The following is a 115055-nucleotide window of genomic DNA, read 5'->3' on the forward strand; positions in this document are numbered from 1 at the left end:
CTGATCGGCAGCCTCGAGTTCGTGCTGCCGTGGGCCGAGCGCGTCACGCCGCTCTACAACGGCCTGCTGTCCAATCGCCTGGTCAGTCGTCTGCTGGAAGGCCCGATCGGCATGGTCGATGCCCCACGCCTGTCGCGCGCCAGTCTGCGCAAGCAGCTCAAGAGCTGGGGCGTCTCGGAGGCGACCCCGACCCAGCTCGGCCGCCTGACCGAGTCCCAGAAGGCCAGAAGCGTGATCCTGGTGCAGGACGCCTTCACCAGCCACTTCGAGGCCCAGCTGGTGATGGACATCATCGAGCTGCTGTCACGACTCGACATTCGGGTGTTCGTCGCGCCCTTCGCCCCCAATGGCAAGCCGCTGCAGGTACAGGGCTTCACCGGCGCCTTCCAGCGCACCGCGCGCGCCCAGGCCAAGCGTCTCAAGGCGATCGCCGATTTCGGCGTGCCGCTGGTCGGCATCGACCCGGCGATGACCCTGACCTATCGTCAGGAGTACGTGAAGACCCTCGGCCCGGACGCCGTGCCGGATGTCCTGCTGCTTCAGGAGTGGCTGATCAGCCTGCGCAAGCTGCTGCCGGTGGGTGTCACCAAGACGGTGCTGGGCAAGATGGACCCGGGCCTGACACTCCTGAGCCACTGTACCGAGAGCACCAATGCGCCGGGGTCCGCCAAGGCCTGGCAGCAGGTGTATGCCGCCTTTGGTCTCAGCCTCGAGACACTCTCCACCGGCTGCTGCGGCATGTCCGGCACCTATGGTCACGAAGCGCGCAATCTCGAGACCTCACGTGCCATCTATGAGCTGTCGTGGAAGGCGGTGGTCGAGGACGAGGCCAATCAGGGCAAGCTGGTGGCCAGTGGTTATTCCTGTCGCAGCCAGAGCAAACGCTTCTCCGAACGTCAGCTGCCGCATCCCCTCCAGGCGCTGCTGCCACTGGTGCGTCGCGCGCAGTGACAGCCAGAAGGCCCAGTGGCCGTTCAGGAGGAATGACATGAGGGGAGCGCGATAAGGCAACGCGACGTTGCATACCACGGAATCAATCGCTAGTCTGCGCCCTTCCGGCCAGCCGTGATGTTGGCACCTGGCCGAGACAAGACGATTCGATGAGCGGTGACCGCGTCAGTGGCACCGCTCATTTTCGCTGACTCCAAGGAAGCTTCCCGATGACGGAACCCATCCTGCCGCTGCTGATCGTTGGCATCCTTGCCGGCCCCGTCACGGGCTGGCTCAAGCCGGATGAGCTGCTGGGAGACCTGCTGTTCCCGCTGGTCTCGCTGGCAGTGGCGGTGATCCTGTTCGAGGGCAGTCTGACGCTGGACTTCAAGGACCTGCGGGACCGGCGTGATCGGTACCGTGGCGGCGCATTATCTGCTCGACATGCGCTGGGAGATGGCCGCCGTGCTCGGGGCCCTGCTGGTGGTGACAGGCCCGACCGTGGTGATGCCATTGCTGCAGACCCTGCGCGCGCGCGGCAACCTGACCCAGATCCTGCGCTGGGAAGGCGATGGTGATGCTGGGACTCTTCGCCATCTCCAATACCCTGTTCCACGAATCCGGACTCCTGACCGTGACCGTCATGGGGGTATGGCTGGCCAACATGCGCGGCGTGCCTACCCAGCAGATCATCGAGTTCAAGGAGACGCTCACCGTCCTGCTGATTTCCGGGCTATTTCTGCTGCTGGCGGGGCGCCTGACCGTCGAGCAGCTTTCGCTGCTGTCCTGGCCGGCAGCTTTCGCTGCTGTCCTGGCCGGCATGGGTCTTCCTGGCCGTGTTGATGTGGGTCGCGCGCCCGCTGACTGTCTGGCTGTGCACCCTGGGCAGCGAGCTCGAATCCCAGGGCATCGAAGGCGCCGAGATGCTGGTCCCGATGACCTTCCTGGTCATCATCGGCACGGTGGTGATCCAGAGCTTGCTGTCGCGCCCCATCGTCAAGGTGCTGGGTGTCGGTGAGCCACCGCCCTCGGGCTTCCTGATTCTCGGGGCCAACTCGGTGTCGCGCCTGGTCGCCCGCGAGCTGGTGGATGCCGGCTTCTCGGTACGCCTGACCGATACCAACTGGGACGCGGTACAGGAAGCCCGCATGCTGACCCTGTTCTGCATCAGCAGCCAGGGCCGGATTCGCATCGCCAATTCCGCCGTCGCACTGGAACCCAAGGCCGGTGAGACGCTGATCAGCCTGATCTATGCCGACTCGCCTGAGCTGACCCGACCGGCACAATCGAAGGCGGACAAGGCCGAACACGAGGCCCGCTTCCTGCAGGCCTCGTGGCGAATGGCGCACAGCCGCGAAGCGGGATTCACAAAAAATGCCTAAAACGTTAGTGGCAGACTCCGACAGCCGCCCAAAATGCTGGTAGAGTACGCGCCAGTTTTGGCAGCCCTGTCCGGCAGCCAGCGCTATTGCCTTGTCCTCAACGTAACACCTACGCATTCAGGAGCTGCTTGATGCAGATCGTCATGGGCCTGGTGGGCGTCTTAGCCCTCCTGGGGATCGCCTTCCTATTATCTGAAAACCGACGCGCCATCAGCTTGCGCACCGTACTGGGGGCCTTTGCCATCCAGGCATTGCTGGGGGCATTCGTACTCTACGTTCCCGCCGGCAAGAGCATGCTGCTCGGTCTCAGCGAAGGGGTTCAGGCCGTCATGTCCAGCGCCAACGTGGGCATGGACTTCCTGTTCGGTGGCCTGGTCAGCGACAAGATGTTCGAAGTCTTCGGTGGCGGTGGTTTCGTGTTCGCTCTGCGCGTACTGCCGATCATCGTGTTCTTCTCGTCATTGATCGCGGTGCTCTACCACCTGCGCGTGATGAACGTGCGTGATCAGTGTGCTGGGTGGTGGGCTTTCGAAGCATTCTCGGCACCAGTCGTCCACGGAATCGCTGTCCGCCGCGGCCAACATCTTCGTCGGCCAGACCGAAGCACCGCTGGTCGTGCGTCCGTTCATCTGCCGAGCATGACCCGCTCGGAACTGTTCGCGGTGATGACCGGTGGCCTGGCCTCCGTGGCCGGTTCCGTGCTGGTGGGCTATGCCTCGCTGGGCATTGACCTCAAGTACCTGCTGGCAGCGTCCTTCATGGCAGCCCCGGGTGGCCTGCTGATGGCCAAGATGCTGATCCCGGAGACCGACAATCCGGAAGACTCCAGAGCTGTCGAGGAAGCCCTGGGCAAGGACATCGATCGCACCGACCAACGTCATCGATGCTGCCGCGTCCGGCGCAGCATCCGGCGTGCAGCTGGCCATCAATGTCGGCGGCATGCTGCTGGCCTTCATCGCCTTGATCGCGCTGGGCAACATCATCATCGGCTGGTGTCAGTGGATTGTTCGGCTATCAGGACATCACGCTGCAGTCTCGACATGATTCTGGGCTACGCTCTTCGCGCCGGTCGCCTGGGTCATCGGCGTGCCGTGGCATGAAGCCATCCAGGCCGGCAGCTTCATCGGTCAGAAGCTGGTGCTCAACGAGTTCGTCGCCTTCGCCGACCTCGCCAGCCATCAGATCAAGCTGTCAGAGCATTCCGAAGCGATCATCATCTTCGCGCTGTGTGGCTTCGCCAACCTGTCCTCCGTGGCCATCCTGATGGGCGGCCTGGGACTGATGGCACCGAACCGCCGCAGTGACATCGCGCAGATGGGCATGAAGGCGATTCTCGCCGGTACGCTCTCCAACCTGATGTCAGCCAGTCTTGCCGGACTGTTCCTGTCGCTGCCTGGGTGCTCGGGAATCGGGTGAAAGCCCCGTACTGCCCCCGCAACGGTGATCGCAACGCTCATGCCGGTCGAGACGCCCCTCAAGGGAAGGAGGTGGGAAGGCGCATGAGGGGGTGAGACGTTCCAACAGGACGTCCGCCAGGCGTCAGTCCGGAGACCGGCCCTCGCTTCCACACTGGTTGATGCGGAGGGCCTCACCAGTGGCAAATTCGTCGGGATGCTGTCCTCCTCATTGCGTCTGACGCTTGAGGATCATTCATGAATACTTACAAGACCCGTGGTCGCGCGCACGCGCAGGCCAAGTACACCCTCGTGGGCAGTCTACTACTGCTGACACCACCTGCCCTGGCGGCACAGGAGACCACCGCCCCTTCATCGGATAGCCTGGAGACCGTTCAGGTCACCGCCAATCGCATCCCCCAGCTGCAGAATGATGTGCTGGCCAGCACCGACGTCATCACGCGTGACGAGATCGAACGCCTGCAGGCCAGCTCGCTGGTGGACCTTCTGCAGTCGCGCAATGGCATCGAAGTCGCGCGCAGCGGTCCGATGGGGAGCCAGACCAGCCTGTTCATGCGTGGCACCGAGTCCGACCACACCTTGATCCTGGTCAACGGCCAGCGCATCGCCAACAGCGCCGATGGCCTGGCGCACTTCGAATTTCTGCCGCTGTCTGCCATCGAACGTGTCGAGATCGTGCGGGGGCCGCGCGCCAGCGTCTACGGCGCCGATGCCATCGGCGGCGTGATCAACCTGATCACGCGTGGCGGCAGCGAAGTCGGCCAGCACGCGGAAGTCACGCTGCGCGCCGGCAGCGACGGCACCTTCCGCCAGAACGCACAGTTCAGCTCGGTGGAAGATGACACTCGTCTCTCCGCCAATCTCCATCATGATGAAAGCGATGGTTTCTCCGCCCGCGATACCGGCAGTGAAGATGATGGCTACGAGGCCACGGGCGCCGAACTGCGCCTTGGGCACGACTTCGGCCAGCGAGCCACGCTGTCTCTCGGCGTCGCCAAGACCGACACGGACTACGATTACGACGATTGCTACGACAGCAGCTTCAGTGCCTCTGAAGACTGCAGCGGAGAAGGTAGCCAGCTGGTACTGGATGCCAGCCTGCTGACCCACCTGAACCCGAACTGGGACATGACGGTCAGCGTGGCGCGTACGCGCGACGAGTACGAGAACACTGAAGCCGGCAGCGATGCCGGGCGTGTCGCCAGTGCCCGCAACGAGATCGGCCTGCGCCACGACTTCTACACCGACCTCGGCACGCTCAGCCTGGGGGTGGATCACCGCGAGGAAAGTCTGGACGCCGATGGCCCCTACTTCACCGCCGACGGCTATGAAGTGGACAGCCGCTATGCCACGGGGGTCTATGGCAGCTGGCAGCTCCAGCAACAACGCCATCACGTCACCACCAGCCTGCGGTATGACGATGACAATCGTTATGGTCATCAGATGACCGGTGGCTCCAGCTATGCCTATGACCTGACTCAGGCACAGCAGCTCGGCGCCAGCTACTCGAGCGCCTTCAAGGCCCCCAACCTGATCGATCTCTACAGCCCTTACGGCTCAGGCAACCCGGATCTGGATGCCGAGACCTCCACCACGGCCGAACTCTTCTGGCGTCTGCAGGAGCAGCGGTGGCATGTGGGCGTCAATGCCTTCCAGACGGATATCGACAATCTGATCAGCTACGAAGGCGCCGACTTCACGCCGATCAATATCGACCGCTCACGCATCCGTGGCATCGAGCTGAGCAGTGGCTGGAAAGGTGACGCGCTCAGCGTGAATCTCGCCATGACCTGGCAGGACCCGGAAGACCGCGAGACAGGAGAGCAGCTGAAACGTCGGGCCAAGCGCTTTGCGCGCCTGGATGCCGATTACGCCCTCGCCGACTGGAGCTTCGGAGCAACGCTGCGTGGCAGTGCCAGCCGCAGCGATACCGATGCCGATACCTACACGGACACTCGCACCGCCGGCTATGGCGTCTTCGACCTGCGCACCAGCTGGCAGGTGATGCAGAACGTCAAGCTGAGCGCCAAGCTGGAGAACGTCTTCGATCGTGATTATCAGCTGGTCAACGGCTACGACACCCAGGGGCGTTACGTCGAAGGCGGCGTGACCTTCTATTTCTGAGCACCTACGGAGCACACGCATGACGGACCGCAATACCCGCCACAAGACGGCAATGGAAAAGCTCAAGTCACATGTCGACGACAAGGTGGCACAGGCCAATGAAGAGCGCGGCCAGCTGCTGGTCTTCACCGGCAACGGCAAGGGCAAGACGACCGCTGCATGGGGCACCATCACCCGGGCACTCGGCTATGGCTACAAGGTCGGTGTCATCCAGTTCATCAAGGGACTGTGGGAGTGCGGGGAGCGTGAGCGCCTTGCCGAGGATGCCAATCTGGAAGTCCACGCCATGACCACCGGCTTCACCTGGGACACCCAGAATCGTGACGCCGATACCGCGGCCTGTCAGGCGGTGTGGCAGGAAGCGAAGCGCCTGATGCGCGATGAAAGCGTCTATCTGGTCGTGCTTGATGAACTGACCTACATGGTCAAGTTTGGCTACCTGCCATTGGAAGAGGTGATGACGGCGCTGGAAGGTCGCCCCGAGGAGCAGACCGTCATCATCACCGGACGCAATGCCAACCGCGAGATCGTTGCCTGTGCCGATACCGTCACCGAGATGACCGAGATACGTCATGGCTTCAATCATGGTCTCAAGGCGCGCCGCGGCATCGACTTCTGAGCAGCTCGACCCACGTCACCCTCGACCCACGTCACCGCGCTGCGCGCTGCACCGAGATGGCATGGCAGATCTGCGCCATCGCCTCGACGCTGCGCGGCCCCGGACGGCTGACCGGGTCCGGATCCAGTCCGACAAGCGCCACCGAGGCCAGCGGGCCACCCCTGGCTCGCCAGGCTGCCTTCCAACGCTCACGGGGGGCGCCTGCGGCCACCGGATGCAGAATCAGCCGAGGCCCTGCCAGCCACAGCGCTTCACGGCGTATCTGAGGCACCACGGTGGGGGCGTCAGACAACAACGGCTCTCCCCCGCAGCGGCGAATCAATTCATTGACCAGATGCCCTCCTGCCAGAGTCGTCATCGGGCTCTCGCCCAGCTGGAAGAAGACCGGCAAGGGCGCGTCGCCTGTCAGTGCCAGTGCCAGCATCGAAGCCGCGCCGGACAAGGCCAGCATCGAGGCGCGTCTCTGGGAGAAGACACCGGCCAGCAAGGTGGACGACAAGGCACCGGACAGTCAGAAGCAGGGAGAAGCCGCGCGCCAGGCCCGCCAGACACTGGAAGGCCGCATGAGCACGCTGATCCAGGCACTGGAAAGCGCCGGTATCGAGAGTCGCCTGATCAAGGCGGGCAGCCTGACCCTGCGACCGGAGCGCTATTACGAGCGCACGGCCAATGATCAGAACCCGCAGCAATGGCAGCGTACCCATCTCGAGCGCCCGATCAGCATTTCGCTGAAGGATCTGGACCAGGTGCCGGAGGTGATCGACCTGCTGTTGGGAGCGGGGGTGAATCAGTTGGCGGGCGTGCAATATCAGCTCAGTGATCGTGCAGCACTCGAGGACAAGGTACTGCAGCAAGCCCTGACCAAGGCACGCCACAAGGCCGAACTGATGGCCGAGACGCTGGGAGCGACACTGGGTGATGTGCAGTCGATCAATGAATCTTCCCAGAGCCCTCGCCCGCCGATGATGGCCATGCGCGCCGACATGGCAGAAGCCAAGAGTGGTGGCAACGAGTATCGTCCCGGCGAGCTGTCACTCGAAAGTGATGTGCAGGTCAGCTGGGGACTGACATCAGCCGACTGAGCGCCCGGCCACCAAGCTCCGTCTCGATGGCGGCAAGCGCTGCCATGGGATTCTCGGCCTGAGTGACCGGACGCCCGATCACCAGGTGGGTGCTGCCAGCCGCCATTGCCTCGCCCGGCGTCATGGTGCGTCGCTGATCACCGGCCTGGGCAAAGCTCGGGCGGATACCGGGCGTCACCTTGAGGAAGTCCGGCCCACACAGCGCCTTGAGACTGGGTGTCTCACGCGCCGAGCACACCACACCGTGCATGCCGCTTTGCTGGGCAAGGCTCGCCAGACGCTCGACCTGGGCCAGTGGCGTGACATCCAGACCGATACCCGCAAGATCACTCTGCTCCATGCTGGTCAGCACGGTCACGGCAATCAGGCGCGTCTCGAGCTGGCGCGTGGCCAGTGCACTGGCGGCGGCTTCCATCATGCGCGCGCCACCACCGGCGTGCACGTTGGTCATCCAGACACCGTGCTCGGCAGCCGCCAGCACGGCCTGCGCGGTGGTATTGGGAATATCGTGGAACTTGAGATCCAGAAAGACCTCGAAGCCGCGCTGATGCAGCGCCTTGAGGATGTCCGGCCCTACTCGCGTGAACAGCTCCTTGCCCACCTTGACGCGGCAGCGCGTCGGATCCAGCTGGTCCGCCATGGCCAGTGCGGCGGCCATATCCGGGTAATCGAGGGCGATGATCAGGGGGGAAGTCGTGGCAGGCATCCGGGCTCCGGGCAATGAGACTAGGCGCGATGACAGGGGGTCATGGGCTCGGGGCAACATTATAGCGCCCACCAACGCACCTGTAAGCTCAGAGAAAGCCGAATCGAATCAGCTCGCTATTCGCGCTAGCACTTTCGCGCGTTGAGCGCTGAAGCGGCCCCAAGGATGAGGAATCGTTTAATTCTTAATGACTACAAAACTCATCCTTCAGCCACAGTGATTCACGTGCTGGGCACAGGGAAAAAAGCCGACCCGAAGGCCGGCCAGCGGGGTTTCCCCCTCCCCTGACGGTGAATCGGACTTCAGCGACGCACCTTCTTGTCTTCCACTTCGGTATGGCTCACCTCAAGCCCCAGCGGATGGCCTGCTGCCAACTCGGCCCGAGTGGCATCGCGCACTTCCAGCACCTCGACATCCCAGCTGAGGGCCTGACCGGCCAGGGGATGATTGGCATCGACCTTGACCTGCTGATCACCGACTTCCAGTACGGTCACCGAGCGCTGCCCTTCGGGAGTTCGCGCCTCGAAGCGCATGCCCGGTGCAAGCTCCCCCGGGCCGAAGGCATCACGCCCGAAGTACTGGACCAGCCCCTCATCCCGCTCACCGAAGCCTTCCGCCGGCGTCAGGTTGACGACCTTGCTGTCGCCGACGCTGCAACCTTCAAGCGCGGATTCCAGAGCGGCAAGTATATTGTCATGGCCATGCAGGTAATCCATCGGTTCCCGATCACGAGAAGTGTCCAGGACGGTGCCATCTGCGGTACGCAGCGTGTAGTGCAGGCTGACCACCTGCTGAACGGTAATCGACATGAAACTCAGGATTCGCGACGACGCAGCTGACGACTGGACAGCTCGACGCGCTGCTGCTGATTGATCAGATTGAGCAGCACGATGACGCGCTCATCGCCCTTGGCACTCTCGAAGACACCACTGAGCGAGCTCAGCGGCCCATCGATGATCTCGACCTGCTCGCCGGCACGGAAGTAGAGGTTCTCGGCTGGCTGCTCCTGGCGTTGCTCACCATTGGCGATCAGCGCCTCCACCAGCGAGGTGGGGACCGGTGTCGGCGTCGTGCCGAAGCTGACCAGCTTGAGCACGCCACGTGTCGAGCGAATCGGGCGCCAGTTGTCGTCCACCTGATCCAGCCGGATGAACGTGGAGTAGGGGCTCTTCCACCCAGCGCAGCTTGCTGCCGCGCTTTCTTTCCACTTCCAGCAGGGGGTGGAAGACGTGAAATCCCTGATTGGTGAGGTTCTCCGCCGCACGGAAGGACTCTCCACCCTTGCACTGGATCAGATACCAGTGCGCCTTGGCAGCGTCTCGGACTTCACTCATGATGACCTCTCATTGCCTACCTGCCCGTCAGCGGCACCTCAGGACAATGCATGGCCCTTGCGCTCAGGCAGTGCGACAATCCCGCCATTGACGATGCATGTGGCGCATGGCCATGGGTCACGCGCGACTCCCGCGCGGGTACACTCTCTGCAAGGACAGGCAAGGCTTTGACTTCAAAGGATTTACGCTTACTCGTTGGCCGTCATGGTATCACGTTCCTGATGGGATTCGCCTCAGGCCTGCCGCTGCTGCTCACCGGGAGTGTCCTGCAGGCCTGGATGACGGATGCCGGCGTATCACTGGACGCCGTGGGCCTTCTGGCACTGGTCGGCCTGCCCTATACCCTCAAGTTCCTGTGGGCCCCCTTGCTGGATCGCATCATGCCGCCCGCACTGGGGCGGCGACGCGGCTGGCTGATGATCGCGCAGCTGGCCCTGACCGCGCTGATCGCGCTGCTTGCCCTGCAGGACCCGCACATGTCGCCGCTGACCATGGGGGCCATCGCGCTTTCCGTCAGCTTCTTCAGTGCCACCCAGGACATCGTGATCGATGCCTACCGACGTGAGCATCTGCCGGACAACGAACTGGGGCTGGGCTCCAGCTTCTATGTCTATGGCTATCGCATCGGCATGCTGATGGCCTCGGCCGGTGGCCTGGTGCTGGCGGACATGATCGGTTTCCGCATGACCTACCTGATCATGGCCGCGACCTTGGGAGCCTGCATGCTGGTGACCCTGCTGGCGCCGGAACCCGAGGCACAGGCAGCACCGCGTGCCCATCACCTGCACGAGATCCTGTGGGACCCCATCCGCCATTTCATGAAACGTGATGGGGCCATCTGGCTCTTGCTGTTCATCCTGCTCTACAAGCTGGGCGATTCCGTGGCGGGCAATCTGACGACGCCTTTCTACAAGGAGATCGGCTTCAGCAACTCACAGATCGGCGCGACCGTGAAGCTGTTCGGCCTGTGGCCATTGCTGGCAGGCACCTTCTTCGGCGGCCTGATGATCATGCGAATCGGCATCTACCGTGCACTGTGGTGGTTCGGCATCCTGCAGATGGTGTCCACAGCTGGCTTCATCTGGCTGCATCACGTCGGTGACTCCCTGGCCTGGCTTGCCGGAGTGGTGGCATTCGAGAACCTGGCGGCCGGCATGGGCAGCGCCGCCTTCATCGCCTTCATGGGCGCACTGACCGACAAGCGTTTCACCGCCGGCCAATATGCCATGCTCTCCTCGATCATGGGCTTGCCACGCGTGGTGATCGCCGCCCCCTCGGGCTATCTGGCCGATGCCGCCGGCTGGGACAGCTTCTTCTGGATCTGCACCCTGGCCGCCATCCCGGGGCTGTTGTTGCTGCTGCGCTTCCGTCATTGGGGAGCCATGCTGGCAACGCCCCACAAGGCGCCAGCGATGTCGGGAGATTGATGGCGCCAGCCGGTGACGGCAGGCACAGGGAATTCGCCATGCCCATCACCACCAGAATTGACCAAGGCATCATGATCACGCCGCCGGCTCAGCTGACAGGCGAGGTCGCGCGTTATTTCCGCCAGGAGATGCTCGCGATGATCCCGGACCACACCGGCAAGCTGGCAGTGGATCTGAGTCATGTGACAGCCATCGATGCCGATGGACTTTCCGTGCTGGTCAGCCTGCATGATGCCCTGTCACCGCAGGCTCTGATCGTGGTGGAACCCTCTCCCATCATGCAGACCGAGCTGGAACGCGTGCGCCTGTTCGAACTCTTCGACATCTACTATCAGCGCGACCCGCTATTGGTGCCAGATGCCCACGCGCCAGGGTCTTCTCGCGAGGTAGCCTGATGACGTCTTCCCTGGCACGCCTCACCTCATGGACCCAAGTCTCACGCCGCCTTTCGGGGATTGCCATGCTCGCCGGTCTGATCAGCGGCTGTACGCCGCTGATGCTGGACGACACCCCGGCCGAAGAGCACTGGCAACAGGTGACCTACTGGCCCCTGGAGCTGCCCACGCCGCAGGCCGATGATCGCTTTTCCCATCGGCCTGCAAGCGATGACCAGCGCCTGGCCGCCGGCGATCGAGTGAACGTCAGGGTCGCCGGCAGCGAGCTGTTCGATGGCAGCTACGAGGTGGATCACGATGGGCGTCTGCGCCTGCCCTGGCTCTCGCCGGTCGATGCCTCCAACCAGACCATCGATGCCCTGGCACGTGAGATCACCGAGCGTCTGATACAGGAAGAGCTGATCCGCCCGGGGCTGGCCCATGTCAGCGTTCGTCTCGAGGAATGGGCGCCGTTGGCGGTCGCCGTCTCCGGGGCAGTGTTCTTCCCGGGCGAAGCCCTCGTCAATGCCCGCGAACCGGAAGAGCGCATGGTGCGTCGCGACTTTGCCGGAGGCGATGCCAGCCAGCAACGGCGGCTGTCAGCGGCCTTGACCACGGCTGGCGGCGTGCGGCCGGACGCGGATTTGAGCCACGTCGAACTGATTCGCGACAACCAGACACAGATTCTCGACATGCGCGGCCTGATCGATGGCGAATATGCCGCCAACCCCTGGCTGCGTGAAGGGGATCGCATCCATGTGCCCTCTAGCGGTGCCTTCCAGGCAGCGCTGATGCGCCCGTCCCCCATCACCGCGCCGGGCATCGTCATCTATGCCTCCAACCTGACCACACCGGCCAACAACAACAATGTCAGCAATTACACGGTGCTGCGCTCCCAGGTGCCTTACGGCGTGCGCATGTTGCAGGGGGTGATCAACGCCAACTGTGTCGGTGGTATCCAGGCGACGTCCGGTTCGCGACGCGCCGTGCTGGTCAGCACCAATCCGATGACGCATCAACCGGTCGTGGTGGATCGCGGCATCGACGACCTGCTGGCCAATCCAGCGGACGTGGGCGTCAATCCGTATCTGATGCCGGAAGATGTCGTCGGCTGCTATGACTCAGGTGTCACCAACATCCGGGATATCGCCAGAACGCTGACGGACCTGCTGACGCCGGCCACTCTGCTGTAACGCTTCGCCTGTGCGTTGCCGGAAGGCAACTGATCACTACCACGCGACAAGGATGTGCATGACAGAGTCCCGCTCACCCGACACGCCGCAAGACACGGCGAAGCCCTCACTGGGGCGTCGAATGCTTGGCGTATTGCTGGGCTGGGCAGCTCGTGGCTCCAGCATGCGCCCGCGCACCCGCCGCGCGGCCTATCTGTTGTTGACCACCGCCATCCTGAGTGTCATCTGGGGGCTGACCATCGCCTTCATCGCCGTGGCACCCGTCACCTATACCACCAGCTGGACGATGATCCTGCCGGGTACCGGCTCGGGGCTTTCGGTGAACTTCGAGAGCATCGGCCAGGCCAGCACCAGCGCCAACTCGTCCTATTCCAGTTCCTCGCTGGACCCCAAGGTCAACTACCGCGCCATCGCCGAGAGCCCTGCCGTGCTGGAGCGTGCCGCCAGGACGGTCGACATGCATCCCGACGATTACGCCAAGCCCAAGATCAAGCTGACCGACCAGACCGCCCTGATCGCCTTCCAGACCAGCGCACCGAGCGCCAGGGCCGCGCTTGAACGCGCCAATGCGCACATCGATGCCTTCAATGAGGTGATCGAACAGCTGCGCAACGATGAACAGGCGCGACGCGAAGCCGTCATCCGTCGCTCGCTCGAGACCTACGATCGCACGCTCAAGGACACCCAGCGCAAGCTGCTGGACTTCCAGTCCACGTCAGGCCTGGTCTCCATGGAGCAATTCAAGGAGCTGACACTGAGTGTCGAGGAGTTCAAGGACACCCTCGAGATGCGGGATGGCGAGCTGTCGGCGCTGAACGCCCGCCTCACCACCCTGTCCAGCCGACTGGGGCTCGATGCCAGTCAGGCGGGGGGCGTGATCGCACTGCAGCGTGATGCTCGCTACCAGGCGCTGCTGACGCAGGCAGCGGAGCAGGCGGCCAGTCTCGATGAAGCGCGCGGCAAATGGGGCGAGCGCAACCCGGAAGTCATCAATCTGGCCGCGGGGCTCGCTTCACTGGAACGCTCGCTGGCCTCACGCATGCGGGAGTTGCTGCCCCGCCAGACCTCACGCAACCAGAATGCACTGCGGGCCGCCGCCGGCCATGCCAACCAAGACAGCCTGGTCGGTGAGCTGATCACCCTGGACACCCAGCGGCGCGGCGTGATCAGCGAGCTCGAGACCGGACGCGCCAATCTGGCAGCTCGCCAGCAACGACTGGACAACAGTGTCGCCAAGGCGGCCCAGCTGCAGGACCTGCTGCGCGAGCAACAGGTCGCCACGGCGGTCTACACCACGGCACTGGCCAAGATCGACATCGGCCAGATCGACCCCTTCGCCAGCTACCCGATGCTGCAGATCCTCGACCCGCCGCCACTGCCCGAGAAGGCTGACTCGCTGGGCATCAAGCTGGCCATCGTCGGTGCGCTGGCCGCGAGCGTCTTCAGCATCATCGGCCTGATCCTCCTGTGGATCAGAAAACCCTACCTGCTGCGCTTGCAGCAAAGCGTGTGAGCCGCCGATGTTTTCCCTGAAGGCCGGGCCAGAGGCGGATGTCCGCCCCGAGACCCCGGAAGAGCGCATCATCTGGTTCTCGATCACCGCGACCTACCTGTTCTACCTGATCGGTGGACTCTACGTACTGGCCCCGGTGCTGGCCTGGTCTCTGGTGATGCGCGCCGCCTGGCTGCACCTCAAGGGCCGTCAACGCTTTCCGCGCCTCCCCTGGCCACTGTGGGTATGGATCATCGGCATGCTGGTGATGGAATTCTCGCTGCTGGCCGGCCATCTGATCGAGAATCTGGGCACCGGCAAGCTGATCAAGTCCTCCATCGGCTGGGCCAAGGGCTGGGCGCTGCTGGCGGTCTTCCCGATCATCGGCTGCCTGGCGATCCGCCCGGCGGTGATCATCCGCGCGGCCATGCACGTCTGCCTGCATACCATGCTGTTGCTGCCGGTGTTCGTCGGCGCCTGGCTGGCAGGGCTGCCCCAGGTGCCCTTCGTCTCGCCACTGCAGGCCATCGGGGGGCCGGGACCGGAATTCTTCGCCGTTTCCCTCTACGAGATCGACCCCGGCAGCGGCATGCCACGCTGGCGACTCTTTACCCCCTGGGCACCGGCGGTGGGCTTCGTCGCCAGCATCTACTTCGCCTGCGCCCTGCTGGAAAAGCACCCGATATGGAAGGCGATCGGCATCGGTGGCAGCGTGCTGATGATCCTGATGTCCGGCTCGCGCATGGCGCTGGTGTCGCTGGTATTGATCAGCGCCGGGATGTTCCTGCTCAAGCGCCTGCACAAGCCGTGGCTGTGGTTTAGCTTCTCCGGCGTGAGCTTGATCGGCGGCTTTCTCGGCGCGCCGATTCTGGAAGCCATCGACAACTTCATCGCCGCCTTCAAGGGCTCACGGGCGGACTCGACCCGCGTGCGCGCCGCGCTCGGGCGCATCGCGGTGGATCGCTGGCGCAACGAGGCACCGTGGTTCGGTCACGGCATCGTCGAGCGCGGCCCGCACCTGGTGGAGTATATGCCGATAGGCTCGCACCACAGCTGGTATGGACTGCTGTTCGTCAAGGGCATCTTCGGTCTGTTCGCGCTGTTGATTCCGATGCTGGTCAGCCTGCTGCATCTGCTGCGCTTCGTGGTCGGCCGGCCTGTCGTGCAGCTGGGACTGATCATGGTCGGGCTGCTGTTCGTCTACTCCTTCGGCGAGAACCTGGAGATCCTGGCCTATCTGATCTGGCCGGGGCTGATCCTGATCGGCAAGGCACACCAGCTGGCGAGCCTGCCCGCCAGTGAGGGGCATATCCACAACAGGGGGCCGGTGGATGTGGAGGCATCTCATCCCGTACCCGATGCCCACCCCGCCAGCGCAGGCAACGGTGATGCAGCGACATGACCCGATAGTGGAACAGGACTGCGTCAGATCACGCCAATTCATCAGTCCATTGCGCTAGAGTGGCGACACAAGTCATCAATCCGCATGACTGACAAGATCAGATGCCTGCACAGGGCACGACAAGGCAGGGAGCCAGGCGATGGGAGTGATCACGCGACTCAGGACACGCCTGTCAGGTGGCGGAGAAGGCGGCAATGGCCGACTGATCCGCAACCTGGCATGGATGGGCATGTCGCAAGGGGTTCACCGTATTGCCCGACTGGGTGCCACCCTGGTGGCCGCACGCATGATCGTGCCGGAATCTTTCGGTATCGCCGCCATCGTGCTCACCGCACACGAGATCATGCACGCCATCTCCAATGCCGCCGTGGTGCCTGCCTTGGTACAGGCCGGTCGCGACGGGTATGAGCGTCTGTGCCGCGATGCCTACTGGTTCAATTGGGTGGTGTGCCTTGGCCTGATGGCGCTGCAGATGGCACTGGCCCCGCTGCTGGCCTACCTCTATGACGCTCCCGATCTGACCCTGCCGTTGATGGCGCTGGCGCTGATCTTCCCGATGCTGCCCCCCGCCGCCATCAACGCGGCGCGCATTCTGCGCAGCAACCGCCTGCACGTCACGGCCCGCATCGAGATGGGCCAGAGCATCGGCGAGGCACTCGGCGTGATGCTGCTGGCCGCCATGGGAGCCGGGTTCTGGGCGCTGATCCTGCCCAAACTGATCGTGACGCCCATCTGGACATTGAGCTACCGCTGGTGCGAGTCATGGCGCATCGATGAGCGCCCCTCCACGCTGTGGTCGCGTCCGCTGATGCGCTTCGCGCGCCCGATGATGGGCGTCGAGGTGGTCTCGGTGCTACGTCAGCAGATGGATTACCTGCTGGTCGGCGCCCTGTTCGCCATGGACGTGCTCGGGGTCTACTTCTTCGCCTTCAATGCCGGACTCGGTATCAGCCTTGGCCTCCTGCGCGCCTACTCCACCGCCATCTTCCCGCAGCTGTGTGGCGACATGACCTCGCGTGAGCGACTGGCGCGCATGCACCACGGCATGCGCCTGTTCGCGCTGGTCGCGGTGCCCGCCATCATCGCCCAGAGCCTGCTGGCGCCCTGGTACGTGCCGATCCTGTTCGGGGAGGCCTGGGTCGAGCGTGGTGCCCTGCCGATCCTGATCCTGATCTGCCTCTCGGCCCTGCCGCGCATTCTGCTCGACAGCTGCGGCCAGCTGCTGCGCGCCCAGGGCATGCCCGGGGCAGACCTCAAGCTGCAGATCTTCATGACGCTGATGCTCGGCGCCGGCATGTTCGCTGGCGTGCCCTTCGGCATCAACGGCGTCGCGGCCGGCATTCTGGTCGGCATCAGCCTGGCCGCCCTGCCCGGCTATCTGTGGACACGTCGGCTGATCCTCGATCAGGACGGCTTGATGACACATACATCGACCCAGCCACCAGACTCGCCAGACACACCTCACGCAGCATCCACCGCATCGCTTTCCCCAGACAGGGACGTCCAGGAGGCCAGACCATGACCCCGACCTTTTCGGTCATCATGCCGATCTACAACGTCGAACGTTTCGTCACGGCCGCCATCGACAGCGTGCTGGCGCAGGAGGATGGCGATCTTGAACTGCTCATCATCGATGACTGCTCCCCCGATGGCAGCCGGGCGATCTGCGAAGCCTATGACGACCCGCGCATCACACTGATCTCTCATCCGGTCAATCGCGGTCTGGCCGGGGCGCGCAATACCGGCGTGCGCGCCGCACAGGGCCGTTATCTGGCCTTCCTCGACTCCGATGACATCTGGGAGCCCGCGAAACTTGCGCGCCACCGCGAGCACCTCGAGGCACGCCCCGAGGTAGGCCTGTCCTTCTCGCGCTCGGCCTTCATCGATGCCGACGGCGCACCGCTGGACTACTACCAGATGCCGAGCCTGACCGACATCACGCCGGGGCTGCTGTTCTGTCGCAACCCGGTGGGCAACGGCTCAGCGCCAGTCATCCGCCGCGAGATTCTCGAGGCCATCGCCTTCGACTGCGAGGTCAAGGGAGGTGGCGTGCTGCCCTGCTACTTCGATGAAAGCCTGCGTCAGAGCGAAGACATCGAGTGCTGGACACGCATCGCCCTCAAGACCGGCACCACGGTGGAAGGCATTCCCGAGCCGCTGACCCGCTACCGCCTCAATGAAGGCGGGCTTTCCGCACAGCTGGAGCGCCAGTACCAGAGCTGGCTGGCGATCGTCGAGCTGACACGCGCCTATGCGCCCGACTTCATCGAACAATGGTATCCCCGCGCCCAGGCCTACCAGCTGCGCTATCTGGCACGCCAGGCGATTCGACTGCGTGACGGCAAGGCCGCCTGGGATTATGTCCGCCGCGCCATCAAGGCCTGGCCAGGCATCTGGAAGGCCGAATTCGGCCGCACTGCGGCCACGGCAGGCGCCGCACTGATGCTGCGCGTGATGCCCGAGCGCCTTTATCTGCGCTGTGAAGGGCTCGCCCAGGGCATCATCGGCAAGGCCCAGAAGAAGAAGATCGACAATGATCCACGCCCACGGTCCGTCACGCCAGAACGCCAGCAGGACGCTCACGAAGCGGAGTCGCCATGATGAGTCAATCCATCGATCAGACGCTTTTCACCACTGAGCACGTCAGGACACTGCCACACGTCAAGGTGCTGGGCGTGCCTTTCGTCAACACCAGTCTCGAGACCTGTCTGCGCCTGCTCAAGAGCTGGATCAGCGACCCGCAGCCGCGCACGGTCAATTTCGTCAATGCGCACTGCCTGAACGTGGCACAGCATGATCGCTATTACCTGCAGGTACTGCATGACAGCGACCTGCTGCTGCCGGATGGCAGTGGCGTGAAGCTGGCCTGCCGCATGCTCGACCAGGAGCTGGAAGCCAACCTCAATGGCACCGACCTGCTGCCGCATCTGTGCGACATGCTGGTCGAGGATGGCAAGCGGCTGTTTTTGCTCGGGGCCGCGCCAGGCGTCGCCGAGCGGATGGCGGAGAAACTCAAGGAGCGCTGGCCAGATCTGGAGATCAGTGGCGTGCACCATGGTTTCATCGGGCCGGAAATCATCGAGGACGTTCTGGCACAGATCAATCAGGGCACTGACCTGCTGCTGGTGGCGATGGGCGTGCCCGCTCAGGAAAAATGGATCGCTGCACACCGAGAACGCCTCGAGGTACCGGTGGTGATGGGCGTCGGTGGCCTGTTCGACTTCTATTCCCAACGCATTCCGCGTGCGCCAGGTGTCGTGCGCAAGCTTGGCATGGAGTGGGCCTGGCGTCTGCTGATGGAGCCACGCCGCATGTTCAAGCGCTATGTGCTTGGCAATCCGAGCTTCCTGCTGAGCGTGCGCAAGTATGGCGAGGAGGCCATCCCCGGCCGAGGCCTGTGGATGAAGTCACGCTCCAACTGGCGGCATTTTCGATGGCGAGTGAGCAACTGGCTGACCCCACGCGCACGCCGCACGATGGACATCGTCGGCGCCAGCGGTGTGCTGCTGGTGCTGTCACCGTTGCTGCTGGGCACTCTGCTGGCCATTCGCCTGGAATCCCCCGGGGCCATCCTGTTTGGACAGGAGCGCATCGGACGGCATGGCAAGCCTTTCAAGCTGTGGAAGTTCCGCTCGATGTATATCGACGCGGAAGAGCGCCTGCGTGAACTGCAGGCCGCCAACGAGAGTGAGGGCGGTGTGCTGTTCAAGATGAAGCAGGACCCCCGGATCACGCGGGTGGGACGCGTGATCCGCAAGCTGTCCATCGATGAACTGCCGCAACTGTGGAACGTGCTGCGCGGCGAGATGGCGCTGGTGGGGCCGCGCCCCGCGCTCGCCCGCGAGGTGGCGTTGTATGAGGCTCGCGCCCGCATGCGCCTGGATGCCACCCCGGGGCTGACCGGCCTGTGGCAGGTGTCCGGACGCTCCGATCTGTCCTTCGAGCAACAGATTCATCTGGATCTCTTCTACCTGCACCGTCAGGGCATCAAGGAGGACATCAAGCTGCTGTTGCGCACGATTCCTGCCGTCCTGACCAGTCGCGGAGCCTATTGATGCGTGATACCCACCTCGCCACTCGCCCTGCACCGCGTCACTCTCACGACGCATGCCAAGGAGGTCTGCGATGCATGTGATCCTGTTGGCAGACCGCCTCGGTCAGGAGATCGCGCCGATTGACCGCCGTTATTCTCCGGCCCTGCTGCCGATCGCCGGCCGCAGCGTGCTGGAACGCAATCTCGATCTGCTGGTCGGGCGCGGCGTGACGCATATCAGTCTGATCATCGCCCGTGACCCCGAATGGTTCCGGGCACGACTCGCCGATGGCTCACGCTGGGGGATCGAGCTCGACATCCTGCCGATGCCCGGGGAGCGCGACCCGCGTGAGCAGCTCAAGCGCCTCGGGGCCATGGCGGCCCTGCCCGCCCCGGTATTGCGCGCCGATGTACTGCTGATGCCGGAGTGGTTCATGCCCGACAGTCTGGACATCAGTGAGCTGGCCATGACGCTTGAGGCACCGCTTTGCCTGCCATCCTCTCTCAAGGACCCGGCCCTTGGCCGACTGCATTGGCGTGATGTGCGCGACAACTCCCGGCTGGGGCCAGCCCTGCTGGGCTCGCTGTCGCATTACCACGCTCTGGTGATGCAGGCTCTGGCGACCGACGACACACGCCTGTCACCCCATGGGGAGCGCGGTGTGCTGCCCGGCGAGCAGGACCTGCACCACGTCTATTATGCCGCCGGCGCGACGCGCCTGGATGAATCGCGCCTCAGCGGAGGCTTTGCCGGCATCACCACCCATGTGGAGCCCGGCGTGCTGCTGCAGGGACGCTGCTGTGTCGAGCAGGGCAGCTATGTGGAAGAAGGCGCCATGCTCGAGGACTGCGTCATCCTGCCCTTCACCCGTGTGCATGGTGGTCAACAGATGACCGCCGGCATCCTGTTTGAAGGGGAGGCACTCGATGAGCGCGCCCCCCACTGGTTCAAGGACCGACGCCAGGCGGGAGCAGCCTCTCAGCGTGGCGTGGCCTATCGCAACCCGGCACGCCCTCAATGGCAGGAACGTCTCCTGGCCGGCTTGATCAGCGTGGTGGTCCGGCCTCTGGGAGCGCGCCACAAGGCGCTCGTGCATCGTCTGCGCCAGGTACAGAACGGTCACATGCGCTTGCTGGGCATACTGCCGGAACATGCCCCGCCCCCACTGGACCGAGTCGGCGTCAGCAGCGCCGGGGCTCTCCAGCCTCCTGACTGGCGTGCCACGCCGGACGCCTTCGCCGCGACGCTGGAGGCCATTCAGGTCGGGCAGACCCCGGGCCTGCGCGCAGCCTTGCGGGAAGCCTGGCGGCTGCGCCAGCAAGGCAAGCAGCAGTGATCGCCCCCCTACACGCTTCTCCCTGAGCCCGCCTCACGATACGAGGCGAGGCACACGAGGCCTTGTCATGGGCCTTGTCATGTGAGCGCTTGCGATCACTCGTCAGGCAGCATGAGCGCCCCTTGACACCGGCTCAGCGGTGCTTGGCCAACCAGGCAAGTGCGCCTTCGCTGCGCTTCCACTGATCGCGCATCAGGGTGCGATACTGCCAGGCCTCGCCTCGCGTGCCGGGCTCCGGCGCTTCCACCGCCAGACTCACCGGCCGCGGGTGCTCCGCCACCAGCAGGCTGATCAGATGGGAGTTGGCCTCGCGCACGATCACCAGTGCCTCTTCGGCATCCGCCTGACGTCCCAGACGATAGAGTGCCAGCACATGCCCCATCAGAATGCCCAGCAACGGCATTTCATCCTCGAGGGCACGGCGTGAGATATCGTGCTCCGCCAGGGTGACGGCCTCATCATCGCGGCCTTCGCGCAGCAGCTGGTCCAGCACCAGCTCGCGCAGACCGAGACTATCTTCCTCGTCCAGCTTGAGCAGGCGCTCCGCCAGCTGACGTGAGCGCTCGCGCTCACCGCGCTCCATGCCGATCACCAGTCCCAGGCCACAACGCAGCAACTGGGCGTTGTCACCATCCTCCCAGCGCAGCAGGCCGCCGGCCTGTTCGATCTGGTCGAGCCAGCGCTCGAAACGACGCGCCAACGGCACGAAGAAGGTGTCCGACATCCACGGTAGACTGCCGAAACGACTGGCCAGCGCCAGGATCAATCCCTGACAGACCGCAGGAACATCCAGCCATTCGGGACTGGCACACAGCTGTTGCAGCCACTCGTTGGGGTCCTGGGTTTCCCACGGGTCGACATCCAGCGCCAGCGCTGCCTCTTCCTCGATCCGCGCCGGGAATACCGCTTCCCAGAGCCCCAGTGTCACCGCCTGCTCGGCATTCTGACGAAACAGCAGACTGCCGTCGTCCTGAGTCTCCAGCGCCAGACGCGACGGGTGCTCGATCACCTCGAACAACGCCTGCAGCGAGGCCAGTGAATCCGAGAGTGACTCGTCGGAATTGACCATCTGCTCGGCGAGCGTCGCACGCGGGTTCTCGGCCAGATCAGCCAGGAACTCCAGCTGCCCCGGTTCGATATCCTTCTGCTTGGAGAGACGCCGCCACCAGAAGCGCGCACGCTCCTGCGCCTCTTCCGGCTGCCCTTCATGCAGCAGCAGCATGGCTTCGATGTAGGCCAGCGTCGGCGAGTCCGGCAGGGTCTGCTGCGCGCGGACGAAGGCGGCTCGCGCCGAGCCGAGGTCATCACTGTCCAGGTGCAGCAGGCACTGATGCTCCAGTGCCACACCGCGCAGGAAGGCGGGACCACGCTCCAGCACCTCATCCAGCAACAGGGCCTTCTTGCGGGTGAAGCCGCGCTCCTGATAGAGATCCAGCAGCAGCTCGAAGCCAGGCTCGGCCTGCTCCGGAAGGCGCGACCAGTCACTGGTGTCAAACAACGCTTCCATGATCTGCTGGGCACGCCCGCGGCTACCGGCCTCGGCACTGATCAGTCCCGCCTCCAGCAGCGCCTGAGCCGGCGCGAGCCGCGAAGCCAATGCGGCCTTGAGCTGCTCGCCCTTGAACTCGCGCAGCGACAGCATCCACATCAGGTGCTCCGGTATCGGCGGCAACTGGACCTTGTCACAGCACTGCTTGTACTTGCGGCCGGAATCGCACCAGCAGGGCTCGTTGCGACCGGGCGGTGCCAGCGGCTCGCAGGCGAAATCGAGGCGTACCAGCGGCGTCTGGCTCCACAGCACCGGTGCCAGTGCTACCGCCAGCGCCTCATCACCACCGCTGTAATTCACCCCCTCCGAATGCGCCCACTGCATGAAGGCAGGAAAGGATTCATCAGAGCGGATGGCATCAAGTGCCCCACTGGCGTAACTCAAGAGCCGTTCGACCCACTCGGCAAGCATGGCATCTCCCTAGAAAAAACGTTTCACGGCCCCGCGGACATGGCGCCCGACGGGGCCTGCGAAGCAGGAGGCGGAGTCTATCACGATGATGCCTCACGCCTCATCGTTCACTCCCCCAGTCGGGAGACACAGCGATGACCGGCCGCCTTGAGCTGCTCGGACAGGCACGCGATGTGCGCCGGGCCGACCTCGCAGCAGCCGCCGACGATACGCAGTCCCCGCTGCACCCAGCCCAGCGCATGGGCCGCATACTGCTCGGGCCCGAGATCCTCGCGCGCCTTGAGGTCCTTGACGGTACCGCCGGGCTTGAGCGCCGCGATCGACGTGAAGCCGTTGGCATAGGCGCCCGCCGGCAGCGAACTGCCAAGCAGCGTGTCAAGGCTACCCTGTATGGCCTCCGGCGCACTGCAGTTGATCAGAATGGCATCCACGCCGAGCGCTTCCAGCATGGCGACGGTGTCCGCCAGCGGCTCACCGCTGCGCAGGGTCGCATTCAGATCGTCCTTCACGGTCAACGAGACCCACACCGGCAGGCCACTTTCCAGCGCTGCAGTGGCGGCGGCCTGCGCCTCGTCATGCGAGGACAGCGCTTCGCAGAGCAGCACATCGACCAAGGGCGCCTGCAGCGCCACCAGGGTGCGATAACTGGCCAGCGATTCTTCCTGATCCGGTGCGACATCGGGCCGGTAGGTCGCGACCAATGGCGGCAGACAACCGGCCACGCGGATATCCGTCTCGCCACTCAGGGCGATGGCATCCCGCGCCGCCTTGCCAGCGGCCGCATGCACGGCGCCGATGGTCTCGCCGACTCCCGCCAGCGTCAGGCGTTGGGGCGTGGCCGTATAGGTATTGAGCGTGATGACCCGGGAGCCGGCACGAATGAAATCCAGATGCAGATCACGCACCAGCTCGGGCTGATCCAGCATGACCTGGGAGGACCACAGCGGTGTCGGCTCACGACCGCTGCGACGCACCAGCTCCTGCCCCATGCCGCCGTCCAGCAGCACGACATCCCCCATTGATTGAAGGAAGTCTGTCTTGTTGCTGCCGAGTCTCTTTCGTCCCCGCGCCAACCCAGCCAATGATGCACCCCAGGTGCGTCTTGAGCGTGAAGGCCGGGACGAGATTCGCCGCATCACCCAGGCCGTCGAGCGCGTGCCATGGTCAGTGAGCCTGATGCAGATCCTGTGGACGGCCGGCCCGGTGACGCTGATCGGTGCCTGGGGGGGCTATCTGCTCGGGTATGGCAAGGAACCCACCTTCGAGAACTACATCTTCTTCATCTCCTACACCGTCATCACCGGTGTCGCGGGGATCGTGGCCAACATCGCCCACAACCTGACCAGTTCTCGCCGCTATGACCGCACCGAGGCCAAGATCGAGCGCGTCATCGATACCGTGCCTGAGCTGATCCTCGCCACGCGCAACCTGATCGTCGAGAGCCTGGAAGGCGATGCCCGTCGCCGCGAAGCCGCTGCCATGCTGCTGCGCAAGCAGGATCTCGCACCGGAAGGCGTGGAGCTGGCGGCGCTGGAGCTGCTGGATGATCGTGACGCCGCCCGCATCATCAGTCAGATCGACGTCTATCGTCGCATCGGTCTGCACGCCCGTATCCGCGACATGAACACCCTGAACCGCGAATGGCTCGAGCCCCAGTTCAATGAGCTGGCGGAGCTGGCGCCCGAGGCCATCGGCCTGCTGCGTGAGCGCTTCGAGGGCCGAGCGCCGGATCTGCACAAGGGCGTGCCTCGTGACGAGAACTTCATCGAGCGTGTGCTGGCCGCCATCGAGCAGGACAACGACCTGCTGATGACGATGCAGGACGTGGAGGAGATGCTGATCCTGGCCTTCGAGTTGATCAGCGGACGCAAGATCCCGCTGCTGACCTTCGAATATCGTGGACGCTGGAAGCTGGCTCGCACGCTGGACAATCTCGAGCATGCCCGTTCCCGCTACCGCATCCGCCAGGCGACGGGGCTGTCACGCCTCAAGGCGCTGACGGTCTATCTGGCGGAGCAGTCCGGCACTCTGGTGGAAGATGCCGCCTCCGGGCTCAGGGCCGAGGTACTGCTGGAGCGCTCCACCCAGGCCATGGACGCGCTCGCCGAGCAGGTGACGCACCTGGCGATCGCCGTCAACGAGGGTGACCGTGAACACCGCAGCGCCCTGCGGACGCGCGCCGACATCCTCACCAACGCCATTCGCCTCTACAAGACGGTCACCAGTGCCTATGAGCAGGTCGGTCGCAGCCACGCCGTCTTCCTCAAGATGTCCAAGCGCTGGGAGAATATCTCCTCGCAGATGTCCGACGATGCCACCCGCCTGCGTGTCGGGCCGGGGCGGCGCGGTCTGCGCATCCAGGAAAAGACCATCGCGCTGGATGACGAGGCCAAGGCGGAGGTCTGCAAGCACCTGGCGGATCACCTCAGCAAGAGTCATATCAAGCGCGTCGACAGCGAGATCGCCTCTCAGGCCCGCGAGACGATCCTGCGCGTCGGCGTCGACAAGGCAAAGGCCATGGCGATCGAGATCGCCCTGGCGCTCGAACCGCACATCCACCTCTCACGCCCGGCCGTCCAGCGCGCCATCAATGGCTCGAATGCCGCCTACTTCGGCCAGCTGGAGCCCAACCAGTCCGCCGCCGCCAAGGCGGCCCTCGGCAGTGCCATGGTGCGCGAGATCGACGACGACCTGTCACGTACCGCCGAATCGCTGGCCATCGCGCTGGTGCGTCACTATCGCGTCGAACTGGAACCGCTGGCGATCGACTTCCTGCGCGACACCTTCGGGGCGCGGGAAGCGACGCTCAACATGCTCAGCAACTACCAGCCGGCGGATCACCACCCGATCAGCTACCTCTCCAACCGCCCGCCGCTGATCCAGACCGCCAACCGCGACTGGTATCGTGCGCTCGTCCAGGCACGCCGTGCCCTCGACGACGATTGATCCCCGCGCCGTGCCAGCGGCATACTGTATGGATCACCATGCAACGTGCCACTGACCGCCAGGATGACCGATGCGCCTGATCATCGCCGAAAAGCCCAGCCTCGCCCGCGCCATCGCCGAGGCCCTGCCCGGGCGCAGCAGCAAGCGCGACGGCTATATCGATGCCGGAGACACTCGCGTCACCTGGTGTATCGGCCACCTGCTCGAACAGGCGCCGCCGGACGACTATGACGAGCGCTTCAAGCGTTGGTCACTGGATCACCTGCCGATCATTCCAGCACAGTGGAAACTCAAGCCACGCAGTCAGGCACGCGGCCAGCTCAAGACCATTCGAGAACAGCTCAAGCTGGCTGACGAGGTGATACATGCCGGCGACCCGGATCGCGAAGGCCAGTTGCTGGTGCAGGAAGTGCTCGAGCACATGCGCTGGCGTGGGCCGGTCAAACGCCTGTTGATCAGCGACATGAACCGCCCCGCCGTCACGCGTGCCCTCGACAAGCTGGATGACAATCAGCGCTGGCAACCCCTGTACGAAGCCGCGCTGGCCCGCCAGCGCGCCGACTGGCTGTATGGCATGAATCTGACACGCGCCTGGACATTGACGGGCCGTCAGGCCGGCCATGATGGCGTGTTGTCGGTGGGGCGCGTGCAGACACCGCTGCTGGGGCTGGTGGTGCGTCGCGACGAGGAGATCGAAGCCTTCGAGCCGCGTGCCTTCTTCCCGTTGTGGATCGAGGCCGGCGTGGCGACCGGCAGCTTCAAGGCCTGGTGGCATGCCCCCAGTTCCCCGTGGCTGCAACGGCTCGCGACCAAGGGCACTCAACTGCCACTGGATGACAAGGGCCGCCTGCTGGACAGCCGCCCCGCCGAGCGCCTCGCCCGCCACCTGGCGACACTGAAGACCCCGGGCGATGGTCACGTCGAGAGCGTCGAGGCCAGCGACAAGTCCCAGCCCGCGCCGCTGCCCTACTCGCTCTCGGCGCTTCAGGTCGATGCCGCTCGCCGCTATCGCCTGCCGGCCCAGAAGGTGCTCGACACCTGTCAGGCCCTCTACGAGCGACATCAACTGATCACCTACCCGCGCTCCGATTGCCGCTACCTGCCTCGCGAGCATCATGCCGGCATGGCCAATCTGATGATCAGTGCCTGCAGTGGCGATGAAGAGCTTGAGCGTTTCAGTGGCGGCGCGGATTTCAGCCTGCGCTCACGCGCCTTCAATGACGCCAAGGTCAGCGCCCACCATGCCCTGGCACCGACAGGGCGCGAGCCGGACTACGCACGCCTGTCGCGTGACGAAGCCAACCTCTACCGCATGATCACCCGCAACGTGCTGGCCCAGTTCTATCCGGCCTACCGCTATCGTGAGGTCAAGGTCGAGCTGCGTTTCGCCAAGGAGCCCTTCCGCGCCAGTGGCCGCAGCGTCATCGACGAAGGCTGGAAGGTGCTGTTCCAGCGCGCGGCACAGGCATCCGACGACAAGACCCCGCCTCCTCTGCCCGCCTTGCAGGAAGGCGAGCCGGCCTGCGTGCTCGACTGCGGTATCGAGGAGAAGGAGACCCGCCCGCCGGAGCCCTTCAATGATGCCAGTCTCATACAGGCGATGATGAACATCGCCCGCTACGTGGAAGATGACGCGGTACGCCGGACGTTACGTGATGTGGATGGCCTGGGCACCGAGGCGACACGTGCGGGCATGCTGGAGACACTGATCAATCGCGGCTACCTGGTGCGCGATGGTCAGGCCATGCGCTCCACGCGTATCGGTCGAGCCCTGATCCATGCGCTGCCGGACGCCGTCTCCCGCCCCGAACGTACCGCCCTGTGGGAGCAGCGCCTGAGCATGATTCACGAGCAGGGCGATCCGGCAGCGCCTTTTCTGAGCGAACTGGTCGATGACCTGCGTGCCCTGCTGGCTGACAGCTCGGCCAGCCGCCTGAGCGCTGCGCTGGCCAGTGTGGGTGGCGCGACACCTGCCTGGCTGCAGGCGGCTGGCCGTGAGTGTCATGTCAGTGCCGACATCGGCACTCGCCTATGGCACAAGCTGGCGATCAATGCCGCCATCAATCCACTCGTGGCACGCTTTCGGATTCGCAATGGACAGCTGCGTGATCGTCCCTTTTCCCTGATGGTGCGCCAGGCCGTCGACGAGATCACTCGGGTGCTGGAAGCCGAGGGTATCGCCCCGCCAACGAATGGCTGGCAGGCCCTGGTCGACCAGGTCATCCGTGCCACGGCGAACAACCGTGCCTCGATGCTTCAGGATGTGCTGGCAGGTCGCACCACGGAAGTGGAGGCCATCCTTGGCCCGTTGCGACACGCTGCCCTCCGTCACGGGCTGTCACTGACCAAAAAAGACCCGCCTCGCGAGAGACGGGTCACAAGCAACAGCCAAGCTGTCGAGAGAGAGCAGCAATGTCAGTGGTGGAAACGCTCGGACGCTTCGCGCGCCAGCTCACGAATGCCATCCCAGTCGCCTGCATCGATCAATTTCTGCGGCGCCACCCAGCTACCACCGACACACATCACGTTCTTGAGTGCCAGATAGTCACCGGCATTGTTGAGCGTGATGCCGCCGGTCGGGCAGAAGCGTGCTTCGCTGATCGGGCCACCGAAGGACTTGATGGCATTCACGCCACCCGCGGCCTCGGCCGGGAAGAACTTGAAGCGGCGGTAGCCGTACTGCCAGCCGGTCATCAATTCGGACACGGTCGCGACGCCCGGCAGCATCGGCACGCTGCTGGTCACGCCATACTGATAGAGCGCTTCGGTGGTACCCGGCGTGACGACGAAATCGACGCCCAGCTCTTCCACCTTGCGATACTGTTCCGGCGTGAGCACGGTGCCGGCACCGATGCTGGCATTGGGCAGCGCTTCACGCATGCGGCGAATCGCCTCGAGAGCGCAGTCAGTCCGCAGGGTGACCTCGAGAACGGTCAAGCCGCCTTCATAGAGCGCCTTGCCCAGCGGCACGGCGTCCTCGATGCGCTCGACGGCGATCACCGGCAGCACGGAGGCCTTCTGGCAGATGCTGTCGATCTCGGTCGTGCGCGTCGAGGGAAGTTGTTTTTCGAAGCTCATGGCGTTCTCCTTGCGCCGCAGCGCCGTGGCCGATAGGATCAGGGGGCCCAGTACAGCGCCAGAGGCGCGGACAGGAAGGCGCGGATCGGCAACTCGCTGACGGCCTCGACATCGCCCAGCGCACGTGACAGCACGGCCTGCTTGTCGGTGCCCGTCAGATGCAGCACGGTACGGCGCGTCTGCCGCAAGCGCTCGAGGCTCAGGGTGATGCGCGCCTGCGGGACGCTGGGGGCACGCATCGGCACACAGCAATCACGGCTGGTCAGCGCTTCCTGCAGGCGATCCCCATCCGGGAACAGCGAAGCCGTGTGACCATCGCCCCCCATGCCGAGAATCACCGCGGAGGCCGGCCAGGAGAGTGCCGCGATGCGAGCACTCACTTCCTCGCAACCCGCCTCTGGCTCTGCTTCGGCGTTGGTCAGCAGATGGAAGGTCGCGGCAGCGGCTGCGCCCTTCAACAGATGCTCACGTACGAAGCGGGCATTGCTGTCGTCGGCGTCTTCACTCACCCAACGCTCATCCGCGAGGGTGATGTCCACACGCGACCAGTCCAGCGGCTTGTCACGCAATGCGGCGAACAACGGCTTGGGCGTCGAGCCCCCGGAGACCACCAGCAATGCGCGAGCGTCATGTCGACAGCCATCTCAATACTCCTCATACCAGCTGCGACCATCACGCGTGATCATCGCGATGGAGGAGACCGGGCCCCAAGAGCCCGCTGGGTAACGACGCGGCGTGGCAGCGCGCGATTCCCAGCCATCGATGAGGGTATCGACCCAGCGCCAGGCGTGTTCGATCTCGTCACGACGCACGAACAGATACTGTTGGCCCTTGATGACCTCGAGCAGCAGACGTTCGTAAGCTTCCGGAATCCGGCGCTTGGGGAAGGCGCTGTTGAAGTCGAGATCCAGCGGACCCGGACGCAGGCGCATGCCCTTGTCGAGACCGGAGTCCTTGGTCAGCACCTGCAGCGAGATGCCTTCGGAGGGCTGGAGACGAATGATCAGCTTGTTGGCCGCCAGCGAACGCTGGTCCGGATCGAAGATGTAGTGCGGCTGCTGACGGAAGTGGATCACGATCTGTGACAGCTTCTCGGGCATGCGCTTGCCGGTACGCAGATAGAACGGCACGCCTGCCCAGCGCCAGTTGGACACTTCGGTCTTGAAAGCCACGAAGGTCTCGGTGGAGGACTCGGTATTGGCGCCCTCTTCTTCCAGATACCCCGGCACGTGCTGACCATCGACGGCACCCGCGATGTACTGACCACGTACCAGATCAGTGTTCAGACGCTCACCGGTGATCGGGCGCAAGGCCTTGAGCACCTTGACCTTTTCATCGCGAATGGCATCGGCGTCCAGATTGGACGGCGGGTCCATCGCGATCAGGCACAGCAGCTGCAGCAGGTGATTCTGCACCATGTCACGCAGCTGACCCGCCTGATCGAAGTAGCCCCAGCGTCCCTCGATACCGACCTTCTCGGCCACGGTGATCTCGACGTGGGAGATGTGGTTCTGGTTCCACTGATTGCCGAACATCGGGTTGGCGAAGCGCAGTGCAATCAGGTTCTGAACGGTTTCCTTGCCCAGATAGTGATCGATGCGATAGATCTGCGACTCGTGGAATACCGCGCCGATGGCATCGTTGATGACACCGGAGCTTTCCAGGTCGGAGCCGATCGGCTTCTCGACCACGACACGCGAGTTCTCATCCAGACAACCGGCGGCCTGCAGGTTGTTGCTGATGTCACCATAGATGCGTGACGGCACGGAGAGATAGATCATCAGCGGGCGCGGCGAAGGCTTGCCCTTGGCGTCAACCCGCCAGTCGGCGATGGCCGAGTAACCTTCCACCGTGCTGAAATCCAGCGCGGCGTAGCTGATACGGGCGAGGAAGCGCTCGATGGCAGCCTTCTCGAAATGCTCCGGCTTGACGCGCTCCTTGAGCGAGGCCTGCACGGTTTCCTTGAAGGATTCGAGGCTGACGTCCTGACGCGCCAGGCCGATCAGGCGAGTCGCCTTGTCGAGCAGACCATCGCGATCAAGGTGGTAGAGGGCTGGATACAGCTTGCGCTTGGCGAGGTCGCCCAAGGCGCCGAACAGGGCAATATCCACGCCCGGAATGGTGTCGGAACTCATGCAGCCGATTTCTCCCGTCGAAACTGCCCTGCATGCCTGGCTGGCCGATACGGTGGGACACCGGGACGGCTGTGGCGATACATGGCTGGTTATATTAACAACAAATGTAGCGATAACGTCGCGCTCTCTCAAGACAAATCGCCCAACAAGTAGGTAAACTTACCTAAAAGTGGTAGCCAGCGGACGTTTCACTGAGCTTGGAGCATCGTCCGAGGCAAAGGGATGCTTGGCCTGCCAGACGAGTGAGGCTAGGATGCCCAGATTACGTAGTTATTTCACTACACAATGGCAAGGTAATCGGCGAATGGCAGTACACGACCTCATCAACCGCATCCGCGAACGTCTCGACGACCTCAATCGTTCAGAGCGCAAGGTCGCTGACGTCATTCTGACAGATCCGTCGGCCGCCACGGGAATGAGCATCGCGGCACTCGCTCAGGCCTCACTGGTCAGCGAGCCGACCGTCAACCGTTTCTGTCGCAATTTCGACGCCAAGGGCTTCCCGGACTTCAAGATCAAGCTGGCCCAGAGTCTGGCCGGTGGCACGCCCTATGTCTCGCGCAGCGTCGAGCAGAATGATGACGCCGAATCCTATGGCGACAAGATACTTGGCGCCACGGTTGCCGCTCTCGATGATGCGCGCCGCGCCCTTGATGCCAAGCGCATCGAACGTGCGGTGGATTATCTGAGCCAGGCCAAGCAGATCTGCTTCTTCGGCCTGGGGGCTTCCGGGCCGGTGGCGGCAGATGCCCAGCACAAGTTCTTCCGTTTCAATCTGCCCGTGATGGCCTATGAAGACGTGCTGATGCAGCGCATGGTCGCGGCCGCCTGCCATACCGGTGACGTGATCGTGATCATCTCCTATACCGGCCGCACGCGGGAACTGGTCGATATCGCCAGGCTGGCGCGCGGCAACGGTGCCGCCGTGCTCGGCATCACCGCGCCGGACTCTCCGCTGGCGCGCGAGTGTACCGAGGTGCTGGAAGTCATGGCACCGGAGGACACCGACATCTACATGCCGATGACTTCGCGCATGATCCATCTGGCTCTGATCGATGTGCTGGCGACCGGCGTGACGCTCAGGCGTGGCGTGGACTTCCAGCATCACCTCAAGAAGATCAAGGATAGCCTCAAGGACACCCGTTTTCCGCCGGAATCCTGACCCATGCGCTGGTTGGCCACTGCTGCTCTGACCCTGTTCTCTGCCCTGCCTTTCAGCATCAGTCTGGCGCAAGCCGAGACCTTCAAGTTCACTGCCATTCCCGATGAAGATGAGTCGCGCCTGGTGGAGCGCTTCGACAAGGTCGCCGACTACCTGGAAGAGAAGCTCGGGGTGGATGTCGAGTACGTGCCGGTCAAGTCCTACAGCGCCGCGGTCAGTGCCTTCCGCAATGATCAGATCCAGATGGCATGGTTCGGCGGCCTCACCGGTGTCCAGGCCCGCCAGCTGGTGCCGGGCTCCCAGGCGATCGCCCAGGGTGTGGAAGATGCCGCCTTCCGCAGCTATTTCATCGCACGACGTGATCTCAAGCTGGCCGGCGATGCACAGACGCCGCTGGAGACGCTGCCCGAATCCGTGGAAGGCCACTCCTTCACCTTCGGTGCCAAGACCTCCACTTCCGGGCGCCTGATGCCGGAATACTATCTGCGCGAACAGTTCGATGACGCCCCCGAGAAGGTCTTCTCGCGCGTCGGCTTCTCCGGTGATCACTCACGCACCATCGCGCTGGTTGCCGCCGGCACCTACGACGTGGGCGCCGTGAACTACGCCGTGTGGGAAGCCGCCGTCAAGGATGGCAAGGTCGATCCCGCCAAGGTCCAGGTACTGTGGGAAACTCCGGCCTACCCCGACTATCAGTGGACAGTGCGCGGCGATGCCGACAGCCACTACGGTGCGGACTTCACGCAGCACCTCACTCAGGCGCTGCTGGACATGAAGGATCCGGACCTGCTGGAAAGCTTCCCGCGCTCCGGCTTCATCCCGGCCAGCAATGATGACTACGCCCCGATCAAGACGGTTGGCGAGCAACTCGGTCTGCTGCGCTGAGTCATGACCCAGGCAACACCCTCTCCCCTGCTGCACCTGTCACGACACCACCTCGGCCATGGCGCCGAGGTGGTGTTGCGCGATCTGGACGTTCAACTCGAGCATGGCGAGCGCGTCGCTCTGCTTGGCGCCAGCGGTGCGGGCAAGTCCACGCTGCTGGAAGCCTTGCGCAGCGCCCTGCATGAGCAGGGTACGCCTGCAGCCTGGTGCCCTCAGCGTCAAGGACTGGTGCCTCAGCTTTCCGTGTATCACAACATCTTCATGGGCAGGCTGGATCAGCAATCGTCGCTGACCAACCTGCTCAATCTGCTGCGCCCCAGGCCCGCTCATTGGCAGGCAGTCGCCGCCGTATGTGAACCTCTGGGCATCGCCGGCCTGATGGAGCGATCGGTCGAGGCGTTATCCGGTGGACAGCGTCAGCGGGTGGCCATCGCCAGGGCACTTTATCAGGGACATGATCTGTTTCTCGGGGACGAGCCCGTGGCGAGCGTGGACCCGCATCAGGCCAGCCAGCTGATCCACTGGATTCACTCTCGCCATGCTACCAGCGTGGTAGCGCTTCACCAGAAGGAGTTGGCACTCACTCACTTCACTCGTGTCATCGGTCTGGGCAAGGATGAGAACGGCAACGGCAAGGTACTGCTCGACGCCAATACCGACGACCTGAAGCCGCAGGACCTCGACTGCCTCTACCCTGCGCCGCCAGCAGTGAGCCACTTGATGTCGACTGAACCCGGCCTCGCGCTCTCCAGACTGCGCAAGCCGCCACGCTGGTGGCAGGCGCGCAGTGAAGGCTCACACCTGCTGCGGCTCGGTATCGGCCTGCTGGCTGCCATGCTGATACTGGCACCCTTCGGTGATCTCTCCATTACCTCACGGGAGCCATGGCAGGAACTTGGCCGCATGCTGAATGGCCTGGTGATGCCGGCCCCCAGTGCACTGGAATCACCAGTGCATGCCTTGATCCTGACGGTGGCGTTCGCCTTATGGGGGACGCTGCTGGGGGCGCTGCTGGGACTGCCCCTTGCGCTGCTCTACTCCCGCTCACGAGCATTGCGCGCTGTCTGCGCCGGACTGCGGGCCGTGCATGAGCTGTTCTGGGCACTGCTGCTGCTGCAAGTATTCGGCCTGTCCGCCATCACGGCGCTGGCCGCGATCACCATCCCCTACGCGGCAACCTTCGCCAAGGTCTACGCCGAGATACTGGAACAGGTTCCCCAGGCACCGCGCCGCGCTCTACCTGCCACCACATCACGCCTGATGTGTTTCGTGTATGCAGAACTCCCACTGGCATGGTCGCGATTGGCGAGCTACACCCGTTACCGTTTCGAGTGCGCGCTACGCGCCAGCGTCCTGCTGGGCTTCGTCGGCTTGCCGACGTTGGGCTTCTATCTGGAAAGTGCTTTCCGCGAAGGGCGCTACCATGAAGCCGGCGCTCTGCTGTGGATCTTCTACCTGCTGATCGCCACGCTGCCATGGTGGGGGCATCGTCGCCTGCTGCCCCTTCTGGGAGTCGCCAGTCTCTGGTGGCTGGGGCCTTGGCCGGACGTGAATCCGACACTGCTGTGGCGCTTCCTCAGCCACGACATCTGGCCAACGCCGCTGGTCAATGCCAGCGTCGATTCACTGATCTCCGGCCAGCTACTTGCTGATCTGCTGGATTGGGCGAGCCATCTGCCCCACCTGCTGTCCGCGCTGGGCAACACCCTGCTGCTCGGTCTGCTGGGCACCGCAGGCAGCCTGCTGATCGCCATGCTGCTGTGGCCATTGGCCAGCCGACATGTGGGCAATCGCGCCTCCCGACAGGCCACTCAAGGGCTGATGATCTTCCTGCGCACCACCCCTGAGCTGATGCTGGCCTTCATTCTGCTGCTGCTGCTGGGCCCCTCGCTCCTGCCTGCCTGGCTGGCACTGTCCCTGCACAATGGCGCCATCATCGCCTTTCTATGTGCACGGCATGCCAACCAGATCCAGCTGCCGCCCGGCAAGCCCCGCGGACGACTGGAAAGCTGGCTGTATGAGATCAACCCGAGAGTCGCGCCCGGCATGTTCGCACTGCTCTTCTATCGCGCCGAGACCATCATTCGCGAGACGGCGATTCTCGGCATGCTCGGCGTGGCAACACTGGGCTTCCACATCGATTCGAGCTTCGAGTATCTGATGTTCGACCAGGCCTTTGCATTGCTGCTGCTGACCGCAATACTCAATATCGTCGTGGATAGCGTCGCGCGCCGTCTACGTCCGACGCATGAAATCGCCGAAGACAGCTGCGTTCGCTGACCTCACTCCTGCACAGGCCAGACGTGAGGCGCAGCGCATCACCCTGATCGGCGCGGCGCTGGATGGGGTGGTGGGCATCGCCAAGCTGATCGTCGGCAAGCTGGTCGGCTCTCAAGCCTTGATGGCCGATGGCATCCATTCACTGTCAGACCTGGTAACGGATGCCTTCGTGTTGGTGGCCACTCACTTCGGCCGTCAGGCACCGGATCGCTCGCACCCCTGGGGGCATGAACGCATCGAGACGCTGGGCACGCTGGTACTTGGCAGCTTGCTCATCGCCGTGGCGGGTGCAATCGGCTGGGAAGGCGTGCTGCGCAGCTGGGAGCTGATATTCGGCACCCTGAGCATTCCGCTGCCAGGGGCTCTGGGCATCGGCGTCGCGGTGATTTCCTTGATCGCCAAGGAAGCCATCTTTCGTGCAACGCTCAAGGTGGCTCGCAAACAGAAGTCGAGACTGCTGGAAGCCAATGCCTGGCACTCACGCAGCGATGCGCTCTCGACCGTCGCCGTGCTGGTGGGCTTGATCGGCACTCAGCTCGGGGCGGGCTGGATGGATGGAATAGCTGCCATCATCGTCGCGGTGATGGTCGGCAAGATCGGCGTATCGCTGGCGTGGGAAGCCTCACGGGAATTGATCGACACCGCTCTGCCACGCGAACAACAACGCGCCATGAGTGAATGCCTGCTGTCATTGCCGGAAGTGCGTGGCGCACATGATCTTCGCAGTCGCACGCTCGCCGGTCGTATCGTGCTGGAAGTCCACCTGCTGGTCGCGCCACGCATCAGCGTCTCCGAAGGTCATGCCATCGGCCATCACGCCGTGGCACGCCTCAAGTCAGAATTCCCCCAGCTCAGCGATGTGCTCTACCACATTGACCCCGAAGACGATTCACATATCGGTCAGGCGGGCACGACACATCCCACGCTCATGCAGCCACTGCCGCTGCGCAGCGAGATCATCACTGCACTTGATGCCTGCTGGCAGTCACATCCTGTATGGCAAGAACGCAGCGGGCTGATGCTTCACTATGTCAATCATGTCACCACACCCCTCTCTGCCCCCTCGAGTGCTCCGCATGTCGATGTCCAATTGGAGGTTGCCGATCAGGCCAAGGAGCACGCCATGAGCAACGCATCCGGCGAAATGCACAAGACACGCATCATCAATGAACTGAAAGGTTTCATTCGCAAGCTGCTGCAAGACCCGAAGATTCTCGAGCAGTCACTGGTGGTGGCGCGAGCGCGCCTCAAGGAAGGGGCAGAACAAGGAAAAAGCGAGCAAGCGGTGCTGGCTATCATCGCCAACGAGATTTCTGACACTACCAGCATTCATATCCCGGAAGATCCGGCAGAACATTCCGATGCGGACAAGCTGTTCCTGGAGCTGCTGAAGGATGTGGTAGAGGAGGAAGAAGCGCTTTATTAAGCCCAATAAAAAAACCGCCCCGAAGGGCGGTTTTTTGAGCGTGCTACGTAATTTTGATACTGCGGAATGGCGATGGCCGCCAGAATACCGATAATCGCTACAACGATCATCAGCTCGATCAATGTGAAACCTGCCTGTTGCTTGCGTGTCATGGTGTGACTCCCTTGCCTTTGCGTAGTGAGATCAGGTCGTACGTCCTGAAACCCCGGTTACTTTCCCTGAACATCAATCTGTTATTGTGAGTATAACGTTTTGATATCCCGGGGCATCGACCGGACGGGACGATTGATACCACAGCCACAGATCAGGTGCCATTGCCATGTCGCAAGTCGCTTACAAGGCGGCGCTGACGGCTGCTTGTCAGTTACAATAGATTACACTCGGTCACATTGCAAGCAACACCATCAAATTCTTTCTGCTCATCAAGCCAACGCAGCTCAACGCTCACTGCCCCAGAGTGATCAGACGTTGAAGGGATTTGCCGCTCGCCTGGTGGAATCAGGCTTGCTGGAGCATCAGGCTGCCTTGCTGGCTGAGCAGGAGGCCAATGAGGCTGGCGAAAGTCTGCTGCTGCATGTCATCACTCATGGTCTGGCCTCGGCACGTGAGGCCACCTTGGTGGCAGCATGGGAATACGGGCTGCCCTATGTGGATCTCGATGCAATACGTATCGATTCCCTGCCGAGCATTGATGAGCTGCCAGAGAAGGTACTGCGCAAGCTGGGCGTACTGCCACTCTATCGACGTGAACATCGTTTGACCGTAGGTGTACCCTCGCCATCGACACTGACTCATCTTGATGAACTGCAATTTGCCACCGGCCTGTCGATTGAAAGCGTGCTGGTCGCAGCTGATCAGCTGACGCCGGCATTGGAGCAGTACCTGGAAGCCGGTGAAGAAAGCGCCATGGATATGCTTGGCGGTGAAGGTGAAGCCCTCGATGGCTTGGAGTTCGAGGGCGAGGAGGATAACAATAACGACCTTGCCATCACGGCCAACAGTGACGATGCGCCGGTGGTGCGCTTCGTTCACAAGGTACTGCTGGATGCCATCAAACGTGGCGCCTCGGATATCCACTTCGAACCCTACGAATCCACCTATCGCATTCGTTTTCGTATCGATGGCATGCTGATCGAGAATACTCGCCCGCCCTTCAACATGCGCAACCGTATCTCGGCGCGCTTGAAGGTGATGTCGCGCATGGATATCTCCGAGCGGCGTCTGCCTCAGGATGGCGCCATCAAACTGCGACTTTCCAAGTCACGCTCCATCGATTTTCGTGTCAACACCTTGCCAACCGTTTACGGGGAGAAGTTGGTACTGCGTATCTTGGACCCCAGTTCCGCCAAGATGGGCATCGAGGCACTGGGCTTCGAGCCCGAACAGCGTGCCATGTTCGAGAAGACACTTGGCGAGCCTCAGGGCATGATCCTTGTCACCGGCCCTACCGGTAGCGGCAAGACCGTCACCCTGTATACCGGCTTGAACATCCTCAATACGCCTGAGCGCAATATCTCGACCGCGGAAGACCCGGTCGAGCTCAAGGTAGAGGGTGTCAATCAGGTCAACGTTTTGCCCAAGATAGGGCTCGACTTCGCCTCGGCACTGCGCGCCTTCCTGCGCCAGGATCCCGACGTGGTGATGGTCGGGGAGATTCGGGACAAGGAAACCGCCGAAATTGCCGTCAAGGCCGCGCAGACAGGCCACCTGGTGCTCTCGACCCTGCATACCAATTCTGCCCCTGAAACGTTGACGCGCCTCAGCAACATGGGCATCGCGCCCTTCAACATCGCAAGCTCGGTTTCCTTGATCATCGCGCAACGTCTGGCGCGGCGTCTGTGTCCCCACTGTCGTCAACCTGCCGAGATCCCCCAGGAAGCCATGGCCTCAATGGGCTTCAGCGCAGAAAATGGCTTCAGTGCGGAAGATCTGGAAAATGCCACCATCTATCGTCCAACGGGTTGCAGCCAATGCACGCTAGGGTACAAGGGACGCGTCGGCATCTATGAAGTGATGCCCATCTCTGATGAGATGAGCCGCTTGATCATGCGGGAAGGCACCGCGATAGAACTGGCAGACCAGGCGCGCAAGGAAGGGTTGTCGGATCTGCGCCGCAGCGGCCTGCGCAAGGTCATGGCGGGCATGACGTCGCTGGAAGAAGTCAACCGTATCACCAAGGATTGAGCTGACTTTTGCTCAGTCATCAGGCACATTGAACTCATTCATCAGGGAATGACAACCGACATGGCGACGATCAGAACTGCCAAGAAAGACAAGAAGAAGGCGGGCATAGAAACCTGGCAATGGACAGGCAAGAATTCGCGCGGTGAAAATGTCAAGGGCGAATTGATGTCCGCCAATGTCGATCAGGTGAAGAATACGCTGGCTGGCCAAGGTATCGTCGTCAAGCGTTTACGTAAGAAATCCGCCCTGTTCGGTGGCAGCAAGAGAGTCAGCGGCAAGGACGTCACCATGTTTGCTCGACAGATGGCGACGATGATTCGCGCCGGCGTCCCCGTTCTGCAAGCCTTCGGTATTGTCGCCGAGAGCATGAAAAGCCCGGGCATGCGCCACCTGGTGGAAGATCTGATGAACCAGGTCGGCGCGGGCGCCAGCTTCTCGGAAGCGCTGCGCAAGCACCCACAACATTTCGATAATCTATTTACCAACCTGGTTGCCGCTGGCGAACAGGCCGGTGCCCTCGACAAGATGCTGGACCGCGTCGCGACTTACAAAGAGAAGATCGATTCCTTGAAAGCGCGTGTAAAAAAGGCGCTGTATTACCCTGCGGCCGTCATATGCGTAGGGTTTGGGGTCACCGCCATACTATTGATCAAGGTTGTCCCTCAATTCGAAACCTTATTCAATGGATTTGGAGCTGAGTTACCCGCTTTCACTCAACTGACCATCACCATGTCCGAGTACGCGCAGGCTTATTGGTATATTGGTCTTGGCGCGGTAGTACTAGCTGCTTTTCTTATCGCCCAGGGTATGAAGCGATCGGACAAGTTCGCCTATGCCATGCACCGCTTCATGCTGAAAGTACCAGTGCTGGGTGACATACTTGACAAGTCTTCGGTAGCACGATATTCACGCACCCTCGCCACCACCTTTCAGGCTGGCGTACCCTTGATAGAATCTCTAGATACTGCTGCCGGCGCGACGGGCAGCAAGGTCTATGAGCGCGCTATCGCCCAGATCAAGGAAGATGTCTCCACAGGCCAGCAGCTCAACTTCGCCATGCGTAACACCCAGCTATTTCCCACACTGGCAGTTCAGATGGTGGCTATAGGGGAAGAGTCAGGTGCCTTGGATGCCATGCTCAACAAGGTCGCCGACTTCTATGAAGAAGATGTCGACAACAAGGTCGATGCCCTGACCTCGCTACTGGAACCCTTGATCATCGTGGTATTGGGTACCTTGGTCGGTGGCTTGGTAGTTTCCATGTACCTACCAATATTCGAAATGGGTAATGTAATCTAGTCTTCTGACAAGGATGTTCCGTGGATTCTCTCGCCTCCCTCTCCCCTGCTCTTCAGGCCTGCCTCGCGGGGATTTTCGGCCTGTTGATCGGCAGTTTTCTGAATGTAGTGATCACACGCCTGCCGGTGATGATGATGCGTCAGTGGCGTGCAGAAGCACGTGAAGCGCTGGAACTGGAGCCGGAAGCGTCGCCACGCTTCAATCTGTTGGTGCCTGCCTCACGCTGCCCTGGCTGCGACACCCCAATCAAATGGCATGACAATCTCCCTGTCATCGGCTGGCTGAAACGCCGCGGCCGCTGCGCGAGCTGCAATACCCGTATCAGTGCACAGTATCCACTGGTGGAGCTCGCCGGTGGCGCGCTCGGCGCTTCCATCGCGTTGATCTACGGCCTGGAAGCACAGAGCCTGTGGATCTTCGGCGCCTGTCTGACACTGCTGGTGTTGTCAGTGATCGATTTCCGCACCCAGCTGTTGCCTGATGCCATCACGCTACCGTTGCTGTGGGCCGGTCTCGCCTACCAACTGCTTTTCCAGCCATTGATGCTGCCCAGTGCCGTGATTGGTGCCATGGCCGGCTATCTGGTGCTGTGGAGCTTCTACTGGCTGTTCAAGCTGGTGACTGGCAAGGAAGGCATGGGCTATGGCGATTTCAAGCTGTTGGCGGCACTGGGCGCCTGGCTGGGCTGGCAGTGGTTGCCACTGCTGTTGATCCTCTCTGCGGGACTCGGCGCAGTACTCGGCATCCTGTTGCAACTGCTGGTGCCGCGCCTGCGGGGAGCCCCCATGCCATTCGGCCCTTATCTGGCCGTGGCAGGCTGGATTGCGCTATTGTTCGGCACCCCGCTAATGAGCCTCTACCTCAGCGTGATAGGTGCCTGATGACGACTGCGTTCAATCAAGGCCCCATCATCGGGGTGACGGGCGGTATCGGAAGCGGAAAATCCAGTGTGGCACGGATGTTCGGAGAGCTCGGCATCCAGTGGGTGGACGCCGATGATGTCGCGCGCGAGATCGTGCGTCCCGGCGAAACCGCACTGGCCGAGATCATCGTCCACTTCGGCGAGTCGATCGTCACGGCGCAGGGCGAGCTTGATCGCGCCGCGCTGCGCGAGCGGATCTTTGCTGCCCCCGAGGAGCGTCAATGGCTGGAGCGCTGCACCCATCCGCGCATCCGGGAGCGGATCGTGCAACACCTGGCGGCCATGACCAGCCCCTACCGCCTGCTGGTCTCTCCCCTGCTGTTCGAGTCCGGCCAGGACAGCCTCGTCTCACGCACCCTGGTGGTGGATGTCAGCCAGGATGTTCAGCTGGCGCGCACGCTGAGCCGCGATGGTGTCAGCGAAGCGCAGGTACGCGCCATCCTCGCGGCACAGCTGTCACGCGAGACACGACTGGCCAAGGCCGACGATGTCATCGACAATAACGGCAATCAGGCGAGCTTGCGTGAGCAGGTCGCGGCCTTGGATGTCCGCTATCGCTCGCTGGCCGCCTCCAATGCATCATTTCAGGAGCTTCCCGATGTCTGACTCCGCGTCCTCACAGCCCCATAAGGCGCCCTTGTCCGTTGCCTGCCCGCAATGTCGAACCCCCGTGGCATGGAGCGCCGCCAGCGAATATCGTCCCTTCTGCAGCAAGCGCTGCCAGCTACTGGACCTCGGCGCCTGGGCTGATGAGTCCCACAGCATCGCCGGCGAGCCGGCCATGGATGAGACCAGCATCGACGAGATGGTGGCACGCATGGAGCGCGACATGAATCAGCAGTAGCGCTCGAGAGAGCCCTGCTGGTTCAGACTGGCTCAAGCTCGACGCTCAAGATGCTCGCCAAAAAAAGACCCTCGAGGCTGGCCTCGAGGGTCTTTTTCGTTCAGGCAACTGACATCAACGCGCGATCATCACTTCCAGAAGTCACGAATCGATGCGATACCCTGGGCGCCGACGGCGCGCGCATGGTCACTGTCGTAGCGCGACATGCCCCCAAGGGCATAGACCGGCATGCAGGCCTGCTCGACCAGCTCCTGGAAGTCATGCCACCCCAGTGGCGCACGCTCAGGATGGGAAGGCGTGACACGCAGCGGTGAAAGGCTGACGAAATCACAGGTCACCCGTCCCGCCTGATCCAGCTGCGCCTGGTCATGCGTTGAGGCGGACAACCACTTGTTGGCTGCGATCGGACGCTCGCCCTTCTCTGCCAGCTCCGCCAGACGCACGCTGGTCAGGTGGATACCGTCCGCGTCGACCTTGTCGAGCATGGAAGGCTCGGCATTGAGCAACAGACGCGCACCACGTGCATGACAGATCGCCAGCGCCTTCTCGGCCCGGGCAATGTACGCCGCCTCATCGAGTTCCTTGGCACGTAGCTGTACCAGGCGCACGCCATCTTCATCCAATGCACGGATCAAGCGTGTCTCGAAGATTCCCTCATCAGCCTCTTCCGGCGTGATCAGATACTCGCGTGGCAGCGAGACCGCGCGCAGAATCGGCAGATTCGCAGCCGGGAAGGCGTATTTGTAAAGGTCCTCGATCTCGACCCAACGCACTGCCTGCCCTTCGCGGCCAAAGGGCTCGCCATTGAACTGACGCGTTTCCCACACATCCAGCAGGATATGCTTGTCCGGGTATTCGTGATGAATGCGGATCAGCGGCTGAGCACGCGTGATCTCGACCCCCAGCTCTTCGCACAGCTCACGCTTGAGCGCTTCCAGACCGGTTTCGTAGGGCGCCAGCTTGCCACCCGGAAACTCCCATAAGCCGCCCTGATCCACCGTCGAGGGACGGCGTGCAATCAGGACCTGGCCCTGTTCGTTTAAGATGGCGGCAGCCGCCACGTGAACCCTTCGCTTCGGCATGATGCCTGTACCTTTGACTCGCGTTGTACATCCGACTCCACCCTGATGAGGCGAAGCCTGCGGGAGATGTTGCATTACCGTTTCAGCGTAAGCCTCTGCCCTCAGGCATCAGCTACGATAATCGGCATTGATCGAGACGTAATCGTGGGACAGATCCGATGTCCAGATACGCGCCTTCTGCTGGCCACGCCCCAGGCGGATACCGATCACCAGCTCTTCCTCGGCCATGGCAGCACTGCCGGCAGCCTCGGTATAGCTGGCGGCTCGTCCGCCCTGCTCGACGATGCTCACGCCGTTGAGCGTGATCGCAACGCCGTCAACCTCAAGATTCTCCAACGGCGCCCGTCCGACGGCCGCCAGAATTCGTCCCCAGTTGGCATCACTGGCGTAGAGAGCCGTCTTGACCAGTGGCGAGTGAGCCACGGTGAAGCCGACCGCACGCGCCTCTTCCACGGAGCGCGCTTCCTCCACCTCGAGGGTGACGAACTTGGTCGCCCCTTCACCATCACGGATGATGGCCTGCGCCAGCTCGAGCATGACGTCGGCCAGCGCAGCCTCGAAGGCGACCAGATCCTCACCCTCGACCCGAGCGGCCCTGGCCGTGACAGCCAGCATGCACGCATCATTGGTCGAGGTATCGGAATCCACCGTGATGCTGTTGAAGCTTCTGACCACGACCCGGCGCAGCATCTCATCCAGCGCAGACTGATCGATGGCGAGATCCGCGTCAGTGGCCACGAAGCCCAGCATGGTCGCCATGTTGGGGCAGATCATGCCAGAGCCCTTGGAAACCCCGGCAATGGTGACACACTCGCCATTGGCCAGCGTCACGCTACGCCAGCTGCCCTTGGGCCGGGTATCGGTGGTCATGATGCCGTGTGCCGCGTCGGACCAATTCCCCTTGCCCAATGCCGCGAAGGCCGTCGGCAGTGCGCCGGTCAGACGATCCATCGGCAAGGGCTCACCGATCACGCCGGTGGAGAACGGCAGAACGGCCTGTGCATCACAACCCGCGACATCGGCCAGGAACTCACAGGTAGCAAGCGCGTCTGTCATGCCCTGCTCACCTGTCCCCGCGTTGGCGTTGCCGGTGTTGATCACCAGATAGCGCGGCCCATCGATCTCGGCCTTGAGATGTCGACGCGCGACATGCACCGGTGCCGCACAGAAGGCATTGCGCGTGAAGGTCCCCGCGAGACGCGATCCTGCATCGAGCGCCATGATCACCAGATCACGTCGCCCCGGCTTCTTGATACCGGCTTCAGCAACCCCGATCTGCAGGCCGGAAATTTCCGGCATGTCTGCGGGGAAAGTGGAAGGCCCTACCGCCATCGTTCACGTCTCCAGTCGCGTTGTCCTGTCACTACAATCTCAGCTCAGCTTGCCATGGCACTGCTTGTACTTCTTGCCGGAACCGCAGGGGCACGGATCATTGCGGCCAACCTTGGGGACATCACGGCGCATCGGCTCATTGTCGCCCTGCGCCTGCGGTGCCGCACCGTACTGCGCCTCGACGATCTCCTCGGCAGCCTGAACGCTCTCATCGCTGACGGTGTCATCTTCCACGCGACGCGTCTCGGCACTGGCCTGCTCGCGCTCGAGATTGGCACGACGCTCCTCTTCCAGCGTGTCGACCTCTTCCTGACGACGTACCTGGACGTGACTCAGAATGCGCACCACGTCAGCCTTGATGTTGACCAGCAATGACTGGAACTGTTCGAACGCCTCGCGCTTGTATTCCTGCTTGGGATTCTTCTGAGCGTAGCCACGCAGGTGGATACCGCGTCGCAGGTTGTCCATCGCCTGCAGATGCTCTTTCCAACGCGTATCGAGCACCTGCAGCATGACCTGCTTCTCGAAGCGGCGCATCAGCTCGGGACCGACAGCCTCTACCTTGCCGGCATAGAGTTCCTCGTGTGCCGTCTGCAGTCGTTCGCGCAGAGTCTCTTCATGGAAGTGCTCATCCTCTTCCGCCCATTGCACGAGCGGCAGGTCGAGGTTGAAGTCCGTCTTGAGGTCATTCTCGAGCCCCGGAAGATCCCACTGCTCCGGCAGGCTCTGCGGCGGCACGCGCATGGAAATGGCGTCGTCCAGCACTTCACGGCGGATACCGGCGATGTTCTCGGCGATCTCGTCGGCTTCCAGAATGTCGTTGCGCTGCTCGTAGATCACGCTGCGCTGATCGTTGGCGACATCATCGTACTCAAGCAGCTGCTTGCGCACGTCGAAGTTGCGACCCTCGACCTTCTTCTGCGCGCGCTCGACGGCATTGGAGACCATCTTGTGCTCGATCGCTTCGCCCTTCTCGAGCCCCAGCGCGCCCATGAGGCGCTGAACGCGATCGGAGCCGAACAGGCGCATCAGGCTGTCTTCCAGCGACAGGAAGAAGCGCGTGGAGCCCGGGTCACCCTGGCGACCGGCACGACCGCGCAGCTGGTTGTCGATACGACGGGATTCGTGACGCTCGGAGCCGATCACGTGCAGACCGCCCGCCGCCAGCACGGCTTCGTGACGCTCCTGCCAGCCATGCTTGATCTCGTTGATCTGCTCTTCGGTCGGCGCTTCCAGCTCGGCAAGCTCGGCTTCCCAGTTGCCGCCCAGCATGATGTCGGTACCACGACCGGCCATGTTGGTCGCGATGGTCACCGCGCCCGGACGACCCGCCTGGGCGATGATGGCAGCCTCACTGACGTGTTGCTTGGCATTCAGGACGTGATGCTTCACGCCAGCCTTGTGCATCATCTGGGACAGCAGTTCGGAGGTCTCGACTGATGCCGTACCGACCAGCACCGGACGACCTTCCGCGACCTTCTCGCGGGCATCCTCGATGATGGCGTTGAACTTCTCTTCCGCGGTCAGATAGACCAGATCATTCATGTCCTTGCGCGCGATGGGCTTGTTGGTGGGGATCACCATCACGTCGAGGTTGTAGATCTGACGGAATTCGAAGGCCTCGGTATCGGCGGTACCGGTCATGCCGGCCAGCTTCTCGTAGAGACGGAAGTAGTTCTGGAAGGTGGTCGAGGCCAGCGTCTGGCTTTCCTTCTGGATCGCCACGCCTTCCTTGGCCTCGACGGCCTGATGCAGGCCCTCGGACCAACGACGACCTACCATGGTGCGGCCGGTATGCTCGTCGACGATCACCACCTCGCCGTTGTGGACGATGTAGTCGACGTCCCGCACGAACAGATTCTGGGCACGCAGCGCGGAGTGCACATGATGCAGCAGACTCAGGTTCTGGGCGGCGTAAAGAGAGTCTTCCTCGCCGAGCAATTCCTGGGCACGCAGCAGTGACTCGACCTTCTGGTGGCCCTGCTCGGTCAGCTCGACCTGCTTCTGCTTCTCATCGAGAGTGAAATCGCCACTCTCCGGGTCTTCTTCGTCAGTGCATTGCACGAGCTCACGCGCCATGCGATCGATGATCTTGTAGAGGTCGGTATTCTCCTCCACCGGACCGGAAATGATCAGCGGCGTGCGCGCCTCATCGATCAGGATGGAGTCGACCTCATCGATGATGGCGTAGTGCAGCTTGCGCTGGACCTTGTCTTCCAGCGCGAATGCCATGTTGTCGCGCAGGTAATCGAAACCGTATTCATTGTTGGTGCCGTAGGTGATGTCGGCCTGGTAGGCGGCACGCTTGTCCTCGTTGTTCTGGCCGGAGAAGATGACGCCCACGCTCAGCCCGAGGAATTCATACAGCGGACGCATCCAGTTGGCATCACGCGTGGCCAGGTAATCATTGACCGTCACCACGTGAACGCCTTCACCAGCCAGGGCATTCAGGTAAACGGCGAGTGTCCCCACCAGCGTCTTGCCTTCGCCTGTCTTCATCTCGGCGATGCGCCCTTCATGCAGCGCGATGCCGCCTACCATCTGGGTATCAAAGTGACGCATGCCCATGATGCGCTTGCTGGCCTCACGCACGGTGGCGAAGGCCTCCGGCAACAGCTTGTCGAGGTTCTCGCCTTGCGCAAGGCGCTCACGGAATTCAGCCGTCTTGCCCGTCAGCGCCTCATCCGACAGTGATTCGAGACTTTCCTCGAGGGCATTGACGGCATTGACCCGCTTGCGCAGTCGCTTCACCTCACGGTCGTTCTTGGAGCCCACTACCTTGGTCAGAAATTTACCCAGCATCATCTATCCCTGTCCGTGCCCTCAGGACACCAGAGGTGGTGCGCGCGGGGACATGGCATTCGCCAATCCGCGCAGCAGTACGCGAGCACAGGAGACAAAGCGTCGTTGACGCGAAAGATTGGGACTTCTCTGAGCACCGGGACGGATGAGTCGGCGCAGTGAACGCAGGCTCTGACGGCGGCTCTCGGCGCGAATCACGCCCGGCGCCAGCAATTGGATGCTGGCCAGGGTCAGATTGACGCGCTCGACCTGCGCGGCGCTCAAGCCAGCGGGGAACAGACAGCTGATCAGCAGGCCAGCCAGCAGCCAGCGCGGTGCCGTGCGCACCGACCAGCGACGCGCGCTGCCGCTACCGGAAGCCGGCAACGGTCTCGAGCGTGCTATGGCGTCGTCATGGCTCATGCTGTTGCCGGACTCCTGCTCATGATAGATTGCCGGAAACCACTGAACCGGCATGCAAGCCCATGAGTATAAAGGCTAAGCGTTTCCGCGCCCAGCCCGCGGCGCGCCTCTTGAACGGCAAGGGCCAGCTTGGCAACGTCATGCGCCAGGCGCGAATGCTGGAGCAGGCCCAGTGGCATCTGCGTGAGGCCCTGCCCACGGACATGCAGGAGCAGGTCTTCGTCGGGGGCTATCACGAAGGAACCCTGACACTGATCACCAATCGTGCCTCCTGGCTGACCTGGCTACGTTATGAGCAGCGCAGGCTGATCAGCGTCCTGCGCGAGATCCCCGAGCTTGCCGCACTCACGCGCCTCAACTTCAAGGTCCGCCCCGTTCGTCCTGTCTTCGTACCGGCTCAACAGCCCAGGCATCTCCCTGCTGCGGCAGCGGAGCATCTGTTGGACTGTGCCTCCCACACCCGGGATGAACACCTGCGCCGCTCGCTTGAGCGTCTGGCAGCACATGCTCATGAAGACAAACAAGCGCGCCGCCCATGAGGGCGGCGCGCTTGTGATCGTTTCCATGCTTCGGCTGGCAAGGACCGAAGTCTGACATCAGGCTGGACGGGCTAGGTCACAGTTCAGACGGCAAGTGCCGGTGAGGCGTAGGAAATCGGCATCGCTTCGGCATTGTCGAAGGTCACGATCTCGTAGCTGTCTGCATTCTCGAGCAGGGCACGGCACAGCAGGTTGTTCAGGCCGTGGCCTGACTTGTAGCCACGGAATTCCCCGATCAGGCTGTGGCCCAGCTGATACAGGTCGCCGATGGCATCCAGCACCTTGTGCTTGACGAACTCATCGTCATAACGCAGACCTTCGTCGTTGAGGATGCGGTAATCATCCACCACGATGGCGTTGTCGAGGCTGCCGCCCAGCGCGAGGTTCTGGGAGCGCAGGAATTCAAGATCACGCATGAAACCGAAAGTACGAGCGCGAGACACTTCCTTGACGAAGGAGGTCGTGGAGAAGTCGACCGTGGTGGTCTGCTTCTGCTGCTCGAACACCGGGTGATCGAAGTCGATGGTGAAGGACACCTTGAAGCCGTTGTGCGGCAGGAAGGTCGCGACCTTGTCGCCATCACGCACTTCGATCTCGCGCTTGATGCGGATGAACTTCTTGAGCGCGGACTGCTCCTGGATACCAGCGGACTGGATAAGGAAGACGAACGGACCGGCGCTGCCGTCCATGATCGGCACTTCCTGCGCGGAGAGCTCGACGAAGCAGTTGTCGATCCCGAGACCGGCGAAGGCGGACATCAGGTGCTCGACAGTCATCACCTTGTCCTGACCGTTGGAAACGGCAGTACACATGGTGGTGTCACGCACCCCCGTGGCATCGGCACGGATGTGTGCATGCGGCTCGAGGTCGGTACGCACGAAGACGATACCCGTGTTGACCGGAGCCGGGCGCAGGGTCAGATAGACCTTGTCACCGGAGTGCAGACCAACGCCTGTTGCGCGGATCGTATTCTGAAGCGTTTTTTGTCGAATCATAGGGAGATAGCCAGTCAGCCTGAATTTGGAAACAGTGTTCATGATAACAGCAAAGCAGGTATTCAACAAATTGTCACCTACCGCTGATAGGGAAATTCAACATTGCCACGGGGGCACCATTGCGGCCTGCTGCTGCTCTTCCTTGGCCTGACGGGTGACCGTCGGCGTCTGGAGGCTGCGATAATCAGCCGGCTTCTCCACCGTGCGCTTGGCCGGTGCGGTTTCACGCGCAGCCGGCTTCTCGACACGGCCATCGAGACCCGCCGCCACGACGGTGACACGCAGCTCGTCGCTCATGTCCATGTCGATGGAGGTACCCACCACGATGGTCGCGTCCGGAGAAGCGAACTCCTGCACGGTGGCACCGACATCGTTGAACTCACCGATGGAGAGGTCCGGGCCTGCCGTGATGTTGACCAGGATGCCGCGCGCGCCGTGAAGATCGATATCCTCAAGCAGCGGGCTGCGAATGGCTTTCTCGGCCGCCTCGCGAGCGCGGTTCTCACCGACGGCATCACCGGTTCCCATCATGGCCATGCCCATCTCGGACATGACGGTGCGCACGTCGGCAAAGTCGACGTTGATGATGCCCGGGCTGGTGATCAGCTCAGCGATGCCCTGGACAGCGCCCAGCAGTACATCGTTGGCCGCACTGAAGGCACTCAGCAGGCTGGCGCTCTTGCCGAGGACCGAGAGCAGCTTCTCGTTGGGGATGGTGATCAGGGAATCGACATGCTCGGACAGCTCCTTCATGCCCTGCTCGGCCGCCTTCTGACGACGCGGCCCCTCGAACGGGAAGGGACGCGTCACGACCGCGACCGTCAGGATGCCCAGTTCCTTGGCTACCTGTGCCACGACAGGAGCGCCCCCGGTACCGGTACCACCCCCCATGCCTGCGGTGATGAAGACCATGTCGGCGCCTTGCAGCAGCTCGACGATACGCTCACGATCTTCCATCGCCGCCTGACGACCCACTTCCGGGTTGGCGCCAGCGCCGAGACCCTTGGTGATCTCGCTGCCGAGCTGAAGGACTGTCTTGGCGGCCACGCGCTTGAGCGCTTGAGCATCGGTATTGGCGCAGATGAATTCGACGCCTTCGATATTGCTCTCGACCATGTGATTGACGGCGTTACCACCGCCGCCACCAACACCGATCACCTTGATGACCGCGCTGCTGGAGGGTGCGTTATCTACCAGTTCGAACATATGCCCTGTCTCCTGGATCACAGTCTTTCTGTAATCCCTGTCAGAAATTTCCCTTGAACCAGCCCTTGATCCGCTCCAGCGTGGAGGTGTCGTGCTCATGGCCGTGAACGCGTCGTGCGGCAGATTCCTCCCTGCGCACCGCGACCGCAGTCGAGGATGGCGTATGCCGCTCCTGTTTCATCCCGTAATGTAGCAAACCCACACCCGTGGAATAAATCGGATTACGGACCACATCTGCCAGTCCACGCACATTCTGCGGGCAGGCAATGCGAACCGGCATGTGGAAGATCTCCTCCGCCAGTTCCACCACACCTTCCATGCGTGATGTACCGCCCGTCAGTACCACACCCGCTGCCACGAGATCTTCATAACCACTGCGACGCAGCTCATCGCGGACCAGGGTGAAGAGTTCCTCATACCTGGGCTCGACCACTTCCGCCAACGCCTGGCGGGACAGATCACGGGCCGGTCGATCACCGACACTGGGCACCTTGATCGTCTCGTCGCTGGACGCCAGCTGTGTCAGAGCACAGGCATACTTGACCTTTATTTCTTCAGCGTACTGGGTCGGCGTACGGAGTGCCATCGCGATATCATTCGTTACCTGATCTCCCGCGATGGGAATCACGGCCGTATGACGAATGGCACCTTCGGTGAACACCGCGATGTCGGTCGTCCCGCCACCGATATCCACCATGCAGACTCCCAGCTCGCGCTCATCCTCGGTCAATACCGCATGACTCGAGGCGAGCTGTTCGAGAATGATATCGTCGACTTCAAGACCACAACGACGAACGCATTTCTCGATATTCTGTACGGCATTCAACGCCGCCGTGACCAGATGCACCCGCGCTTCAAGGCGCACACCGGACATCCCGAGCGGTTCACGAATACCTTCCTGACGATCAATGGCATATTCCTGCGGCAGCACATGAAGAATCCGCTGCCCCTCGGAGATTGCCCGTGCACGCGCCGAATCGATGACTCGTTCGATATCGGACGGTGTCACTTCACGATCCTTGATCGCGACCACACCATCGGAGTTCATCGAGCTGATATGACTGCCGGCAATCCCCACGTATACCGAGTGGATATCGCAGCCCGCCATCAATTCAGCTTCCTCCACCGCGCGCTGGATCGATTGCACGGTCGACTCGATATTGATGACGACACCCTTCTTCATGCCGCGTGAAGGATGTGAACCGATACCCGCAATTTCGATGCCACCATCGTCGGTCGGTTGCCCCACGATCGCGACCACCTTGGAGGTTCCGATGTCCAGCCCGACCACCATATCCTGTGATTTGGAATGTCCTGCCATAGGTCGGGCCAGCTCCTTGATTCTGGTTCGTCATGAAAAAAATAGCGCGAAAATACCAGGAGGCGCAAATCCCCGCTAGAATAGGCGGGATTGTCCCGAAATGAAACTGGAGATAACTCCATTTCACTAATATCAGCGCCTCAAGACCTTCGTTCTGAAGTGTCGCCGATTCTCCCTCAACCGTTGCTTTCTTCCAGTGCTGTCGTCTCGCCATGCCACGCCACGGCTACGCCGTTGGGATAGCGGAGGTCAATGTAGCGAATCTGCGACGCCTGCCCCCCCAATTGACGCTGCCAGGCTGCCATGAAGCGAGCCAGACGGGCCTCCCTGTCATTGCGACCCAGCATGACCCAGACGCTGTCATTGACCTGAAAACGCCAGGCGCCACGTGGCTCGAGACGCAACTGGGAGACATTGAGCCCCAGACCGCCCAACTGGCTCTGCAGCGCGTCCAGCTCGGCCAGCACCTCGGAACCGCTACCCTTGGGGCCTGCCAGATTCGGCAGATTTCCCAGCTGGGTGACAGGGGCTGCCTTGAAGGCCTCGCCTCTCACGTTGATCAACTCACCGTCATTCCAGTAGGCCACCGGCTGCTGCTCGAACAGCTCGAATTCGAGTGTATCCGGCCAGCGACGCGAAATGCTCACCTCACTCAGCCAGTCGATCGCCAGAGCGCGACGCCGAACTTCCCCCAGCGGGACAGAGAGCCAGCTTTGTCCGCGAATCAACGGCGCGATATGGCGCTGGAGATAGGCGGCGCTCACGTGTTCGAAGTCACCCTTGATGGTGACTCGCTCGATGGGGCGGTCCAGCCAGGTCCACAATGCCTGGCCACCCGCCACCATCAGTGCCGCTCCCAGCACCAGGCCGAACAGTGCACCTGCAGAGCTACGCGCCGCCATGGGTCAGTGTTCGCTCTGTGGGCAGGCGGACGCGGCGACGTCATGACGCTCGGTCAGCGTCGTGTCGAGAATCCGCAGTACCAGCGCCGTGAAATCCAGCCCCACATGCGCGGCTGCCTGTGGCACGAGGCTGTGATCGGTCATGCCCGGCGAGGTGTTGACTTCCAGCAGCCAGAAGGCGCCGTCCGCATCTTCCATCACATCGACACGCCCCCAGCCCTCGCAGCCCAGCACGTTGAATGCCTTGAGCGAGAGAGTCGCCAGTTCGGCTTCGCGCGCAGCCTCCAGACCGCAGGGCAGCAGGTAGCGAGTGGTATCGGTCACGTACTTGGCATCGTAATCGTAGAAACCGCTGTCCGCTTCGATGCGAATGGCCGGCAACACCTCACCGTCCAGCACCGAGACCGTATATTCCGGCCCCTTGATGAACTGCTCGGCCATGACGACACCATCGAAACGACAGGCATCCTGCCAGGCGGCCTTGAGAGCGCCAGCCTCCTCGACGATATGGATGCCCAGCGTCGAGCCTTCGTGCACCGGCTTGACCACTACCGGCGTACCGAGCGTCTCGAGCACATTCTGCCAGTCAGTGTCCGCCGCCAGGCGACAGGAGCGTGGCGTCGGCAAGCCTTCGACATCCCAGAGCTTCTTGGTGCGCAGCTTGTCCATCCCCAGCGCGGAGGCCAGCACGCCACTCCCCGTATAGGGAATGCCCAGAAGGTCAAGCGCCCCCTGCAGAGTGCCATCCTCGCCACCACGTCCATGCATGGCGATGAAGACGCGGTCTGCGCGCAGCGCCTCCAGACCGGCCAGGCCATGGGCCATGTCGTACCCCTGCACATCGAGGCCGGCCCCTTCCAGGGCCGCGAGCACCGCCGCACCACTCTTCAGCGATACCTCACGCTCGGCACTCACTCCACCGAACAGCACCACGACGCGACCATAGCGTGTCGCCATTTCCGGCTTCACCGCGGTCCGGTCATAGCGCCACCTCGGAAAGCTTGAGATCCGCACCGGCCAGTGACAGGGCGATGCCGCCGACATCACCCGCCCCCTGGGTGATCAGAATATCGCCCGGGCGCAGCACATTGTTGAGCAGACTCGGCAACGCACGCTTGTGCTCGACGAACAGCGGATCCACCTGCCCACGCTGACGGATCGAGCCGGCCAGAGAGCGGCCGTCGGCCCCCGGAATCATCGCCTCTCCTGCGCTGTAGACATCCAGCAGCAGCAGGGTATCGACCTCGGACAGCACCCGCACGAAATCCTCGTAGAGATCATGGGTGCGCGAGTAACGGTGAGGCTGATAGGCCATCACCAACCGACGCTCCGGCCAGCCGGCACGCACGGCACGGATCACCATTTCCACTTCTCGCGGGTGATGGCCGTAGTCATCGACCAGCATCACGCTCTGCTCGCCATTGGGTGCCGCGAATTCACCATGCACCTGGAAGCGACGACCCACACCGGCGAAGCTGGCCAGCGCACGCGCTATCGCGTCATCGCTCACGCCGACATCGGTGGCGATCGCGATGGCCGCCAGAGCGTTGAGCGCGTTGTGCTCACCCGGCATGGCCAGCGTGATCTCCAGTGGCGCATGCCCCTCCGGACGCAGCGCAGTGAAGCTCAGCTGACCGCCGCCCTGGCGGAAGTCGCTGATGCGATAATCGGCATCCTCGCTGAAGCCATAGGTCACGAACTGGCGCTGCACGCGCGGCAGCAGCTCGCGGACATTGGCGTCATCGAGACACAGCACCGCCAGGCCGTAGAACGGCAGGTTGTGCAGGAACTCGATGAAGGTGTCCTTGAGGCGATTGAAGTCACCCTCATAGGTCGCCATGTGGTCGGCATCGATGTTGGTGACCACCGAGATCAGCGGCTGCAGGTGCAGGAAGGAGGCGTCGGACTCATCCGCCTCGGCCACGAGGTATTCCCCTTCCCCCAGGCGTGCATTCGTACCGGCGCTGGTCAACTTGCCACCGATGACGAAGGTCGGGTCCATGCCGCCCTCCGCAAGCAGCGTGGCCGTCAGGCTGGTCGTGGTGGTCTTGCCATGCGTGCCGGCAATGGCGATCCCCTGACGGAATCGCATCAGCTCCGCCAGCATCTCGGCACGACGTACCACCGGCACCCGATGGTCACGCGCCCAGGCCACTTCCGGGTTGCTGGTATCCACTGCCGTCGAGACCACCACCACATCGCTGCCTTCCGCGTTGACAGCCGCATGACCGATCGCCACGCGCACACCACAATCCCGCAGGTGCGCCGTCACGGTGGACTCCTTGAGGTCACTGCCGCTGACCTCATACCCCATGTTGCTCAGTACTTCAGCGATACCACACATGCCCACGCCGCCGATGCCGACGAAGTGGATGCGACGGATGCGGCGCATGCCGACACCACGATCAGAATTCCTAGCGTTCAAGGCGAGTCTCCATGCAGCCTGCCAGCATGGTCGCTACCGCGTCGAGTTCCGCACTTTCGCGGGCGCGAGCGGCCATGCCAGTGAGTATCTTGGGATCCAGCAATTCCCCCAGCGTCTCGGCGAGACGCTGGGCATTCAGCGTATTCTGGGGAATCAGACGCGCCGCGTCGGCCGTGACCATCACCGCCGCATTGACGGTCTGGTGATCATCCACGGCATGCGGGAACGGCACGAAGATGGCGGGTCGTCCGGCAGCGGCAAGCTCAGCGACCGTCAAGGCACCCGAGCGACACACCACCAGATCCGCCCAGGCATAGGCTTCGGCCATGTCGGTGATGAACTCGCTGACCTCGGCCGTGACACTGGCGGCCTGATAGGCGGCAACGGTCGCCTCCTCTTTGTCACGCCCGGCCTGATGGCGCACCAGGGGGCGCGAGGACGCCGGCAACAGTGCCAGCGCCGGCGCCAGCTGCTCGTTGAGTGCCTGGGCGCCCAGCGAGCCCCCCATCACCAGCAGGTGAAGCGGTCGCGCACCGACGGCGGCGATCTCGTCGCGCACCGGATTGCCCACCACCTGCGCAGCGATGGCGGCAGGGAAGGCGCCGGGAAAGGCGGCGTAGACCCGCGTTGCCATCCGGGCCAACACCTTGTTGGTCAGTCCGGCGATGGCATTCTGCTCATGGATCACCAGCGGAATGCCCTCCAGGCGTGCCGCCAGTCCGCCAGGACCGCTGGCAAAGCCTCCCAGCCCGACGACCAGCACCGGCTTGAGTTCACGGATGATGCGTCGCGCCTGCAGAACGGCGCGGGTCAGGCGAAATGGGATCGCCGCATAGCCGGCAAGCCCCTTGCCACGCAGCCCAGCCACTTCCACTCGATGCAGCGGATACCCCGCCTCCGGAACCAGTCGGTTCTCGATGCCACGCGGACTGCCCAGCCAGTGGATTTCATGTCCTTGGCTGGCGAGAGCACGCGCCAGCGACAACGCCGGTATCACATGCCCCCCCGTCCCTCCAGCCATCATCAGCACGATGCCGGCAGAGGGCGTGTCAGCAGGGGCGTCAGAGGTCTCGGGTCGCGAGGCATCAGCCGCAGGCACTGCAGAAGAAGATGACGTCATGCCTTGGCTCCTTGCGTGGTCTCGGGCGACTTGCCGGTCTTGCGCCGCGCGGGACTCTTGCCGCGCGTCAGCAGACGAACTTCCGTATCGATTCGCATCAGAATGGCGATCTGTATGCAGCTGACGATCAAGCTGGAGCCCCCATAGCTCATCAGCGGCAGCGTCAGCCCCTTCGTCGGCAGTAATCCACTGGCGACCCCGATGTTGATGAAGGCCTGGGCCCCCAGCACGAGGGCGATACCGTAGCCGAGGTAGGCGCTGAACGGCAAGCCGGCAAGCTCGGCACGTCGGGCGATCTTGAAGGCCCGATAGATCAGGAGCGCGAACAGCCCGACCACCGCCGTGGCACCGATCAATCCCAGTTCCTCGGCCAGTACCGCGAACACGAAATCGGTATGCGCTTCGGGCAGATAGAAGAGTTTCTGCACGCTGTTGCCCAGCCCCATGCCGCTCAGGTGTCCTCGCCCGAAGGCGATCAGGGCCTGGGTCAGCTGATAGCCGCTGTCGTACATGTTCGCCCACGGGTCGGTATAGGTGGTCAGGCGCTCCCAGCGATAGGGTTCGGCGATCGCCAGCGACCAACCGCCGCCGATGGCCGCTGCCAGAAGGACGATGAAGCCCCACCAGGCGACCCCCGCCAGCAGCAGCATGCCCATCACCGCACCGCCCATCACCACGATGGACCCGAAGTCAGGCTCCAGTGCCAGCAAGAGAATCATCAGCATCAAGGGCATGCAGGGCAGCACGAGACCATTGACGACACTGGCGCGCACCTTGTCGAGACGCCGATCCAGATACCCCGCCAGCCACATCATCAGGCACAACTTGGCGACCTCGGAGGCCTGCACCCCGCCGATCACCGGCAAGGGAATCCAGCGCTTGGCGCCGTTGATCTCACGCCCGACCACCAGCACGACCACCAGCAACACGAACCCCAGCATCAGCATCGCGAAACTGCGTTGCTGCCAGGCCGACATCGGTATGCGCAGCGTGCAATAGGCCGCCACCAGCCCGATCAGAATGAAGATGCCGTGACGCATGCTGTAGTAGAAGGCGTTGCCGTCAAAGCGCTCGCTGGAGATCTCGCTGGAAGCCGAGGTGACCATCACCCAGCCGATACACAGAATCGCCAATGCCGCGAAGACCAGCCAGCCATCCACTGGCTGCTGCTCGGTACTCATCGCCTGACGCACTCGACTGGCCTTGTCACCCATCCGCTTCGCCCTCGTTGCCCGCGTCCATCACATGCTCCGACACCCAGTCACGAAACGCATCGCCGCGCACCATGTAATTGGGGAACTGATCGAGACTGGCGCAGGCAGGTGACAGCAGCACGCAATCTCCCGGCCGAGCGACTCGCTGAGCATGGGCCATGCCTTCCGTCAGCGTCGCGACCCGGCTGACGCGAAGGCTATCCTCCAGTGCCAGCGACAGGCGCTCTGCATCCTGTCCGAAAAGCACCGCCTCACGCGCAAAGCGTGCCAGCGGCGCGGCCAACGGCGTGAAGTCCGCGCCCTTGCCCTGGCCACCGGCCAGCAGAATCAGCTTGCCATCGAGTGTCGGACCGAGACCGGCGATCGCCGCCAGCGTCGCGCCGACGTTGGTGCCCTTGGAATCGTTGATCCAGCGCACGCCTGCCACGTCAGCGATCAGCTCGCCCCGGTGCGGCAGCCCCGCGAAGCGCTCGAGTTCGGCCACCATGGCCTCCTGCGCGAGACCGATCGCCGTGCCCATCGCCAGCGCCGCCAGCGCGTTGGCCTGATTGTGACGCCCGGCCAGACGCACCTGCGCGGCAGGCATCACGCCATGCAGGCCTTCGGATGCCACGTGACACAGCATGAGCGTGCCGTCCTGCTCCGCCAGACGCCATTCAGCCCTCATTCAGGCGTACGCTGAAGCTGGCGCGCGCCACTGCATCCTCCTCGGCCGGCCAGCTCCAGGCATCGTCGGCATTGATGACCGCCAGGCCCGCCCCGCGGAAGATGGCACGCTTGGCGGCCTGATAGCCGCGCATGCCGTCATGGCGATCGAGATGGTCTTCGGAGAGATTCAGGAAGCAGGCGACATCTGCCTTGAGCTCGGGCGTGGTCTCGAGCTGAAAGGATGACAGTTCCAGCACATACAGTTCGGCATCGGGCTGCTCACGCAGCAGCGTCAGCGCGGCGGTGCCCAGGTTGCCACCGACCGCCACGTCACGGCCTGCCCGCTCGGCCATCCTCGCCACCAGCGTGGTGACGGTGGACTTGGCGTTCGAACCGGTGATGGCGACCAGCGTCGGCCGCCTTCCCTGCGCATCCCGGGCCTGGCGTTCATCGAGTGCCCGCACGAACAGCGCGATCTCGCCGACCAGGCGCTCGCGTACCGGGTCAAACACGGCCTGACGCGGGTCGATGCCCGGACTGAGCACCACCTCACCAAAGCGTGACAGATCCAGCGCTTCCAGCGGCCCGAGATGGACCTCGGCCTGCGGTGCATGCTCGTGCAGATTCTCGAGCCCCGGCGGTGCACTGCGGGTATCGGCGACGGCAAAATCGATGCCACGATCACTCAGATGGCGAGCGATCGCCTGTCCGGAGACACCAAGACCGACCACCAGGGTCGGTCCTTCGGCAGGCACCGGCGAGGCCGGTGCGTGGGAGGTGACAGAGAGGGTCATCGCGAAAGCGTCCTCAGCGAACCTTGAGTGTGGCCAGGCCAAGCAGCACCAGCACGACGGTGATGATCCAGAAGCGCACGATGACGCGCGGCTCCGGCCAGCCCTTGAGTTCGAAGTGGTGATGCAGCGGCGCCATGCGGAAGATGCGTCGTCCGGTCAGCTTGTAGGAGCCGACCTGCAGGATGACCGAGACGGTCTCCATCACGAAGACGCCCCCCATGATGAACAGCACGATTTCCTGACGCACGATGACCGCGACCACGCCCAGTGCCGCACCGAGAGCCAAGGCGCCCACATCGCCCATGAAGACCTGGGCGGGATAGGTGTTGAACCACAGAAAACCCAGGCCGGCGCCCGCGATGGTGGCACAGAACACCGCCAGCTCGCCGGAACCGGCAATGAACGGAATGTGCAGATACTCCGCGAACTTCAGGTTGCCCGAGGCGTAGGCGAAGATCGCAAGCCCCATGGCCACCAGCACGGTCGGCATGATCGCCAGCCCATCGAGGCCATCGGTCAGATTGACGGCATTGGAGCTGCCGACGATCACGAAATAGGTCAGCACCATGTAGAAGATGCCCAGCGGGATGACGACATCCTTGAAGAACGGCACCAGCAGTGCTGTCTCGGCAGGCGTGGAAGCCGTCAGGTACAGCACCACGGCCGCCCCGATGCCCACCACCGACTGCCAGAAATACTTCCAGCGCGCCGGCAGGCCACGGGGATTCTTCTCCACCACCTTGCGGTAGTCATCCACCCAGCCGACCGCACCGAAGCCCAATGTGACCGCCAGCACCACCCAGACATACAGATTGGTCAGGTCGCCCCACAGCAGGGTCGAGACGGCCATCGACAGCAGGATCATCACGCCGCCCATGGTCGGCGTACCGGCCTTGGACAGGTGGGACTGAGGGCCATCATCACGCACGGCCTGGCCGATCTGGCCATCCACCAGCTTGCGGATGACCCAGGGGCCGAGCCACAGGCACAGCAACAAGGCCGTCAGCGTGGCCAGCACCACACGCAGGGTCAGATAATTGAAAACCGTAAAGGCGCCATTGAATTGGGCCAGAAACTCAGCAAGCAGCAGCAGCATGACTCACATTCACCTTGATGCGTCGACCTTGAGCGCGGCAACGACATGTTCCATGCCTGCGCTACGAGACCCCTTGACCAGAACACTGGCCCCGGTGGGTAGATGGGTACGGGCGTAAGCTTCAAGCTCCGCCCGCTCCTTGAAATGCATGCCACCTGCGCCGAAGGCCTCGGCAGTCGCTCTGGCCTTTTCACCACAGGTGGCAACGAAATCGATACCGAGCTTGCGGGCGTAGGCGCCCACCTCGGCGTGCAGCCGCTCGGCGTCCTCGCCCAGCTCGCCCATGGCGCCCATCAGGCACCAGCGCGGAGCAGGAAGGCTCGCCAACAGCTCCAGCGCGGCCAGCATGGCCCCAGGGTTGGCGTTGTAGCTGTCATCGAGCAGACGAGCCCCATTGTGTCCTTCCACGACCCCCAGGCGACCCGGAACGCTCTCGGCGCTCTCGAGCCCCTCGATGACCAGCTGGCTGTCCACGCCCAGCGCCAGACAGGCAGCGGCTGCCGCCAACGCATTGGCGACATTGTGCCGTCCCAGCAGGGCAAGCTGGACCCGCCCCAGCGAGTGGCCGTCAAACGTCAGTTCGAAAGCATAACGCCCGAGCTCATCCGCGCCTAGCTTGCGTGCCTGCAGGCGTGCCGAACTCTCCGCCAGGTCCGCGACGCTCCGCGACGCTGAAGTCGATGATATCCACCGCCTGCCCCGTCACTGCCAGCGCCTGCCAGAGCGTGAAATAGACATCATCACGATTGAGTACCGCCACCGGACGGCGCCCCCCCAGCGGACTGAGTCCGGCAAGAATCTCGCCCTTGGCCTGGGCGATCTGCCCCATGCCACCGAATTCCCCGACGTGAGCACCGGTGACATTGGTGATGACCGCCACCTGTGGACGTGCCAGCGCGGTGGTCCAGGCGATCTCACCGAGATGATTGGCGCCCAGCTCGACGACGCCATGCTGATGCGCATCGTTCAGGCGCAGCAGCGTCATCGGCAGACCATAGTCATTGTTGAGGTTGCCCTGTGTGGCAAGGCTCTCGGCGTCGAAGCGCGCGGCATCACGTACCAGGATGGCATGCACCAGTCCCTTGACGCTGGTCTTGCCGCTGTTGCCGGTCACGGCGATCAACGGCCGCCCCCAGGCTCGCCGACGTGCCGCCGCCAGCAGACCGAAGGCGAGCCGCGTGTCAGGCACCACGATCTGCGGCAACGGGTCATCCACCGGATGCTCGACCAGCGCCGCGATCGCGCCATTGTCACGAGCCTGAGCCAGGAAGTCATGGGCATCGAAACGCTCGCCCTTCAGCGCCACGAAAAGCGGCGACCGCTGGCTGGACAGCTTGCGGGTATCCGTCTCGATGGCCCCCAATGACCGGCCGACCAGCGCCGAAGGCAGCCGAGCCGAGAGCAGCTGAGCCACCTCATCGAAGCACTCCAGCCCAGGAGACTGCACTGACGCACTCATGCGTCGCTCTCCAGACCTTCCTGAGTGGAGAGCGCACGACGCTCGAGCGCCGCCACCGCATGTGCGACATCCGAGAACGGCAGACGCTCGCCCGCCACTTCCTGGTAATCCTCGTGGCCCTTGCCGGCGATGAGAATCACGTCATGTTCGCCTGCATCACGGATGACCTGGGCAATGGCCTCGGCGCGCCCGGCGATTTCCCGGGCGCGCTCCCGGGCCTGGATGCCATCCATCATCTGCTGACGAATGACAGCGGCCTCTTCACTGCGCGGGTTGTCATCGGTAATGACGACGCGATCGGCGCCCTGCTCGGCGGCCGTCGCCATCAGCGGGCGCTTGCCGGTGTCGCGATCACCGCCACAGCCGAGCACGCACCACAGCCGAGCATCATCACGCGCCGGCAGATGGGCACGCAGTGCCGTCAGCGCGGTCTCGACCGCCTCCGGGGTGTGGGCATAGTCCACCACCACCACGGGCGCGCCCTCGCGGGTCAGGCGCTGCATGCGTCCCGGCACCGGCGTCAGACGCGGTGCCGCCGCGAACAGGTCCGCCAGCGAATGGCCGAGGCCATGCAGGATCAGCATCGCCAGCAGGGCATTGTCGAGGTTGAAGCGCCCCATCAGATTGAGGCCGAGCTCACGCTCACCGTCAGGCGTCGCGATCACGGCCACCTGCCCCAGCGGCTCGGGGAAGACGTCCAGCACGCGCAGGGTGGCCACCTCGTCACGCCCCATCGCCAACACGCGCACACCGCGCTGCATGCCGGCCAGCATCAGACGCGCCAGCGCATCATCGGCATTGAGCACCGCAAGCTTGAGTTCCGGTCGCTTGAAGAGCTTGGCCTTGGCCGCGGCATATGCCGCCATGCTGCCGTGGTAATCCAGATGATCACGCGACAGATTGGTATAGCCCGCCACCGTGAAGCGGCAGCCGTTGACACGGTCCTGGTCCAGCGCATGGGAAGAGACTTCCATCGCGACCAGTTCCGCACCGGCCATGCTCAGGCCCTTGAGCGCCGCCTGGACGGCGAGTGCATCCGGCGTGGTGCGCTCGCCGGCGACCAGCGCGCCAGGGCGGCCGATCCCCAGCGTGCCGATCATGCCGGAGGGGATGCCGAGCGCCTCGGCAAACTCGGCAATGTAATGGGTCACGGAGGACTTGCCGTTGGTGCCGGTCACGCCGACCAGCGTCAGTGACTCCGGCACGCCAAAGGCCTGTCGTCCCAGCTCGCCGAGCTGCGCGCCGAGCCCCTCGAGCCAGACGACTCACTCGCCGACGGCGCTGTCAGGTGGCACATCCAGAAGACGCAGCGCCTTGCCGACCACGCGACCGAACACCGGCGCCGCGACTAGGCCCCCGTAGTATTCCTCGCCCTTGGGATTCTCGATCATCACCACGGTCACGATGCGCGGGTCGGACACCGGCGCAATGCCGGCGAACAAGGAGCGATAGGCCGTCTTCTGATAGCCACCGGAGGTCACCTTACGCACCGTACCCGTCTTGCCCGCGATACGGTAGCCCTCGACCACGGCACGCTTGGCGGGACCATTGGGCTGGACGATCTTCTCCATCATCCCGAGCAGGGCATGGGAATTCTCGGGCGAGATGATCTGATCCCCCACCGGCGGGGTATTCACCTTGAGCAGCGACGGCGCCAGCCGGCGACCATCATTGGCCAGCGCGGTATAGGCGCTGGCCAGCTGCAAGGCCGAGACACTGATCCCGTACCCGTAGGACATGGAGGCCCGCTTGCTGCGCGACCAGTTGGTCGGGGCCGGCAGAACGCCCGTCGTCTCGCCCGGGAAGCCGGTACCCGGCGCCTGCCCCAGACCCAGCTCATAATAGCGATTCCATACCGCGTCATCCTCGAGGCTCAGCGCCATGCGGCTCATGCCGATGTTGGAGGAGTGATAGAGAATGCCGGCCATGTCGAGCTTGCCGTAATTGCGGAAATCGCGAATCGTGAAGCGGTCGACCCGCATGTAACCCGGCGTAGTGTCGATCACCGAGTCCGGCTGATACTTGCCGGAGGCCAGACCTGCACTCATCGCCAGAGGCTTCATGACCGAGCCCGGCTCGAAGGCATCGGTGATCGCACGGTTGCGCAGACCGGCAGGGTCAAGCCCCGCACGATTGTTGGGGTTGTAGGACTTCTGATTGACCATCGCCAGCACTTCTCCCGTGCGAGCGTCCATCATCACCAGGGTGCCACCGTCGGCACGGTGCTCGGCCACGGCGGCCTTCAGCTCACGGTAGGCCATGTACTGAAGACGCAGGTCGATGGAGAGGGTCAAATCACCACCAGGCTTGGCTTCGCTGATCAGATGCAGGTCACGCACCAGGCGTCCCTTGCGGTCCTTGAGCACGCGACGCTTGCCCGGCGTACCGGAGAGGTAGGAATTGTAGGCAAGCTCAAGCCCCTCCTGGCCCTTGTCATCGACATTGGTCACGCCGACCAGCTGTGCGGAGACCTCGCCCGAGGGGTAGTAACGCTTGTATTCCTGCTTGTGGTGGACACCCGGAACATCCAGGTCGATGGCGGGTTGTGCCTGAGGAGGGGTCATCTGACGCTTGATGTACATGAAGCCCTTGCCGGCATCACGATATTGGCGCACACGGCGGATCAGGTCGTCAGGCTGCTGGCCGAGCGCGCGTGCCAGCAGTGACAGGCGCACCGGATCATCCGGCACCAGACGCGGGTCCGCCCACAGCGTGATGACCGGCGTCGAGATGGCCAGCGGCTCGCCACTGCGATCGGTGATCATGCCACGGTGCGCGTTGATGCTGTCGACGCGCAGGGTGCGCGCATCCCCTTGATCCTGAAGGAACTGCTGATCGAAGAGCTGCAAATAGCCGATACGCCCCACCAGGGCCAGGAGCCCTGCGAACACGATACCCAGCATGATGCGATAGCGGGCGGACCCCATGGGCCCACGCGCACTCTTGCGCGCCCCGGCGGCGGCGGGTCCGAGGAAGGAGGTCGACGTGTGGCCATCAGCGAATGACCTCGACATCGTGGACATCCGGTACGCGCATCTCGAGACGCTCGGTACTGATGCTCTCGATACGCGCAGGGGCGGACCAGGCACTTTCCTCAAGCAGCAGGCGCCCCCAGCGAGCACGCGCATCATCACGCGCCGCCTCGAGCTTCTGGAGTTGCGCGTATTGGCCGCGCGAGAGATGGGAGCTTACGACGACAGCAGCGGCGGATCCCAGCAGGCAGATCATCAGCACCACGAAGCACAGATGACGCCAACGCATCTGGAACCTGATCGGCCAGTTCCCTCTCCAGCTGCCCTGCTGCTTGCGTCCCGCCATGCTGACTCCCTTATCACTCTGAACGCGGTGATCTGCACCACGAGGCGTTATTTCAGCTTCTCGGCGATGCGCATCACGGCGCTGCGTGAGCGTACGTTCGCCTGCACCTCGCTTTCGGAGGCCTTCTGAGCCTTGCCGACCAGCTTGAGGCGCTTGTTGAGTTGATCTTCGCGAATGGGCATGCCACGCGGCGCCTGATCGCCACGCGCCTTGTCGCGCATGAAGCGTTTGACGATACGGTCTTCCAGCGAATGGAAGCTGATCACCACCAGCCTTCCCCCCGGTTTCAGGGCTTCCAGGCCAGCATCCAGCGCGCGGGTCAACTCATCCAGCTCGCCGTTGACATGGATGCGGATCGCCTGGAAGACACGCGTCGCCGGGTGCTTGTGCTTCTCCCAGTTGGGATGCGCGTCCTTGATCAGGCTGGCGAAGTCACCGGTCCGCGTGATGGGACGCTCGGCGCGACGCTCGACCACCGCACGTGCAAGACGCTTGGCATAGCGCTCCTCACCGTAGGTCTTGAAGACCCACGCCATGTCCTCGGCACTGGCACGTGACAACCACTCAGCGGCACTCTCGCCACTGGTGGGGTCCATGCGCATGTCCAGCGGACCATCATTCATGAAGCTGAAGCCACGCTCGGCATCATCCAGCTGCGGCGAGGACACGCCGATATCCAGCAGAATGCCATCGAGCTGACCATGCACGCCTTCCCGCTCGGCATATTCGCCCAGGCGGGCAAATTCACCGGCGTGAATGGAAAAACGGGAATCCTCGATGGTGGCGGCTTCCGCCAATGCCTGGGGGTCGCGATCACAGGCGATCAGACGTCCACCGTCATCGAGACGCGACAGGATCAGGCGTGAGTGACCGCCGCGCCCGAAAGTACCGTCGAAATAGACACCGGAGACGTCCTGAATCAGCCCATCCACCGCGCCATCGAGCATGACACTGACATGCGCGAAGCGATCCGCAGCTTCGGATTCGGCGGCTGACATGGCAGCGGCTGATTCGGGAACGGAGGGAGCGCTGGGCTTGGACATGACGAAATTCGGGACCTTGGCACGCGTTGCGGGCAGTAAAGGCGGACGCCATATTAGGCGGGAGACGGCCGATAAGCCGGGTCTTGTCGTGGACAGTCATTCATCTAGGCCCTGAATCACTTCAGGGCTCAAGCAACCAACCCGCCCCCACTGCGGGCAGCAGCATAGGGGGCCTATTTGGTCTTGCTCCAGGTGGGGTTTACCTCGCCGCGAACTGTTACCAGACGCGCGGTGCGCTCTTACCGCACCCTTTCACCCTTACCGGCCAGCCGAAGCTGACGTAGGCGGTCTTCTCTCTGCTGCACTTGCCGTCGGCTCACGCCGCCCAGACGTTATCTGGCACCTTGCCCTATGGAGCCCGGACTTTCCTCCCCCAGCTCACGCTGGCGGCGACTGTCTGGCCATCTCCCAAGCGCGCAAGACTATCAGTGTCACATCGTTTCCACAAGCTGGCGCTCCGCCGCATCCTTCAGGGCTTGTGCCTTGGCATACCAGGCCTTCTTGCGCCCGCCGACCAGACGAGCGGCGATCGCCGCCATCTGCTTGACGCCGACCCCCTCTTCCCACAGCACCTTGAGAAGCGCATCACCCTCGACGCTGGCAGCCTCGTCGCCCTCACGTGCCGGAGCCCCTTCGATCATGACCACGAATTCACCGCGCGTCTGATCGCCATCCGCCTCCATCATCGCCAGCAGCTCAGCAGCCGTCCCGTCCAGGAAGGTCTCGAAGGTCTTGGTCAGCTCACGTGCCAACACGACTCGGCGCGCCCCGAGAACGTCGTGGATATCCTTCAACAACGCCTGGATACGGTGAGGCGACTCATAAAGCACATGCGTCGCGCTATCCTCACGCAGTGCCGTGAGGCGCGCCTGACGTGGCCCACCCTTGTGAGCGAGAAACCCCTCGAAGGTGAAGCGATCCGTCGGCAGGCCAGCAGCGCTGAGCGCGGTAATCAACGCGCAGGGGCCGGGAAGCGGGACTACCTTGAATCCGCGCTCCCGCAGCGCCCGCACCACGATGAAGCCGGGATCGGAGATCAGCGGCGTCCCGGCGTCGGAGACCAGCGCGACACGCCGCCCCGCCTCCAGGGCCTCGCACAGCTGATCGACCCGCCCGCGCTCATTATGGTCATGCAGTGACATCATGGGGACTTCCAGCCCCAGATGGCGCAGCAGACGGGCACTGTGGCGGGTGTCCTCAGCCGCGATCAGATCCACTTCGCCCAGCACCCGCGCGGCACGTGGGCTGAGGTCATCGAGGTTACCAATCGGCGTGGCGACCACGTACAATACGCCTTCAGAAGACTCAGACATTCAATGCTTCGACTCGTTGAACTCAGTGGTAGATATGGACGTCAGAGACAGCCGAGTGGCCTGACCACGGCCTCCTCGCCCATCAGCCAAGGGACCGTCGTACATGGGCCAGACATGGAATCGTGCGCCTGACAACGTGCTGCGCACTGCGTCAACCATTCGGCACAAGAGCTTGCGCCTCCCGCGCACCAGCCTGCGCGGACTGGCCGGCATGGCCATCGCGGCACTGCTGCTGGCCGGGTGTGCCGGGCAGTCCTCCCGTCCCAGCGGACCGGGGGCGGACGCGCTGCTGGCTCAAGCGGAGCAACAACAGGGCCAACAGGCCGCCGGCACCCGACTGCAGGCCGCCGATATCCTAGCACGCAGCGGCGACAACGCGCAGGCGATCACCATCACCTCGGACATCGACCCCGCGAGTCTGGAACCCCAGCAACGCGTGCAATGGGCCCTGTTGCTGTCGCGCATCGCCCTCGAGCAGCAGGATGGCTGGAACACGATACTCGCCACGTCCGTGCTGGAAGACGACATCACGATGTCCAGCGGCGATCAGCGCACGCTGCGCAAGCGTCGCGGCCTGGCGCTCGGCATGGTCGGCGAACCTCTGGCCAGTGCCCAGACGCTGATTGCCCTGCAGGCGGACACTGATGACCTCAGCATCAATGACACCCTGTGGGAACAGCTCACGCGCCTGTCTCCCAGCCAGCTTGGCGAGCTGGCCAGCGCCAACGCCATTGCCAGCGGCTGGACGGACCTGCTGCGTCTGCAGCGGCGCTTCGGCGGCAACATCGACCAGATGTTTTCCGCCATCAACGACTGGGCGGATGCCAATCCGCAGCATCCGGCCGCACGCCAGATGCCGCAGGGCATCCTCGATCTGCGCGAGCTCTCCGGCCAGGAAGTCCGCAAGATCGCGGTCTTCCTTCCGCAGTCCGGCCCACTCAAGCGTATCGCGCAGGCAATTCGTGAGGGCATCGAGGCACGCCATCGCAGCGCCATCGACAATGCCGAAGCCACGCCGCAGCTGAGCTTCTTCGATACCTCAAGCGCCGATCTCAAGACATTGTATGCCCGCGCGACCATGGAGGGAGCTCAGGTCGTGCTCGGCCCGCTGGACAAGCAGCTGGTCAGCCAGCTCGAGACCCAGAACAGCCTGCCGCTGCCGACCCTGGCCCTCAATTACGGCACCCATGAGCGCAATCAGGCCGACAACCTCTTCCAGTACGGCCTGTCCGCCGAAGACGAAGCGCGCCAGGTCGCACTGCGCGCCTCACTTGACGGCCATCGTGGTGCCGCGGCCATGATTCCCGACAATGCCTGGGGTCAGCGCGTCTACAGCGCCTTCCGTGATCGCTTCGAGCAGGAAGGTGGCGACATCGTTTCCATCGAGCGCTACAACCCCAAGGGCCCGGTCAGTGAAGCGGTCAAGGATCTGCTTTCCGTCTCCAGCCAGGATCAGGCGCGCATGAAATCCGCCAAGAAATCCGGCAGCAAGTATGGCCGCGCCCACTCCGGCAACATCGACATGATCTTCCTGCTGGCGCTGCCAAGCTACGCTCGTCAGGTGCCGCCGATGCTGGACTTCTACTACGCGGGCAACCTGCCGATCTACGGCACCTCACACCTTTATGAAGGCTCCCCCCAGCCCGCTCAGGATGGCGACCTCAATGGCGTCAATTTCGTCGACATCCCTTGGGAAGTGCCGCAGGCCTCCTCCGGCGGCAAGGCCACTCTGCCGGAAGCCGATACCTATCGCGCCCTGTCGGATGCCTCTCCGCGCATGCTCAAGCTCAATGCCATGGGCGTCGATGCCTATCGCCTGGCACAGCGCGTTCCGCTGATGCTGGCCGGTGCCGGCGGGGAACTCTTCGGAGCGACCGGCAGTCTATTCCCGCGTCATGATGGACGCATCGAACGCACGCTGCCGTGGGCGGAGTTCAGAGGCGGCGTACCACGCCCGCCGCTGAAAGGCGCCAGCAGCCGCACCGTCGAAGCCTACACGCCCTGACATGGCGCGCCCTGGAACGACCGGGCAGGAGCCACCACAGCGTCGCGCGAGAGCGCGCGGCGCCGTGATCGAAGCCGAGGTCGAGAAATGGCTGTCAGCCAGAGGTCTCGTGCCTGTCACGCGCAATTCGCATGCCAAGGGCGGCGAGATCGACTTGATCATGCGTGATGGTGACACCCTGGTGTTCATCGAAGTGCGTTACCGCGCCAGCTCCCGGTTCGGCAGCGCACTGGAAAGCGTGACCGCCACCAAGCAACGCCGGCTGATCAAGGCCGCGCGTTTTTATCTGGCCCATCACGGGCTATCATGTTCCTGCCGCTTCGACGTGGTCGGCGTGGAGGGCCCTCCCCCTCTCGCCATTCACTGGATACGCCACGCATTCGAAGCGTTCTGAAGCCAACGACCAAGAGCCATCATGGATTTCCAATCTCGTATTCTCGGCCACTTCAACGCCAGCATCGACACCAAGACATACGCCAGTGAAGTGCTGCCGCCCTTCATCGAAGCGGCGAGTCAGATGATGGTCCAGAGCCTGGTCAATGACGGCAAGATTCTGGCCTGCGGCAACGGCGGCAGCGCCGGTGACAGCCAGCACTTCTCGTCAGAGCTGCTCAATCGCTTCGAGCGTGAACGCCCGAGCCTGCCGGCCATCGCCCTGACCACCGACACCTCGACGTTGACGTCCATTGCCAACGATTACAGCTACAACGAGGTGTTCTCCAAGCAGATTCGCGCCCTGGGCCAGCCCGGCGACATCCTGCTGGCCATTTCCACCAGCGGCAACTCCGCCAACGTGGTACAGGCCATCCAGGCGGCCCATGACCGCGACATGCGCGTGGTGGCACTGACCGGTCGTGACGGTGGCGACATGGCTTCCCTGCTGGGCAGCGAAGATTGCGAGATCCGCGTACCGGCGACCTCCACCGCGCGCATTCAAGAAGTCCATCTGCTGGCCATTCATTGCCTGTGTGATCTGATCGATCACCAGCTGTTCGGCAGCAACGAATAACGCCTTGCGACACACGGCGCTCACCAGGAGATTACGGCATGACGCCAAAGTACCTGCTTTCCCTCATGGCCACCGCCGGCTTTCTATCCCTTGCGGGCTGTACCACCGTGGCCGACCTGACTCACAGTGGTCCCATTGACGAGGACTACGGTGATCGCACTCTGGGCGCTCAAGTGGAAGACGAGAGCATCGAGACCAAGATCGAAGTCAATCTCGGCAAGATCGATGCGCGCTTCAATGACGCCCATGTCAACGTGAATGCCTACAACGGCATGGTCCTGCTGACCGGGCAAGTGCCCAGCGACGAGCTCAAGCAACGCGCCGCGGAAGTCGCCAAGGATGTCCGTCGCGTACGCCAGGTACACAACGCCCTGGAAGTCAGCGCCAATGCGCCTACCAGCCAGCGCGTCCAGGACACCTGGCTGACCACCCGCGTCAAGGCGACTCTCGCGGCCGATGCCAACATCGATTCCGGGCGCATCATGGTGCTGACCGAGAATGCCAGCGTCTACCTGATGGGCATCGTGACCCGCTCGGAGGCCGACCAGATCGTCAGCAAGGTCTCGGAAGTCGGTGGCATCCAGCGTATCGCCAAGGTCTTCGAGTATCTTGATTGACGTAGACCGCACCATCCGAGGCTGCCTCACCGAAGGCCAGGTCATCCGCACCCGGCATGACAGGCTCATGCCCGAACACCATGCCAACGCCATTCTCGCGAGAGTACAGCGCCACCAGCGCCGGTGTCGGCACGCTGACGTGCATCGGCTGACCACCGAAACGGGCATTGAAGCTGACACCCTCATTGGCGATGAGCAGATCACGCACGGCACCCGGCGCGATGTTCAGAACGATCTGGCCATTCTGCACGTGTTGACGCGGCACCTGAACGCCATCCTGCTCGGCATCCACCACGATGTACGGCGTATTGTCGTTATCCAGCAGCCACTCGTAGAGCGCACGTGCCAGATAAGGGCGACTGGAAAGCATGAGAGAACCTCTTGAACTGCAATGGATGTCACGAATCAGATACGCATCTCGCGCTCTGCCTCGGAGAGAGACGCCTTGAAGGCATCACGATCGAACAGACGCTCCATGTAGTTCAGCAGCGGCTTGACCTGCTTCTCCGGCAGCTCGATGTTCAATGTCGGCAGACGCCACAGAATCGGGGCGATGCACGTGTCGACCAGAGAGAACTCGTCGCTCATGAAGAACGGCATGTCATCGAAGATCGGCGCGATTCCGATCAGGCTCTCGCGCAATTCCTTGCGTGCCTTGTCGGCTTCCTTCTTGGTGCCGTTCTGGATGGTTTCCATCATCGGCACCCACTCGCGCTCGATGCGGTGCATCCACAGACGGCTCTGGGCGCGCGCCACCGGATACACCGGCAACAGCGGCGGATGCGGGAAGCGCTCGTCCAGGTACTCCATCATCACCTTGGACTCGTAGAGGACCAGGTCACGGTCCAGCAACGTCGGCACACTGTTGTACGGGTTCAGATCAGCCAGCTCGGCCGGACGGTTGTCATCATCTACATCAATGACATCGACTGCTACACCCTTCTCGGCCAGCACGATCCGTACACGGTGGCTGAAGTGGTCGTCACCACCGGAGTAGAAGGTCATCGATGAACGCTTGGCCACAACACCCATGAAACTGTCCTCGCATCTGTTCGAGCCATGCCCGCGTCAGCTTTTGGCCTGACGAACGGGAATAAGTTTCCTCTGGCCACTCCGGGAGCCATCAATGAATGTCGCGCCAGTATTCCTTCTTGAGAAGATATGCCAGCAGAGTAAAGATCAGGATGAATATTAACACCTTGGGGGCCATGCTCTCAGCCTTGAGTCGCGATGGTTCGCCCACATAGGCCAGAAAGTTGGTCAGATCCCACACGGCCTGGTCGAATTCCTCTGCTGTCATGCTGCCCGGCGAGGTGATCTCCAGCACGTCGCAGGAGTCATAGTGCCCCGTTGCCGGGTTCAGCTCCGCTCCCGGAGGCACCAGGTCGCTCTGGGCGCAGACCTTTTCCTGAACGCCCTGCAATGTCTCCAGCACATTGGGCATCGCCACCAGCGGATAGACAGCATTGTTGACACCCCAGGGGCGCTCGGGATCGCGATAGAAGCTCTTCAGGTAGGAGTAGATCCAGTCCGTCCCGCGCAGACGCGCCTCGAGAGACAGATCCGGTGGCGGCGTACCGAACCAGCTCGCGGCGTCCTCAGTCTTCATCCCGATGCGCATGGTGTCATTGATCTTGAGTTCTGGCGAGAAAATCAGATATCGCTCGACCAGATCCTCGGGCATCTCCAGGTCCTCTGCGGCACGCGAATAGCGCTGATACTGCAGGCTGTGACAGCCGAGGCAATAATTGGTGTAGAGCTGCATGCCGCGCTGCAACGAGGGCTTGTCATGCAGATCCGGCTGCATCGACTCACGCACTGCCTCGCCCCCTGCCGCGCTGACAGCTCCCGCCCCCAGCAGGCCGGCCACCACCACCACGCCTGCAGCCAGTACATGCTTCAGCCAGTCCCTTGACCCACCCTTTTGCCCGCTCATCGGCCTATCACCCTGTCCGGCACCGCTCGCGTCTTCTCGAATCGCGTATACAGCGGCATCAGTATGAAGAAGGCGAAGTACGCCACCGTCGCGATCTGCGCGATGATCGTGCGCTCGAACGTCGGCGGCATCACGCCAAGCACCCCCAAGGTCACGAAGCTGACCACGAACACGAGTATCGCGATACGCGATAGCCAGCCCTTGTAACGGATGGAGCGCACAGGAGAACGATCAAGCCATGGCAACACGAACAGGATGGCGATCGCCAACCCCATCACCACCACGCCCCAGAACTTGGCATCGACCCCGAACAAGGGATAGTTCACGGCCCGCAACATCGCGTAGAACGGCGTGAAATACCAGACAGGGGCAATATGCTCAGGTGTCTTCAACGAGTTGGCCGGTTCGAAATTGGGCGTCTCGAGGAAGTAGCCGCCCCCTTCCGGGAAGTAGAAGATCACGGCACAGAACACGAACAGGAACACACCGACACCCACCAGGTCCTTCACCGTGTAGTAGGGATGGAACGGAATGCCATCCAACGGCTGGCCCGCCTCATCCTTCCTGTCCTTGATCTCGATGCCATCCGGATTGTTCGACCCCACCTCATGCAGCGCCACCAGATGCAGCACCACCAGCCCGACGATGACCAGTGGCAAGGCGATGACATGCAGGGCAAAGAAGCGATTCAAGGTAATGCCGGACACCAGGTAGTCGCCACGGATCATCTGCGCCAGATCCGCTCCGATGACCGGGATCGCCGTGAACAGCGAGATGATCACCTGCGCCCCCCAGTAGGACATCTGCCCCCAGGGCAGCAGATACCCCATGAAGGCCTCGGCCATCAACGCCAGATAGATGCACATGCCGAAGATCCACACCAGCTCACGCGGCGCTCGGTATGAGCCGTAGATAAGCCCCCGGAACATGTGCAGATAGATGACGACGAAGAATGCGGACGCCCCCGTGGAATGCATGTAACGGATCAGCCAGCCATATTCCACATCGCGCATGATGTATTCGATCGAGGCAAAGGCCCCTTCGGCGGTCGGGGTATAGCTCATGGTCAACCAGATACCGGTAATGATCTGATTGACCAGCACCAGCAGCGCCAGCGAGCCGAAGAAATAGAAGAAATTGAAGTTTCTGGGCGCGTAGTAGCCTGTCAGATGGTCCTGCAGCATCTGGGTGGCCGGAAAGCGATCATCGATCCAGCGCATGATGCCTCGCGACGCCTTGGCACGTTCTGGATTCCCCATCACACAGCCTCCTCATCGACGCCGATCACCAGCACCTGCTCGCTTTCATAATGATGCGGCGGCACCTCGAGATTCGAGGGCGCCGGCACTCCGGTGAACACGCGACCCGCGAGATCGAATTTCGAGCCATGACAGGCACACAGATAGCCACCCGGCCAGTCAGCGCCAAGATCCGCGGCACCCATCTCGGGTCGATAACCCGGCGAGCAGCCCAGATGGGTGCAGATTCCCACCAGTACCACGTACTCGGGCTTGATGGAGCGCAGGACAGCATCCACATAGGCTGGCTGCTGGGGACGGCGTGATTCGGGGTCCTGCAACTCGGCGTGCGGGATGGCCCGGATGTCATCAATCATCTCGGGGGTGCGACGCACCACCCATACCGGCTTGCCGCGCCACTCGATGGTCATCTGCTGACCCGGTGCCAGGCGCGAGATATCCGCCGTGACAGGTGCACCTGCCGCTCTTGCCCGTGCGCTCGGCTGCCAGGAAGCCAGAAAGGGCGTCGCGATGCCAACGGCGCCTATCGCCCCCACGACACTGGTCGCACTGACGAGGAAGCGGCGCCGCCCTCGATTCACACCTCGATTAGCCATATTGTTATTGTCTCCCGAACACCACCGCATGCTGCCAGACCATTCCCTTGCCGGGCACTTGACGCTTGACTGTATTAAAGGGCAAGAACCCACCGCTCACAACTCAAGAAAATCACTTTACCAGAAGCGGCTTTCTTCAATTGCGCTCGCACCATGCGCTTGACGCCCCTATCAAGATCGCAAAAAAAACGCCCAGCACCCTTTCGGGTACTGGACGTTCTTGTGGTCGACGCCTGTTCTCTTAACGCTTGGAGAACTGCGGACGACGACGGGCCTTGCGCAGGCCGACTTTCTTACGCTCGACTTCACGAGCATCACGAGTGACGTAGCCGGCGGCACGCAGTGCCGGACGGAAGTCCTCGTTGTAAGCCATCAGGGCACGAGTGATGCCGTGACGGATGGCGCCAGCTTGAGCGGAACCACCACCACCGGCGACAGTGACGTAGACGTCGAACTGTTCGGTAGTTTCGGTCAGCTCGAGCGGCTGGCGAACAACCATGCGACCTGTCACACGACCGAAGTAGTCGTTCAGGTCACGCTGGTTGACGGTGATTTTGCCGGTGCCCGGCTTCAGGAAGACGCGCGCGGTAGAAGTCTTGCGGCGCCCGGTACCGTAGTGCTGCTGTGTCATGGCGATGCTTCCCTCAGATGTTCAGTTCTTGCGGCTGCTGCGCAGCGTGCGGATGCTCGGCGCCAGCATAGACTTTCAGCTTGGACTGCATGGCACGACCCAGCGGGCCCTTCGGCAGCATGCCCTTCACCGCCAGCTCGATCACGCGCTCAGGCTTGTGCTCGATCATCTGGTTGAAGTTCATGGAGCGCAGGCCGCCCGGGTAACCGGTGTGACGGTAGTAGGTCTTGGCTTCTGCCTTGCGACCAGTCACAGCGACTTTCTCGGCGTTGATGACGACGATGTAGTCGCCAGTGTCAACGTGCGGAGTGTACTCGGCTTTATGCTTGCCGCGCAGGCGACGAGCAATTTCGGTAGCCATACGGCCCAGCGTCTTGCCGGCTGCGTCGACGACGAACCAGTCACGCTGGACGGACTGCGGCTTGGCAGTAAACGTCTTCATGGATGAATCACCTATAGTCGGGTCTTGCACTTGAGTGCGCGACCAATCCCTATTTTTCTTGGTTGTCCGACGCCTGGCAGTCAGTGGCAGGCCGCTTGCGCGGTCACCGCCGACTCGACTCCAGACTGCCCACGCCCATCAAGGGTGATTGACCCAGGACGACTCGTGGACCGGACAACAATTCGAGCGAGCGCGTATTGTACATGCCAGACGCCCGCACCACAAAGGCTATTTCGTCTTCCGACATCGCCTCATGGCTTGTGAGGCAGCGCCAGGTATTCACGCGACTGCATTTCCTGCAGGCGTGACAGGGTGCGCTCGAATTCGAAGTCGAGGTTGCCGCCGGTGTAGAGCTTCTCGACCGGTGTCTCGGCACTCATCAGCAGCTTGACGCCACGGTCATAGAACTCATCGACCATATTGATGAAGCGGCGCACCTGATCATCGCTGTCACGCCCCATCTGCGGCACCTCCGACACCAGCACGGTGTGGAACTCGCGCGCAAGCTCGATGTAGTCATTCTGGCTGCGCGGGCCATCGCACAGCTCATCGAAATGGAACCACACCACATCCTCGTGGCGACGCAAGGCATGCAGCACGCGGTGATTGATGCTCAAGCCTTCATCGGCATGACCTTCGGCTCCGGCAATGGAGCGGAACTCACGCGCCAGTCTGGCACCGCTCTCGTCACCCAGCGGACTGTGGAACAGCTCGGCATGCTCCAGAGCGCGCAGGCGATAATCGATACCCGAATCCACATTGACCACGGTGCAATGGCGCTTGACCAGGTCGATAGCCGGCAGGAAGCGCGCACGCTGCAGGCCATCCTTGTAGAGATCATCCGGCACGATGTTGGAGGTCGCGACCAGTACCACGCCCTGCTTGAACAACTCCTCGAACAGGGTGGCGAGAATCATGGCATCGGTGATGTCCTTGACGAAGAATTCGTCAAAGCAGATCACGCGCGCTTCCACGGCAAACTTGGCCGCCACCAGCGTCAGCGGGTTCTTCTCGCCCTTGTAATGGCCAAGCTCGTTGTGGACGCGCTGCATGAAGCGGTGGAAGTGCGTCCGCATCTTGTCCGCGAAGGGCAGGCTCTCGTAGAAGGTATCGACGAGATAGGTCTTGCCGCGCCCCACGCCACCCCAGAAATACAGCCCCATGATGTCCGGGGTCCTGTCGACGGCGGCCGGCCGCGACGGCTTGCCGAACAATCGACGCACCTTGGAGCCAAGCCCGCCATTGCCCGTGACATCTTCGACCTTGTCAGGCGTCTGGCGCGGAGTACGCACCAGATCGTCATAAAGGCGCTGCAGGTGACGAACGGCATCTTCCTGGGCGGCATCGTAGGCAAAGTCATCACGCTTGAGGTCTGCCTGGTACTTCTCGAGGGGCGTAGGTGCTGGCATGGAGAAACCCGGTGCAGGCCAGTGGACATTGGCAGCACATCATCGTGATGGCCTGCCCCGGCGGTGAAGATCACCGCAGTCGTGACACAAGGAGAGCGACGTGAACGAGAGCAATATTGACTGGATCCTGGCCATCGCCTGTTTTCTGGCTGGCATCGGTATCGGCGCCTTGTGCTACCACCTCCTGAATGCCAACGTGGCCCGCAATCAGAAGACCCGCCAGAAGCTGGCGGAGCGTGAGCTGGAACTGACCCAGTTCCGTGACGCCCTGAATGATCATTTCTCCAAGGCCAGTGATCTGACGGATCAGATCCAACGTGCCGGCAACGAGCTGCGCCAGCACCTGGCCAGCGGTGCCTCTTCACTGTGCGATGACAGCCAGCTCAAGCGCCGCCTGCTGGATACTGACACCACGCTTGAAGAAGACATGGGCGAGAAGGTCGACCTGCCACGTGACTATGCCGACAATCGCGGCACGCTGTCAGAGGATTTCGGTCTCAAGCCACAACCCGCGGAAGGCGAAGCGCAGAGCGCCAACCCGCCGCGCATCTGAGCAACCTTCAAGCAGGGTTGTCGATATCCACGAAGCGATGCTCGACGCCATGCTCGGCCGCCAGCCACTCGCCCAGCGCCCGAACCCCATCGCGCTCGGTCGCATGATGCCCTGCCGCCAGGTAGGTCACCCCCTCTTCGCGCGCACTGTGCGTGGTCCGCTCCGAGATCTCACCGGACAGGAAGGCATCGACTCCCGCCTCGATGGCCAGACCGATATAGTCCTGCGCCCCTCCCGTGCACCAGGCAATGCGCTTGATCGGCCGATCATGCCCGGCGATCACGAGCACCTCTCGCCCCAGACGACGACTGAACTCGGCCCCCAACGCGGCACTGTCCAGCTCACCGCCTGCCGCAAGCTCATCTGCGAGACGCCCGACATGCACCAGTCCACGCCCGGGGACGCCATCCAGGCATCCTTCACTGACCAACCCCAGGCGCTCGGCCAGCTGGACATTGTTGCCCAGCGTCGGATGGGCATCCAGCGGCAGGTGATACGCCGCCAGATTGATGTCGTTCGCCAGCAGTGTCTTGAGGCGACGGCGCTTCATGCCCGTGATCCGAGCGGGTTCGTTCTTCCAGAAATAGCCGTGATGCACCAGCACCATATCCGCCTGCCATGCCACGGCTTCATCCAGCAGCGCCTGATTGGCGGTAACGCCCGTCAGCACTCTGCGGACCTCGCGCCGCCCCTCGACCTGAAGTCCATTGACGGTGTAATCCTTGAAGGCCTGCGCCTCCAGACAGCCATCCAGCGCCTCGACCAGCACGTCACGATCAGCCATTGAGCCTCCAGCAGTCAGATTCATCGAGTGTTACACTGGCTGCCATTGTAACGGCGCAGCCTCACCATGTAAGCGCATGGCAGCTTCGCCGGGATCAGCAGGTGCTGCCATCTCCCGCCTTGACCCTCTCCGCCGAGCAGCGCGAGGAATCCGCCAATCCGGTACTGCGCGAAGCGCCGCCACTGCAGCGCAACAGCGGGCCGGCCAGCTACCAGACCGCCGTGGACGCCGCCGCCCCCGCCGTCGTCAACATCTACTCCTCGCGCAAGATCGAGGACGACAGCAAGCACCCGCTGATGTCCGACCCCTTCTTCAACCAGTTCTACGGGGAAAATGCCTTGCGCAGCCAGCGCATGCTGTCGAGCCTGGGCTCCGGCGTCATTCTCTCGAGCGACGGCTATATCCTGACCAACAACCATGTCATTCAGGGCGCGGATCAGATACAGGTCGCCCTGCGTGATGGCCGCGAGACACTGGCCAAGGTGGTCGGGGTCGACCCCGAGTCCGATCTCGCGGCGCTGAAGATCGATCTTGAAGATCTGCCGACGGTGGCGATCGCCGACTCGACCCAGGTCCACGTCGGGGATGTCTCGCTGGCCATCGGCAACCCCTTCGGAGTCGGTCAGACCGTCACCATGGGCATCATCTCGGCCACCGGACGCAACCATCTTGGCCTGAATGCCTACGAGGACTTCATCCAGACCGATGCCGCGATCAATCCCGGCAACTCCGGTGGAGCGTTGATCAATACCGATGGCTCACTGGTCGGCATCAATACTGCCATCTACTCCCGCTCCGGTGGCTCGCAGGGCATCGGTTTCGCCATCCCCGCCAACCTGGCACGTGACATCCTCGAATCACTGGTCGATCACGGCCGGGTGATTCGCGGCTGGCTGGGCCTGGAAGTCCAGGAGCTGACGCCGTCGCTGGCGCACTCCTTCGGCTTGAGCGCTCCGCAAGGCGTGGTGGTCGCCGCCGTGCTGCGGGATGGCCCCGCGGCGCAGGCCGGCCTGCGTCCCGGTGACATCCTGACGGCAGTCGCCGGCAAGCGCCTGATCGATGCACGCCTTGCCATGGCCGACATCGCCGCGGTCAAGCCGGGCGACACCCTGCAACTCAATCTGTTGCGGGATGGCAAGCCCATGGAGGTCAGCGTCAAGGTCGGTGAGCGGCCGATTCCCGACAGCACGCCCATGCTCACTCGATGATGCGATTCTCGGCACTACGGGCGTGAGCGGTCAGCGACTCACCCCGCGCCAGCACCGATGCGGTACGCCCGAGGATGGAGGCACCTTCGGCCGAGCACTGGATCAACGAGGAGCGCTTCTGGAAGTCATAGACTCCCAGCGGCGAGGAGAAGCGCGCGGTACCGGACGTCGGCAGCACGTGATTCGGGCCGGCACAGTAATCGCCCAGTGCCTCGGAGGTGTGGGAGCCCATGAAGATGGCGCCCGCATGGCGGACACCTTCGACCCACGCTTCCGGATCCGCCACCGACAGCTCCAGGTGCTCCGGCGCGATACGGTTGGTCAGTTCCAGCGCCTGCTCCGGCCCGCTGACGCGAATCAGGGCGCCACGCTCGCGCAGCGAGGTCTTGATGATCTCGGCACGCTCCATGGTCGGCGCGAGACGTTCGATTGACGCCTCGACCGCAGCGAGGTGCTCATCATCCCAGCTGATCAGGATCGCCTGGGCATCCTCGTCATGCTCGGCCTGCGAGAACAGGTCCATCGCCAGCCAGTCCGGATCGGTCACGCCATCGCTGACCACCAGAATCTCGGACGGTCCGGCGATCATGTCGATGCCGACCTGACCGAATACCGCCCGCTTGGCAGTGGCCACATAGATGTTGCCGGGACCGACGATCTTGTCGACGCGCGGCACCGTCTCGGTGCCATAGGCCAGTGCCGCGACGGCCTGGGCGCCGCCGATGGTGAAGACCCGATCGATACCCGCCAGGTGAGCCGCGGCCAGCACCAGTTCATTGACCACGCCATCGGGGGTCGGCACGACCATGATGATCTCGCGTACACCGGCGACATGCGCGGGGATCGCATTCATCAGCACGGAAGAGGGATAGGCGGCCTTGCCTCCCGGGACATAGATGCCAGCGCGATCCAGCGGCGTGACCTTCTGCCCCAGCAAGCTGCCATGCTCATCCTTGAAGGACCAGCTTTCCGGCTTCTGATGCTCGTGATAAACGCGCACACGCTCCGCCGCGACCGCCAGTGCCTCGCGCTGATCCGCCGGCAGATCGGCGTAGGCCTTTGCCAGACGTTCGGCGTCGATCACCAGCTCCGACATGCTGGAGACACTCAGACGGTCGAAGCGATTGGAAAACTCCACCAGCGCGGCATCGCCTTCCTGCTTGACGCGCGAAAGGATGTCGGTGACACGATGCTGTACCTCGGCATCGGACACCCCCTCCCAGGCCAGCAATGCATCCAGGCGGGCAGTGAAATCGGTATCGCGGCTATCGAGCCGGTTGATCAGGGTATCCATGCGAACCTCTTGTCCCGCCTGACGCAGGCGGTCGATCAACGGCTTGAGGCGATCATGCTTCATGGTCATGGCGGCCTTGTTGACCACCAGACGCGTGCTGATGTCGGTGATCAGCTCACGCGGCTCCATGCCATTGGCACGCAGGGTATTGCCGGTATCGACGATATCGACGATCTCATCGGCCAGATTCATCAACGGGGCCAGCTCCATCGCGCCATACAGCTTGATGACTTCGGCCTGGATGCCCTGTTCCGCGTAGTAGCGACGCGCGACATCGACGAACTTGGTGGCGACGCGACGTCGCGCGCCCTGCTGCTGCTGACCGACGACCCCGGCCGTCATCAGACGGCAGGCCGCGATCTCCAGATCCAGAGGCTCATAGAGACCTTCGGCGCCATGCTCGAGCAGCACGTCCTTGCCGGCGATGCCCAGATCAGCCGCTCCCAGCTGCACATAGGTCGGCACATCGGTGGCGCGAATGATGACCAGCTTGACGTCAGGCAGATTGGTATCGAAGAGCAGCTTGCGGCTCTTGTCCAGATCTTCCAGCGGTTCGATGCCGGCATCCGCCAGCAGCGGCAGGGTTTCCTTGAGGATACGCCCCTTGGAAAGGGCGACGACCAGTTGCTTGCTCATGGGGTATTCGCCCGTGCTTGTGCGTAAGAATTCAGCAGACGCTGCCGACCTGCGATGGCCGGCAGCGCATGGAGGCAGGACTCGGCTCAACCGGCGGAGCGGCGGATGATCACGCCCAGCCCGGAGAGCTTCTCCTCGATGCATTCATAACCACGATCGATGTGGTAAATGCGATCCACCATGGTTTCGCCATCGGCGACGATGGCCGCGATCACCAGCGAGGCCGAGGCACGCAGGTCCGTGGCCATCACCGGAGCGCCCGACAGGCGCTCGGTACCGGTCACCACCGCCGTGTTGCCTTCCAGGGCGATGTGCGCGCCCATGCGGTTGAGCTCCTGCACGTGCATGAAGCGGTTCTCGAAGATGGTCTCGATCACGGTACCGGTGCCTTCGGCCACGGCATTCAGCGCCACGAACTGGGCCTGCATGTCCGTGGGGAATGCCGGATACGGCGCCGTACGGATATTGACCGCCTTCGGACGCTTGCCCTGCATGTCCAGCTCGATCCAGTCATCCCCCGTGGTGATGGTGGCACCGGCTTCTTCCAGCTTGGCAAGCACCGCATCGAGGGTATCGGCGCGCGTACGGGTGACGCGCACCTTGCCACGCGAGGCCGCTGCCGCGACCAGGAAGGTGCCGGTCTCGATGCGATCAGGCATCACGGAGTATTCGCAACCGTGCAGCCTCTCGACCCCTTCGATGACGATGGTATCGGTGCCGTGGCCGGTGATCCTGGCGCCCATGGCGATCAGGCATTCGGCCAGATCGACGACCTCCGGCTCGCGTGCCGCGTTCTCGAGCACGGTGCGCCCATCGGCCAGGGTCGCGGCCATCAGCAGATTCTCGGTACCCGTGACGGTTACCACGTCAAAGACGATGCGAGCGCCCTTGAGGCGGCCACCCGGCGCCTTGGCACGGATGTAACCGTTCTCGACCGAGATCTCCGCGCCCATGGCTTCCAGGCCACGGATGTGCAGATCCACCGGGCGCGAGCCGATGGCGCAACCGCCCGGCAACGAGACTTCGGCACTGCCGAAGTGAGCCAGCAGCGGGCCCAGCACCAGGATCGAGGCGCGCATCTTCTTGACCAGCTCGTAGGGCGCATGACAGTGCTCGACCTTGGAGCCGTCCAGCTGCACGGTCATGTTGTCGCCCATCACCGGCTCGACTCCCATGCGCCCGAGCAATTCCAGGCTGGTGGTGATGTCTTGCAGGTGCGGCAGATTGCTGATGGTCACGGGACCTTCGGACAGCAGTGTCGCTGCCAGGATGGGCAGGGCCGAATTCTTGGCACCACTGGCCCAGACTTCCCCGTTGACCGGCCCGTTGCCGGTGATAATCAGCTTGTCCATGAAATGTTCCGATCAGCTCTGGGCGTTGCCGACGGCAGCATCGAACTGCGCCGGGGTATAGGTACGAATGCTGATGGCGTGAAGCGCGCCAGAGCGAATCTCGTCATTGAGTGCGGCGTAGACCAACTGCTGGGCCTTGACGCGACTGAGGTCAGCGAAGACCTCGCCCACGGCGACGACCTGGAAGTTGCATCCTTCACCCTGGATATGAAAATCGACGTTCTCGATTCGAGCCTCGAGCAGGGCCTTGACATCATTCGGTTGCATGACGGGCGATGACTCCTTCGCGGTGCATGTCCGGGCCAGGCACATTACGCTGCGCTTCGACCTGGGCGATATGACCGCACATGGTAATCAAAAGCGCGCGGGAACGCGATTGGCGGCAGCCTCCTGCCTCCTCCCCGCTGTCCTTTTCCAGGTCGACATCCGGCTGCCAGCCCTTGATGACGGCATCGATATCACGGCCATTGTCACGCATGGCCTGGTCGAACTGATTGCGGAAGGTCAGGCCCAGATTGACGCCATTGACGATCACGTTGACCACTTTCCACTCGTCATTGCGCAGACGCATGGAATAGGCCACCGGGTACACCTTGCCCTTGGTGTCGATCACGTCCATGTAGACGGTGTCCTGATCTTCATAACGACGCTCGCCTTCACTGTCCTTCACTTCGAGCTTGGCGTAGTCAAAGCTCACCAGGCCCTTCGCGTAGGTACCGATCAGGGTGTCATGGAAGACCTTGGAGAATTCGGTACGCTGTTCCGGAGAGGCACCCTTGAAGTACTTGCCCATCACGCTTGCCGCGATGTAGCGGTAATCCACGACCGGCTCGAGGGAGTTGTCGACCAGCGCTTCCAGCTCGTCGACGTGATCCTTGTAATAGCTTTCGCGGCTGTCGATCTTGGTGGTCAGGCCTTCGACGGTATCACGCAGCAGCACGTCCGGCTCCTGGGAAGCGGCAGAGGCCAGCGGGCTCATCGCCATCATGGCAGACAGGCTCAATACGCTCAGTGGACGAATCAGCTGCTTGAGGATATGGGTCATCGGATTTGCTCCTTGAAAATGTGCATCGCGCAGCAGACCGCGAGGTCAGGATGGCAGCCGTGGTGTCCTTGCTCAACTTGCCCTTGAGGCTGCTGTCCAGCTTCATCGTGACACGGGCGTCAAACCACTTGGGATCCAGCTCGATCTTCTCGACACTGCCGATCGCCACGCCCGCCATGGTCACCTTGGACCGCGGCTTGAGGCTTCCTATCCCTGAAAAGTTGGCATTGAGCACGAAGGTGTCATCCGCCTGCTGGAAGGTGACGCCACTGACGCGCAGCCCGAGGAACACCATGCCCAGAAAACCGGCAAGTACGAACAGGCCCACGCCGAACTCGACCATGCGGGTACGTTTCATCCAATATCTCCAAACATGACGGCTGTGAGGACGAAATCGAGTCCCAGCACCGCCAGCGATGAATAAACCACAGTACGTGTGGTCGCGCGTGAAATGCCTTCCGAGGTCGGGATCAGGTCATAGCCCTGGAAGACAGCGATCCAGCTCACCACCAGCCCGAAGACCAGTGACTTGACGACGCCGTTCATGACATCCCCGACGAAGTCGACATTCGATTGCATGCTGCTCCAGTAGGCCCCTTCGTAGATGCCGAGCCAATCGACACCCACGAGCTTGCCACCCAGAATCCCCACGACGCTGAAGCCGATGGTCAACAGCGGCAGGGACACGAAACCGGCCCACAGCCGCGGAGCGACGATCCGCTTGAGGGGATCCACGCCGATCATTTCCATGCTAGTGAGCTGCTCGGTCGCCTTCATCAGGCCGATCTCGGCCGTCAGGGCAGAGCCGGCGCGCCCGGCGAACAGCAGCGCCGCCACGACCGGGGCCAGCTCGCGCAGCAGCGACAGCGACACCATCTGGCCAAGCGCCTCCTCAGCACCGAACCCGACCAGAATGGTATAGCCCTGCAGGGCCAGCACCATGCCGATGAACAACCCCGACACCAGCACGATCGCCAGTGACAGTACGCCGACGAAGTGCATCTGACGCACCCAGAGGGAGAACCCCTCACGGGATGGCAGGCCGACGCCCGCCTGCGCCAGCAGCATGCCGGCGCGGCCGATGGCAGAGATCACCTCGATGGTGCTGCGCCCCAGCGAGGTGATGGCCCCCAGCGGGCCACGATTCAGACCGCTCATGGCCGCTTCTCTGCCATCGAGAATGTCGCCGGCGAAATCCGGCGCGGGATAGTGGAACGGCACCGGTCCATCCGGCTTGCCGTGGATGAACTGGGCCACGCGCGGGTCCGCCTCGGCGTTCAGGGCTTGTGGCGTGCCCTGCGCCATGACCTTGCCATCGGCGATCACATAGACGTAATCGGCGATGGTCAGCGTCTCCTTGATATCGTGAGAGACCACCACCGCCGTCATGCCCAGCGCATCGTTGAGGCGACGGATCAGATTGACCAGCACGCCCATCGAGATGGGGTCCTGACCGGCGAAGGGCTCGTCGTACATGATCAGGTCCGGATCCAGTGCGATGGCGCGTGCCAGCGCGACACGCCGCGTCATGCCACCGGAGAGCTCGGCGGGCATCAGTTCACGCGCCCCACGCAGCCCGACGGACTCGAGCTTGATCAGCACGATGTCGCGGATCATCGCCTCGGGGAGATTGGTATGGACTCGCAACGGGAAGGCCACGTTCTCGAACACGCTGAGATCCGAGAACAGCGCACCACTCTGGAACAGCATGCCCATGCGACGACGCATGCGGAACAGTTCGCGCCGCGACAGGGCATGCACATGGTGACCGGCGATATCTACACGCCCGGCGGACGGGGTCAACTGCCCCCCGATCAGCTTGAGCAGCGTCGTCTTGCCGGTACCGGAGGGCCCCATGATGGCGGTGATCTTGCCACGCGGAATCTTCAGGTCTATCCCGGAGAAGATCTCGCGCTCTCCACGGGTGAAGCGCAGGCCTTCGACACGAATCAATGCGTCGTCGAGGTCGATGTCAGCGGAGCCACGGCGAGAGGATGGCGATGCATCAGCGCCGGCCGCAGCGGTCGCTGTAGCAGCCTGACCGGGTAATTCAGTCATAGAAGCATCCGCTGTGAGGGAGGATCACATCATTCGGGAATCAAGTTAGTTAGCGAACATCGTATCCGAACCCGCCCCCTCACTACCAGTCCCCTTGCCTTGCAATGCCTTGGGGGGATGCGTTTAATGGCGCGGTCACTGGCGACAAGCCGCTGCCCTGCCTCCTGCCCCGAGAGTTCCGATGCTATATCCCATCCTCGCTGTCATCCTTGGCCTGATAGGTCTTGTCTGGAGCGCCGATCGCTTCGTCGAAGGCGCCGCCGCTACCGCATGGCGAGCTGGCATGAGCAAGCTGCTCATCGGGATGACCATCGTCTCCATCGGCACTTCGGCGCCGGAGATCGTGGTCTCGATCATGGCCTCGCTTGACGGCACCCCCGACATCGCCACCGGCAATGCTCTGGGGTCCAACATCGCCAACATCGGTCTGGTGCTGGGCGTCACGGCGCTCATCGCTCCCATCCCGGTGCATTTCGGCCTGGTGCGCCGTGAACTGCCGCTGCTGCTGGCCGCGACGGCACTGGGGGGCTATGCCCTCTCCAACAGCGGGCTCGAGCGTCTGGATGGCATCCTGCTGCTGGCACTGCTGGTGTTCACGCTTGTCTGGCTGTTCAAGGTCGACTCGCCGAGTGACGCCGAGAGTCAGGATGACGTCCCCGAGATGAGCGCCGGACGCGCCATCTTCTGGCTGCTCTTCGGTCTGGCGGTGTTGATCGCCAGCTCACGCGCGCTGGTCTGGGGCGCCACCGATATCGCCCAGGCACTCGGCGTCCCCGAACTGATCATCGGGCTGACCGTCATCGCCATCGGTACCAGCCTGCCGGAGCTCGCGGCCAGCGTGGCCAGCGCACTCAAGCGCCATCACGACATCGCCATCGGCAACGTCATCGGCTCCAACCTCTTCAACATCCTGGCTGTCCTGCCGGTACCGGGCCTGCTGGCACCGGGGCCGGTGGATGGCAGCGCCATCAGTCGCGACTACCCGGTGATGCTCGGTCTGACCCTGATGCTGGCTGCCCTGCTCATCTGGCAGCGTCGCGGCCGCATCGGCCGTGGTCCGGGGCTGGTGCTGCTGGCCTGCTACCTCGGCTACACGGCCTGGCTTGCCATCAGCCTGACTCGCTGACGCCTGTGGCCATGCAGGCGGATTTCCGCGCCAGCGCCCGACGCACCTTCGCGATCGAGGGCGCCGCCATCGCGGCACTGGAGCACCAACTGGATGCAGAGTTCGATCATGCCTGCCAGCTGATGATGGCGACCAAGGGCCGGGTGATCGTCACCGGCATGGGGAAATCCGGCCATATCGCCAGCAAGATCGCGGCGACTCTGGCCAGCACCGGCACGCCGGCATTCTTCGTGCATCCCGGCGAAGCCAGCCATGGGGATCTCGGCATGATCACCTCGTCGGACACGGTGCTGGCACTGTCCAATTCCGGTGAAACCGCCGAAGTCACCGCCCTGCTGCCACTGCTCAAGCGCATGGGGACGCCGCTGGTCTCGATGACCGGCAAGCCCGGCTCGACGCTCGCGCGTGATGCAGACGCACACCTGGACACCAGCGTCGCCCAGGAGGCCTGTCCGCTGAACCTGGCACCGACGGCCTCCACGACCGCCGCACTGGTGATGGGGGATGCGCTGGCCGTGGCACTGCTGGAAGCCCGCGGCTTCACCGCCGAGGAGTTCGCACTCTCTCATCCCGGTGGCAGCCTTGGGCGGCGACTGCTGCTGCGCGTCCAGGACGTCATGCATCAAGGCGATGCCCTGCCACGCGTGGCGCTGGGCAGCCCGCTGCGCGATGCGCTGCTCGAGATCACCCGCCAGGGCATGGGGTTCACCTGCGTGATCGACGAGGACGAGCATCTGGTCGGCGTCTATACCGATGGGGATCTGCGCCGCACCCTGGATCAGCACGGCGATCTGCGTGCGCTCAAGGTCGATGACGTCATGACGCGCGGTGGCAAGACCATCCGTTCCAGCATGCTGGCCGCCGAGGCGGTGCGCATCATGGAAGAAAACCGCATCAGCGTTCTGGTAGTCTGTGACGAGGATGAGCACCCGATCGGCGCCATCCACATGCACGGCCTGCTGGCCAGCGGCGTGATCTGAACTCCCCCGCGGGATTGCTGTCTCTGCACGACAGCGTCGCCTACAGGAATGCGTCACGCATGCACGGAATGCGAGGAGAAAGACCATGAATGACATCACTTCCCTGGCGGAGGACTACCCCCAGGACATCATCGACCGCTCACGTCGCGTGCGCCTGCTGGCGCTGGATGTGGACGGCGTGCTGACGGACAACCGGCTGCACTACGATGCCAATGGCGTGGAAACCAAGAGCTTCCATGTCCAGGATGGCCACGGCCTCAAGCTGATCCTGCGCAGCGGTATCCGAGTCGCCTTGATCACGGGTCGCAGCTCACCGATGGTGGAACGTCGCGCCAAGGAGCTGGGTATCCAGGACGTCATTCAGGGCCGCGAGGACAAGCTGGTCGCGCTGACCAACCTGTGTCGCGAGCACGATATCGCGCTGGATGAGGTGGCCTACTGCGGAGATGACCTGCCGGATCGCGAAGCCATCCGTCGCGTCGGTCTGGGGGTCAGCGTTCCCAACGCCATGCCCTATGTGATGAGTGAAGCCAACTGGGTGACCACTCGTCAGGGCGGTGATGGTGCCGTGCGCGAGATCTGTGATCTGCTGCTCAAGGCACAGGGCCACTGGGCCTCGGTGCTGGATACCTATCTGCAGGAGTCGCGCGCCTGATGCCACGTCTTCCCCGTCCCTCTCCGCGCCTGTGGCTGATGCTGCTGCTCCTGCTGGTCGGCGGCGTCATGGCCCTGATCGAGCAGCGCAACAGTCTGGAATCGACAGTGGATGTCGACGCCAGCAGTGATGAGCCGGATTACTATCTCGACGGGGCTGACATGACGCGCTTCGATGCGCGGGGAGTGTCGATCCAGTCGATGACCTCCCCGCACATCGAACACACGCCAGGCGATGACGTGACGCGTGCGCAGGCACCGAAGATCCGGACCAACGACAGCGAAGACCGTCGCTGGTACGCCACGGGTGACAGTGGCGTGTTGAGCGCCGGCGGCGACACCTTCACCCTCGAGGGCAATGCCAGACTGCGCCAGCCTTCGGACGCCTGGACACTGGACACCGACGTGCTGCATTACAGTCGTGAGCAGAATCGTGCCTGGAGTGACGTGCCGGTGGTGATCACCCAGAATGGTCAACGCGTCGAGAGTGATCGCTTCAGCGCTGACCTCTCTCAGGATTCCGCCCAGCTGGAAGGCCGCGTCCGCAGTACCCTGCAACCCGGCAAGGGCAAGAGCGATGCCGCCCGGGAAGCCGAGACTCTCGACACCGGCAATGACACCACCCGTGACGATGATGGCCGCGTCTCCAGCACCTTCGATGCCGCGCCGGCCCAGGATCAGTGAGCGCACCCCATGACTTCAACGACTCTCACGCCCTTGACGGTCTGGCGCCAGACACTCAGACCCGGTGTCATGGCCCTTGGCCTGGCACTTGGCATGACGACGCTTTCCCCGACCGCACTGGCGCTGGACAGCGATGCCAACCAGCCGATCAACATTGCCGCCGACTCACTGTCACTGGATGACAAGGCCGGCACAGCCACCTATACCGGTCGCGTGGAAATGCGCCAGGGCAGCATGAAGCTGGATGCCGCGCGCGTGGACATCAGTCGCGCCGACAGCGGCGAGATTTCCCTGGTCAAGGCCACCGGCCAGCGCGCCTACATGGAGCAGAAACCCGATACCGACGAGCGACTGGTCAAGGGCTGGGCGAATACCATTCGCTACCACGCGCTGGAACGTCGGGTGGAACTGGTCGGCGATGCCCGTCTGGAGAAAGGCGATGACACCTTCGAAGGTGGCTACGTGGAATACTTCCTGGACAAGCGCCAGGTCAATGCCAGCAATGGCACATGACTGCTGCCAGCCCACGTACCCTCAGCGCTCGTCATCTGGCCAAGGCCTACAAGGGTCGCAAGGTCGTCAAGGACATCTCGCTGGAAATCCGCCAGGGTGACATCGTAGGCCTGCTGGGCCCCAACGGGGCCGGCAAGACGACCTCGTTCTACATGATCGTCGGCCTCGTGCGCTCGGATGCCGGTAGCGTGACCATCGATGACCACGACCTGTCCGGCGCCGCCATGCATCAGCGGGCTCGCGCCGGCATCGGCTATCTGCCCCAGGAAGCCTCGATCTTCCGCAAGCTCTCGGTATCCGACAACATCATGGCGATCCTCGAGACGCGCAAGGACCTGGATCGCAACGGACGCAAGGCACGCCTGGAGGAGCTGCTCAACGAGTTCAGCATCACGCATATTCGTGACAGTGCCGGCATGAGCCTTTCCGGCGGGGAGCGCCGCCGCGTGGAGATCGCTCGCGCACTGGCCACCGAGCCAGACTTCGTGCTGCTCGATGAGCCGTTTGCCGGCGTGGACCCCATCTCGGTGGGCGAGATCAAGAGCATCGTGCGCCAGCTGCGCGACCGCGGTATCGGGGTGCTGATCACCGACCACAACGTGCGCGAGACACTCGACATCTGCGATACCGCCTACATCGTGGGCGATGGTCAGATCATCGCGCATGGCGACGCCGACACCATCCTCGCCAACCAGCAGGTGCGTGATGTCTACCTGGGCCATGAGTTCAAGCTCTAGTGCCACACCTCACTCGAACGCATGACGTCCATACCACCTTGGTGGCAACATGGCATGCAAGTTGCTTGAATATTCTCGACTGCCCCTTGTCAGTGCCCCGACCCACGGTATAGCGTAGATGCACGTTCCTTTGCCGTGAATGACAGACCCCATGAAACCCACCTTGCAGCTTCGACTCGGCACTTCCCTGACCATGACCCCGCAACTTCAGCAAGCGATCCAGCTGCTGCAGTTGTCGACGCTGGACCTGCGTCAGGAGATACAGCAGGCGCTTGAGTCAAACCCCATGCTGGAGCTTGACGAGGAATACGAGTCGCTGGATGTCGCGGAGACACAGGACAAGAGCGAGATCTCCACCTCCGAGACCAACAGCGAGATTCCTGAAGAATACCCTCTCGACAGTGACTGGTCGGACCTCTACCAGGATCACGCAGGCAGCCTGACCAGTTCCGGCAGCGGAAGCTCGAGCGAGGACGGGCCGGACTTCGATCGCAACACCAGTGTCGAAAGCCTGCAGGACCACCTGCGCTGGCAGCTGGCGATGACGGACCTCGATGCACGTGAACGCCAGATGGCGGAGAGTCTGATCGATGCGGTGGATGGGGCCGGCTACCTGAGCATGAGCCTGGACGAACTGGTCGATGGCCTGCGAGGTCAGGGACTGCCCGGCCTCAAGGCGTCGGAACTCGAGCAGGTCCTGCTGCGCCTTCAGCAGTTCGATCCCACCGGTGTGTTCGCTCGAGACCTGCGCGAATGTCTGCTGCTGCAGCTGGCCCTGCTGCCGGACGATCTGCCGCTGCTGGCCCAGGCCCGCCGTCTGGTGCGGCAATTCCTCGAGGCACTGGGCAATGACGATCGCAAGCTGCTCAAGCGTCGCCTGAGCCTGGATGATGATGAGCTGGATCACGTCATTCGTCTGGTACGGGCGCTCGACCCGCGCCCGGCGTCCGCCTGGGGCGAGCCTGCCAGTGATTACGTCATCCCGGACCTGCTGGTCCGTCATACGCGTCACGGCTGGCAGGTCGAGCTCAACCCGGAAGCGCTGCCCAAGCTGCGTATCCAGCCGGAATATGCCGCCCTCATCAAGCGGGCCGACAAGTCCGCGGACAACACCTTCCTCAAGGACAATCTTCAGGAAGCCCGCTGGCTGATGAAGAGCCTGTCCTCACGCAATGACACCCTGCTCAAGGTGGGCCGCGAGATCATGGCGCGCCAGATCGACTTCCTCGAGCAGGGGGAAGAAGGCATGAAGCCGCTGATCCTCGCCAACATCGCGGAAGTGGTCGAGATGCACGAATCCACCATCTCGCGGGTGACCACCCAGAAATATATCCACACCCCGAGAGGCGTGTTCGAACTCAAGTTCTTCTTCTCGAGTCAGGTGGGTGGCAGCGGCAACGGTGACGCGCATTCCAGCACCGCGATCCGCGCGCGCATTCGCAAGCTGATCTCGGAAGAACCGGCGCGCAAGCCATTGTCCGACTCACGCCTGGTGGATCTGCTGGCCAGTGATGGCATCGAGGTAGCGCGCCGGACGGTCGCCAAGTATCGCGAGGCCATGGGCATCCCCTCCTCCAGCGAGCGCAAGCGCTTGGCGTGATGCTCATGAAGAACCTGCTGATATCCCTCGCTGGGTTGAAGACAAGCCTTGCCCCACGATGCAGCGCAGCGTTGATCTTTGTTCAAAGCTTGGGCATTGTCGGGGTAGACGCTCGGTACACCGTGGCCGCGCGTTCAATCAGGGTTTGCTCGCAGTCAAAAAGGGTTACAATTCAAAGGCAACCCGCTGGATAAAGGAGCGTGTCCATGCAAGTGAATATCACCGGGCATCATGTGGAACTCACCGATCCTCTCCGCGATTATGTCAACGAGAAGCTCGCTCGCCTCGAACGGCATTACGACAACATCACCAATGTTCAGGTGACACTGTCGATCGAGAAGGAACGCCAACAGGCTGCCTGCACCCTGCACGCCGCTGGCGCCGACCTCCATGCCCTGGCAGAAGACCCCAACATGTACGCTGCCATCGACGCGCTCGCCGACAAGCTGGACCGCCAGCTGGTCAAACACAAGGAAAAGTCCCAGGCTCGCTCTCAGGGCACCGGGACCCGTTGACCTTCTGCCATGACACTTGATCAGATCCTTCCCCCCGAGCGCACGCTCTACGGCGTCCCCGGGGGGAGCAAGAAGCGGGTGCTGGAATTCTTCAGCACCTTCATTGCTCAGAACATTCCCAGCCTGGACAGCCAGGAAGTCTTCTCGCGCCTGATCGGGCGCGAGAGACTGGGTTCGACGGGTATCGGCCACGGCGTGGCCGTGCCACATGCACGCAGTCCACACTGCAAGACCCCCATCGCGGCGTTCATGAAGCTCGGTGACCCCATCGACTTTGACGCCATCGATGGCGAACCCATCGATCTGCTGTTCGTGCTGCTGGTCCCCGAGGAGGCAGATGACACCCATCTCACTCTGCTCGGCCAGGTGGCGGAACTGCTCAACTCGCCCACCAACCGGGCAGCATTGCGCCAGGCAGACAGTCAGCGAGCATTGTTCGATGCCCTGACCTCGGCCATCGCCGAATTGCCGGCGCGCTGAACCTCCGCTTTCACCTCATGCTGACCTCGCCCTGGGAGAGCACTCCATGAAGATCGTGATCATCAGTGGTCGCTCCGGTTCCGGCAAATCGATTGCCCTCCAGGCGCTGGAAGACATTGGCTACTATGCCATCGACAATCTGCCCGGCATGCTGCTGGCACCATTGGTCGAGCAGCTGGAAAAGGACAGCCCCACCCGCCGGCGCATCGCGGTCTCCATTGACGCGCGCAACCTCCCCGATGCCCTGAGTCGCTTCCCCGAACTGCTCGACAGCGTTCGTCAGAGCGGCATGGATGTGCAGGTCGTCTACCTGACCACGGACTCCCGTGTCCTGCTCGAACGCTATTCCGCGACCCGCCGCCGTCATCCGCTGACCCGTGACAATGACCGCACGCTGGCCGAGGCCATCGAGATCGAGCAGCAGACACTGGCCCCGATTCGTCAGAAGGCGGATCTGGTCATCGACTCGACCAACCTCAGCGTGCATGACCTGCGCTCGCGCATCACCGAACAGGTCGCGCAGCACAGCTCTCGTCATCTGACACTCACCTTCGAGTCCTTCGGCTTCAAGCATGGCGTGCCGACCGATGCCGACATGGTGTTCGATGCCCGCTGCCTGCCCAACCCCTACTGGGACATCAATCTGCGCAGCGATACCGGTCGTGATGACAGCGTGGCGGAATTCCTGCAGCGCTACCCGGACGTCAAGGCGATGCAGGATGACATCGCCGGCTGGCTGGAACGCTGGCTGCCCGCCTATCAGGCCAGCAATCGCAGCTACCTGACCGTTTCGGTGGGCTGTACCGGCGGCCAGCATCGCAGCGTCTATCTCTGCGAGCAGCTGGCCGAACATTTCGCCAAGCAGCTTCCGGAAGTGCGTCTACGCCACCGGGAACTGGGGATCCATACGGCCCTGGCGATCAGCGATACCCGTCAGGAGTCACACGATGCCCAGTCGTGAACTGGTTCTGACCAACAAGCGCGGGCTGCATGCTCGCGCTGCCACCAAGCTGGTCAACTGCTGTGCGCCCTTCGAGGCCACGGTCATGGTCAGTCACGGTGAGCGACGCGCCAACGCGGCCAACGTCATGGCGCTGCTGATGCTGGCAGCCCCGTGTGGCACGGCGCTGATCATCGATGTCGAGGGCGAACAGGCAGATGAGGCCCTGTCTGCGATCGAGTCCCTGTTCGAGGCGCGCTTCGAAGAGGAAGAATGACGCCGCCGCACCCCGTCTGACATCCCCCGCCCGCCGGCTTTCTGCCACTTTTTCCGCGCTGATTGCCCTATCGATAAGAAACAGTGTTTTCTTTTGTCGACGCGCCCCCCTGCGCCAATGGTAGAATCAACGCTGTCCTTCATGTCGACAGGGGAAGCCGACAGATGAGCAAGACGTCACGCAAACTCAAGCCAAGACTTGATCGCCTGTCACAGGCACTGGAAAGTGGCGAGCTGGATCAGGCAAGGCGCATGCTGAATCGCGGCCTGGCACCGGTGGACGTGGCCCACTTGCTGGAATCCTCCCCCCCAAGGAGCGCAACCTGCTCTGGGAGCTGGTCGACGCCGAACTTCAGGGCGATGTGCTCCAATACCTTGGCGAGGATATCCAGAGCGACTTCCTCAAGGACATGGATGCCGAGGACGTCCTGGCCGCCACCGAGAATCTGGAACCGGATGATGTCGCCGACATCCTCCAGCGGCTTCCGAATGCCGTGATTCTCGAAGTCCTCGACTCCATGGAGGCGCAGGAACGCCAGCGGGTCGAGACGGTGCTGTCCTATCCCGAGGACACTGCCGGCGGCTTGATGAACACGGACACCATCACCATCCGTCCGGACATCACCCTGGATGTCGTGTTGCGTTACATCCGCCGTCACGAGCGACTTCCCGATTCCACCGACACTCTGCTGGTCGTCTCGCGCCGCGATGAATTCATCGGCGCCCTGCCCATCAACCGCCTGCTGGTCTCTGACCCCGGTGTCACGGTGCGCGAGGTGATGGATACCGACAGCGTGGTGATTCCGGCATTGATGCCGGAGAGCGAGGTCGCCTCGCTGTTCGAGAAGCATGACCTGATCTCGGCGCCTGTCGTCGGCGGTGATGGCAATCTGCTCGGGCGCATCACCATCGATGACGTGGTCGACGTCATCCGCGGCGATGCCGAGCACCAGGTCATGTCGATGGCGGGGATGGACGAGGATGAAGATACCTTCTCCCCGGTGATGCGCACCTCCTGGCGTCGCGCCATCTGGCTTGGCATCAACCTGCTGACCGCCTTCATGGCGTCCGCCGTGATCGGGATGTTCGAGGGCACCATCCAGAAGATCACCGCGCTGGCGGTACTGATGCCCATCGTCGCCAGCATGGGCGGCATTGCCGGCTCACAGGCACTGACGGTACTGATTCGCGGCATCGCACTGGGACACGTCAAGAGTGGCAACGTGCGCTGGCTTCTCAAGCGCGAAATCATCGTCGCGGGGCTCAATGGCCTGCTGTGGGCGGTGGTGGTCGCCGGGATCGCCATCGTCTGGTTCGGTGATGTCCAGCTGGGGGCCATCATCGGTGCCGCCATCATGATCAATCTGTTGATCGCGGCCGTGACCGGGACATTGCTGCCGATACTGCTCAAGAAGCTCAATATCGACCCGGCCCTCTCCGGCAGCGTGATCCTGACCACCGTGACCGACGTGATCGGCTTCATGGCCTTCCTGGGCCTGGCGACCTGGCTCTATCTGTAATACGCCCGATGGATTCCAGTGACTGCTCCAGAAATTTCTGGACTCTCGCGCAGAGACAGAAGCGTCAGCGATCAGCCTTCCAGCTCATCGTCTTCACCTTCGGACATGCCGGCAACGGTCATGCCATCGATCAGCCAGCTGCCAGAGTGGATGCTGCCCCGGGTATCGACATCATCACCGACCGCCAGCAGATTGGCGGCCATGTCACGCAGATTGCCGGCGATCGTGAACTCCTCGACCGCGTGCTGGATCTCGCCATTCTCGACCCAGAAGCCCGAAGCGCCACGTGAGTAGTCACCGGTCACGCCGTTGACGCCCTGCCCCATCAGCTCGGTCACCAGCACGCCGGTGCCCATCTGCTTGAGCATCTCGTCACGGGAGGTCAGTGGCGCGGTGATGCGCACGTTGCGCGCGCCGCCCGCGTTGCCGGTGGTCTGCATGCCCAGGCGACGAGCACTGTAGGCGCTCAGCATGTAACTCTGCACCTTGCCGTCGGCAAAGTAGACATTGTCACGCGTGGCGACACCGTCGTTGTCGAAGGCGGCACTCGACATGCCACCCACCTCACGCGGCTTCTCGCCGAGGGTGAACCAGTCAGGGAACAGCGGCTGACCCAGGCTGTCGCACAGGAAGCTGGACTCACGATACAGCGAACCACCCGCGATGGCGGACAGATAGTGCCCTACCAGGCCTGCCGACATCTGCGGGTCGAACATGACCGGCATACGCCCCGTCGCCACCTTGCGCGCGTTGAGGCGTGCCAGCGTGCGGCGTGCAGCCTCGCGCCCCACATCCTCCGGGGAGCGCAGGTCGGCCGGGTTGCGCACGCTGGTGTAGTCATAGTCACGCTGCATGCCCTGTTCATCCCTGGCGATCAACATGCAGGACATCGAGTGTCGGCTGCCGCACTGACTGGCCAGGAAACCGTGGCTGTTGCCGTAGACCTGCACACCTTCCCCACTGGAGAAGCTGGCACCTTCGGATTGCGCGATGCCTTCCACTTCCAGTCCGGCACGCTCACACGCCAGCGCCAGATCCGTCGCGTCATCGACGCTGATCGCCCAGGGGTGATGCGCCTGAAGGTCCGGGAAATCGGTGGCCATCAGTTCGGCCGGCGCCAATCCGGCAAAGCTGTCCTCGCCGGTGTAATGAGCGATGGAGACCGCTTTCTCGACCGCGGCACGAATCGAGTCGCTACCGGCGTCGGAAGAGGTCGCGCTGCCCTTGCGATTGCCCAGATACACGGTCACGCCGATCCCCTGGTCACGCGACAGCTCGACGGTTTCGACTTCTCCGTCACGCACCGAGATGCTGACGCCCTGATCGACGCTGGCGCCCACCTCACAGGCATCGGCTCCCAGACTGCGGGCCAGCTCGAGCGCTTCGCTGACGCGGCGCTCCAGCAGTTGTTGCTGAGCAACGGCATCAAAGGCCTGGCTCATGTTGTTCTCCTTCTGAGGAGACGGGGCGCTGGCAGTGCTATACTGCCGCAAATTTCCCCGACTCGTTGGAATTGGCATGCGTAAAGAAAGACCTGAGGAGCTCGTCGAGCGTCCCAGCAAATCCCAGATGAAGCGTGAAATGATCGAGCTTCAGGCCCTCGGCAAGAAGATCATCGACATGCCGGCCGGTCAGCGCGCCAAGTTCCCGCTCTCCGATGACATGCTGGCCGCCATCGATGAGTGCGGACGCATTCGCAGTCATGAAGGCCTGCGCCGTCACATGCAGTACGTCGGCAAGCTGATGCGCAAGGAAGACCTCGAGGCCATCAACGCCGTCTTCCAGAGCATGGAGCAGCAGAGCATCCGTCGGGATGCCTCCTTCCAGCGCCTGGAGCGCTGGCGCGATCGCCTGATCGAGGACGACGAAGCCTTCGTGATCTTCGTCGAGGACTACCCGGAGGTGGACCGCCAGGCACTGCGTCAGCTGATCCGCAATTCACGCGCCGAGCGTGATGCCGGCAAGCAGCCCAACAGCGCCAAGAAGCTCTTCAGGCTGCTGCGTGCCGAGCTCGATCTGTAAACCGGTTCATGACTGGGTGCCACCGACCGTCAGCTCATCGAGCTTCAGCGTCGGCTGGCCGACCCCGACCGGCACCGACTGACCGTCCTTGCCACAGACCCCGACCCCGGTATCCAGCTCGAGATCATTGCCGATCATCGAGACGCGACCCATGGCTTCCGGGCCGTTGCCGATCAAGGTCGCGCCCTTGACCGGTGTGGTCACCTTGCCGTCCTCGATCAGATAGGCTTCGCTTGCGGAGAACACGAAGCGCCCGGAGGTGATGTCCACCTGGCCACCGCCGAAGCTGACCGCATAGAGGCCGCGCTTGACGCTCTTGATGATCTCCTGCGGGTCACGATCGCCACCCAGCATGTAGGTGTTGGTCATGCGGGGCATCGGCAGGTGCGCAAAGGACTCGCGACGCGCATTGCCCGTCGGCGCCATGCCCATCAGGCGGGCATTCAGCTTGTCCTGCATGTAACCGGTGAGGATGCCATCCTCGATCAGCGGCGTGTACTGACCCGGCGTGCCTTCATCGTCCACCGACAGCGAGCCACGGCGGTCCGCCAGCGTCGCATCGTCGACCACGGTGACGCCGCGCGCCGCGACCTGTTCGCCCATGCGCCCCGCGAAGGCGGAGCTGCCCTTGCGGTTGAAATCCCCTTCCAGACCATGACCGACCGCTTCGTGCAGCAGCACGCCCGGCCAGCCATTGCCCAGCACCACCGGCATCTGCCCGGCGGGCGCATCGACGGCCTCGAGATTGACCAGTGCCTGACGCACGGCTTCCCGCGCGTAGCGCTCGGCGACGTTGTCGTCACGCAGACGGGTCAGCGGGAAGCGTCCGCCGCCACCGGCACTGCCACGCTCACGACGGCCATTGCGCACCGCGATCACGCTGATGTTGAAGCGCACCAGCGGACGCAGGTCCGCGGCCAGGGTGCCATCACTGGCACGCACCATCACCACCTCGTAAAGCGCCGACAGCGAGGCCGAGACCTGACTGATGGACGGGTCAAGGCTGCGGGCGATGCGGTCCGCTTCCTTGAGCAACGCGACCTTGTCCTCGGCACTCAGGCCATTGAGCGGGTCGATGCCGGAATAGAAGGACGGTGCCTCGGTGATGATCGAACGGGCGACCGTGCCATTGCTGCCACTGCGTGAGATGCCGGCGGCAGTGCGACCGGTGTCGGCAAGCGCGGCGGCATCGATCTGATTGGAATAGGCGAAGCCTGTCTTCTCTCCCGCCAGTGAACGCACGCCGACGCCACCATCGATGTTGTAGCTGGCGTCCTTGACGACACCATCTTCCAGCACCCAGCTCTCCTGCCAGATACGCTGGAAGTAGAGGTCGGCATAGTCGGTACCCGGACCCATGGCATGTGCCAGGCCGGCATCCAGATCATCCAGGCTGAGTCCGCCCGGGGTCAGCAACAGGGCCGCGGCATCGTCGAGCACGCGACCGGAACTCGCATTTTGCGTCATTCGGCACTTTCCAGAGTAATGTTCGGGTCGCCCCAGGGGCCTGATACCCGATAGTGAATTTGCGTCACCTTGTCGATGAAGCGACCGAAGATCTTGTCGGCCACGAACAGCGCACCGCCCACGGCGGGGGCGCCTGCCAGCACGGCGGCCAACGGCAGGTTCTGACTGACCGGCACCGTGATGGCCATGTGTTGATCAAGGGTACCGCGAAGCAGGTCAACCTGCCCGTTGAGCGTCACGGTGGTGGACGGCGCCTCGATACGCAAGGGGCCATCGCTTTCCAGACGCCCCGCAAAGAGAGTCGCGGCGCCCCGCACCTTGTCGAAGGCCGTGCCCTTGTCGGTCACATCCGAGAAATCCAGCGACAGACGACGCAGCAGATTGTCGACGTTGACCAATCCCAATAGCCGCGCGGACGCCGAGCCGAGATTCAGGAAACGTCCGTCGTCCAGCTTGACCTCGAGCCGCCCGTTGGAGCGCGACAGCGCAAAGTCCTGCGGCGCCCCCGGCCAGGCCAGCTTGGCCTCGGCGCGTGCGCGCTCGGCCTCGATGCCGCGTGGCTGGGACAACCGCTCCAGCAGCCCGCCCAGATCGCTGCCATCCGCGGAAAGACGAGCGCGCGTCAGACTATTGGCACCGGCATCCTCCCAGGTGATGTTGCCCTGGGCCGTCATGTCGCCCACGGTAATGGCGAGGGGGGACACCACCAGCCGCTGTTGATCCGACTGCCACTCTGCACTGATGGGCCCCAGCTGCTGCTCGCGCCAGATGAGACGTGCCAGGCGCAGGCTGCCTGCCGGCAGCTCGGCCAGCGCCGCTGGGTAGGGAGTCGGCTCGACCCCGGTGGCCACGGCTTCGGTGAAGTTGCTTGGCGCAGGCCACAGCGCGTCGAGATCAAGATGATCGAGATCCAGAATCAACGGCCGCGCGGCTCCGGACTGCCAGACGAGCTCCCCACTGGCGAGCCTGCCCTCCAGAGTGGCCGCCAGCCCCAGCGCTTGCTGTTGAGAGCTCTGACGAGGCGTTGCCTCAAGCGTCATCGGGCCGGTACACCGATCCTGGATCATCAGACAATCGGTGGCAACGCGCAGCCGCGGCAGCTCGCTGAGTGCATCGCCACCGCTGCCACTGGCACCATCATCGCCACTCGCGTCGGATAGCGCCCCGCCCCATGATGACCAGAGCTCAGGTGCCAGCGTCGGCGTCCGCCAGGCGATATCCCACCCCGTACGGGACGGCCATTGCGGGTCGCTCGGCCAACGTTCCAGCCACAGCTGGCCGGTCATCGGCACCTTGCTGCCATCATCACGCGTATTGCCGCCTTGCCAGCGAGCGCGGGCACGATTGGCGAGCACGACATCGCCACCGCCCTCGGCGAGCCCGACCTCCACCGACAACGCCGCGTCTTCATCACGCGCCTTGCCGAAGGGGGCCGGCAGATTGATGGCCGCGCCCTTGAGATCACTCGACAGCTGCAGGCTGGCTCCCTCCTCGGGCAGCATCAGGCGCGCCTGATAATCGAACGTGCCGCCCAGCGCACGCGGGCTATCTCCCTGATTCAGTGCGGCACGGCTATCCTGCGCCGCATCACCGAGCAGCGTCTCGGGAGCCCCCAGCCAGCTCAGCACCGGTGCCAGCGGCGCCTGGCCACTGAAGGTCACCGCCCCCTTGCTGGCCGAATCCGCCTGACCGATATTGAGTGCCGCCTTGACCGCGCCACCGAACAGCTGCCCTGACAGGTCGCCGGTCAATTGCTCGCGCTGTCCTTCAGGACGCGTGGGGTCATGCACGAATGCCAGCGGGCCGCGAATGCCGGCGATCTCGATGCCCGGCCCGGGGAAGGCCAGGCTTGCCGCCTGCTTCTCACCGACCTTACCCGTCACCTCCACCCGCGCCTGCTCGGCATCTTCAAGCGGTACGCGAATCTTCATGGCCGCCGCCACGGAGCCCTTGCCCTGCCACTCGGCCAGCAGCTCCGCGGTGTCCTCGAGCGGTGCATGCGAGAGCAGATCGAACAGCGCCTCGACACTGCCCGTGACATCCCCCTGGATATCCAGGGTGTCATCGTGCATGTCGACCTTGGCCTGATCCACCGACAGACGCTGCGCGCTACCCAGCGCCGCGACCGGCCGTGAGTACGCCGACTCGACGCTGGCCGTGAGATCATTGTCATGCAGCTCGAGATTGCCCTTCACGCCGTCAAGCGCGGGCCAGCCCTCGACATAGCCGAGCCGCCCGTTCTCGATGGCAAGCTCGAGATCCATCGCGTCCCCGGGGCCGTAGCCATTCTCGCCATTGTCCTCATCCCAAACCTGCTCCAGATGCAGAGAACCCTCTGGCACGACACCTGCCACATCACGCGTCAGCCATTCACGCAGGGAGGGGTCCAGTACCTTGAGCGGCAACCAGTCCGCCAGCGGGATGCTGCGAGCATCCACATCCTGCATGTCCAGATCCAGCTGGAAGCGGTCCGCATCATCCGTGGGAATCTGCAACCCGAAGCGTCCCGTCACCCTGGCGCCATGACGCGAGATATCCAGATCACGCCCGCTGATCTGGCTGCCGGCATCATCCACCTGCCAGTCCACCACCCCCTGCGCGGACTCCAGTGACCAGCTGTCACCGAAGACTTCCGGGAAATGGAATCGCATGCCGGGGGCTCCCTGGAAGGTGACACTGCCCTGCATGCCCCCTTCATCACGACTCCGCGCCGTGACCCACGCCGCCAGCGGCCCGAGCCCCGGAGCGCCCTCCCAGGGTTCCACCTCGGTATCCGTCAGGCCAAGCGCCAGCGTCATGCTCAGCGGGGCTTCAAGGCCGATATTGGCCAGTGACAGGGACAGTCCGGTGGCGGTGCCACGCGGATCGAGTGACTCAAGTATCTCGCCCAGCTCGCCCAGCTCCAACACATTGCGCCAGCGCGCCACCCGCGCCAGATCGAAGCGGCCGGTCACAAGCGAGACACTGCCATCGGCAAGATCCCCCGACAGGGAGATACGCTCAGGGAGGCTGGCAAGCGCGGCGGCGTCATCGAGCTGCGAGGCTCCCACCGAGAGCTGATTGAGCCACGCCTGCCAGCGATCCCCGCCCGACAGATCCCGCAGCCACTGCCCCCGCGCATGGATGTCCTTGAGGGCCAGCATGGCGCCATCGTGATCCAGCGTCAGACGATTGAGATCGAGACGCAGGCGAGCGTCTTCCAGCCGTGCCTCTCGCCAGCGCGCCCACAGCGTGGCGTTGCCATCAGCGTCACGCAGCATCAGGCTGTCGCGCTCACCGATCAGGCGCCCGACACTGGCCAGTGCACCGGCATCCAGCTCCACCTGCAGCTGCGCGGAATAATCGGCGAGCCCCGCGTCGCCGGGCAGCACCTCCAGCACGGCACTCACGCCGGCCTGGGGCGACTCCCCTACGCGCAGCTGCCCCTCCAGATGAGCACGTTCACCATCACCGGCCAGCAACAACTCGGCCGCGTTCAGATTGAGCGTATCGTTGCGTCCATGCAGCACGAGACGTACATCCTCGAGCCTCACGCGCTGACGCGCCAGCAGTGCCAGGCCCTGCTCGAGCTGTTCCAGGCTCATCTGCCCCTTGGGCTCGAGGGCTTCAGGCGGGCGCGGCGGCCCCGGCCAGCCCCAGCTGCCATCGTCATGCTGATAGAGGTGAACGATGACGCCAGTGGCGGTCGCACGGTCAAACACGGGCGCCAGATGGCGCAGGGAGGACAGCACATCAAGCCGCGACTCGAGACGCTCCACGCTCAACAGCGGGGCCGCCTCCATCTCGTCGGGCCGAAAGAGGTTCAGGCCGGAGAGCTTGATGGCCGGGTCGAGATAGTCCATTCGCCCGTCAAGCGATGACATCCCGACATTGGAATGGGTCTGGGTAGCGATGAAGTCGCTGATCGCGTCACGGCGAGATTCCAGCGTCGTCAGCCACCAGCGCAGGCCACCGATCACGATCGCCAGCACCGCCAGCAGCACCGCCAGCGCCATCAAGAGCCTTCGCCCCCAGCGCCGCCGCCGTGAAAGCGGATGGACGGGCACCTTACATGAGAACGATGTCATATTGCTCCTGAGTATAATGCGCCTCGACCTGGAAACGGATGGTCTTGCCGATGAAACTCTCGAGGTCCGCCACCGAGGCCGACTCTTCATCCAGCAGACGGTCCACCACGTTCTGGGAGGCCAGCACCATGTAGGTATCCGGACTGTAGGCACGCTCTTCGCGCATGATCTCACGGAAGATCTCGTAGCAGACCGTCTCCGGCGTCTTGAGGGTGCCGCGCCCCTGGCAGGTCGGACAGGCTTCGCACAGCACCTGCTCCAGACTCTCGCGGGTACGCTTGCGGGTCAGCTGCACCAGCCCCAGTTCGGTCACGCCGGTCATCTTGTTCTTGGCGTGGTCCCGCTCCAGCGACTTCTCGAGCACTCTGAGCACCTGACGCTGATGCTCGGCCTCTTCCATGTCGATGAAGTCGATGATGATGATGCCACCCAGGTTGCGCAGACGCAGCTGGCGGGCTATCGCCGTGGCCGCCTCGAGATTGGTCTTGAAGATGGTCTCTTCAAGATTGCGATGCCCGACGAAGCCACCGGTATTAACGTCGATGGTGGTCATCGCCTCGGTCTGGTCGATCACCAGATAGCCGCCGCTCTTGAGCTGGACCTTGCGCCCCATCGCCTTGTGAAGCTCATCCTCGACGCTGAACAGATCGAAGATCGGCCGCTCGCCGGGGTAATATTCGATGCGCCCTTCCATGTCCGGCATGAATTCGCTGGAGAACTCCTTCAAGCGCAGATAGTTCTCGCGGGAATCGATGCGCACACGCTCGATCTCGTCTCGCATCACGTCACGCAGGGTACGCATGAACAGTGGCAGATCGTCATAGATCACGCTGGGCACGGCGGCAGTCAGACGCCGCTCGCTGACCTTGCGCCACAGCCGCAGCAGGAAATGCATGTCCTGCTTGAGCTCCGCCTCGCTGATGCCCTCGGCGGCCGTGCGCAGGATGAAGCCCCCCGGAGCGTCCGGGTCAAGCTCGGTCAGGCAGCGCTCGGTCATCTCCTTGAGCCGCTCACGCTCGACATCGCTCTCGATACGCTGCGACACCCCGGTGTGGGGAGAGTCGGGCATGTAGACCAGATAGCGGGATGGTACCGACAGATGCGTGGTCAGACGCGCGCCCTTGGTGCCGATGGGGTCCTTGGTGACCTGCACCACCAGCGGCTGACCTTCGCTGAGCAGCTCGCGGATCGACAGCTGCTCATCATGCGGGGTATGCGCGGGCATCACCTCCTGCGCATGGATGAAAGCGGCACGTTCGAGACCGATGTCCACGAATGCCGCCTGCATGCCGGGCAACACGCGCACCACCTTGCCGCGATAGATATTGCCGACGATACCGCGCCGACCGCTGCGTTCGATGAACGCTTCCTGCAGAACACCGTTCTCGACGACCGCAACGCGGGTCTCCATCGGTGTCAGGTTGATCAATACCTCGCCACTCATAGCGCAAGTCCTTGTAAAGTCGTTGCTTGCGATTATGACATAGCAAGGCAGCCCCCGGCTGTGGTCTATCGACTAACGATGTCAGCAAGCGGGACGTCTCGTGCAATGGCAGCCCGACCACCGCGCTGTAACTGCCTTCAAGATGGCTGACGAAGATGGCGCCCAGCCCTTGGATCGCGTAGCCGCCGGCCTTGTCCGCGGGTTCTCCCGTGGCCCAGTACCGCGCGGCCTCCTCACGATGGATGGCGCGAAATGTCACGCGGCTCTCGACCAGCTCGCTCTCGCAGCACAGAATCCGGCCTGTGCCTTCTCACGCGCCATGCGCATGACGTAGTGCTCCGGCGACTCATCGGGACGAGGTGTTTCATCGATGTCGACCGGGGCCACCTCACACTTGACACCGATACTGGCCAGCAGCTCACGCCGACGCGGCGAGCCGGACGCCAGGACTCACGCCGTCAGTCGACGACGCAGCATCTGCAGCAGGGTGTAGAGCCAGGGCCACAGCGCACCCCCAATCACCGCCGACAGCAGGAAGGACAGACTCACTGGCCCGGCACCGAAGATGCTGCGCAACCACTGGTCCACCAGCTGCGCGATGCCCAGCACCACGATCACCAGCAAGGCCTGCTGCAGCAGTGAGTAGGCGCGGATGCGCTGGTAGAGCAACACGCCCATGAAGGCGGTCAGCGAGAGCACCAGCGCATTGTGCCCCAGCGGTGCCCCCTGCAGGACATCCAGCGCCAGGCCGAACAGGAAGCCATGGAAGACACCGACACTCTGCGGCGAGACGATGCACCAGTAGACCAGCATCAGACCGAGCCACTGTGGACGCCATATCAACCACACATCCGGCAAGGGCATGACCTGAAGACACAGGGCCAGCAGCAACGAGAACCAGCACAGCAAGGTGGTCTGGGGACGAAAGGCCATCAGTTGTTCTCCCCTGGCGCATTGGCGCTCTGCTGCGCCTCGGCATCCGCCGCGTCCTCGTCACCCGCGTCCGAAGCGGGCGCGGCGAGGTTGTCCTTGGGCAGCTCGTCAAGACTGTCATCCACGTAGAGGCTCTCCACGTCGACGGCGGGTGGCATCTGGATCAGGAAGTTGCGCGAACGCTCAAGCTGGGCAATGGGTTCGGCACTGACGCGAGCGAAGGGCTTGCCGGGGTCATGATAGACCTCGGTGACACGTGCCACCGGCAGGCCACGCGGAAAACGCAGCGCGAGCCCTGAGGTCACCAGCAGGTCCCCGACACGGATATCCGCGGTGTCCGGCACGTGCAGCACATCCACCTGATCGATCTTGCCGCTGCCCTGGGCAATGAAGCGCAGGCCATTGCGATTGACCTCCACCGGCACGGCATGACTGGCATCACTGATCATCAGCACACGACTGTTGTAGGCCGACGTGGAGATGACCTGACCGACCAGCCCGTAGGCATCCAGTACCGGCAGGCCGATGCGCACGCCGTCCTGCTCACCGCGATCCACCACCATGCGATGGGAGAACGGATCAGCATCAAGCGTCAGCAACTGGGACGTGATGTAGGGGATATCGCTGCGCTGACCGGCATTGAGCAATTCGCGCAGACGGGAATTCTCGGCAGACAGGCTCGCCATGCGTTGCACACGGCTGGACAGATTGAGCAGCTGCTCACGCAGTGCCCGGTTTTCATCGGCGAGCTTCTGCTGGTCGGCAAACACCAGTGCGCCCCAGCTGAGGCCCTCTGTAGGCAGACTGACCACCCATTGCACAGGGGAAACCAGTGTCGCCATGCTGGCACGCACGTCGACCATCCAGCTGAAGCGATCTTCGGCAAACATCAGCGCGAAGGACAGCACCGCACACAACAGCATGCGATAGCCGGGCACGGGGCCACGCGTGAACAGGGGTTTGATAGCACTTCCTCCGACAGGCCGGGACCAGCCGTACAGCACACAGCATGCCCGGCCCCGGACGAGGTCAATCGCTCGACAGCAGCTCGAAGGTGTGCTGATCGATCATTTCCAGCGCCTTACCACCGCCACGCGCCACGCAGGTCAGCGGGTCTTCGGCGATGATCACCGGCAGGCCCGTCTCTTCCGCGATCAACTTGTCGATGTCACGCAGCAGCGCACCACCGCCGGTCAGCACCAGACCGCGCTCGGCGATGTCGGATGCCAGCTCCGGTGGAGACTGCTCGAGCGCGCTCTTGACCACCGAGACGATGGCCGCCAGCGGCTCCTGCAGCGCATCGAGAATCTCGTGGGAGTTGAGCGTGAAGGAGCGTGGAATGCCTTCGGCCAGATTGCGACCGCGCACGTCGATCTCGCGCAGCTCGCCGCCCGGGTAGGCACAGCCGATCTCTTCCTTGATGCGCTCGGCCGTCGCTTCGCCGATCAGGCTGCCGTAATGGCGACGCACGTAGGAGGTGATGGCTTCGTCGAAGCGGTCGCCGCCGATGCGTACCGACTCGGAGTAGACCACGCCGTTGAGCGAGATGATGGCGATCTCGGTGGTACCACCACCGATGTCGACCACCATGGAGCCCATGGCTTCCTCGACGGGAAGACCAGCACCGATCGCGGCCGCCATGGGCTCCTCGATCAGGTAGACCTCACGCGCACCGGCCCCTTCGGCCGATTCCTTGATGGCGCGGCGTTCGACCTGGGTCGACATGCACGGCACGCACACCAGAACGCGAGGGCTGGGCGTCAGGAAGGTGCTCTGATGCACCTTGCGGATGAAATGCTGGAGCATCTGTTCGGTGACGGTGAAGTCGGCGATGACGCCGTCCTTCATCGGGCGGATGGCCGTGATATTGCCGGGGGTACGCCCCAGCATGCGCTTGGCATCGGCACCGACAGCCGCGACGCTGCGGGCATTCCCGGATTGGCGAATGGCAACGACGGAGGGCTCGTCGAGCACGATACCGCGACCGCGCACATAAATGAGCGTGTTGGCGGTACCCAGATCGATCGACAGATCGCTCGAGAACAGCCCACGTAAACGTTTAAACATGGAAGTTGATCACCTAGTCCAGACCGGAACCCTGTGCAGACGCGAACGGTACCATTGCCACCCCATGGCGGCAAGCTGACACGCCTGCCAGCGCGCCGCAGATGTGGTACATTTCACGCCGAATCACACTGTGACAGCGCAACGGGCGAGCAGTTGCCTCACCGCTGGCCAACGCCAGGTCACCGAGCAGACTGCACTCGCCGTTACCTCAAGCCTCACGAAGCCAAGACAGGGAAACTTCCATGGCCCTTGAACATTCAGATGTGCTGCGTGCCGCTCACCTCGCACGCCTGGGTCTTGCCTCGCAGGATGCCGAAGCCTATGTCGCGGATCTTGATCGGATTCTCGCCATGGTCGACCAGCTGCAACAGGTCGACACCGACGGCGTCGCTCCCCTGGCGCACCCGCTGGAAGCCACGCAACGCCTGCGTGCCGACGAAGTCACCGAGTCAAATCAGCGCGAGCGTTTTCAGCAGGTGGCTCCGGCCACAGAACAGGGGCTGTATCTGGTACCGCGCGTCGTCGAGTGATCACGCCTGGCCGATCCCTCACGTGAGGTGAGAGACCGCCACCCCGGAATTTCCGCGTGCGATGCCCTTTGCATCGTGTGCACAGATGGAATCGAACATGTCATCGTCCATTGCACTACATGACAAGACGCTCAGTGAGCTGGCGCAAGGCCTCGAGGCCGGCGAGTACACCAGTCGCGAGCTGACGGAAGCCTTCCTGGCCCGTATCGAACGCCTCGACGGCGAGCTCAACAGCTACATCACCCTGTGCCGTGAAGAGGCGCTGCGCGAGGCCGATGCCGCGGACGCCAGGCGTGCCGCCGGCAATGCCGCGCCGCTGACCGGCGTGCCGATGGCCATCAAGGACATCTTCTGCACCGAGGGTGTGCGCACCAGCTGCGGCTCGAAGATGCTCGACAACTTCATCTCCCCCTACGACGCCACCGTGATCGAGAAGCTCAAGGCCGAAGGCGTGGTGATGCTGGGCAAGACCAACCTCGATGAGTTCGCGATGGGCTCCTCGAACGAGAACAGTTACTACGGTCCGGTCAAGAACCCGTGGGACCTGTCCGCCGTCCCGGGTGGCAGCTCCGGCGGCAGCGCCGCTGCCGTCGCCGCAGGCCTCGCCCCGGCGGCACTGGGCACCGATACCGGTGGCTCCATCCGCCAGCCGGCTGCCTTCTGTGGCATCACCGGCCTCAAGCCGACCTACGGCCGCGTCTCCCGCTACGGCATGATCGCCTACGCCTCCAGTCTCGATCAGGGTGGCCCGATGGCACGCTCCGCCGAGGACTGCGCGCGCCTGATGAACGTGATCGCCGGCGCCGACCCGCGTGACTCCACCAGCGTGGTACGTGGTGTGCCGGACTACGTCGAAGGCCTGGACTATGACCTCAAGGGCCTGAAGATCGGCCTGCCGAAGGAATACTTCGGCGACGGCCTGTCAGCGGAGGTCGAAGCCTCCGTGCGTGCCGCGATCAAGGTCTTCGAGGATGCCGGTGCCAGCGTGCAGGAAATCTCCCTGCCGCATACCCACCTGGCCATCCCGACCTACTACGTGATCGCACCGGCCGAGGCCTCCTCCAACCTGTCGCGTTACGACGGCGTGCGTTTCGGCCACCGCTGCGCGGACCCGCAGGACCTGGAAGACCTCTACAAGCGCACCCGCGAGGAAGGCTTCGGCGACGAGGTGAAGCGCCGCATCCTGATCGGCACGCACACCCTGTCCGAAGGCTTCTTCGATGCCTACTACATCAAGGCCCAGAAGGTGCGTCGCCTGATCCGTCAGGACTTCCTCGATGCCTTCGACCAGGTCGATGTGCTGATGGGGCCGGCGGCACCGACCCCGGCGTTCGATCTCGGCGCGCACAAGGACCCGCTGTCCATGTACCTGCAGGATCTCTACACCATCGCCATCAACCTGGCGGGCATTCCGGGCATCAGCGTGCCGGCCGGCCTGGCTGGCAAGCGCCCGGTGGGTCTGCAGATTCTCGGCCCGCACTTCGGTGAGCAGACCCTGCTGGGCGTCGCGCACCAGTTCCAGCAAATCACCGACTGGCACCGCCAGCGCCCGGAATTCGGACAGGAGCAAGCCTGATGCAATGGGAAGTCGTAATCGGGCTTGAGGTTCACGCTCAGCTCGCCACCCAGTCAAAGATCTTCTCCGGCTCGTCCACCACCTACGGTGCCGAGCCCAACACCCAGGCCAGCGCCGTCGACCTCGGCCTGCCGGGCACCCTGCCGGTGCTCAACGAGCAGGCCGTGGCCATGGCCGTGCGCTTCGGCCTCGCCGTCAATGCCGCCGTGGCCGGCCGTTCGGTGTTCGAGCGCAAGAACTACTTCTACCCGGATCTGCCCAAGGGCTACCAGACCAGCCAGATGGATCAGCCCATCGTCGGGCCGGGTGAACTCGAGATCCTGCTCGAGGATGGCACGCGCAAGTCGATCCGCATCCACCATGCCCATCTCGAGGAAGACGCCGGCAAGTCGCTGCACGAAGACTTCCAGGGCATGACCGGCATCGACCTGAACCGTGCCGGCACACCGCTGCTGGAAATCGTCTCCGAGCCGGACATGCGCTCCGCCAAGGAAGCGGTGGCCTACGTCAAGGCGATCCACGCCATCGTGACGTACCTGGGCATCTCCGACGGCAACATGGCCGAAGGTTCCCTGCGTTGCGACGTCAACGTCTCGGTGCGCCCCAAGGGGCAGGAAGCCTTCGGCACCCGCGCGGAGATCAAGAACGTCAACTCCTTCCGCTTCATCGAGCGCGCCATCCACTTCGAGGTGGAGCGTCAGATCGAGCTGATCGAGGACGGCGGCAAGGTCGTGCAGGAAACCCGCCTGTATGATCCGGATGCCGACGAGACGCGCAGCATGCGCACCAAGGAAGAAGCCAACGACTACCGCTACTTCCCGTGCCCGGACCTGCTGCCGGTGGAAGTCGACGACGCCTACATCGAACACCTGCGCCAGACTCTGCCCGAGCTGCCGGCCGAGAAGCGCGCACGCTTCGAGGGCGAACTGGGGCTGTCCGCCTATGATGCCAGCGTGCTGTCCGCCAGCCGTGAGATGGCCGACTTCTTCGAGGAAGTGAAGGATGTCTGCGGCGACGCCAAGCAAGCCGCCAACTGGGTGCAGGGCGAACTGGCCGGGCGTCTCAACAAGGAAAATCTCGACATCACCGTGAGCCCGGTCTCGGCAGCCCAGCTGGGGGGCCTGATCAAGCGTATCGTCGATGAGACCATCAACGGCAAGGCCGCCAAGCAGGTGTTCGCCGCGCTGTGGGATGGCGAAGGCGAGAGCGCCGACGAGATCATCGAGTCACGTGGCCTCAAGCAGGTCACGGACACCGGTGCCATCGAGGCAGTGGTCGACCAGGTGATCGCCGACAATCCGGCTCAGGTGACCCAGTATCAGGAAGCCGAACCGGACAAGCGTGGCAAGATGATCGGCTTCTTCGTCGGTCAGGTGATGAAGGCCTCACGCGGCACCGCCAACCCGCAACAGGTCAACAAGGTGCTCAAGGAAAAGCTGGACAGCCTCAGCTGATCTCGTCGCTTCGCGAAGGAAGTTCTGATGGCAGATGATGTCGGTGCGCGCCTGCGGGCGCTGCGTACGCTGCGGGGCATCTCGCAACGCGAGCTGGCCAAGCGCTGTGGGGTGACCCATTCCAGCCTGTCACTGATCGAACAGGGCAAGGTCAGCCCCTCGGTCAGCTCACTGTCCAAGATTCTCGCCGCCATTCCCATGAGCATCGGTGATTTCTTCACCATGGAACTCGAGAACACCGCCAAGGTGTTCTATGGCGAAGAGGAACTGACGAACGTGGGCAGCGGGGAGGTGGTCTTCAAGCTGGTCGGGGCCAAGCGTCAGGATCGCAATCTGTCGTTCATGATCGAGACCTATCCGCCCGTCAGTGACACCGGCCGCGAGATGATCACCCATCAGGGAGAGGAAGCCGGTGTGGTCATCGAAGGCGAGATCGAGATCACCATCGGCAGCGACACCCGGGTATTGAAAGCCGGTGAAGCCTACTACTTCGATACCAATGTGCCGCATCGCTTTCGCAACATCGGCGAAGTCGAGTGCCGTCTGGTCAGCTGTGCGACGCCGGCGCGCATGTTCTAGACCTTGCGGCAAACAGTTCAGCCCAGCCCAGCCCAGTTCAGCCTAGCTCAGTCCAGCGCGATCCAGACACTCTTGAGCTGGGTGTATTCCGCCAGCGAGTGATGGGACTTGTCGCGCCCGTTGCCGGACTGTTTCACGCCGCCAAAGGGCATGCTCTGATCGCCCCCCGCCCAGTTGTTGACGAAGACCTGGCCGGATTCGAGACGATGGGTCATGCGCATGATGCGGCCGATGTCCTGGCTCCAGAGCCCCGCCGCCAGTCCGAAATCACTGTCATTGGCCAGCGCCAGCGCCTCCTCTTCGGTCTCGAAACCGAAGACCGACAGCACCGGCCCGAAGATTTCCTCACGGCCGATCACCATCTCGGGCGTGACGCCATCGAAGACCACCGGACGGATGAACAGCCCCGGCCCGGCAACGTCTTCGCCGCCGGCACGCAGCACCGCCCCCTCCTCGATCCCCTTGCGGATGTAGCCCATCACGCGCTCATGCTGGGTGCTGTCGACCATCGCCCCCATGAAGCTTGTCGGGTCCAGCGGGTCGCCCGGCTGCATGCGCTCGGCAGCCGCCACCACCTTGGCGACGAAGACGTCGCGGATCGAGTTTTCCACCAGCAGGCGGGAACCGGCGATGCAGACCTCGCCCTGGTTGTAGAAGATGGCGGCAGCGGCACTCTCCGCCACGCGATCCAGATCCGCGCAATCGGCGAACACGATGTTGGGGCTCTTGCCCCCGCACTCCAGGAAGACACGCTTCAGGTTCGACTGTCCGGCATACTGCATCAGCTGCTTGCCGACGGCGGTGGAACCGGTGAAGGCCAGACACTCGACGTCCATCGACAGGGCCAGCGCACGCCCGACGGTATGCCCGAAGCCCGGCAACACCTGGAAGACGCCACTCGGGATACCTGCCTCACGTGCGAGTGCCGCCAGACGCAGCGCTGACAGTGGTGACTTCTCCGACGGCTTGAGGATGACACTGTTGCCCGCGGCCAGCGCCGGCGCGACCTTCCAGGCCGTCATCATCAGCGGGAAGTTCCACGGCACGATGGAGGCCACCACCCCCAGCGGCTCGCGCAGCACCAGCCCCAGCACCTGCTCGCCGGTCGGCGCGACCTCGCCGTACAGCTTGTCGATGGACTCGGCCTGATGGCGGATCGAACCGATCGCTCCCGCCACATCATCCAGCGCGCTGGTGATCGGCTTGCCCATGTCGAGGGTATCCAGCAGCGCCAGCTCATCCTGGTGTCTCTCCATCAGGTCCGCCAGCCTGAGCAGCACGCCCTTGCGCTCGACAGGCGCCATGCGCGACCAGACACCCCTCTTGAAGGCGGCGCGCGCATGCCGGACGGCGATCTCGGCATCGGCGCCGTCACAGCTGGCCACCTTCGCCAATCGTTTCCCAGTGGCCGGATTGAGGCACTCGAAGGTCTCGCCGCTGACCGCCGGCACGAAGTCATCGTTGATGAAGGCATTGCCTTGCAGTTGCGGCGTCAGACGGGCGGCGAGCGCCTGCCAATCGGTCAATGTCCGGGGACGGCTCATGATCAGGATTCCGAAGTCAGGTAAGAGGGGGCCTGGACCTGTCCCGACAGGCCGCGGCAAATCCTTCCAGAATCGCCTGATACAGCGGGTGCTGACGTGGCTTCCATTCGGGGTGCCATTGCACCGCCAGCGTGAAGGCTCCCGCTGCGATGATCGAGATCGCCTCCACCAGACCATCCGGAGCGACCGCTTCGACACGCAGCCCCTCGCCCAGCCGCGCGATTCCCTGCTGATGCACGGAATTGACCCGCGCCTCAGGCGCGGCGTACAACTCGGCCAGCCGCCCGCCCGGCAGGATGCTGATGCCATGGGAGGGGGCGAACTGCACGTCGAGATCGCCCTCGGGCTCACGATGATCCCTCAAGCCGGGCACGTTCTGCACCGCCTGATGCAAGCTGCCACCGAAGGCGACGTTCAGCTCCTGAAAGCCGCGACAGATACCCAGCAACGGCAGTTGCAACTCGAGCGCCAGCGGTACCCAGGCCATGGCTGACGCATCTCGTGCCGTGTCTTCGTAGGTATTCTCCGGCGCGATGGCCTCGCCATACCGCGCCGGGTGCACGTTGGAATAGCTGCCCGTCAGCAGCAACCCATCCAGTCGCGCCAGCAGCGCTCTGGCCGAGTCAGCCATGACGTCTTCCCATACCGGGATCACCAGTGGCTCCAGTCCGAATTCGCGCAGGGCACTGACGTACTTGTCAGTCACCATGTGCGCCGGATGGCCTTCAATCGTGCGACGGCAGGCGATCACACCCACCAGAGGGCGAGACGTCATGGATTCTCCTTCAGGGGCCGCTCATGCACCCCGGTCATTTGGTATGTTTTATTCAACATCGATTGAACTGACATCCTTGCCAATCAGGCACGAAGGCAATCTCAAGCAAACCATGAACAGCCTTCACGTCGATGAGGCCAGAGAGTTTCTGGACCGCCATCCGGAAATCGAGAGCATCGACCTGCTGATCAGTGATATCAGCGGCATCCAGCGCGGCAAGCGTATCCCGCGCGAGAATCTGGAAAAGGCCTACGAGCAGGGCATCAACCTGCCAGGCTCCGTCTTCGCGATCGATATCGCCGGCAACACCATCGAAGAGACCGGTCTGGGCCTGGAGACCGGGGATGGGGATCAGGTCTGCCGCCCGATCCCCGGCACCTTGATGCCAGCCCCCTGGCTGCGCGGCGGCAAGCAAGGCCAGCTGTTGATGAACATGCGCGATGACAGGGACGGCCCCTTCTTCGCGGACCCCCGCAATCAGCTGCAGAAACAGGTCGATATTCTGGCCGGGATGGGGCTGACCGCCGTCGTCGCGCTGGAACTGGAGTTCTATCTCGTGGATCGTGAGCGCGATGACCTGGGCATGGTGCAGCCGCCCTGCTCTCCGCTCACGGGTGAGCGCGCCACGGAAAGCCAGCTCTACTCCATCGGAGAGCTGGATGAATATGCCGACTTTCTGGAAGAGATCCAGGATGCCGCACGCATCCAACAGCTGCCGCTGGATACCGCGCTCAAGGAGTGCGCCCCGGGTCAGTT

The 115055-nt window shown here is 63.1% G+C and carries 103 protein-coding genes, 1 other RNA gene, 11 pseudogenes and 1 riboswitch (2 of these 116 cut by a window edge); of the genes and pseudogenes, 54 read left to right on the forward strand and 61 right to left on the reverse strand.

The window, feature by feature from the left end; translation table 11 throughout:
* The 6 genes and pseudogenes from CU110_RS11830 to cobO all read left to right on the forward strand — a co-directional run.
* On the forward strand, window positions 1-951 hold the end of the coding sequence (locus CU110_RS11830) for an FAD-binding and (Fe-S)-binding domain-containing protein (RefSeq protein ID WP_127736113.1). 2280 nt of this gene lie to the left of the window's left edge; 951 of the gene's 3231 nt are visible here — the last part of the coding sequence; the start codon falls outside the window, past its left edge; it ends in the stop codon at window positions 949-951.
* 209 nt (window positions 952-1160) lie between these two features.
* The gene (locus tag CU110_RS17205; protein ID WP_240665374.1) at window positions 1161-1508 is read left to right on the forward strand and encodes a hypothetical protein; all 348 of its coding nucleotides are present in this window, start codon (window positions 1161-1163) and stop codon (window positions 1506-1508) included.
* Window positions 1509-1772: 264 nt separating this feature from the next.
* Entirely contained in the window at window positions 1773-2312 is a 540-nt protein-coding gene (locus tag CU110_RS17210) for a hypothetical protein (RefSeq protein ID WP_240665375.1), read from the forward strand.
* Window positions 2313-2443: 131 nt separating this feature from the next.
* A pseudogene (locus tag CU110_RS11840) lies at window positions 2444-3704 on the forward strand (NupC/NupG family nucleoside CNT transporter); the annotation flags it as partial.
* Window positions 3673-3887: riboswitch (cobalamin riboswitch) on the forward strand. It overlaps the preceding pseudogene by 32 nt.
* 77 nt (window positions 3888-3964) lie before the next feature.
* On the forward strand, window positions 3965-5851 hold the full coding sequence (locus CU110_RS11845; RefSeq protein ID WP_084209184.1) for a TonB-dependent receptor: 1887 nt from the start codon (window positions 3965-3967) through the stop codon (window positions 5849-5851).
* Window positions 5852-5870: 19 nt separating this feature from the next.
* On the forward strand, window positions 5871-6470 hold the full coding sequence (gene cobO / locus CU110_RS11850) for a cob(I)yrinic acid a,c-diamide adenosyltransferase (protein WP_077371790.1): 600 nt from the start codon (window positions 5871-5873) through the stop codon (window positions 6468-6470).
* Between the two features lie 31 nt (window positions 6471-6501).
* On the opposite strand, the gene CU110_RS11855 is transcribed toward cobO, so the two are convergent.
* Window positions 6502-6762, reverse strand: a complete 261-nt coding sequence (locus CU110_RS11855; RefSeq protein WP_127736116.1) for a hypothetical protein — start codon at window positions 6760-6762, stop codon at window positions 6502-6504.
* Between the two features lie 34 nt (window positions 6763-6796).
* Between CU110_RS11855 and CU110_RS11860 the strand changes: the two genes are divergently transcribed.
* Window positions 6797-7552, forward strand: a complete 756-nt coding sequence (locus CU110_RS11860) for an SIMPL domain-containing protein (RefSeq protein ID WP_164850364.1) — start codon at window positions 6797-6799, stop codon at window positions 7550-7552.
* Here the strand turns inward: CU110_RS11860 and pyrF are convergent.
* The 4 genes from pyrF to CU110_RS18050 all read right to left on the reverse strand — a co-directional run bounded on the left by pyrF (window position 7524) and on the right by CU110_RS18050 (window position 9592).
* Window positions 7524-8258 (reverse strand): orotidine-5'-phosphate decarboxylase, encoded by a 735-nt coding sequence (pyrF, locus tag CU110_RS11865; RefSeq protein ID WP_127736122.1) that lies wholly within the window; start codon window positions 8256-8258, stop codon window positions 7524-7526. The genes CU110_RS11860 and pyrF overlap by 29 nt on opposite strands.
* 302 nt (window positions 8259-8560) lie before the next feature.
* Complete coding sequence (locus tag CU110_RS11870; RefSeq protein WP_084209189.1) at window positions 8561-9067, reverse strand: peptidylprolyl isomerase; 507 nt, start codon at window positions 9065-9067, stop codon at window positions 8561-8563.
* Window positions 9068-9072: 5 nt separating this feature from the next.
* Window positions 9073-9393: a hypothetical protein gene (locus CU110_RS18045; RefSeq protein ID WP_338079111.1), complete on the reverse strand. Its 321-nt coding sequence runs from the start codon at window positions 9391-9393 to the stop codon at window positions 9073-9075.
* Complete coding sequence (locus CU110_RS18050) at window positions 9275-9592, reverse strand: transcription termination/antitermination NusG family protein (RefSeq protein WP_346427136.1); 318 nt, start codon at window positions 9590-9592, stop codon at window positions 9275-9277. Before CU110_RS18050 ends, CU110_RS18045 begins: the two co-directional genes overlap by 119 nt.
* Window positions 9593-9813: 221 nt before the next feature.
* Between CU110_RS18050 and CU110_RS11880 the strand changes: the two genes are divergently transcribed.
* The 9 genes from CU110_RS11880 (at window position 9814) to CU110_RS11920 (ending at window position 20850) form a co-directional block, all read left to right on the forward strand.
* A complete protein-coding gene (locus CU110_RS11880; RefSeq protein ID WP_103751364.1) occupies window positions 9814-11019 on the forward strand; it encodes an AmpG family muropeptide MFS transporter in 1206 nt (401 codons plus the stop codon).
* 38 nt (window positions 11020-11057) lie between these two features.
* A complete protein-coding gene (locus tag CU110_RS11885) occupies window positions 11058-11414 on the forward strand; it encodes an STAS domain-containing protein (protein WP_084209191.1) in 357 nt (118 codons plus the stop codon).
* A 65-nt stretch (window positions 11415-11479) separates the two neighbouring features.
* Window positions 11480-12586 (forward strand): polysaccharide biosynthesis/export family protein, encoded by a 1107-nt coding sequence (locus CU110_RS11890; protein WP_164850365.1) that lies wholly within the window; start codon window positions 11480-11482, stop codon window positions 12584-12586.
* A gap of 58 nt (window positions 12587-12644) precedes the next feature.
* Window positions 12645-14099 (forward strand): hypothetical protein, encoded by a 1455-nt coding sequence (locus tag CU110_RS11895; protein WP_084209193.1) that lies wholly within the window; start codon window positions 12645-12647, stop codon window positions 14097-14099.
* Between the two features lie 7 nt (window positions 14100-14106).
* Window positions 14107-15480, forward strand: coding sequence for an O-antigen ligase family protein (locus CU110_RS11900; protein ID WP_205694037.1), 1374 nt, complete (start codon window positions 14107-14109; stop codon window positions 15478-15480).
* 139 nt (window positions 15481-15619) lie between these two features.
* On the forward strand, window positions 15620-17002 hold the full coding sequence (locus tag CU110_RS11905) for an oligosaccharide flippase family protein (protein WP_084209194.1): 1383 nt from the start codon (window positions 15620-15622) through the stop codon (window positions 17000-17002).
* The gene (locus tag CU110_RS11910; protein WP_084209195.1) at window positions 16999-18081 is read left to right on the forward strand and encodes a glycosyltransferase family 2 protein; all 1083 of its coding nucleotides are present in this window, start codon (window positions 16999-17001) and stop codon (window positions 18079-18081) included. Before CU110_RS11905 ends, CU110_RS11910 begins: the two co-directional genes overlap by 4 nt.
* The gene (locus CU110_RS11915) at window positions 18078-19535 is read left to right on the forward strand and encodes a WecB/TagA/CpsF family glycosyltransferase (RefSeq protein WP_084209196.1); all 1458 of its coding nucleotides are present in this window, start codon (window positions 18078-18080) and stop codon (window positions 19533-19535) included. The genes CU110_RS11910 and CU110_RS11915 overlap by 4 nt, the downstream gene beginning before the upstream one ends.
* A 70-nt stretch (window positions 19536-19605) precedes the next feature.
* Window positions 19606-20850: a hypothetical protein gene (locus CU110_RS11920; RefSeq protein WP_084209197.1), complete on the forward strand. Its 1245-nt coding sequence runs from the start codon at window positions 19606-19608 to the stop codon at window positions 20848-20850.
* 133 nt (window positions 20851-20983) lie between these two features.
* Here the strand turns inward: CU110_RS11920 and CU110_RS11925 are convergent, their stop codons facing one another.
* Entirely contained in the window at window positions 20984-22810 is a 1827-nt protein-coding gene (locus tag CU110_RS11925) for an SEC-C domain-containing protein (protein ID WP_077371759.1), read from the reverse strand.
* A 107-nt stretch (window positions 22811-22917) separates the two neighbouring features.
* The gene (locus tag CU110_RS11930; protein WP_240665376.1) at window positions 22918-23817 is read right to left on the reverse strand and encodes a homocysteine S-methyltransferase family protein; all 900 of its coding nucleotides are present in this window, start codon (window positions 23815-23817) and stop codon (window positions 22918-22920) included.
* Between the two features lie 31 nt (window positions 23818-23848).
* On the opposite strand from CU110_RS11930, the gene CU110_RS11935 reads away from it, so the two are divergent.
* The 3 genes and pseudogenes from CU110_RS11935 to CU110_RS18055 all read left to right on the forward strand — a co-directional run.
* On the forward strand, window positions 23849-25756 hold the full coding sequence (locus tag CU110_RS11935) for a hypothetical protein (RefSeq protein ID WP_077371752.1): 1908 nt from the start codon (window positions 23849-23851) through the stop codon (window positions 25754-25756).
* Between the two features lie 70 nt (window positions 25757-25826).
* A pseudogene (locus CU110_RS11940) lies at window positions 25827-27683 on the forward strand (DNA topoisomerase III); the annotation flags it as partial.
* A gap of 27 nt (window positions 27684-27710) precedes the next feature.
* Window positions 27711-28085, forward strand: a pseudogene (locus CU110_RS18055) (ketopantoate reductase C-terminal domain-containing protein); the annotation flags it as partial.
* 86 nt (window positions 28086-28171) lie between these two features.
* Here the strand turns inward: CU110_RS18055 and CU110_RS11945 are convergent.
* The 3 genes and pseudogenes from CU110_RS11945 to zwf all read right to left on the reverse strand — a co-directional run bounded on the left by CU110_RS11945 (window position 28172) and on the right by zwf (window position 30969).
* On the reverse strand, window positions 28172-28834 hold the full coding sequence (locus tag CU110_RS11945; protein WP_077371743.1) for a bifunctional 4-hydroxy-2-oxoglutarate aldolase/2-dehydro-3-deoxy-phosphogluconate aldolase: 663 nt from the start codon (window positions 28832-28834) through the stop codon (window positions 28172-28174).
* A 38-nt stretch (window positions 28835-28872) separates the two neighbouring features.
* Window positions 28873-29454: pseudogene (gene pgl / locus CU110_RS11950) on the reverse strand (6-phosphogluconolactonase); the annotation flags it as partial.
* 24 nt (window positions 29455-29478) lie between these two features.
* Window positions 29479-30969 (reverse strand): glucose-6-phosphate dehydrogenase, encoded by a 1491-nt coding sequence (zwf, locus tag CU110_RS11955; RefSeq protein WP_077371740.1) that lies wholly within the window; start codon window positions 30967-30969, stop codon window positions 29479-29481.
* A 304-nt stretch (window positions 30970-31273) separates the two neighbouring features.
* Here zwf and CU110_RS11960 point away from each other — a divergent pair, with 304 nt between their 5' ends.
* The 5 genes and pseudogenes from CU110_RS11960 to CU110_RS17225 all read left to right on the forward strand — a co-directional run bounded on the left by CU110_RS11960 (window position 31274) and on the right by CU110_RS17225 (window position 36722).
* Window positions 31274-32131 carry a MurR/RpiR family transcriptional regulator gene (locus CU110_RS11960; protein ID WP_077371737.1) on the forward strand — a complete coding sequence of 286 codons (858 nt, stop codon included), beginning with the start codon at window positions 31274-31276 and terminating at the stop codon, window positions 32129-32131.
* Between the two features lie 3 nt (window positions 32132-32134).
* Complete coding sequence (locus tag CU110_RS11965) at window positions 32135-33016, forward strand: putative selenate ABC transporter substrate-binding protein (protein WP_084209792.1); 882 nt, start codon at window positions 32135-32137, stop codon at window positions 33014-33016.
* A 3-nt stretch (window positions 33017-33019) separates the two neighbouring features.
* A complete protein-coding gene (locus CU110_RS11975; RefSeq protein WP_240665377.1) occupies window positions 33020-35296 on the forward strand; it encodes an ATP-binding cassette domain-containing protein in 2277 nt (758 codons plus the stop codon).
* A pseudogene (locus tag CU110_RS17220) lies at window positions 35265-36170 on the forward strand (cation diffusion facilitator family transporter); the annotation flags it as partial. The gene CU110_RS11975 and the pseudogene CU110_RS17220, both read left to right, overlap by 32 nt.
* Before the next feature lie 249 nt (window positions 36171-36419).
* Window positions 36420-36722 (forward strand): hypothetical protein, encoded by a 303-nt coding sequence (locus CU110_RS17225; RefSeq protein WP_077371726.1) that lies wholly within the window; start codon window positions 36420-36422, stop codon window positions 36720-36722.
* Window positions 36723-36754: 32 nt separating this feature from the next.
* Here CU110_RS17225 and CU110_RS11985 read toward each other — a convergent pair.
* Window positions 36755-36874 (reverse strand): annotated as a pseudogene (locus tag CU110_RS11985) (prepilin-type N-terminal cleavage/methylation domain-containing protein); the annotation flags it as partial.
* 316 nt (window positions 36875-37190) lie between these two features.
* Between CU110_RS11985 and pilB the strand changes: the two are divergent.
* Genes pilB through yacG form a run of 5 tightly spaced genes read left to right on the forward strand, consistent with a single transcriptional unit; the run spans window position 37191 to window position 41971 of the window.
* A complete protein-coding gene (gene pilB / locus CU110_RS11990; protein WP_127736137.1) occupies window positions 37191-38906 on the forward strand; it encodes a type IV-A pilus assembly ATPase PilB in 1716 nt (571 codons plus the stop codon).
* A 60-nt stretch (window positions 38907-38966) separates the two neighbouring features.
* Window positions 38967-40205 carry a type II secretion system F family protein gene (locus tag CU110_RS11995; protein ID WP_084209204.1) on the forward strand — a complete coding sequence of 413 codons (1239 nt, stop codon included), beginning with the start codon at window positions 38967-38969 and terminating at the stop codon, window positions 40203-40205.
* 20 nt (window positions 40206-40225) lie between these two features.
* Window positions 40226-41086 carry an A24 family peptidase gene (locus CU110_RS12000; protein WP_084209205.1) on the forward strand — a complete coding sequence of 287 codons (861 nt, stop codon included), beginning with the start codon at window positions 40226-40228 and terminating at the stop codon, window positions 41084-41086.
* A complete protein-coding gene (coaE, locus tag CU110_RS12005) occupies window positions 41086-41733 on the forward strand; it encodes a dephospho-CoA kinase (protein ID WP_084209206.1) in 648 nt (215 codons plus the stop codon). The genes CU110_RS12000 and coaE overlap by 1 nt, the downstream gene beginning before the upstream one ends.
* Entirely contained in the window at window positions 41726-41971 is a 246-nt protein-coding gene (yacG, locus tag CU110_RS12010) for a DNA gyrase inhibitor YacG (RefSeq protein ID WP_084209207.1), read from the forward strand. Before coaE ends, yacG begins: the two co-directional genes overlap by 8 nt.
* A gap of 128 nt (window positions 41972-42099) precedes the next feature.
* On the opposite strand, the gene CU110_RS12015 is transcribed toward yacG, so the two are convergent.
* The 4 genes from CU110_RS12015 to CU110_RS12030 form a co-directional block, all read right to left on the reverse strand.
* On the reverse strand, window positions 42100-43053 hold the full coding sequence (locus tag CU110_RS12015) for a Nudix family hydrolase (RefSeq protein WP_077371708.1): 954 nt from the start codon (window positions 43051-43053) through the stop codon (window positions 42100-42102).
* Window positions 43054-43161: 108 nt separating this feature from the next.
* Complete coding sequence (gene argJ / locus CU110_RS12020; protein WP_084209208.1) at window positions 43162-44385, reverse strand: bifunctional glutamate N-acetyltransferase/amino-acid acetyltransferase ArgJ; 1224 nt, start codon at window positions 44383-44385, stop codon at window positions 43162-43164.
* Window positions 44386-44424: 39 nt separating this feature from the next.
* On the reverse strand, window positions 44425-47187 hold the full coding sequence (gene secA, locus CU110_RS12025; RefSeq protein ID WP_084209793.1) for a preprotein translocase subunit SecA: 2763 nt from the start codon (window positions 47185-47187) through the stop codon (window positions 44425-44427).
* A gap of 21 nt (window positions 47188-47208) precedes the next feature.
* Window positions 47209-47589, reverse strand: coding sequence for a hypothetical protein (locus tag CU110_RS12030; protein ID WP_127736140.1), 381 nt, complete (start codon window positions 47587-47589; stop codon window positions 47209-47211).
* A 62-nt stretch (window positions 47590-47651) separates the two neighbouring features.
* Here CU110_RS12030 and CU110_RS12035 point away from each other — a divergent pair, with 62 nt between their 5' ends.
* A complete protein-coding gene (locus CU110_RS12035) occupies window positions 47652-48128 on the forward strand; it encodes a DciA family protein (RefSeq protein WP_127736143.1) in 477 nt (158 codons plus the stop codon).
* 83 nt (window positions 48129-48211) lie between these two features.
* Here the strand turns inward: CU110_RS12035 and lpxC are convergent, their stop codons facing one another.
* The 19 genes and pseudogenes from lpxC to rsmI all read right to left on the reverse strand — a co-directional run bounded on the left by lpxC (window position 48212) and on the right by rsmI (window position 66982).
* On the reverse strand, window positions 48212-49123 hold the full coding sequence (gene lpxC / locus CU110_RS12040; RefSeq protein WP_065392615.1) for a UDP-3-O-acyl-N-acetylglucosamine deacetylase: 912 nt from the start codon (window positions 49121-49123) through the stop codon (window positions 48212-48214).
* 96 nt (window positions 49124-49219) lie between these two features.
* Entirely contained in the window at window positions 49220-50329 is a 1110-nt protein-coding gene (gene ftsZ / locus CU110_RS12045; protein ID WP_127736146.1) for a cell division protein FtsZ, read from the reverse strand.
* A gap of 40 nt (window positions 50330-50369) precedes the next feature.
* On the reverse strand, window positions 50370-51650 hold the full coding sequence (gene ftsA, locus CU110_RS12050) for a cell division protein FtsA (protein WP_077371694.1): 1281 nt from the start codon (window positions 51648-51650) through the stop codon (window positions 50370-50372).
* Between the two features lie 176 nt (window positions 51651-51826).
* Window positions 51827-52552, reverse strand: a complete 726-nt coding sequence (locus CU110_RS12055; protein WP_077371691.1) for a cell division protein FtsQ/DivIB — start codon at window positions 52550-52552, stop codon at window positions 51827-51829.
* Between the two features lie 3 nt (window positions 52553-52555).
* Window positions 52556-53509 (reverse strand): D-alanine--D-alanine ligase, encoded by a 954-nt coding sequence (locus CU110_RS12060; RefSeq protein WP_084209794.1) that lies wholly within the window; start codon window positions 53507-53509, stop codon window positions 52556-52558.
* Window positions 53510-53531: 22 nt separating this feature from the next.
* The gene (murC, locus tag CU110_RS12065; RefSeq protein ID WP_084209210.1) at window positions 53532-54944 is read right to left on the reverse strand and encodes a UDP-N-acetylmuramate--L-alanine ligase; all 1413 of its coding nucleotides are present in this window, start codon (window positions 54942-54944) and stop codon (window positions 53532-53534) included.
* Window positions 54945-54966: 22 nt separating this feature from the next.
* On the reverse strand, window positions 54967-55998 hold the full coding sequence (gene murG / locus CU110_RS12070) for an undecaprenyldiphospho-muramoylpentapeptide beta-N-acetylglucosaminyltransferase (RefSeq protein ID WP_127736895.1): 1032 nt from the start codon (window positions 55996-55998) through the stop codon (window positions 54967-54969).
* A gap of 95 nt (window positions 55999-56093) precedes the next feature.
* The gene (ftsW, locus tag CU110_RS12075) at window positions 56094-57311 is read right to left on the reverse strand and encodes a putative lipid II flippase FtsW (RefSeq protein WP_077371685.1); all 1218 of its coding nucleotides are present in this window, start codon (window positions 57309-57311) and stop codon (window positions 56094-56096) included.
* The gene (locus CU110_RS18060; protein WP_346427137.1) at window positions 57304-57978 is read right to left on the reverse strand and encodes a cyanophycin synthetase; all 675 of its coding nucleotides are present in this window, start codon (window positions 57976-57978) and stop codon (window positions 57304-57306) included. The genes ftsW and CU110_RS18060 overlap by 8 nt, the downstream gene beginning before the upstream one ends.
* Complete coding sequence (locus CU110_RS18065) at window positions 57968-58753, reverse strand: Mur ligase family protein (protein WP_346427138.1); 786 nt, start codon at window positions 58751-58753, stop codon at window positions 57968-57970. Before CU110_RS18065 ends, CU110_RS18060 begins: the two co-directional genes overlap by 11 nt.
* Before the next feature lie 13 nt (window positions 58754-58766).
* Window positions 58767-59849, reverse strand: coding sequence for a phospho-N-acetylmuramoyl-pentapeptide-transferase (gene mraY, locus CU110_RS12085; RefSeq protein ID WP_077371680.1), 1083 nt, complete (start codon window positions 59847-59849; stop codon window positions 58767-58769).
* A gap of 9 nt (window positions 59850-59858) precedes the next feature.
* Window positions 59859-60356, reverse strand: coding sequence for a cyanophycin synthetase (locus CU110_RS17230; RefSeq protein ID WP_240665378.1), 498 nt, complete (start codon window positions 60354-60356; stop codon window positions 59859-59861).
* A 94-nt stretch (window positions 60357-60450) separates the two neighbouring features.
* Window positions 60451-61308, reverse strand: coding sequence for a Mur ligase family protein (locus tag CU110_RS17235; protein WP_240665379.1), 858 nt, complete (start codon window positions 61306-61308; stop codon window positions 60451-60453).
* Window positions 61305-62537, reverse strand: a pseudogene (locus tag CU110_RS16280) (UDP-N-acetylmuramoyl-L-alanyl-D-glutamate--2,6-diaminopimelate ligase); the annotation flags it as partial. The gene CU110_RS17235 and the pseudogene CU110_RS16280, both read right to left, overlap by 4 nt.
* Window positions 62538-62573: 36 nt before the next feature.
* Window positions 62574-64235 (reverse strand): penicillin-binding protein 2, encoded by a 1662-nt coding sequence (locus CU110_RS16285; RefSeq protein WP_077371671.1) that lies wholly within the window; start codon window positions 64233-64235, stop codon window positions 62574-62576.
* Between the two features lie 67 nt (window positions 64236-64302).
* Window positions 64303-64626, reverse strand: coding sequence for a cell division protein FtsL (gene ftsL / locus CU110_RS12100; RefSeq protein WP_077371668.1), 324 nt, complete (start codon window positions 64624-64626; stop codon window positions 64303-64305).
* Window positions 64627-64673: 47 nt separating this feature from the next.
* The gene (gene rsmH / locus CU110_RS12105; protein WP_077371665.1) at window positions 64674-65624 is read right to left on the reverse strand and encodes a 16S rRNA (cytosine(1402)-N(4))-methyltransferase RsmH; all 951 of its coding nucleotides are present in this window, start codon (window positions 65622-65624) and stop codon (window positions 64674-64676) included.
* Between the two features lie 101 nt (window positions 65625-65725).
* Window positions 65726-66078, reverse strand: an RNA gene (rnpB, locus tag CU110_RS12110) — RNase P RNA component class A.
* A 22-nt stretch (window positions 66079-66100) separates the two neighbouring features.
* Window positions 66101-66982 carry a 16S rRNA (cytidine(1402)-2'-O)-methyltransferase gene (gene rsmI, locus CU110_RS12115; protein ID WP_127736149.1) on the reverse strand — a complete coding sequence of 294 codons (882 nt, stop codon included), beginning with the start codon at window positions 66980-66982 and terminating at the stop codon, window positions 66101-66103.
* Window positions 66983-67085: 103 nt separating this feature from the next.
* On the opposite strand from rsmI, the gene CU110_RS12120 reads away from it, so the two are divergent.
* The 4 genes from CU110_RS12120 to CU110_RS12135 are packed head-to-tail and all read left to right on the forward strand — an operon-like array spanning window position 67086 to window position 70613.
* Window positions 67086-68987, forward strand: a complete 1902-nt coding sequence (locus tag CU110_RS12120) for a penicillin-binding protein activator (RefSeq protein ID WP_084209215.1) — start codon at window positions 67086-67088, stop codon at window positions 68985-68987.
* Between the two features lies 1 nt (window position 68988).
* Entirely contained in the window at window positions 68989-69381 is a 393-nt protein-coding gene (locus tag CU110_RS12125; protein ID WP_077371656.1) for a YraN family protein, read from the forward strand.
* Window positions 69382-69402: 21 nt separating this feature from the next.
* The gene (locus CU110_RS12130) at window positions 69403-69996 is read left to right on the forward strand and encodes a phosphoheptose isomerase (RefSeq protein WP_043332512.1); all 594 of its coding nucleotides are present in this window, start codon (window positions 69403-69405) and stop codon (window positions 69994-69996) included.
* A gap of 38 nt (window positions 69997-70034) precedes the next feature.
* A complete protein-coding gene (locus CU110_RS12135) occupies window positions 70035-70613 on the forward strand; it encodes a BON domain-containing protein (protein WP_077371653.1) in 579 nt (192 codons plus the stop codon).
* Here CU110_RS12135 and CU110_RS12140 read toward each other — a convergent pair.
* The 8 genes from CU110_RS12140 to zapE form a co-directional block, all read right to left on the reverse strand.
* Entirely contained in the window at window positions 70549-70983 is a 435-nt protein-coding gene (locus CU110_RS12140) for a ClpXP protease specificity-enhancing factor (protein ID WP_127736152.1), read from the reverse strand. The two genes, CU110_RS12135 and CU110_RS12140, sit on opposite strands and share 65 nt — an antisense overlap.
* A gap of 35 nt (window positions 70984-71018) precedes the next feature.
* On the reverse strand, window positions 71019-71645 hold the full coding sequence (sspA, locus tag CU110_RS12145) for a stringent starvation protein SspA (protein ID WP_077371647.1): 627 nt from the start codon (window positions 71643-71645) through the stop codon (window positions 71019-71021).
* A 91-nt stretch (window positions 71646-71736) separates the two neighbouring features.
* Window positions 71737-72549, reverse strand: coding sequence for a cytochrome c1 (locus CU110_RS12150; RefSeq protein ID WP_127736155.1), 813 nt, complete (start codon window positions 72547-72549; stop codon window positions 71737-71739).
* The gene (locus CU110_RS12155) at window positions 72546-73808 is read right to left on the reverse strand and encodes a cytochrome bc complex cytochrome b subunit (protein ID WP_084209218.1); all 1263 of its coding nucleotides are present in this window, start codon (window positions 73806-73808) and stop codon (window positions 72546-72548) included. Before CU110_RS12155 ends, CU110_RS12150 begins: the two co-directional genes overlap by 4 nt.
* Entirely contained in the window at window positions 73808-74404 is a 597-nt protein-coding gene (gene petA / locus CU110_RS12160; RefSeq protein ID WP_077371638.1) for a ubiquinol-cytochrome c reductase iron-sulfur subunit, read from the reverse strand. The genes CU110_RS12155 and petA overlap by 1 nt, the downstream gene beginning before the upstream one ends.
* A 241-nt stretch (window positions 74405-74645) precedes the next feature.
* Window positions 74646-75035: a 30S ribosomal protein S9 gene (gene rpsI / locus CU110_RS12165; RefSeq protein ID WP_043332522.1), complete on the reverse strand. Its 390-nt coding sequence runs from the start codon at window positions 75033-75035 to the stop codon at window positions 74646-74648.
* 13 nt (window positions 75036-75048) lie between these two features.
* On the reverse strand, window positions 75049-75477 hold the full coding sequence (gene rplM / locus CU110_RS12170; RefSeq protein WP_065392477.1) for a 50S ribosomal protein L13: 429 nt from the start codon (window positions 75475-75477) through the stop codon (window positions 75049-75051).
* A 251-nt stretch (window positions 75478-75728) separates the two neighbouring features.
* Complete coding sequence (gene zapE / locus CU110_RS12175; RefSeq protein WP_084209219.1) at window positions 75729-76886, reverse strand: cell division protein ZapE; 1158 nt, start codon at window positions 76884-76886, stop codon at window positions 75729-75731.
* Window positions 76887-76986: 100 nt separating this feature from the next.
* Between zapE and CU110_RS12180 the strand changes: the two genes are divergently transcribed.
* Entirely contained in the window at window positions 76987-77439 is a 453-nt protein-coding gene (locus tag CU110_RS12180; protein WP_077371632.1) for a DUF1043 family protein, read from the forward strand.
* 7 nt (window positions 77440-77446) lie between these two features.
* Here CU110_RS12180 and CU110_RS12185 read toward each other — a convergent pair whose 3' ends face one another.
* A complete protein-coding gene (locus CU110_RS12185; RefSeq protein WP_084209220.1) occupies window positions 77447-78223 on the reverse strand; it encodes a Nif3-like dinuclear metal center hexameric protein in 777 nt (258 codons plus the stop codon).
* Between the two features lie 101 nt (window positions 78224-78324).
* Between CU110_RS12185 and CU110_RS12190 the strand changes: the two genes are divergently transcribed.
* Window positions 78325-79431, forward strand: a complete 1107-nt coding sequence (locus CU110_RS12190; RefSeq protein WP_240665380.1) for a Do family serine endopeptidase — start codon at window positions 78325-78327, stop codon at window positions 79429-79431.
* On the opposite strand, the gene hisD is transcribed toward CU110_RS12190, so the two are convergent.
* The 8 genes and pseudogenes from hisD to CU110_RS12225 form a co-directional block, all read right to left on the reverse strand.
* Entirely contained in the window at window positions 79421-80725 is a 1305-nt protein-coding gene (gene hisD / locus CU110_RS12195) for a histidinol dehydrogenase (RefSeq protein ID WP_077371622.1), read from the reverse strand. The two genes, CU110_RS12190 and hisD, sit on opposite strands and share 11 nt — an antisense overlap.
* 24 nt (window positions 80726-80749) lie before the next feature.
* Window positions 80750-81361: pseudogene (hisG, locus tag CU110_RS16290) on the reverse strand (ATP phosphoribosyltransferase); the annotation flags it as partial.
* Between the two features lie 86 nt (window positions 81362-81447).
* Window positions 81448-82713 carry a UDP-N-acetylglucosamine 1-carboxyvinyltransferase gene (gene murA, locus CU110_RS12200; RefSeq protein WP_077371616.1) on the reverse strand — a complete coding sequence of 422 codons (1266 nt, stop codon included), beginning with the start codon at window positions 82711-82713 and terminating at the stop codon, window positions 81448-81450.
* 12 nt (window positions 82714-82725) lie between these two features.
* Window positions 82726-82980 carry a BolA/IbaG family iron-sulfur metabolism protein gene (locus CU110_RS12205; protein ID WP_084209222.1) on the reverse strand — a complete coding sequence of 85 codons (255 nt, stop codon included), beginning with the start codon at window positions 82978-82980 and terminating at the stop codon, window positions 82726-82728.
* A complete protein-coding gene (locus CU110_RS12210) occupies window positions 82967-83758 on the reverse strand; it encodes an ABC transporter substrate-binding protein (RefSeq protein WP_127736164.1) in 792 nt (263 codons plus the stop codon). The genes CU110_RS12205 and CU110_RS12210 overlap by 14 nt, the downstream gene beginning before the upstream one ends.
* The gene (locus CU110_RS12215; RefSeq protein ID WP_127736167.1) at window positions 83640-84116 is read right to left on the reverse strand and encodes an outer membrane lipid asymmetry maintenance protein MlaD; all 477 of its coding nucleotides are present in this window, start codon (window positions 84114-84116) and stop codon (window positions 83640-83642) included. Before CU110_RS12215 ends, CU110_RS12210 begins: the two co-directional genes overlap by 119 nt.
* Window positions 84113-84916 (reverse strand): lipid asymmetry maintenance ABC transporter permease subunit MlaE, encoded by an 804-nt coding sequence (gene mlaE, locus CU110_RS12220; RefSeq protein WP_077371600.1) that lies wholly within the window; start codon window positions 84914-84916, stop codon window positions 84113-84115. The genes CU110_RS12215 and mlaE overlap by 4 nt, the downstream gene beginning before the upstream one ends.
* 18 nt (window positions 84917-84934) lie before the next feature.
* Window positions 84935-85729, reverse strand: a pseudogene (locus CU110_RS12225) (ATP-binding cassette domain-containing protein); the annotation flags it as partial.
* Window positions 85730-85997: 268 nt separating this feature from the next.
* On the opposite strand from CU110_RS12225, the gene CU110_RS12230 reads away from it, so the two are divergent.
* From CU110_RS12230 to mgtE, 12 genes and pseudogenes are all read left to right on the forward strand, one after another.
* Window positions 85998-86942, forward strand: coding sequence for a calcium/sodium antiporter (locus CU110_RS12230; protein WP_084209224.1), 945 nt, complete (start codon window positions 85998-86000; stop codon window positions 86940-86942).
* A gap of 11 nt (window positions 86943-86953) precedes the next feature.
* Window positions 86954-87922 (forward strand): KpsF/GutQ family sugar-phosphate isomerase, encoded by a 969-nt coding sequence (locus CU110_RS12235; protein WP_077373096.1) that lies wholly within the window; start codon window positions 86954-86956, stop codon window positions 87920-87922.
* An 85-nt stretch (window positions 87923-88007) separates the two neighbouring features.
* Window positions 88008-88577, forward strand: coding sequence for an HAD hydrolase family protein (locus CU110_RS12240; protein ID WP_084209225.1), 570 nt, complete (start codon window positions 88008-88010; stop codon window positions 88575-88577).
* The gene (gene lptC / locus CU110_RS12245) at window positions 88577-89260 is read left to right on the forward strand and encodes an LPS export ABC transporter periplasmic protein LptC (protein WP_084209226.1); all 684 of its coding nucleotides are present in this window, start codon (window positions 88577-88579) and stop codon (window positions 89258-89260) included. Before CU110_RS12240 ends, lptC begins: the two co-directional genes overlap by 1 nt.
* Before the next feature lie 9 nt (window positions 89261-89269).
* Window positions 89270-89773 carry a lipopolysaccharide transport periplasmic protein LptA gene (lptA, locus tag CU110_RS12250; protein WP_240665381.1) on the forward strand — a complete coding sequence of 168 codons (504 nt, stop codon included), beginning with the start codon at window positions 89270-89272 and terminating at the stop codon, window positions 89771-89773.
* Window positions 89770-90510 carry an LPS export ABC transporter ATP-binding protein gene (gene lptB, locus CU110_RS12255; protein WP_103751363.1) on the forward strand — a complete coding sequence of 247 codons (741 nt, stop codon included), beginning with the start codon at window positions 89770-89772 and terminating at the stop codon, window positions 90508-90510. The genes lptA and lptB overlap by 4 nt, the downstream gene beginning before the upstream one ends.
* A gap of 151 nt (window positions 90511-90661) precedes the next feature.
* The gene (locus tag CU110_RS12260) at window positions 90662-92110 is read left to right on the forward strand and encodes an RNA polymerase factor sigma-54 (protein ID WP_077371583.1); all 1449 of its coding nucleotides are present in this window, start codon (window positions 90662-90664) and stop codon (window positions 92108-92110) included.
* A 206-nt stretch (window positions 92111-92316) separates the two neighbouring features.
* Entirely contained in the window at window positions 92317-92625 is a 309-nt protein-coding gene (gene raiA, locus CU110_RS12265; protein WP_043332555.1) for a ribosome-associated translation inhibitor RaiA, read from the forward strand.
* 9 nt (window positions 92626-92634) lie between these two features.
* Window positions 92635-93105, forward strand: coding sequence for a PTS sugar transporter subunit IIA (locus tag CU110_RS12270; protein WP_084209227.1), 471 nt, complete (start codon window positions 92635-92637; stop codon window positions 93103-93105).
* 46 nt (window positions 93106-93151) lie between these two features.
* Entirely contained in the window at window positions 93152-94066 is a 915-nt protein-coding gene (gene rapZ, locus CU110_RS12275; RefSeq protein ID WP_077371578.1) for an RNase adapter RapZ, read from the forward strand.
* Window positions 94053-94322 (forward strand): HPr family phosphocarrier protein, encoded by a 270-nt coding sequence (locus CU110_RS12280; RefSeq protein WP_077371575.1) that lies wholly within the window; start codon window positions 94053-94055, stop codon window positions 94320-94322. The genes rapZ and CU110_RS12280 overlap by 14 nt, the downstream gene beginning before the upstream one ends.
* A gap of 164 nt (window positions 94323-94486) precedes the next feature.
* Window positions 94487-95841, forward strand: a pseudogene (gene mgtE, locus CU110_RS12285) (magnesium transporter).
* Between the two features lie 71 nt (window positions 95842-95912).
* On the opposite strand, the gene pmbA reads toward mgtE, so the two are convergent.
* Entirely contained in the window at window positions 95913-97283 is a 1371-nt protein-coding gene (gene pmbA / locus CU110_RS12290) for a metalloprotease PmbA (protein WP_084209228.1), read from the reverse strand.
* Window positions 97284-97359: 76 nt separating this feature from the next.
* Here pmbA and yjgA point away from each other — a divergent pair, with 76 nt between their 5' ends.
* Window positions 97360-97863 (forward strand): ribosome biogenesis factor YjgA, encoded by a 504-nt coding sequence (gene yjgA, locus CU110_RS12295; RefSeq protein WP_077371567.1) that lies wholly within the window; start codon window positions 97360-97362, stop codon window positions 97861-97863.
* 6 nt (window positions 97864-97869) lie between these two features.
* Here yjgA and tldD read toward each other — a convergent pair whose 3' ends face one another.
* The 7 genes and pseudogenes from tldD to CU110_RS12330 all read right to left on the reverse strand — a co-directional run bounded on the left by tldD (window position 97870) and on the right by CU110_RS12330 (window position 107841).
* The gene (gene tldD, locus CU110_RS12300) at window positions 97870-99330 is read right to left on the reverse strand and encodes a metalloprotease TldD (protein WP_084209229.1); all 1461 of its coding nucleotides are present in this window, start codon (window positions 99328-99330) and stop codon (window positions 97870-97872) included.
* The gene (locus tag CU110_RS12305; RefSeq protein WP_164850368.1) at window positions 99327-103325 is read right to left on the reverse strand and encodes an AsmA-like C-terminal region-containing protein; all 3999 of its coding nucleotides are present in this window, start codon (window positions 103323-103325) and stop codon (window positions 99327-99329) included. Before CU110_RS12305 ends, tldD begins: the two co-directional genes overlap by 4 nt.
* 52 nt (window positions 103326-103377) lie before the next feature.
* Window positions 103378-104841: a ribonuclease G gene (rng, locus tag CU110_RS12310; RefSeq protein WP_077371558.1), complete on the reverse strand. Its 1464-nt coding sequence runs from the start codon at window positions 104839-104841 to the stop codon at window positions 103378-103380.
* 82 nt (window positions 104842-104923) lie between these two features.
* Window positions 104924-105288: pseudogene (locus tag CU110_RS12315) on the reverse strand (Maf family protein); the annotation flags it as partial.
* 3 nt (window positions 105289-105291) lie between these two features.
* Window positions 105292-105774, reverse strand: coding sequence for a rod shape-determining protein MreD (gene mreD / locus CU110_RS12320; RefSeq protein WP_077371553.1), 483 nt, complete (start codon window positions 105772-105774; stop codon window positions 105292-105294).
* Entirely contained in the window at window positions 105774-106739 is a 966-nt protein-coding gene (mreC, locus tag CU110_RS12325) for a rod shape-determining protein MreC (RefSeq protein ID WP_255304420.1), read from the reverse strand. Before mreC ends, mreD begins: the two co-directional genes overlap by 1 nt.
* Window positions 106740-106803: 64 nt before the next feature.
* Window positions 106804-107841 carry a rod shape-determining protein gene (locus tag CU110_RS12330; RefSeq protein ID WP_043332576.1) on the reverse strand — a complete coding sequence of 346 codons (1038 nt, stop codon included), beginning with the start codon at window positions 107839-107841 and terminating at the stop codon, window positions 106804-106806.
* A 242-nt stretch (window positions 107842-108083) separates the two neighbouring features.
* On the opposite strand from CU110_RS12330, the gene gatC reads away from it, so the two are divergent.
* The 4 genes from gatC (at window position 108084) to CU110_RS12350 (ending at window position 111980) form a co-directional block, all read left to right on the forward strand.
* On the forward strand, window positions 108084-108371 hold the full coding sequence (gatC, locus tag CU110_RS12335) for an Asp-tRNA(Asn)/Glu-tRNA(Gln) amidotransferase subunit GatC (protein ID WP_077371550.1): 288 nt from the start codon (window positions 108084-108086) through the stop codon (window positions 108369-108371).
* A 97-nt stretch (window positions 108372-108468) separates the two neighbouring features.
* Window positions 108469-109947 carry an Asp-tRNA(Asn)/Glu-tRNA(Gln) amidotransferase subunit GatA gene (gatA, locus tag CU110_RS12340; RefSeq protein WP_077371547.1) on the forward strand — a complete coding sequence of 493 codons (1479 nt, stop codon included), beginning with the start codon at window positions 108469-108471 and terminating at the stop codon, window positions 109945-109947.
* Entirely contained in the window at window positions 109947-111401 is a 1455-nt protein-coding gene (gatB, locus tag CU110_RS12345) for an Asp-tRNA(Asn)/Glu-tRNA(Gln) amidotransferase subunit GatB (RefSeq protein WP_077371544.1), read from the forward strand. The genes gatA and gatB overlap by 1 nt, the downstream gene beginning before the upstream one ends.
* A gap of 27 nt (window positions 111402-111428) precedes the next feature.
* Window positions 111429-111980: a cupin domain-containing protein gene (locus tag CU110_RS12350; protein ID WP_084209232.1), complete on the forward strand. Its 552-nt coding sequence runs from the start codon at window positions 111429-111431 to the stop codon at window positions 111978-111980.
* 47 nt (window positions 111981-112027) lie between these two features.
* Here CU110_RS12350 and CU110_RS12355 read toward each other — a convergent pair whose 3' ends face one another.
* Together CU110_RS12355 and CU110_RS12360 are read right to left on the reverse strand one after the other, a co-directional pair.
* On the reverse strand, window positions 112028-113524 hold the full coding sequence (locus tag CU110_RS12355; RefSeq protein ID WP_084209233.1) for an aldehyde dehydrogenase: 1497 nt from the start codon (window positions 113522-113524) through the stop codon (window positions 112028-112030).
* A 16-nt stretch (window positions 113525-113540) separates the two neighbouring features.
* The gene (locus CU110_RS12360; protein ID WP_127736173.1) at window positions 113541-114299 is read right to left on the reverse strand and encodes a gamma-glutamyl-gamma-aminobutyrate hydrolase family protein; all 759 of its coding nucleotides are present in this window, start codon (window positions 114297-114299) and stop codon (window positions 113541-113543) included.
* Window positions 114300-114411: 112 nt separating this feature from the next.
* On the opposite strand from CU110_RS12360, the gene CU110_RS12365 reads away from it, so the two are divergent.
* Window positions 114412-115055, forward strand: partial view of a glutamine synthetase family protein gene (locus CU110_RS12365; protein WP_084209235.1) — the 5' portion only. The gene runs 733 nt beyond the window's last position; the window shows 644 of its 1377 coding nt (coding positions 1-644); it begins with the start codon at window positions 114412-114414; its stop codon lies off the right edge, out of view.

The organism is Cobetia sp. ICG0124, from assembly GCF_004006355.1.
Lineage (GTDB): Bacteria > Pseudomonadota > Gammaproteobacteria > Pseudomonadales > Halomonadaceae > Cobetia > Cobetia marina.

Excerpts from the sequence above, each read along its gene's own strand:
- CU110_RS17205 (WP_240665374.1), top strand. The coding sequence starts at position 1,161 with ATGACGGAACCCATCCTGCCGCTGCTGATCGTTGGCATCCTTGCCGGC.
- CU110_RS17210 (WP_240665375.1), top strand. The coding sequence starts at position 1,773 with ATGTGGGTCGCGCGCCCGCTGACTGTCTGGCTGTGCACCCTGGGCAGC.
- CU110_RS11845 (WP_084209184.1), top strand. The coding sequence starts at position 3,965 with ATGAATACTTACAAGACCCGTGGTCGCGCGCACGCGCAGGCCAAGTAC.
- cobO (WP_077371790.1), top strand. The coding sequence starts at position 5,871 with ATGACGGACCGCAATACCCGCCACAAGACGGCAATGGAAAAGCTCAAG.
- pyrF (WP_127736122.1), bottom strand. The coding sequence starts at position 8,258 with ATGCCTGCCACGACTTCCCCCCTGATCATCGCCCTCGATTACCCGGAT.
- CU110_RS11870 (WP_084209189.1), bottom strand. The coding sequence starts at position 9,067 with ATGTCGATTACCGTTCAGCAGGTGGTCAGCCTGCACTACACGCTGCGT.
- CU110_RS18050 (WP_346427136.1), bottom strand. The coding sequence starts at position 9,592 with ATGAGTGAAGTCCGAGACGCTGCCAAGGCGCACTGGTATCTGATCCAG.
- CU110_RS11880 (WP_103751364.1), top strand. The coding sequence starts at position 9,814 with ATGGGATTCGCCTCAGGCCTGCCGCTGCTGCTCACCGGGAGTGTCCTG.
- CU110_RS11885 (WP_084209191.1), top strand. The coding sequence starts at position 11,058 with ATGCCCATCACCACCAGAATTGACCAAGGCATCATGATCACGCCGCCG.
- CU110_RS11890 (WP_164850365.1), top strand. The coding sequence starts at position 11,480 with ATGCTCGCCGGTCTGATCAGCGGCTGTACGCCGCTGATGCTGGACGAC.
- CU110_RS11895 (WP_084209193.1), top strand. The coding sequence starts at position 12,645 with ATGACAGAGTCCCGCTCACCCGACACGCCGCAAGACACGGCGAAGCCC.
- CU110_RS11900 (WP_205694037.1), top strand. The coding sequence starts at position 14,107 with ATGTTTTCCCTGAAGGCCGGGCCAGAGGCGGATGTCCGCCCCGAGACC.
- CU110_RS11905 (WP_084209194.1), top strand. The coding sequence starts at position 15,620 with ATGGGAGTGATCACGCGACTCAGGACACGCCTGTCAGGTGGCGGAGAA.
- CU110_RS11910 (WP_084209195.1), top strand. The coding sequence starts at position 16,999 with ATGACCCCGACCTTTTCGGTCATCATGCCGATCTACAACGTCGAACGT.
- CU110_RS11915 (WP_084209196.1), top strand. The coding sequence starts at position 18,078 with ATGATGAGTCAATCCATCGATCAGACGCTTTTCACCACTGAGCACGTC.
- CU110_RS11920 (WP_084209197.1), top strand. The coding sequence starts at position 19,606 with ATGCATGTGATCCTGTTGGCAGACCGCCTCGGTCAGGAGATCGCGCCG.
- CU110_RS11925 (WP_077371759.1), bottom strand. The coding sequence starts at position 22,810 with ATGCTTGCCGAGTGGGTCGAACGGCTCTTGAGTTACGCCAGTGGGGCA.
- CU110_RS11945 (WP_077371743.1), bottom strand. The coding sequence starts at position 28,834 with ATGAGCTTCGAAAAACAACTTCCCTCGACGCGCACGACCGAGATCGAC.
- zwf (WP_077371740.1), bottom strand. The coding sequence starts at position 30,969 with ATGAGTTCCGACACCATTCCGGGCGTGGATATTGCCCTGTTCGGCGCC.
- CU110_RS11960 (WP_077371737.1), top strand. The coding sequence starts at position 31,274 with ATGGCAGTACACGACCTCATCAACCGCATCCGCGAACGTCTCGACGAC.
- CU110_RS11965 (WP_084209792.1), top strand. The coding sequence starts at position 32,135 with ATGCGCTGGTTGGCCACTGCTGCTCTGACCCTGTTCTCTGCCCTGCCT.
- CU110_RS11975 (WP_240665377.1), top strand. The coding sequence starts at position 33,020 with ATGACCCAGGCAACACCCTCTCCCCTGCTGCACCTGTCACGACACCAC.
- CU110_RS17225 (WP_077371726.1), top strand. The coding sequence starts at position 36,420 with ATGAGCAACGCATCCGGCGAAATGCACAAGACACGCATCATCAATGAA.
- CU110_RS11995 (WP_084209204.1), top strand. The coding sequence starts at position 38,967 with ATGGCGACGATCAGAACTGCCAAGAAAGACAAGAAGAAGGCGGGCATA.
- coaE (WP_084209206.1), top strand. The coding sequence starts at position 41,086 with ATGACGACTGCGTTCAATCAAGGCCCCATCATCGGGGTGACGGGCGGT.
- yacG (WP_084209207.1), top strand. The coding sequence starts at position 41,726 with ATGTCTGACTCCGCGTCCTCACAGCCCCATAAGGCGCCCTTGTCCGTT.
- CU110_RS12015 (WP_077371708.1), bottom strand. The coding sequence starts at position 43,053 with ATGCCGAAGCGAAGGGTTCACGTGGCGGCTGCCGCCATCTTAAACGAA.
- argJ (WP_084209208.1), bottom strand. The coding sequence starts at position 44,385 with ATGGCGGTAGGGCCTTCCACTTTCCCCGCAGACATGCCGGAAATTTCC.
- secA (WP_084209793.1), bottom strand. The coding sequence starts at position 47,187 with ATGCTGGGTAAATTTCTGACCAAGGTAGTGGGCTCCAAGAACGACCGT.
- CU110_RS12030 (WP_127736140.1), bottom strand. The coding sequence starts at position 47,589 with ATGAGCCATGACGACGCCATAGCACGCTCGAGACCGTTGCCGGCTTCC.
- CU110_RS12035 (WP_127736143.1), top strand. The coding sequence starts at position 47,652 with ATGAGTATAAAGGCTAAGCGTTTCCGCGCCCAGCCCGCGGCGCGCCTC.
- lpxC (WP_065392615.1), bottom strand. The coding sequence starts at position 49,123 with ATGATTCGACAAAAAACGCTTCAGAATACGATCCGCGCAACAGGCGTT.
- ftsZ (WP_127736146.1), bottom strand. The coding sequence starts at position 50,329 with ATGTTCGAACTGGTAGATAACGCACCCTCCAGCAGCGCGGTCATCAAG.
- ftsA (WP_077371694.1), bottom strand. The coding sequence starts at position 51,650 with ATGGCAGGACATTCCAAATCACAGGATATGGTGGTCGGGCTGGACATC.
- CU110_RS12055 (WP_077371691.1), bottom strand. The coding sequence starts at position 52,552 with ATGGCGGCGCGTAGCTCTGCAGGTGCACTGTTCGGCCTGGTGCTGGGA.
- CU110_RS12060 (WP_084209794.1), bottom strand. The coding sequence starts at position 53,509 with ATGGCGACACGCTATGGTCGCGTCGTGGTGCTGTTCGGTGGAGTGAGT.
- murC (WP_084209210.1), bottom strand. The coding sequence starts at position 54,944 with ATGCGCCGCATCCGTCGCATCCACTTCGTCGGCATCGGCGGCGTGGGC.
- murG (WP_127736895.1), bottom strand. The coding sequence starts at position 55,998 with ATGGCTGGAGGGACGGGGGGGCATGTGATACCGGCGTTGTCGCTGGCG.
- ftsW (WP_077371685.1), bottom strand. The coding sequence starts at position 57,311 with ATGGGTGACAAGGCCAGTCGAGTGCGTCAGGCGATGAGTACCGAGCAG.
- CU110_RS18060 (WP_346427137.1), bottom strand. The coding sequence starts at position 57,978 with ATGAGGGCTGAATGGCGTCTGGCGGAGCAGGACGGCACGCTCATGCTG.
- CU110_RS18065 (WP_346427138.1), bottom strand. The coding sequence starts at position 58,753 with ATGACCCTCTCTGTCACCTCCCACGCACCGGCCTCGCCGGTGCCTGCC.
- mraY (WP_077371680.1), bottom strand. The coding sequence starts at position 59,849 with ATGCTGCTGCTGCTTGCTGAGTTTCTGGCCCAATTCAATGGCGCCTTT.
- CU110_RS17235 (WP_240665379.1), bottom strand. The coding sequence starts at position 61,308 with ATGAGTGCGTCAGTGCAGTCTCCTGGGCTGGAGTGCTTCGATGAGGTG.
- CU110_RS16285 (WP_077371671.1), bottom strand. The coding sequence starts at position 64,235 with ATGGGGTCCGCCCGCTATCGCATCATGCTGGGTATCGTGTTCGCAGGG.
- ftsL (WP_077371668.1), bottom strand. The coding sequence starts at position 64,626 with ATGGCGGGACGCAAGCAGCAGGGCAGCTGGAGAGGGAACTGGCCGATC.
- rsmH (WP_077371665.1), bottom strand. The coding sequence starts at position 65,624 with ATGTCAGCCGCCGAATCCGAAGCTGCGGATCGCTTCGCGCATGTCAGT.
- rsmI (WP_127736149.1), bottom strand. The coding sequence starts at position 66,982 with ATGTCTGAGTCTTCTGAAGGCGTATTGTACGTGGTCGCCACGCCGATT.
- CU110_RS12120 (WP_084209215.1), top strand. The coding sequence starts at position 67,086 with ATGGGCCAGACATGGAATCGTGCGCCTGACAACGTGCTGCGCACTGCG.
- CU110_RS12125 (WP_077371656.1), top strand. The coding sequence starts at position 68,989 with ATGGCGCGCCCTGGAACGACCGGGCAGGAGCCACCACAGCGTCGCGCG.
- CU110_RS12130 (WP_043332512.1), top strand. The coding sequence starts at position 69,403 with ATGGATTTCCAATCTCGTATTCTCGGCCACTTCAACGCCAGCATCGAC.
- CU110_RS12135 (WP_077371653.1), top strand. The coding sequence starts at position 70,035 with ATGACGCCAAAGTACCTGCTTTCCCTCATGGCCACCGCCGGCTTTCTA.
- CU110_RS12140 (WP_127736152.1), bottom strand. The coding sequence starts at position 70,983 with ATGCTTTCCAGTCGCCCTTATCTGGCACGTGCGCTCTACGAGTGGCTG.
- sspA (WP_077371647.1), bottom strand. The coding sequence starts at position 71,645 with ATGGGTGTTGTGGCCAAGCGTTCATCGATGACCTTCTACTCCGGTGGT.
- CU110_RS12150 (WP_127736155.1), bottom strand. The coding sequence starts at position 72,549 with ATGAGCGGGCAAAAGGGTGGGTCAAGGGACTGGCTGAAGCATGTACTG.
- CU110_RS12155 (WP_084209218.1), bottom strand. The coding sequence starts at position 73,808 with ATGGGGAATCCAGAACGTGCCAAGGCGTCGCGAGGCATCATGCGCTGG.
- petA (WP_077371638.1), bottom strand. The coding sequence starts at position 74,404 with ATGGCTAATCGAGGTGTGAATCGAGGGCGGCGCCGCTTCCTCGTCAGT.
- rpsI (WP_043332522.1), bottom strand. The coding sequence starts at position 75,035 with ATGACACAGCAGCACTACGGTACCGGGCGCCGCAAGACTTCTACCGCG.
- rplM (WP_065392477.1), bottom strand. The coding sequence starts at position 75,477 with ATGAAGACGTTTACTGCCAAGCCGCAGTCCGTCCAGCGTGACTGGTTC.
- zapE (WP_084209219.1), bottom strand. The coding sequence starts at position 76,886 with ATGCCAGCACCTACGCCCCTCGAGAAGTACCAGGCAGACCTCAAGCGT.
- CU110_RS12185 (WP_084209220.1), bottom strand. The coding sequence starts at position 78,223 with ATGGCTGATCGTGACGTGCTGGTCGAGGCGCTGGATGGCTGTCTGGAG.
- hisD (WP_077371622.1), bottom strand. The coding sequence starts at position 80,725 with ATGGATACCCTGATCAACCGGCTCGATAGCCGCGATACCGATTTCACT.
- murA (WP_077371616.1), bottom strand. The coding sequence starts at position 82,713 with ATGGACAAGCTGATTATCACCGGCAACGGGCCGGTCAACGGGGAAGTC.
- CU110_RS12205 (WP_084209222.1), bottom strand. The coding sequence starts at position 82,980 with ATGCAACCGAATGATGTCAAGGCCCTGCTCGAGGCTCGAATCGAGAAC.
- CU110_RS12210 (WP_127736164.1), bottom strand. The coding sequence starts at position 83,758 with ATGACCCATATCCTCAAGCAGCTGATTCGTCCACTGAGCGTATTGAGC.
- CU110_RS12215 (WP_127736167.1), bottom strand. The coding sequence starts at position 84,116 with ATGAAACGTACCCGCATGGTCGAGTTCGGCGTGGGCCTGTTCGTACTT.
- mlaE (WP_077371600.1), bottom strand. The coding sequence starts at position 84,916 with ATGAGCGGTCTGAATCGTGGCCCGCTGGGGGCCATCACCTCGCTGGGG.
- CU110_RS12230 (WP_084209224.1), top strand. The coding sequence starts at position 85,998 with ATGCTATATCCCATCCTCGCTGTCATCCTTGGCCTGATAGGTCTTGTC.
- CU110_RS12235 (WP_077373096.1), top strand. The coding sequence starts at position 86,954 with ATGCAGGCGGATTTCCGCGCCAGCGCCCGACGCACCTTCGCGATCGAG.
- CU110_RS12240 (WP_084209225.1), top strand. The coding sequence starts at position 88,008 with ATGAATGACATCACTTCCCTGGCGGAGGACTACCCCCAGGACATCATC.
- lptC (WP_084209226.1), top strand. The coding sequence starts at position 88,577 with ATGCCACGTCTTCCCCGTCCCTCTCCGCGCCTGTGGCTGATGCTGCTG.
- lptA (WP_240665381.1), top strand. The coding sequence starts at position 89,270 with ATGACTTCAACGACTCTCACGCCCTTGACGGTCTGGCGCCAGACACTC.
- lptB (WP_103751363.1), top strand. The coding sequence starts at position 89,770 with ATGACTGCTGCCAGCCCACGTACCCTCAGCGCTCGTCATCTGGCCAAG.
- CU110_RS12260 (WP_077371583.1), top strand. The coding sequence starts at position 90,662 with ATGAAACCCACCTTGCAGCTTCGACTCGGCACTTCCCTGACCATGACC.
- raiA (WP_043332555.1), top strand. The coding sequence starts at position 92,317 with ATGCAAGTGAATATCACCGGGCATCATGTGGAACTCACCGATCCTCTC.
- CU110_RS12270 (WP_084209227.1), top strand. The coding sequence starts at position 92,635 with ATGACACTTGATCAGATCCTTCCCCCCGAGCGCACGCTCTACGGCGTC.
- rapZ (WP_077371578.1), top strand. The coding sequence starts at position 93,152 with ATGAAGATCGTGATCATCAGTGGTCGCTCCGGTTCCGGCAAATCGATT.
- CU110_RS12280 (WP_077371575.1), top strand. The coding sequence starts at position 94,053 with ATGCCCAGTCGTGAACTGGTTCTGACCAACAAGCGCGGGCTGCATGCT.
- pmbA (WP_084209228.1), bottom strand. The coding sequence starts at position 97,283 with ATGAGCCAGGCCTTTGATGCCGTTGCTCAGCAACAACTGCTGGAGCGC.
- yjgA (WP_077371567.1), top strand. The coding sequence starts at position 97,360 with ATGCGTAAAGAAAGACCTGAGGAGCTCGTCGAGCGTCCCAGCAAATCC.
- tldD (WP_084209229.1), bottom strand. The coding sequence starts at position 99,330 with ATGACGCAAAATGCGAGTTCCGGTCGCGTGCTCGACGATGCCGCGGCC.
- CU110_RS12305 (WP_164850368.1), bottom strand. The coding sequence starts at position 103,325 with ATGGCGCTGGCGGTGCTGCTGGCGGTGCTGGCGATCGTGATCGGTGGC.
- rng (WP_077371558.1), bottom strand. The coding sequence starts at position 104,841 with ATGAGTGGCGAGGTATTGATCAACCTGACACCGATGGAGACCCGCGTT.
- mreD (WP_077371553.1), bottom strand. The coding sequence starts at position 105,774 with ATGGCCTTTCGTCCCCAGACCACCTTGCTGTGCTGGTTCTCGTTGCTG.
- CU110_RS12330 (WP_043332576.1), bottom strand. The coding sequence starts at position 107,841 with ATGTTTAAACGTTTACGTGGGCTGTTCTCGAGCGATCTGTCGATCGAT.
- gatC (WP_077371550.1), top strand. The coding sequence starts at position 108,084 with ATGGCCCTTGAACATTCAGATGTGCTGCGTGCCGCTCACCTCGCACGC.
- gatA (WP_077371547.1), top strand. The coding sequence starts at position 108,469 with ATGTCATCGTCCATTGCACTACATGACAAGACGCTCAGTGAGCTGGCG.
- gatB (WP_077371544.1), top strand. The coding sequence starts at position 109,947 with ATGCAATGGGAAGTCGTAATCGGGCTTGAGGTTCACGCTCAGCTCGCC.
- CU110_RS12350 (WP_084209232.1), top strand. The coding sequence starts at position 111,429 with ATGGCAGATGATGTCGGTGCGCGCCTGCGGGCGCTGCGTACGCTGCGG.
- CU110_RS12355 (WP_084209233.1), bottom strand. The coding sequence starts at position 113,524 with ATGAGCCGTCCCCGGACATTGACCGATTGGCAGGCGCTCGCCGCCCGT.
- CU110_RS12360 (WP_127736173.1), bottom strand. The coding sequence starts at position 114,299 with ATGACGTCTCGCCCTCTGGTGGGTGTGATCGCCTGCCGTCGCACGATT.